Here is a 109,073-nt window from a genome sequence, read left to right on the forward strand (position 1 = left end):
TAGTGAATAGTGAATAGTGAATAGTGAATAGTGAATAGTGAATAGTGAATAGTGAATAGTGAATAGTGAATAGTGAAAGAGGGGCGCTCTCACTGCCGACTACTGACTATTCACCATTCACCATTCACCATGGACGGAGCGAACAATGAACACCGACGAAGTGCTGGGCGTTTTCCGTGAAGCCGGTGCCGTTCTCGAAGGGCATTTCATCCTGACATCGGGCTTGCGTAGCCCGGTCTTCCTGCAGAAGGCACGGGTCTTCATGCATGCCGACAAGACCGAGCGCCTGTGCAAGGCGCTGGCCCAAAAAATCCGCGCTGCTGTGTCCGGCAGGATCGATTACGTCGTCGGCCCGGCGATCGGCGGGCTGATCCCGGCTTACGAAACCTCGCGCCATCTTGGCGCACCGGCGATCTGGGTCGAGCGGGAAGCGGGCGAGTTCAGGCTCCGCCGCTTCGAGATCGCCAGCGGGTCGCGCGTCGTCATCGTCGAGGACATCGTCACCACCGGCCTGTCGATCCGCGAGACCATCGACTGCCTGCGCGCGCTTGGCGCCGAGGTGGTTGCCGCTGCCTGCATCATCGACCGCTCGGCCGGCAAGACCGATGTCGGCGTGCCGCTGATCGCGCTCGCCGAATATGAGGTTCCGGCCTACCCGGCCGACAGGCTGCCGCCCGAGCTTGCCGCCATACCGCCTGTCAAGCCGGGCAGCCGCAACATTTAAGGCATGGCGCCTAAAAGCATGCCTTGGGCTTGAACCGGGGCTTGAACCGAGGGTGCGTAGCGGTTTTGGGACACGACCTGCTAAAACAAACATTAACTGAGGCGCTACCGTGATTACCGGCATCGATCATTTCGTGCTGACCGTTCGCTCCGTCGAAGACACCTGCGCCTTCTATCAGCGCGTGCTCGGCTTCAAGCGCCTCGACGAGCCGGACCGGCCGACGGCGCTGCTGTTTGGAACGCAAAAGATCAATGTGCATGAGGCAGGCCACACTTTCGAGCCGAAGGCCAAGGCGCCGACGCCGGGCTCCGCGGATTTTTGCCTGGTCGCCGCGCGCCCGCTCTCGGAGATATGTGCCAGCCTGGCTGCCAATGGCGCGGCGATAGAAGTCGGGCCGGTCGAGCGGATCGGAGCCCTTGGCCCGATGATGTCCGTCTATTTCCGCGATCCGGACGGCAATCTCGTCGAGATCAGCTGGTACAACAGGTAACCGGAATTTTCGGCGCGAACGAGCGCATCGGCAAGTCGGCTTGCGGGCAACCGTGTTCACGCCCGCCGCAGCCATCATCGAGGTGCGACGCGCTTTAGTTTTGCCAAAGCCACAGCTCAGGCCAGTTCCGCTTCCACAGGGCAGTCAAGGCAAGCGGTATAGTTGCAGAGCCGGCAAATACGGTATGCATGGTCCTCGGTGCTGACGAGCCCACGCAACAGCTTGGCGGCAAGATTACCGAATTCCTGCAACTCCTCCTGACTTAGAACAGCGAGCGCTGACACGAGCCCTTTCTGGCGAGCGGAAAGAATAGCACTGCAGGTCGTCTCGCCCAGAGGAGTGAGCCTTAGCGCTACCGCGCGATGGTCGTCAGGCGCCGAGAACCGAGCCGCCAGTCCATCCGCGACCAGTCGATCGACCAGTCTGACGGTGCCCGAATGGGACAGTGACAATGCGCGGCGCAGCCTCTCGATCGACAGGCCCGGTACGTGGCCAATGAGGGTGATCGCGGAAGCCGCTGGGCCGGGCTCCGGTGCTTTGGCCTGAGCGTCCCGCTGCAAAATGTCCGCAAAGGCGAGCGCTAGAGCGCCAATCACATTTTCAATCCTGGAATCGGTCATTGCCAAAAAATATATGCTCGGAGCATATACATCAAGGTCGAATTATTATATGCTTGGAGCATACAATCGAAAGGAGAAGGCCATGTTTACCTCTGCAACCGCCAACGCTCCGATCGTGGCGCGCATCAATCAAGCTGGCTACCACCTTGCTGCCGTCGGTCGCGCGGTAACCCTTTTGGGGGTGGTGCTTCCTCTGCTGTTGATCGGCATTTTGAAATTTACTGCAATCGAGATCGAGGCGCTTAGGCCATTCGTCGAGAATACGCCTTGGCTGGCATGGCTCTATCCCGCATTCGGATTTGCGGGAGCCTCCTACTTCCTGGGCGTGGTCGAACTGGTCACAGCGCTTCTGCTGATAGCATCTGTCCGCAGCGTTTGGGCCGGCCTCGTGGGGGGGGCCATCGGCTCAGTCATCTTCGCGCTGACATCCTCGACAATGCTCACCCTGCCGATCTGGGAAACGGGCTCCGGAGGGTTTCCCTTCCTCAACGGGTTAGGTGCCTTTCTGATCAAGGATGTCGCCTTGCTCGGAGTGAGCCTGGTCATATTGGGGAGCAGCCTTCAGCAACTCGTATCCGACCTCGGCCGAAAAATTGATCGTGGTGATGAACAACGCATCGAGAGGTGAGAGATGTCTCTACTCGCTATCTGGCGCAGGACGGACGAACCAGGGCACGATGTCGTGCAGCTAAAGCAGACAGACCTCGGCTGGCACTTGAATGGAGCCGCTGTATACCTGTCGGATGCGGGCCCGGCACGTTTGGACTACGCTGTGCAACTGGCCGAAGATTGGACGACCAAATCCGGCAGCGTTCGCGGGTTCATCGGTTCCCAGTCAGTTGATCTCACAATAATCCGCAACGAGACCGGCTGGACTGTCAATGGGCAGCGGCAGCCGGCGGTTCAGTCGATGGTGGATCTGGACTACAGCTTTACGCCGGCGACGAACCTACAACAAATTCGCAGAATGAACCTGAAGGTCGGCGACAAGGCGGATTTTCCGGTGGCCTGGCTGGTGGCTGGCGTGTCGAGTTTGGTTGTTCTGCCGCAAACCTACCATCGTGTGAGTGAGACCGAGTACATCTACGAGGCTCCCACAGTGCCATACCGTGCTACGCTGCTCATTCCCGAGGCTGGCTTTGCTCAAGATTACCCCGACGGCTGGGTTTTCGAGACCGGCAACGCCGGCCGCGCACTATAGGATTGCGGCTGAAGCTTGGCGCTCGCAAGCTGACATCCATGCAACTTGCTGCTTCGGGACAAGGCGAACCCGTCGCATTTGGTTACCTCCTGTGGCAGACCATCGCGGCAGCGATTCGTTGTCTTGGGACTTGGGTGTCGCTATATCGAAGCCTTGATTGCCTTCCGGCGTGCTTGAAGACCCGCTACCGGGTGGCCGGGGCCGGCGTATTGGATCAGGACAGGGACAGAGTGCTTTTTCGACGCCGCAAGCCTGATGGTCTTCTCGAGCGGGTGCGCACCTACGTATGGCCACGCCGCTCTTTCTCGCGCTCCATGCGCCTGACGAACAGAGCTGGAACGGCCGGACGGGAAGTTCCCGCTCAATGATCATTGGCATCGGCAGCGACCTGATCGATATCAGACGCATCGAAAAATCGTTGGAGCGCCATGGCCAGCGCTTCATCCAGCGTATCTACACCGAGGTCGAACAGGCCCGCTCCGAAAACCGCGGCGCCCGCGCCGCCTCTTATGCCAAGCGTTTTGCTGCCAAGGAGGCCTGCGCCAAGGCGCTGGGCACCGGTATGGCGCAAGGGGTGTTCTGGCGCGACATGGGCGTCGTCAATCTGGCCAGCGGCAAGCCGACCATGGCGTTGACCGGCGGGGCGGCGGCGCAGTTGGACAAGATCCTGCCTGAAGGGCACAGAGCGGCGATCCACCTCACCATCACCGATGATTTTCCGCTTGCTCAAGCCTTTGTGATAATCGAGGCGATGCCCGTCGAATAAGCGCCATATTGATCGCATCTGACCACCGGCATGACGTTGCCCAGCGCGCGCCGAGACTCTATACCAACCAACGCATAATCGAGGACGACATGAGCGTGGCTGAAAAATCCCAGAAGAAATCCGGCGGGCTTGGCGAAACCGTCAGCGTCATCGTCCAGGCGCTGTTGCTCGCTCTGGTCATCCGTACGCTTCTTTTCCAGCCATTTTCTATACCGTCCGGGTCGATGCGGCCGACCTTGCTCGAAGGCGACTATCTCTTCGTCACCAAATGGTCCTATGGCTTCTCGCGCTATTCGCTGCCGTTCGGGCCGGACCTGTTTTCGGGCCGCATCTGGGGCGCCGAGCCGAAGCGCGGCGACGTGGCGGTGTTCAAGTTCCCGCCGGACCCCTCCGTCGACTACATCAAGCGCGTCGTCGGCCTGCCGGGCGACAAGATCCAGGTCAAGGATGGCCAGCTCTTCATCAACGGCGTCGGCGTGCAGCGCCAGAAGGTCGGGCAGATCGACAATCGCGACATCACCGAGGAGAGCGGGCCGGTCGACGTCTATCGCGAGACATTGCCGAATGGCGTCAGCTATGACACGCTCGACCTGATACCCAACTCGATCGGTGACAACACCCAGGAGTTCGACGTGCCGCCCGGCCACTATTTCATGATGGGCGACAACAGAGACAATTCCTCGGACAGCCGCTTCACCGTCGGTTTCGTGCCCGACGAGAACCTGGTCGGTCGCGCCAACCTCATCTTCTTCTCGATCGGTGGCAGCGCCAGCCCGCTCGAAATCTGGAAATGGCCGTCGCAGATGCGCGCGTCGCGCCTGCTCCATTTCGTCAAATAGGTCATGGTGGCGACAAAACGGCTGACCGTCGACGCGCTCGCCGAAGCGCTCATGGAGCGCACCGGCCACGCCTTTGCCGATCGACTGCGCTTGCAGCGCGCGCTGACCCATGCCAGCGCCCGCAGCAGCCATGCCGGCATTGACTATGAGCGTTTCGAATTCCTGGGCGACCGCGTCCTCGGCCTGGTCGTCGCCGACATGCTGCTGGCGGCGTATCCTGATGCTGCCGAAGGTGAGCTGTCGCTCCGGCTCAACGCGCTGGTCAATGCCGAGGTGCTGGCGGAGATCGCCGAGGAGATCGGCCTGCCGGAACTGATCCGTGCCGGCTCGGACGTACGCGGCCTGGACGGGCGCAAGCGCGTCAATCTGAGGGCTGATGCGCTGGAATCGCTGATCGCCGTGCTCTATCTCGATGGCGGGCTTGAGGCGGTCCGCGCCTTCATCCACAAATACTGGCGACCGCGCTCGCAGGCCACCGGCGCCGCCCGCCGCGATGCCAAGACCGAGTTGCAGGAGTGGGCGCATCAGGCGGCAGGCGCCGTGCCGGTCTATATAATCGATAGCCGCGAGGGACCGGACCACGATCCGCTGTTCACCGTCACCGTCAAGGTCGGCGCCTATCCGCCGGCGACCGGCAGCGGGCGCTCCAAGCGCGAGGCCGAGCAAACCGCCGCGACTGCGCTGCTGTTGCGCGAAGGCGTCTGGCTGAACAAGGGGAGCGCGGTATGACCGCCACCGAAGACGTCCCGCCGGCAACGGAAGCCGCCACCACGCACTCTGGCTTCGTTGCGCTGATCGGCGCGCCGAATGCGGGAAAATCGACGCTGGTCAACCAATTGGTCGGCGCCAAGGTGTCGATCGTCACCCACAAGGTGCAGACGACGCGCGCCATCGTGCGCGGCATCGCCATCCATAATAACGCACAGATCGTCTTCGTCGACACGCCGGGCATCTTCAAGCCGAAGCGGCGGTTGGACACGGCGATGGTGACGACCGCCTGGGGCGGCGCCAAGGACGCCGACATCGTGCTGCTGCTGATCGACGCCGAGCGCGGCATCAGGGGCGACGCCGACGCGATCCTCGAACGGCTGAAGGATGTCCGCCAGCCGATGGTGCTGATCCTCAACAAGGTCGACCGGGTCAAGCCCGAGGCGCTGCTGGCCCTGTCCGCGGCAGCGAATGAAAGAGTGCCCTTTAAGCGCACCTTCATGGTTTCGGCGCTAACCGGGTCGGGCTGCAAGGACGTGCTCGACTATCTCTCGGAAACCCTGCCTGCCGGCCCTTGGTATTACCCGGAAGACCAGATCTCCGACTTGCCGATGCGTCAGCTGGCGGCCGAGATCACTCGCGAAAAGCTCTATCTCAGGCTGCATCAGGAACTGCCCTATTCCTCCCATATCGAGACCGAGAAATGGGAAGAGAAGAAGGACGGCTCGGTGCGGATCGACCAGACCATCTATGTCGAACGTGACAGCCAGAAGAAGATCGTGCTCGGCCACAAGGGCGAGACGATCCGTGCCATCGGCCAGGCGGCACGCATGGAGATATCCGGTATCCTCGAACAGAAGGTGCATCTTTTCCTGTTCGTCAAGGTGCGCGAGAACTGGGGCGACGACCCCGAGCGCTATCGCGAGATGGGGCTGGAGTTTCCGCATTAGAGCATGTTCCCGAAAATGGGAGCCGGTTTTCGGAAAAGATCATGCTCGAACCAGAAGTCACTATCGACACAGCCCTCGTGAGCCGGTTGGTCGCCACGCAATTTCCTCGATGGAAGGATCTTGCTGTCCGGCCGGTTGCATCAGGCGGATGGGACAACAGGACCTTTCATCTCGGAGACCATATGTTGGTGAGGCTGCCGAGTGCGGCGGCCTATGCCTTGCAGGTCGAAAAGGAACATCGCTGGCTGCCAAGGCTTGCGCCTCTGCTGCCGCTGCCTGTCCCTGTCCCGCTGGCGATGGGAGCCCCGGTCGATGAGTATCCCTGGCATTGGTCCGTCTATCGCTGGATCGAAGGCGAGACGGCGACGCTGGAGCGTATTGCCAGCCTGCCGCAATTCGCGGCCGGCCTGGCCCAATTCCTGGTCGCCCTGCAACGGATCGATCCCGCCGGTGGACCGGCGCCAGGGCAGCATAATTTTTTTCGCGGTGGACCACTGAGCGTCTACGACGGTGAGACCCGGCAGGCAATTGCAGCCCTCGACGGCAAGATCGATACGGTCGCCGCGAGCGCGGTGTGGGAAGCAGCGCTTGCCGCGACATGGCACGGCGCGCCCGTCTGGTTCCACGGTGACGTCAGTTGGGGAAACCTGTTGGTCAGGCAAGGTGCTTTGAGCGCCGTGATCGACTTCGGGACTTCGGGCGTGGGCGATCCCTCGTGCGATTTGGCGATTGCGTGGACGCTCTTCGAAGGGAAAAGCCGAGAGGTGTTTCGCGCCGGTCTTCAGGCCGATGAGGCAACCTGGGCGCGAGGCCGTGGCTGGACGCTATGGAAAGCGCTGATTACGGTCGCCGGCCATATAGACATCAATCCAGTCGAGGTTGAAAAGTCGCGACGCGTGATCGATGAAGTGCTTGCCGATCACCTCCGCGCGGACCGCCGCGGAGGGCACCGACACAGCGCCTGAAAAACTTGATTTCGTCACCGAAGCGGTGACAAGCTCCGTTCATGGAATGGCGCGACGAAGGAATTATTCTCGGTACCCGCAAGCATGGCGAAACCAGCGCCATTCTTGAGGTCATGACGCGTGCGCACGGCCGCCACCTCGGCCTTGTGCGCGGCGGCCGCTCGCGCAAGCAGCAGCCGGTTCTGCAGCCCGGCAACCGCGTCGACCTGTTGTGGCGGGCGCGACTCGACGAGCATCTGGGCACCTTCCAGGCTGAGGCGATCGAAATGAACGCCGCCCGGTTGATGGACAGCGCCGTCGCCATCTATGGGCTGCAGACCATGGCGGCGCATCTGCGCCTGCTGCCCGAGCGCGACGCGCATGACGGCCTCTACGAGACGCTGGCCGTGATGATCGCCCATCTCGACGATGCGGACGCCGCCGGCGAGCTGGTGGCGCGCTTCGAATTGCTGATTCTCGACGAACTCGGCTTTGGCCTCGATCTCAGCCAGTGTGCCGCGACCGGCGCCAGGCAGGACCTTGCCTATGTCTCGCCGAAGTCCGGGCGCGCCGTGTCGCGCGCCGCAGGCGCGCCATGGCGCGACAAGATGCTGGTGCTCCCCGCATTCCTGCAGCGCGGCTCCGGGCTGCGCGCCGATCCGGCGGCGATCGAGGATGCCTTCCGGCTGACCGGCTTCTTTTTTTCCCGCCATGTCTACGAGCCGCGCGGTATCGAGGCGCCCGGCGCCCGCACCGGCTTCCTCGCCGCCCTGCTCAAGCACCACGCGGCGGGCAAGGTGATTGGCGCCGAGACCGCCGCCGGAGAAATCATTACGTGAGCGACGTGGAACTCTATCCCGGCCGGATTTCGCCGCCCGGCCTCGGCACCATTCCACACGCCGACATCGGCTGAATATACCGGCCTGGAATTGCTCCAGCGCATCATCGACAACAAATACAAGGCTCCGCTGCTGGCTTTCGGCACCGAAACGTGCTCGATCTTTCCGGCCGCCAATCTGGCGGCGCGCTGACTCGGCTGGCCGTCTGGCCGCCGTATTTGTCGGTCACTACTGGTCTGGTTTGGGGGAACCGCCATGTTCGAAAGCCTGATCGGCCTGGTCGCGATCATCGCGCTGTTAGTCATTATCTCGCGCCAGCAGAGCCGCATCGGCCTGATCGAGCGCGAACTTGGTGCGCTGCGCAGCCTCGTGCTTTCGGGTGTCCATGTGGCCCCGCCGGAGGCCAAGCCGGTAGAACAGGCCGCAAACGACAGCATGCCGGCAGACGCGGCAATGGCGGCCGTGACCGACATTGCCCCGCCACCGGCGGGCGAAGCTGCTGCTGAGGAAAAGCCGCCCACGCAGGTTGAAGCCGGGGATGCTGCATCCGGACCGTGGGCTGCGGGCGAAGCGGCGCCGGCTGGGCCTGCACCTGCGCTACCGACGGCCGCGACGGCGAAAGCGGCCCAAAAACCCGATATTGAAACGGCGCTCGGCACCCGCTGGGCGGTCTGGGTCGGCGGCATCGCGCTGGCGCTGGGCGGGCTGTTTCTGATCCGCTACACCATCGAGGCCGGCATTTTCGGTCCCGGCGTGCGGCTGAGCATGGCAGCAATGCTCGGGCTGGTGCTGGTCGCCGTCGGCGAGTTCATCCGCCGTACCGGCTTCAAGGTGCCGGTGCAGGGAGTCGCCGGCGCCTATATTCCGGCGATCCTGACGGCGGCCGGTGCTTTCATCCTGTTCGGCACGGTTTATGCCGCGCATGGCGTCTATGGCTTCATCGGGCCGGCGCTCGCCTTCACGCTGCTCGGCGCCATCGGTGTGGCGACGATCGCAGCAGCCCTCGTCCATGGCCAGGCACTGGCCGGCGTCGGCCTGCTCGGCGCGGTGGTGACGCCCATGTTGGTCGCCTCGCAGGCTCCGAATCCTTGGGCGCTGTTCGGCTATTTGGCGATTGTGCTCGCCGCTACCGGCGTGATCGCCCGCCTGCGCTACTGGAAATTGCTGATGGCGGCAGCGTTCGTCGGCACCGGACTGTGGACCATTCTTTACATGACCGATGCGCCGGGCACCAACCTGCCTGTCGTCCTCTTTATCAACGCGGTGACCCTGGCCGTGCTCGCCCTCGTCTGGCTCGGCCGTCGCGGTGGCGAAGCAGGACCCGCCAGTGGCTTCGACTGGCCATCGGTCGCGCCTGGCTTCTTCGTCGGCCTTTCGGCGATGGCGCTGTTCGTCGACCCCGCATACGCTGCCGGCGATGCTCTGCCGGGAGCAGCCCTTATCGCAGCCCTGGTCGCGGTAGCGCTCTACCGGCCGCTGGCGCTGGCGCTTCTGCACGCCGCAGGGCTGGCGACGGTTCTGGTCTATCTCGGCATCATTCCGCCAACCTCCGTCGTTTCAGACTTTTCAGGTGGCGCTCTCGGCGTCGATGGCCTGCCGGCGGCAGTTGCCGATACGCTGGTGCTCAGGATCGGCATCGTTCTCGGACTTGTGCTCATCGCAGCCGGCTTCTGGGCAGCGCGCAAATTTGCTGCATCGGCTCACATCCGCGCCGCCTCATGGGCGGCATGGGGCGTTGTCGCGCCGCTGGTCATTCTGTTGGCGCTCTGGTTCACCTTCGGCAATCTCGACCGCGATCTTGTCTACGCGGCGGTTGCAGCCCTTTTGGTGGTGGTCTTCGCCACCGGCGGCGAGTGGATTGCGCGCGGTGAACAGCCGCCGCTGCGGGGCGGTGCGGCCGTCTCGTTCGCGCTTGGCGGGGCAGCAGTCGCTGCCTTGCTGATGCTCTACATGGCCTTTGGGTCCGGCTGGACGACCATGCTTCTGGGTGCCGCGGCCATCGTGCCGGCGCTGGCCACCCGCTGGCGCGCCTACCCGGTGCTCGGCTGGATTTCGGTCGCTGCGGTCATCGCGGTGCTCGGTCGCATCGCCTTCGATCCGACAATCGTCGGCGCTGAATTCCTGTCGAGGACGCCGGTGTTCAACTGGCTGCTGCCGGGCTACGGCGTGCCGGCGCTTGCCTTCGGCTTCGCCGCCTGGCAACTCGCCCGCACCACAAATGGCCGGCCACGCCTCGCCATGGAAGCGGGCGCAGCGCTGTTTGCAGTGCTCACGGTTGCCATATTGGTGCGCCATGCCATGCATGGCGGCGTCATCGACATGGGTGCTGCGACGCTCGCCGAGCAGGCGATCTACACGCTGATCGCCATCGGCGCCGGCGCCATCCTGGTCGCCGTCGACATGCGCTCGCCAAGCTTGGTGCTGCGCTATGGTTCGCTTGCCGCGGGCGTCGTCTCGGTCGCCTTCATCGTCATCCAGCATTTTGTGGCGCTGAACCCGCTGTTTACCGACGAATCAACCGGCCGGATCCCGGTGTTCAACCTGCTGTTCCTCGCCTATCTCTTGCCAGCCCTCGCTGCCGGCGGGCTCGCGCTCTACGCCCGTGACAAGCGGCCGAAATGGTATGCCGCGATGCTGGCGCTGGTGGCGGCGCTGCTCGCCTTCGTCTATGCGACGCTGTCGGTGCGGCGGCTGTTCAAGGGCGAGTTCATCGGCCTGTGGAGCGGCCTCGGCCAGCTCGAGACCTATACCTATTCCGCGCTGTGGCTGATCATCGGCGTGGCGCTGCTAACCGCCGGCGTCTGGCTGAAGTCGCAGGTGCTGCGCGTTGCGTCGGCCGCGCTGATCTCGGTCGCTGTCTTGAAGGTGTTTCTCTTCGACATGTCGGAACTGGAAGGCGTGCTGAGGGCGCTGTCCTTCATCGGCCTTGGCGCAGTGCTGATCGGCATCGGCCTGTTTTATCAGCGACTGCTGACAAGAGCGGCGAGAGGAACCTAAGGGATCGTCTGTTTGAATGTCCAATAAAATGGAATAGTTGAAGGTTCAGCAGGAGATATTCAAAAGTGCCTCTCTATATTCGCGACAAAGAAGTGGATGCGCTGACCGCAAAATTGCAGTGTGAGATCAACGCTGCCAGTAAAACGGAAGCAGTGCGGATTGCACTTTTGCATGAACTTGAGCGTAACCACGCCCGCAAGCCTTTGCGTGACAGGATTGCGGTGTGGCAGGAGAAGTGTGCCGCGTTGGGGCCATCCGACCCCAACTTCGACATGAAGGCATTCACCGACGAGGCATGGGAAGACTGACGTTGGCGAGCCCGATCCGGGCGGTTCAACTGTGAGTGCCAATACGGCGCGGGATATTCCGCAGCGCTGGGCGATGCGAAGGAACTCGACGGCTCGATTGTAGATCGCTGCGCTTTCCGGCACATGCCACGACTCTGCCTTCCCTCTCAATCCCACCGGGAATAAACCAGTCCGCGCCAGCGTTATCATGTTGCTTGGGTGGCCGGGCGGCGGACCGCTTCGCGCTGGCCGCTTGCGCCGCGCCGTGAAGGCGCGTTCAATCGGATGAACAAGGGCGACCTCAGAACCAGCGGTCATGGACGAAAAGAAGGCAGCAATCCTGGGCGAGATACCACGCCTGCGCCGTTATGCGCGCTCGCTGCTGCGCGATCGCGATTCCGCCGACGATCTCGTTCAGGACTGTCTCGAACGGGCGCTTGTGCGGCTCGACAATTGGCAGACTGGAGAAAGCCCCAGGAGGTGGCTGTTTACGATCATGCATCATTTGTTCATCGACCAGATGCGCAAGGTGAACCGGCGCGGCGAAGCAGCGATGCTGCCGCTGGAAGCGCGCGAGGCGCAGGCAGCACCCGCTGAGCAGGTGGAGAGCATCGCCTCGCGCGAGATCATCGACGCGTTGCAGGCGATCAGCCCCGATCGGCGCGCAGCACTGGTCATGGTCGCCATCGAAGGCTTTTCCTATGCCGAGGCCGCCAACATCCTCGGCGTCCCGGCCGGCACGCTGATGTCGCGCATCGCGCGCGGGCGTGACGAGTTGCGCGGGTTGCTGGATGATGCCGCGCGTCGCCGGGCGATAAGGATCGTCGAGAAATGACCCGGCGCGACTTTTCCGAACGCGACATCCATATGGCCCTCGATGACGAGCTGCCGGTTGACGAGCGCGTGGCTTACGATGCCTGGCTCGAGGCCAATCCTGAAATGAAGGCGAGGAGCGTCCGCTATGTCGCCGACCGCGCAGCACTGCGCGCCGCCTTCGCCGGCGTGCTCGACGAGCCGGTGCCGGCGCGGTTGCAAAATATCGTGTTCGGCGAGGCGCCGGTCAAGACGGCGGCATCGAGCTCGCGCTGGTGGCGGGCGGCTGCCGCAGCGGCGATGCTGGCCATCGGCGGTGTTGGCGGTTATGTCGCCGGCATCGACCATCTCGGTGTGGAAGATCCGGCCGAGGACCAACTCGTCGAGCAGGCGATCGCAGCCCATGTCCTCTATGCCGCCGAGCAACGGCATGCGGTGGAAGTGCCGGCCAGCGACAAGGATCATCTGCAGACCTGGCTGTCCAACAGGGTCGGCCTGAAGCTGGTCGCACCGGATCTGGCGGCGCAAGGATTCCAGCTCGTCGGCGGTCGGCTGCTGCCCGCTGGCGAGAGCAAGGCCGCGATGTTGCTTTATGAGGACGCCAAGGGCGAGCGCATCTCGCTGTTCGTCACAGCGGAATCGGCCGAGAAGACCAAGGGCACTTATGGATCGGAAGAAGACGGCCCCGAGGCGATCTACTGGTTGGACAAGGGCTATGGCTGCGCCGTCGTCGGCTCGCTGCCGCGCGCGCAGCTGACTGCAGTGGCGAAGAGCGCCTACAGCCAGCTTGTCGCCGGGCTTGCCAGCTGAGCTGCGCTGTTTTTCAAAGCTTGCGTCTACAGCGCCGCGTCTTTGGACACGCAAAGGCTGCAGCACTTAATTTTTGCGCATGATACTTTCCCGAAAATCGATTTCGATTTTTTTGGGGGTCATGCGCCGCCGAAACTGTCACAATTCAGCCCGAATCGAGGTGCGATAGCGCTTGACGGATGCTGGCGCTTCGGCTGTGTTGTCGACACTTCTGACCAGGCCTTTCCAAGAATCGAATCGAGGTTTTCCAAGCCCGCATGCCTGCCGAGATTCGCACGGCCCGCGCGTCCGACGTCGATGACCTCGCGGCGATCGAAAAAGCTGTTTTCTCTGGCGACCGCATTTCCCGCCGCTCCTTTCGTCAGTTGATCGAACGCGAGACCGCCGAGATGCTGGTTGCCGAAAACGACGGCCGCATCGCCGGCTATGCGGTCGTGCTGTTTCGCAAGGGCAGCGGAGTCGCGCGGCTCTATTCCATTGCCACCGGTCCGCTTTTCGGCGGGCTCGGAATTGGCCGCATGCTGTTGAAACGGGCCGAGGAAGCCGCCTTCGAGCACAACCGCATGATGCTGCGTCTCGAGGTGCGCGAGGACAACAGCCGAGCCATCCGCATTTACGAGCAGAGCGGCTACCGCAAGATCGGCCGCGAACCGGGCTATTACGAGGACGGCACCACGGCGCTGCGCTACGAAAAGACCCTGCGCGGCGACATTCCGGTCGCCACCAGGGTGCCGTTCTACCAGCAGACCTGCGATTTCACCTGCGGCCCGTGCTGCCTGATGATGGCGATGGCCAATTTCGATCCCGGCTTCGTGCCCGACCCGGTGATGGAAATCCGTTTGTGGCGCGAGTCGACCACCGTTTTCATGATGTCGGGGCCGGGCGGCTGCGAGCCGTTTGGCCTCGCCGTTGCCGGCCACGAAAGCGGGCTCTCTGCCGAGATATATGTCTCCTTCCATGGTGCGCTGTTCCTGCAGTCGGTGCGCAGCCAAGACAAGCGCCGGGTGATGGAACTGGCGCAGGTCGACTTTCGCCGGCGCGCGGAACGTTACGGCATCCCGGTGAATTACCGTCCATTCGCCATCGACGATATCCGCACCGCAATCGCAGAAGGAAAACTGGTGTTGGTCCTGATCAGCGGCTTCCTTATGTTCGGCAAGAAGGTTCCGCACTGGGTGCTGGCCATCGGCGACGATGGCGACCATATCCTGATCCACGATCCCTGGGTCGAAGACGAGAGACAGGAGACCATCCTTGATGCCGCCAACATTCCGGTGCCTTACGGCATCTTCATGAACATGGCGCAATTCGGCCGCGATGGATTGCGTGCCGCCATAATCCTCGGAAAGCGCTGAAGACAATGACCTGGGTCATCCTTACCGGCCGGCAGAACGATCTCGATCAGGTGGCGACACCGCACAAGATCATCACCAATCGCGACTATCTCGCGCATCCGGCGCTGTTTCGCGGCCAGCGGCCGAAAGTCATCAACCTGTCGAACAATTACGGCTACCAAAGCCGCGGCTACTATGCCTCGCTGCTCGCCGGTTCGCGCGGTCACAAGGTCATTCCGACGGTCGAGACGATGATCGACCTGTCCGAGCGCAAGCTCTACGAGCATGCGCTGCCGGAGCTGGAACTCGCGCTCAACAAATGTCGCAAGGATCTGGGCGGAGCCTTTCCGCAAAAAGTCTGCATCTTTTTCGGCATCGGCTCGTCGAGGATTTGGGATCGCTTTGCCAAGCTTTTGTTCGACTGGTTCCGGGCGCCGGCGCTGGAAGTCCATATCACGGACAACGCCGAATGGGCGTCGATCCGCAAGATCGGCTTCCATCCGCTGGCCAGGATGACCGAGGACGAAGAAAAGCGCTTTCTTCAGTGCCTCGAGACCTACACCAGCCGCGAGTGGCGTGACACCAAGGGCCGCACGCCGGCGCGCTACACCTTCGCCACGCTGGTCGATCCGCATGAGGAGTTGCCGCCATCGGAGATCTCGTCGCTGCGCTATTGGGCCAAGATCGCCGAGAAGATGGGCGTCGAAATCGAGCCGATCACCAAAAAGGATCTGGCCAAGCTCGCCAACTACGACGCCCTGTTCATCCGCGAGACGACTTCGATCTCCAATCACACCTACCGCTTCGCGCGCCGCGCCCAGCAGGAAGGCATGCCGGTCATCGATGATCCGCTGTCGATGATCCGCTGCACCAACAAGGTCTATCTCAACGAGCTGATGACCTACAACAAGGTGCCGGTGCCGCCGACGGTGATGATCGCCGGCATCTCGGACCTTGAAGTGGCGGCGCAGACGCTGGGCTTTCCGCTGGTGCTGAAAATCCCGGACTCGTCGTTTTCACGCGGAGTCAAGAAATGCGCTACCTTGGAGGAGCTGAAGACGCTTGCCACCGAATGGCTGGAGGATTCCGATCTCCTGATCGCACAGAAATTCATTCCGACCCAATATGACTGGCGCGTCGGCGTGCTCGGCGGCCAGCCTCTGTTTGCCGTGCACTACCTGATGGCCAAGAAGCACTGGCAGATCGTCAACCACAAGGCCAACGGCAAGCCTGACCAGGGCGGCATCAAGACCTTCACCTTGAAGGAGGCGCCGGCCCATGTCGTCGAGACGGCAGTGAGGGCGGCGCGCTGCATCGGCGATGGCCTCTACGGCGTCGACCTCAAAGAGACCAAGGACGGTGTCTTCGTCATAGAGGTCAACGACAATCCCAACCTCGACCATGGCTGGGAGGACTCTGGCGAAAAAGATGAGGTCTGGGTGCGGCTGACGCAGTGGTTCCTGGAGCGGCTCGACCGACAGGGACGGTAGCAGGGGTTCTATCCGATCGACGCCCCAGCCTTCTATCCGTCGCGGCAGGCTCACACCTTCGGCTCCCCGCCCGAACACGGCGCTGTATCCCCTCAGCGTTTTTCAGTCGGCCGGCTGCACTGTTTGGCGCCGCGATTTCTCGATTGCCGCATACCGTTTGAGAAACGCGTTTTGCGCCCAGGTCACCGAACGCGGGGTGAAATCGAAGCGGTCGGCATTGAAGCCGCGCGGCCGGCCGAAGAATTCGGTCGCCTCGGCGGTCGAAAAACCGGCAAGCAGCGTCGCCTCGAAATAGGCGGCGATCTGGTCGGCGCGCTTGATCTCCTTGCGCAGGCCCGCAACCGGTTCGACCGGCAGCAAAAAGCGCAGATGGATGGCGCGCTGCAGCCTCAGCTCGCACTCCTTGTAGCTGCCGCCCATCACCGATTTGAACGGTGAGATCATGTCGCCGATGACATATTCCGGCGCGTCGTGCAGCAAAGCCGCCAGCCGCGCATCGGCTGGGGCGTCCGGCACCAGCTCGCCGAAAAGCGCCTCGACCAGCAGCGAATGCTGGGCGACGGAAAAGGCGTGATCGCCGATGGTCTGGCCATTCCAGCGGGCGACGCGGGCAAGCCCATGGGCGATGTCCGAAATCTCGATGTCGAGCGGCGAGGGGTCGAGCAGATCGAGCCGCCGGCCCGACAGCATGCGCTGCCAGGCGCGCGGCGGCGCGCCGGGACGGTCGGCCGCCATCAGGCCTCCTCCGCGCCGACGGGTTCCTGCGGGAAGATGAATTTCGCCCAGGCCGGGATGGTGAGCGACACCGGGACGTCATCCGCCATGATCGGCTGGCCGGAGTCGAGCGCTGCCTTGACGCGGTCGATGCGGGCTATGGCGAGGCCCGCCGTGCCGGCGGCCGTGCCAAGCGTGCCGACCGGTCGCCCTGCAACTGTCAACTCTGTGCCAGGAGCGGGCAGGGGCCGTTCGGCCGAAACGATCAGCACCCGCCGTCTGGCGGTGCCGCGATGCTGCATCCGCGAAACCACTTCCTGGCCGACATAGCAACCCTTCCTGAAGCCGACGCCGCAGGTCTCGTCGAGCAGCACATCATGCGGGAAGGCGTCGCCGAGCTGATAGTCGCTGCCACTTTCGGCAATCCCATGGGCGATGCGCAGAGCTTGCCATGCGGCCCGGTCGCCGCCAGCGGCAGCGGCGCCATAAAAGCGATTGACGACTGCGTCGCGGAACCGTGCATCGGCAACCGGCGTTGAATCAAACTGCGAAGCAGTTGAATCATCCCCCCAAACAACAGCGACAAGTCCCTGATCTGCCTTGGCGATCTCGACCTTGGCGCGCAATTTGTAGAGCATCAGCCGGCGTATGAAATCGTCTGATATATCGGATCGGCATTCGAGGCGGAACAAATTCTCGCCAGCGCGGGAGATCAGGAAGTCGAACAGAATCTTGCCTTGCGGCGTCAGCAAAGCGCCCGGCTTTGCCTCGCCGGGAGCCAGCGCGTCGAGGTCGGTGGTCAGAATGTTCTGCAAAAAACTCTCGGCATCCGGGCCTGACACGGAAACGAGCGCGCGGTCTTTCAACTGGGCAAAGGGCATGGGCGGAAAAGAACCTGATCTTGCAAAACGGTCGGCCATTACGTAAGCCGCTGGCACTCCCCCCGCAAGAGACCGGATCAGCATGGCCACGACCTACGACCTCATCCTGACAGGCGGCACGGTGGTCAACCACGACGGCGAAGGCCGGCGCGACATCGGCATCAACGGCGGGCGCATCGCCGCTATCGGCGATCTCGGCCGGGCTTCCGCTGGCGAAACGGTCGACTGTCGCGGCCTGCACATCCTGCCGGGCGTCGTCGACAGCCAGGTGCATTTCCGCGAGCCGGGGCTGGAGCACAAGGAAGATCTGGAGACAGGTTCGCGGGCAGCGGCGCTGGGCGGCGTCACCGCCGTCTTCGAGATGCCCAACACCAACCCGCTGACCACCAGTGAAGCAGCGCTTGCCGACAAGGTTCGGCGTGCCACCGGCCGCATGCATTGCGACTTTGCCTTCTGGGTCGGTGGCACCCGCGAGAACGCAAAGGACGCCGGCGACCTTGAGCGGCTACCCGGTGCTGCCGGCATAAAAGTGTTCATGGGCTCGTCGACCGGTGACCTTTTGGTCGAGGACGATGAAAGCGTTGCCTCGATCCTGAGGAATACGCGCCGCCGTGCGGCCTTCCATTCCGAGGACGAATTCCGGCTGCGCGAGCGGCTTGGCCAGCGCATCGAGGGCGACCCGGCCTCGCATCCTGTGTGGCGCGACGAGATCGCCGCCTTACGCTGCACCGAGCGCCTGGTGCGCATTGCGCGCCAGGTTCGCGCCCGCATCCACGTGCTGCACATCTCGACCGCCGAGGAGATTGTTTTCCTCGAACAGCACAAGGACGTCGCGACCTGCGAGGCGACGCCGCATCATCTGACGCTGAGCGCGGATGATTATGCGCAGCTTGGCACACTGATCCAGATGAACCCGCCGGTACGCGCATCGCGCCACCGCGACGGCATCTGGCGCGGCATTGCGCAAGGCATTGTCGATGTGCTGGGTTCCGACCACGCCCCGCACACGCTGGCCGAGAAGGCGAAACCCTACCCGGCCTCGCCGTCGGGCATGACCGGCGTGCAGACGCTGGTGCCGATCATGCTCGATCACGTCAATGCCGGCCGGCTGACGTTGCAGCGTTTCGTCGACCTGTCCAGCCACGGCCCGCAGCGTATCTTCGGCATGGCCAGGAAAGGCCGCATCGCCGCCGGCTACGACGCCGATTTCACGATCGTCGATCTGAAGCGCCGCGAAACCATCACCAATGCGCAGGCAGGCTCGAAGGCCGGCTGGACGCCCTACGACGGCCGGCAAGTCACCGGCTGGCCGGTCGGCACGATCGTGCGCGGCCGGCGCGTAATGTGGGAAGGCGAGATCGTCACACCCGGACAGGGCAGTGCGGTGGAGTTTTCCGAGGCGCTGGCGGTATAGAGCGGCGGACTTTCAAATCGCATCGTCCCGCCGCTTATCTTCTGTTTGAGCATCGGATTCTCCCAAAACCGGTATCGACTCCGATGCTCTGGGCGGGCTTGAGGGTAGGAGAGGCTATGCCGCTCAGTCTCCGGCGACGAAAAACGTCCACTGTCCATCCGGGGTGATTCCGACGCGGTAGAAGATGTAGGCACCGAACTGCTTCATGCTGTCATAGTCGCCGGCGGTGACGATCTTGAACAGCTCGACCCGCTGCCTGGCGTCGAGCTTGTCCAGCGGCAGCGCGAAGAAATATGGCCAGACATAGAGCTCCTGCGGCGTGCCGACATCGACATGGACATAGCCGGCACTGAGCACCTCTTCCAGGATGGCGAGGATTTCCTGGCCTTCCGCGTCGCCCGAAAGCCCTTTCAGGAAGGTGATCGGATCGCCTTCGATCTCGGCCAGCGACAATTGGGTCATCGCATCGCCCTGGCCGATCAGCGGCCGGAGTTTTTCGATGTCGCCGCTCTTGCAGGCCCCGATAATCAAATCGTGCATGCGCCTGACCGGCTCCGGCAGCTTGCCGAGATCGTAGACGACCTCGGGCAAGGGTTCATCCGGGTCGACTTGCGGATTGGCTATGCCACCATCGTCTGTTGGCCCGCCCGGTTCGACCTGTTCCCGTTCGTCGGGTGGCGTCGGTTGGCTCGCCGCAGGCGGCGTCGCGCCGAGCGGGCCGGGCGTCGGCACCGCGGTTCCGGGCGGCGACATGTCGTCGTCGGCGGGCGGCGTGACTGGCGAGGGCAGGTCCTCGCGCTTGATTTCACTCAAAGCATAGGCGGGGCTGATTGCGAGGCAAAGCGCCAGCGGAAACGCGGCGCAAAAAGCGGCAAGCCGGATGCTGAGGGCCAAGCCACGCGGCTGGCCTGACGTCGAAAAATTCACCGCCTGCCTCTCCATGATTCCGTCCAGCTGCCCAGGCCCGCCCAGGTGCCCGGGGCATGACGCCCAAGCGGCACGCCGTCATCGAAGAGCCTGATGCCAATCAGTGCCGCAGCCGTCCCGGCTCGAAGGCCCCAGCTATGACCTTTTCACGCATGCGGTCGAGCAAGGCAAGGGCTGAGGTCTCGCCATTGGCGCGCAGCATCTCGCCGAACGCGGTTTCGAGGGCCGCCTCGGCGATGATTTCCGTCTCGATTCCGGCCGAAAGCCCTTCCGCCCAGGCCTCGCTGTGGCTTTCCACTGCAGTCAGGCGCTTTTCTTCCCTGACCAGCGCGTCGATGTCGTTGACGCCATGTTCCATTGCGATGTCCACCCTTTTCAAGCGGCGATCCGGCGGATGCGGATCAGGCTTGGGCTGTCCCTTTTACTCGCAGGTTAAGTAAGTACTTGTAAATACGACATTTCTGGGGTCGTTTCGACAAGGGTTCGTCACGTTTTGCAAACCTGCGTTCGATCCGATTCAAAACTTAGCCGATTAGGCCGGCGAGCGGGATGAAAACCTTCAGTTTGAGTTAATTCCACATCCGCGCCGTAACGTTTTGTTAACACCGTTGCAGAAGTGCAACACAACAATTGCACCAAGACGCCACCAGACACAAGCGGGCCGGGACACAAGCGGGCCGGGACACAAGCAGGGGGAGCCAGGCTCAGTTGCCGTAGCGCGAGGCGATGTCGCGCGACAGCGTCTCGCCTTCCTTCATGTAGCGGCTGATGGCTTCGGTCGCCGAGGCGGTACACTGTGTATAGGTGCCGCCAAAGGAGCGGTAGCCGCGGTTGAAGCTGGCGATGAAGCGGGCGCGCCGCTCCGGGTTCGGGTTTTCCGAAGCAATCAGCTTCTCCATCTCGACCCGCCATTGGTCGCCCTTCTCCCCGCACAGATTACGCAGGAAATGCAGCGACCCAAGCACCTCGGCCAGCCGCATCAGCCCCGGCTCGAACGGCGACTCGGCGGCCATGGCCGGCCGCGCCCCGATTGCCGTACTGGCGGCGAGGCAAGCTGCAAGGAAAACCGATGCGCGGATCATAAATCTATGTGGCCAAACAATTTGTCGCCTGCAAGGCGATTTTGGAGGTTACGCGCCTGTATTCCTGAGCAATTCGTCGGCAACAGCAAACACCGAAGCGGCAATCGGCAGCGCCGTCATTTCGCTGAGTGTATAGAAGGCGGCGGTCTCGGCGTCGTCGCTGGCCACGGGCTCGCCGCCGGCATAGGTGGCGCCGAATACCGTCAGCAGATAGTCGACCGGGTGCCCGTCGCTGCCGCCGTCGATGTGGATTTCCCGAAGGCGGCGGTAGTTGTGCGCATGCAACCCGGTTTCCTCCAGCAATTCGCGCTGCGCGGCTTGTTCCAGCGTTTCGCCGGCCTCGACCTTGCCGCCTGGAAACGCGTAGAATCCTTGCGAAGGCTGCCGCGCCCGCTTGACCAGCAGCACCGTGTCGCCGCGGACAATGGCGACCGATACAGCCGGGCGTATTTTGCGCATCTCGTCCATGGATCTCCGATCGCCATTTGCCGCAGCCGGTTGTGGACCGGTCGGCGAGAGCAAGCATTAGCGGTTGCGCAACGCCGGTTCCATCCCCACCTTCACAACCGACCAATCCAACGAGTTTCAGCTTATGTGCGGACGCTTCGCCTTGACCGCCACGCCGGACCGGGCCGCCGCTTTTCTCGGTCTGCCAGAACTGGAGGATTTCCCGCCCCGCTACAACATCGCACCGACGCAGCCGGTGCTGATGGCGATTGCAGGCTTGCCGCGAGCGCCAGGCTCGAACCTGCCAGACTCGAACCTGCAAGACCGGCAGCGGATGCTGGTGCGCTGGGGGCTGATCCCGGCGTGGGTGAAGGACACGCGTGAGTTTCCTTTGCTGTTCAACGCGCGCTCGGAGGGAGCCGCGCAAAAGGCCTCGTTTCGCGCCGCCATGCGCCACCGCCGCGCTTTGGTGCCGGCTTCAGGCTTCTACGAATGGCGTCAATCAGGCGGCAAGCGGGGACAGCCCTATTGGGTGCGGCCGAAGCATGGCGGGCTTGTCGCCTTCGCCGGACTGATCGAGACCTATGCCGAGCCGGGCGGCTCGGAGATGGACACCGGCGCCATCCTGACCGTCAACGCCAATGCCGACATTGCCCATATCCACGACCGCATGCCGGTGGTGATAGACACGCAGGATTTCGCCCGCTGGCTGGATTGCCGCACGCTCGAGCCGCGCGACGTGGCCGACCTGCTCAAACCGGCACAACTCGATTTCTTCGAGGCCGTCCCGGTTTCCGACCTCGTCAACAAGGTCGCCAACACCGGGCCGGAGATTCAGGAAAGGTGGCCGGAGTTCGAGAAGGCCAGGCGCCGGAAGCCGGGCGCCGACGACAGTCAGATGAGCTTGTTTCAGCAGTAGCTGCTATTTTCTGGGGCGCTTCAGCGCCTTCATTGCCGGCGCTGCCATTTCCTGGCGAACCCGCCGGCCGCACGTCACATCAGGCAGCGCGCGGCGAGGTGATCTTCTGCACCGGCTTCTTCTTCTTCGCTGTGTGGAGAAGGGCGGCGACGATCGCGGCCGGGCCGATCGCCCGGTATTGACTGGCGAGCGCCGGTTGCTTGGCGCTGCTGGAGTCCTGCTTGGCTCGAGGCATTTTTCTCTTCCCTGGTAACGTCTTCGTGTCCGCGTTTGCTGGTCGAATCCGACCAAATCGTGACATCTGCTGATCTAGCCGGTGAATGTTTCATGACTGTGCCGAGATGTTTAATAAAATGTTTCACCGCGTCATTACCTGTGATCCAGCGGCTCTTTTGCCGAAAGTTGCGACTTGACGGCAACACTGGCTGAGGCGATAAAGCCGCTCATGAGAACGTCTTTCGCCATTTGTGGCATCTGCATTATTGGCTAGCTTCGCGCTGGTCCGGACGTTTTCGCCTATCTTCCTTCTAGAGTGGACAAACGCCCCGGCCAGCAGGCTGGTGGCTGATTTGCGTCTCGGCGCAAGTTGCCCCAACCAAAAAGTAACGCACCGGGAAGGCACGAATGTCTGACGCATCGAAGGGCCTGCGCCTCTACAACACGCTGACGCGGACCAAGGAGGATTTCTTCCCGATCGATCCGCGCAATGTGCGCATGTATGTCTGCGGCCCGACGGTCTACGACTTTGCCCATATCGGCAACGCGCGACCGGTGATCGTCTTCGACGTGCTGTTTCGTCTGCTGCGCCATCTCTACGGGCAAGCGCACGTCACCTATGTGCGCAACATCACGGATGTCGACGACAAGATCAACGACCGCGCGCTGCGCGATTTCGGCACCGAGATTGCATCGGGAAAGCTGTCGCTGAACGAGGCGATCCGGCGGGTCACCGAAAAGACCGCTGACCAGTTCCACAAGGATGTGGCGACGCTCGGCTGCCTGCAACCTACGGTCGAGCCGCGGGCCACTGAATTCGTCGAGCCGCGCGCAGATGGCAAAGTCGACATGATCTCCTTGATTCAACGCTTGATCGAACGCGGCCATGCCTATGTTGCGGCAGGCGAAGTTCTGTTCGACACGGCCTCGATGCCGGACTACGGCCAATTGTCGAAACGCAATCTCGACGAACAGCAGGCCGGCGCTCGCGTCGCCGTCGATCCGCATAAGAAGAGCCCTGGCGATTTCGTGCTGTGGAAGCTGTCCTCGCCGGAAGAGCCGGGCTGGGACAGCCCGTGGGGCAGGGGCCGGCCGGGCTGGCACATCGAGTGCTCGGCGATGTCGGCCGCCTATCTCGGCGAGGTCTTCGACATTCATGGCGGCGGGCTCGACCTGATCTTCCCGCACCACGAGAATGAAATTGCACAGTCGCGCTGCGCCCATGGCACCGAGGTGTTGGCCAAGGTGTGGATGCACAACGGCTTTCTGCAGGTCGAGGGGCAGAAAATGTCCAAGAGCCTGGGCAACTTCCACTCGATCAACGAGTTGCTGGAGACGGAGACCTTTGGTGGCCGCAAGTGGCCGGGCGAGGTGCTCAGGCTGGCGATGCTGATGACGCATTATCGCGAGCCGATCGACTTTTCCGTGCGCAAGCTGGAAGAGGCGGAAAATACGCTGCGCAAATGGAAGCGGGCGGCGGACCTGGCACCGGCGGCGGCCAAGCAATTGCCGGTCGAAGTGGTGGAAGCCTTGTCGGACGATCTCGCAACCTATTCCGCGTTCCAGGTGCTGACGCAACTGGCCGGCGAGGCTGTGGATTCCAATGCTGCCGGTGGCGGCAACGCCGCCGCGGGCAACCATGCTACCGCTTCGCTGAAGGCGGCACTGTCGTTCCTCGGCTTCGACGTTGCGCCGGCCAAGGTTGATGAAGATGCCATCGCCAGGGCCATCGCCAGGCGCCTGGAACTGATCGCCGCCAAGAACTGGGCCCAGGCCGACCGCATTCGCGACGAGCTTCTGGCGCAAGGCGTGCAACTGAAGGACGGCAAGGACCCCGCCACCGGCACCCGCAGCACCAACTGGGAGGTAAAGCGGTGAAGGTGGCGCGAGGCACCCCCCTCTGTCCTGCCGGACATCTCCCCCTCAAGCGGGGAGATTGGCAGCTTCGCCGGAAGCGCCCAATCACCAACGACGGCGATTGGCGAAAGCCGAAGTGCCGTCCAATCTCCCCCCTTGAGGGGGAGATGTCCGGCAGGACAGAGGGGGGCGAACCGCGATGACGCATTTCCCAGTACCCGCCAACAACCGCAGCAATGCGCGCAAGATGCGCAGCGCTATGACCGAACCCGAGCTGAAGCTTTGGAATGAGATTAGAGCGCACAGGCTGATGGGACTAGCCTTCAGGCGGCAGATGCCTATCGCCCACTATATCGTCGATTTCGCCTGCCCCGCCAAAAAGCTGATTGTCGAACTGGACGGCTCCCAGCATGCCCGGTCTGAACCTTCGGCATCCGATCTGGCAAGAAGCGCGAAGCTAGAGGCGCTGGGCTGGACCATCCTGCGTTTCTGGAACGACGACGTCATTCGCGACATCGACAACGTCTGCCAGCACATTGTCATCGAAGCCGGCCTGGCCGCTGCCGAAATGCCGGCCGGCGAAGCAGCGAGGGAGGTAGTTCCATGATCGACCATCTTGGCATCACCGTTTCCGATTTCGACGTGTCGAAAGCTTTCTACGACAGGGCGATGGCGCCGCTCGGTGCCTCGCTGCTCTACATGGTGCCGCAGGAATACACCGGTGCCGCTATGGTCGGCGGCTATGGCCGCGACCGGCCGGTGTTCTGGCTGCATCAAGGCAAGGACAAGCCGAAGGACCGCCAGCATGTCGCCTTCACCGCGCGCAGCCGCGCTGAAGTCGATGCCTTCCACGCCGCCGCCATCGCCGCCGGCGGCAAGGATAATGGTGGGCCGGGCCTTCGTCCGCACTATCACGCGAACTACTATGGCGCCTTTGTCTTCGACCCCGACGGCAACAATGTCGAAGCCGTCTGCCATGCCCCGGAGTGAAGTGATGAGCCTGGATAACAGACCGGTCTACACAGGCGGCTGCCAGTGCGGCGCCGTGCGTTTCCGTGTCGAAGGCGCGCTGGGCGACGCCTCCGTCTGTCATTGTCGCATGTGCCAGAAAGCAAGCGGCAATTTCTACCTGCCGCTGGTGTCGGTGCGTGGCGCAAAACTCGACTGGACGCGCGGCGCGCCCAAGCGCTTTCGTTCCTCCAACGCCGCCTGGCGCGGTTTTTGCGCCGATTGCGGCACGCCGCTGACTTTCGAGGCGCCCGACGGCATCGCACTCGCCATCGCGGCCTTCGACCATGCGGAGGAGATCGCGCCGACCATCCAGTGGGGCACCGAAGCAAAACTCTCCTATGTCGATCACATCCACGAATTGCCTGGCGAGGAGACGATGGCCGATGTTTCGTCGTCCTCCTATCTCGCCGATCTCGTTTCTTACCAGCACCCCGACCACGACACCGAACAATGGCCGCCGGAGGAAAGATCATGACCGAAACCGTTCGAACCGGCGGCTGCCAGTGCGGCGCCGTGCGTTTCCGCATTCGTGGGGCGCTTGGACGCCCTTCCATCTGCCATTGCCGCATGTGCCAGAAACAGTTCGGTTCCTTCTTCGGCGCGCTGGTGACGGTGCCGAAGGACGGTGTCGAATGGGTGCGCGAGGAGCCGAGCTATTTCCAGTCGTCGGTCAACATCGATCGCGGCTTTTGCAGCCGCTGCGGCACGCCGTTGACCTACAGGCAGCCTGGCGGGCTTGAGATCGCCATCGGCGCCTTTGACGATCGCTCCGACCTCGCACCGCAGATCCAGATCAACTATGCCGCCCGGCTGCCTTGGGTGGAGAAGATCTTCGACGCGCCGGTCCATGACGATCCTGACTACTACACCCGGCAGGAATCGATCATCTCCTTCCAGCATCCGGATCACGAGACGGCCAATTGGCCGCAGCAGGGCCTGAAATTATGAGCAATGACCTGCGCAGCCTCTATCCGGAGATCGAGGCCTTCGACTCAGGCATGCTCGATGTCGGCGATGGCCATCAGGTCTATTGGGAGCGTTCCGGCACCAGGGGCGCCAAGCCGGCCGTGTTCCTGCATGGCGGACCGGGCGGCACCATTTCGCCAAAGCACCGACGGCTGTTCGATCCGAAGCTTTACGATGTCATCCTGTTCGACCAGCGCGGCTGCGGGAAGTCGACGCCCAACGCCTCGCTCGAGGCCAACACTACCTGGCATCTGGTCGCCGACATCGAGCGCCTGCGCGACATGTGCAGCTTCGACAAATGGCTGGTGTTCGGCGGCTCGTGGGGCTCGACCCTGGCGCTGGCTTATGCCGAGACGCACCCCGAGCGGGTCAGCGAACTGGTCGTGCGCGGCATCTACACACTGACGCGCGCGGAGCTCGAATGGTATTATCAGTTCGGCGTCTCGGAAATGTTTCCCGACAAATGGGAGCGCTTCCTGGCGCCGATCCCTGAGGCCGAGCGCGGCGACATGATGGCCGCCTATCGCAAGCGGCTGGTCGGCAGCGACCGCAAGGCACAGGTCGAGGCCGCCCGGGCCTGGAGCCTGTGGGAAGGCGAGACGATCACGCTGTTGCCCGATCCGGAAACCAGCAGCCGGTTTGGCGAAGACGATTACGCCGTCGCCTTCGCCCGCATCGAGAACCATTATTTCGTCTATGCTGGCTGGCTTGAGGAAGGGCAGCTGCTGCGTGATGCCTTCAAGTTGAAGGACATCCCCGGCACCATCGTCCATGGCCGCTACGACATGCCGTGCCCGGCGCGCTATGCCTGGGCGCTGCACAAGGCGTGGCCCAAGGCGGACTTCCATCTGGTCGAGGGCGCCGGCCATGCCTATTCGGAGCCGGGCATCCTCGACCGGCTGATCCGGGCGACGGATAAGTTTGCGGGGAAATGATCATGGGCCGCGAGCGCCTCTATCTCTTCGACACCACACTGCGCGATGGCCAGCAGACGCCGGGCATCGACTTTTCGGTCGAGGACAAGATCGCCATCGCCGGGCTGCTTGACGCGTTCGGCGTCGACTATATCGAAGGCGGCTATCCCGGTGCCAACCCGACCGACACCGCCTTCTTTGCCAAGCACCGCACGGCAACCGCCAAATTCGTCGCCTTCGGCATGACCAAGCGGGCAGGGGTGTCGGCTTCGAACGATCCAGGCCTTGCCGCATTGGTCCAGTCGAAGTCGGACGCCATCTGCTTTGTCGCCAAGAGCTGGGACTACCATGTCCGCGTTGCGCTGGGCTGCACCAACGAGGAAAACCTCGAGGCGATCAAGGCGTCAGTCGAAGCGGCGATTGGCTCGGCCAAGGAAGCATTGGTCGACTGCGAGCATTTCTTCGACGGCTTCAAGGCCAATCCCGATTATGCGCTGGCTTGCGCCAGGACCGCTTACGACGCCGGCGCGCGCTGGGTGGTGCTGTGCGACACCAATGGCGGCACGCAGCCGTCGGAAGTGCGCGCCATCGTCGAGAAGATCATCGAGGCAGGCATACCGGGGGACCATCTCGGCATCCATGCCCATGACGACACCGGCCAGGCGGTGGCAAATTCGCTGGCCGCCGTCGAGGCCGGCGCGCGCCAGGTCCAGGGCACGCTGAACGGCATCGGCGAGCGCTGCGGCAACGCCAATCTGATCTCGATCGTGCCGACGCTGGCGCTGAAGCCGGCCTTTTCCAGCCGCTTCGAGACAGGCATCTCGGCCGAAGCGTTGGCCGGCATATCGCGCCTGTCCCGCGCCTTCGACGAATTGCTGAACCGCGCGCCGGAAGCGCAGGCGCCCTATGTCGGCGCTTCCGCCTTCGCCACCAAGGCCGGCATCCATGCCTCGGCGCTGGCCAAGGAGCCGGCCACTTACGAGCATGTGCCGCCGGAAGCGGTCGGCAACCGCCGCCGGGTCATGGTCTCGGACCAAGGCGGCAAGGCCAATTTCCTCGCCGAGTTGAAACGGCGCGGCATCGAAATGCCGAAAGACGACCACCGGCTGGACGCGCTGATATCAGTGGTCAAGGGGCGCGAGGCCGAGGGCTATGCCTATGAAGGCGCCGATGCCAGCTTCGAGCTGCTGGCGCGCAAGATGCTGCATGGCCTGCCGGAATTCTTCAGCGTCACCTCGTTCCGCTGCATGGTCGAGCGCCGCTTCGACGCCAATGGCCAGCTGAAGACGGTCTCAGAGGCGATCGTCAAGGTGCTGGTCGATGGCGAGGAGAAGATGTCGGTGGCGGAAGGGCACGGCCCGGTCAACGCGCTCGACATCGCGCTGCGCAAGGATCTTGGAAAATTTCAGAACGAGATCGCCGACCTCGAGCTCGCCGACTTCAAGGTGCGTATCCTCAATGGCGGTACCGAGGCGATCACTCGCGTGCTGATCGAATCGCACGATGCAACCGGCGCCCGCTGGTGGACGGTCGGCGTCTCAGAAAACATCATCGACGCTTCATTCCAGGCGCTGATGGATTCGATCGTCTACAAGCTGATGAAGAACCGCGAGATGGCCGGGCTGGTCGCGGCGGAGTAGGACTGAACCATCAGCGAAAGTCCATTGATCCATCAGAACTTTGCGATGGTCTTGGCCCGGCGGCTGGCGCATAGCGTTGGGCCATGGCCACGGACGCAATTCAGCTCGAAGCAGACTCAAAGGCCCGGCGTGGATTCCTGCTGGCGCTGGGCGCCTATCTCCTGTGGGGGTTGCTGCCCTTCTATATGAAGGCGGTTGCACATCTGCCACTGGCCGAAGTCATCGCGCACCGCATCGTCTGGTCGGTGCCGATCGCGGCGGCAGTTTTGATCTGGGCCGGCCGCACGGCGGATTTCAAAGCGGCGTTGCGTTCGCCGCGCATTATTTCCCTGGCGGCGCTGACGGCGGCGCTGATTTCGGTCAACTGGGGCATCTATGTCTGGGCCATCGCGGTCGACCGTACCATCGAGACCGCGCTTGGCTACTACATCAACCCGCTTGTCAGCGTCGTCGTCGGCGCGCTGCTGCTCAGCGAACGGCTCGACCGGCTGCAAATCGCGGCGGTGGTGCTGGCGGCCATCGCGGTCGCGGTGCTGACGATCGACGCCGGCAAGCTGCCTTGGGTGTCGCTGGTGCTGGCGTTTTCCTTCGCCGCCTACGCCTTCTTCCGCAAGACGCTGCCGATCGGTCCCAGCCAGGGTTTCTTGCTTGAAGTGCTTTTGCTGTCGGTGCCGGCGCTCGGCTACATCATCTTCCTCATCGTCACCGGGCAGGACCATTTCGTCTCCAGTTCCCTGAACGATACCGCACTGCTGATCGGCTGCGGCCCGGTCACCGCCATACCGCTGCTGCTGTTTGGCTTCGGGGCCAAGCTGCTGCGTCTCTCCACCATCGGCATCATGCAGTATATCGCGCCGACCATTGTGTTCCTGATCGCCGTGCTGATTTTCGGCGAACCCTTCGGCAGCACCCAGGCCATCGCCTTCGGCCTGATCTGGGCGGCGCTGGCGATCTATTCCTGGTCGATGTTCCGCGGTCGCGAGATCCGGCCGGCAATGCGTTAGAGCGAGGATTTTCGATGTACGTGCTGCACATAGCAAACAAGAATTATTCCTCGTGGTCGCTGCGGCCATGGGTGCTGATGCGGACATTGGACGTCGCCTTCGAGGAGCGGCTGACACCGTTTCCGACCGGATCGAGTTGGAGCCTCTACCGGCCGTTCTCGCCCAGCGGCCTCGTACCGTGCCTGATTGACGACGGCTGGGCAGTCTGGGATTCGCTCGGCATCACCGAATATCTGGCCGAGCGCCACGCTGGCGTCTGGCCTGCCGAGCCGAAGGCGCGAGCCTGGGCGCGGTCGGCAGCGGCCGAAATGCATTCGAGCTTCACCGCCTTGCGCGGCTCCTGTCCGATGAACTGCGGTGTCCGCGTCGCGCCGGTGCCGATGTCGGATGCGCTGAAGCACGACCTTTTTCGCCTCGGCGATCTCTGGGACGACGGGCTTCGCCGCTTCGGCGGACCGTTCCTGGCTGGCGATCGCTTCACTGCCGTTGACGCCTTCTTTGCCCCGGTGGCGTTTAGGGTTCAGTCCTACGGACTGTCCTTCGAGGGCGCGGCTGCCACCTATCCGGCGCGATTGCTGGCTCTGCCGGCGATGCGCGAATGGTACGCGGCAGCCCTTGCAGAGGAGTGGCGCGAGCCGAACCACGAAGCGGAGGTGCGCGCTGCCGGCACTGTCATCGAGGATTTTCGCGCGACCTTGTAACGGTTGCCGCTACATCCCGCGCCCCAGCCGCCTGACGAACAGATAGACGACCACCGCGACGGCGAGCGATATCGCCGACGCCACCCAAAAGCCCACCGGCGTGTCGACCAGCGGCAGCCCGCCGACATTCATGCCGAACAGGCCTGAGACGATCGTCATCGGCAACAGCACCGCGGTCATCACCGACAGCATGTAAAGCAACTGGTTCGACTGCGTCGTCAGCTTGGCCATCAGCTCGTCCTGCAAGAGCCGGGCGCGGGCCTGCAATTGCTCGCCGTCATGATGCAACGTATGGGCGCGGTGCGAAAGCCGTGCCGCCATGTCGTTGATTGCGTCCGGCAGGTCATTGCGATGCGAATGGTCGAGATGGCGGAACAGGCTGGTCAGCGTCGCCATCTGCCGATGGATCACCACCAGTTGCCGGCGCGCATCGACCAGCGCCTGCCGCTCATTGTGCCATGCATCGCAGACGATGCGGTCCTCGATGCCATCGAGCGTGTCGCCAAGGCCAGCGAGTTCCGTCGTCATGCCGTCGAGCGACTGGCCCATGACAGCCTCGATCAGTTCGGCCGGAGAGCGGAACTTTCGCGATCCGTTGTCGATCGCCTTGCGGATTTTGTCGACCGATTGCAGCGGTTGCTTGCGGCCGCCGATCAGCATCGTGTCGTTGAAGGCGAAGCGGAAATGGCCAAGCCCGCGCGCCTCCGCCGAATAGTCGTGGCGCAGGTCCGGCAAATCGCCGTACAGCCAGTCGCCCTCGAGGTCGATATGGCAGCCATGGCCGGCCGACAGGAAGGCATCGCGCACCGGCGGCGGCAAAGCCGGCTCGGTGGCGATCTCGTGGCGCGCGCGCATGTCGGAAACCTGGTAGCTGCGCCATGTCCAGTGTGTGGTGGTCGCGTCTTTGGTTCTCGTGCCTTCGGCGGCGAAGTGATAGACGAAGAACAGCCCGTGCTCGTCCGGCAGGTAAGGCGACAGATCGCTGCCGTCTGGATTGAGAGGGATGTTCATGATCGCGTCGCCAGTCTCTCGAATACGCCGCGTGGCGGCGACCTAGACTGTGATTATTAGCACGGGCGAACCGTTTTCGTGTGACTGTTTTGACGGTCATCCGAGGCGGCGTACCAACGCCGTTGTTTGGAGCCAGTTTGGAATAATACGTCGTTGACTCGCGTTTGCGTAAAGAGCACGACGCAATCCATGCGGAGGACGTCCGATGCATGCCGGCTTCCCACGAAGCCTACTCATAGCGGTATTGGGAGCCGTCATTGCCGGCTGCGCTGGCTTTTCGGCGCAGAAAACGGGGGCAATAATCGGCTATGGCCCCAACCCAACCTTACCGAAACCAAGACCGACGCTGATCCCGACCGTCAACATCGCCGAGGCGAAAGGCTGGCAGAAAGGTGGTATGCCGACCCCGGCGAACGGGCTGACGGTGAACCCCTACGCCACCGGCTTCGACCATCCGCGCTGGCTGCACGTGCTTCCGAACGGGGACGTGCTGGTTGCCGAAACCAATGCCCCTGCCAAGCATGACGAAGGCTTCAGCCTTAGAAAGGTCTTTATGGACCTCGCTATGAAGCGCGCCGGGGCCGCGACCAAAAGCGCCAACCGCATCACGCTCCTGCGCGACACCAATGGCGACGGCATTGCGGATGTGCGCAGGACGTTCGCAGAAGGCCTCAATTCTCCCTTTGGTATGACGCTGTCCAAAGGCATTCTCTATGTAGCGAATACCGACGCGCTTGTCGCTTTCCCCTACTCCAATGGCCAGACCCGAGCCACAACGCCGCCGGAAAAGATCGTCGACTTACCGGCCGGAGATCTCAACCATCATTGGACCAAGGATGTGATCGCAAGTCCGGATGGACGCAAGCTCTATGTCACCGTCGGCTCCAACAGTAACGTTGGAGAAAACGGCATGGCCGCGGAGAAGAACCGCGCCGCCGTCCTTGAAGTGGACCGGTCGACCCGCCGTACCCGGGTCTTCGCGTCAGGGCTGCGCAACCCGAACGGGCTCTCCTGGAACCCTGAAACCGGCAAGCTTTGGGTCGCCGTGAACGAGCGTGACGAGATCGGCGACGATCTTGTGCCGGACTATATGACCTCGGTTCGTGACGGCGCTTTTTACGGCTGGCCCTACAGCTATTTCGGACAGAACGTCGACGAACGCGTCAAGCCGCAGCGCCCCGGTCTCGTGGCTAGGGCGGTCAAGCCCGACTACGCGCTGGGTTCCCATACCGCCTCGCTGGGACTGACCTTCTCCAAAGGGGCGTCGCTCGGCCCAGCCTACGGCAACGGCGCGTTCGTTGGTCAGCACGGCTCGTGGAACAGAAGTGTGCTCAGCGGTTACAAGGTGATCTTCGTGCCGTTCCGCGGTGGTAAACCGAGCGGTCCCCCGAAAGATGTGCTCGCTGGCTTCGTCGGGCGTGACGGCAGGGCGATGGGCCGTCCGGTCGGCGTTGCTATCGATCAGAGCGGCGCACTGCTAGTCGCCGACGATGTCGGCAATGTCATCTGGCGGGTCAGTAGGGCAGTAGGGCAGTAGGGCAGTAGGGCAGTAGGGCAGTAGGGCAGTAGGGCAGTAGGGCAGTAGGGCAGCGCCTCATGAGCGCGGCATGCACTACATACTCCCCTATACCCTAAAGCTTGTCGATCACCGACTGCACGCCTTCGGTCGGTGCGTCGACCGACGATCCCGCGACCATGATGGCAGCGACGATCGCTTCCGGATCGTCGACCACCAGCGGCCTGACCCGCTGCGCGGTGTGGATGAAGCCTTCGGCCATCATATGGTCGAGCAGCGCCAGCATCGGGTCCCAGAATCCTCCAACGTTGCCGAAGACGATCGGCTTGCGATGATGGCCGAGCTGGCCCCAGGTCATGATCTCGATGATTTCCTCGACCGTGCCGATGCCGCCCGGAAGCGCCACAAACGCGTCGGATTTCTCGAACATCGTATGTTTGCGCTCGTGCATGTTTTCGGTGATGACGAGCTCGTCAAGTCTGTCAAGCGCGGTTTCGGTGGCCTCCCTGTTGATCAGGAAGCGCGGAATGATCCCCGTCACCTTGCCGCCGGCCCGCATTGCGCCCTCGGCGACGGCTCCCATGATGCCCCTGGTGCCGCCGCCATAGATCAGACGCAGGCCGGACTTGGCGATCGAACGCCCAAGCAGGTGTCCGGCCTTGGCATAGGTTACATCGCGGCCCGGAGACGAGCCGCAATAGACGCAGATGGATCGAATCGTGTTCATGAGATGATTGGTGATTGGGTCTTTATTCGCGGTCAAGCCCGGGCGGGTTTTTTCTTGTCGGCCCCGTTTATTCGTATCGGCCCTTTTTCTTGGCGGTCCCCCTTGTTCTTGTCGCCTTGGGCAAAACAGGCTAGACCGCATTAGGTGGCTAAGGGCAGGGAAATATGGCAATTAATCCTTTGAAGGCGTTTTTGTTCGTCGTCGGCGGCTCCGTCGCCGCGGCGGGAACCGCCTATGTGTCGGGCGCGCTCGATCCGTATCTCACTCGCACGCCGCCGGCGGAAGTGGCATCGCTGACGCCGCCGGTGGAGACGCCGGCCGAAGCAGTGACCGATGCACCGCCGCCGCCGGCGCCTGCCGCTGGTGCGATGGCACCGGCAGCGCCGGCGGCGGCCGATGCGATTGCGCCGACTTTCGACATCGTTCGGGTCGAGATCAAGGGCTCTATTGTCGTCGCCGGCAAAGCCGCACCCAACGCCAAGGTCGAGATTCTCAACGGTTCGACGGTTCTCGGCTCGACGGTCGCCGGTGCCGATGGCGCTTTTGCCATCGTTCTCGACGATGCGCTGAAACCCGGCGATTACACGATCGCGCTGCGCTCGATGACCGGCAATGTCGTGACCCCCTCGGCGCAGACGGCTATCGTCTCGATTCCCAAGAGTCCTGCTGGCCAGGTGCTGGCGATGATCGAGGAGCCTGGCAAGGCCTCCGAATTGCTCACCGTTCCTTCACCCGAGACAAAGCCTGAATCGCCGCCTGCCGGCGACAAGGCGGCCGCCCCGGCTTCCGAGGACTCCGCTGCCGGGGACCCCGCTGCCGCAGCACCAGCCGCACCGGCTGCCACGGCGCCGGCCACCGTCGACGCCGCCCCCGCGCCCGCTCCGGGCGGGCCGGCCGCACCGGCGACACTAGCTGCAGGGCCAAAGGTCGTCGTCGAAGCGATCGAGATCGACGGCAACAAGATCTTCGTCGCCGGGCTCGCCGACCCCGGCCGCAAGGTGCGCGCCTATGCCAACGATATCTTGCTCGGCGACGCGAAGACTTCGCCCGACGGTCATTTCCTGGTCGAGGCGACGCGCAACGTTCCGGTCGGCACCTATACGATCCACGTCGATGCGCTCGATGCCGACGGGGTCAAGGTGGTGGCCCGTGCCGCCGTGCCGTTCGAGCGCGAGCCGGGCGAGTCGATCGCCGCCGTGGCGCCTGCCGAGGCAAAGCCGGCCGCGCCGGCAACCACGCCTGCGGCGCCCGCGACCGAGGCGCCAGCCGATGTGGCGGCTGCGACGCCCCCGACCGGAGTGCCCGAGACCGCGGCGCCGAAGCTCGAACACGCCGACAGCGCCGTTATCATCCGCCGCCGCGATACGCTGTGGCGGATTTCGCGGCGCGTCTACGGCCAAGGCGTTCGCTACTCGACCATCTACCTCGCCAATCAGGATCAGATCAGGAATCCCGACCGCATCTGGCCGGGGCAGGTGTTCAAGGTCCCCGGAAAATCGCAGGAAGGCGAAGCCGCCAACCTCAAGGCGATGGGCGACCAGATGGCCCCGGCAAAGGCCAACTAGAAATCCTTTTCTTCTCTAGCGGGCTCTTGCGGAAAGTTCATTCATCGTCTATCGCCGATAGACGATGAACGCTCCCTTGACCGAGAAGACCTGCGGCTTCGCCGACAGCCAGGCCGTCGCCGCGAAGCTCGCCGCGCTTTCGCATCCGGCCCGGATTGAAATTCTCCGGCACCTTTCGGCCAGCCGCTCCTGCTGCTGCCGCGAGGTCGTCGACCATCTCGACCTGGCGCAGTCCACCGTTTCGCAGCACCTGAAGATACTGGTCGAAGCCGGGCTCGTCCGCTACCAGCCGGATCGGCAGCGCTCGCGCTATGAAGTCGACAGCGATGCGCTCGAAGATGTTTCCGCATCGCTGGCCGCGCTGGTCAATTCGTGCTGCTCCGGCCGCTAGACCATCATCCCGAACAAAGGCCGCGTCAGCGAAAAGTGGAAGCCGGTTTTCGGTAAAGATCATGGTCAAGCAATAAGAAATACGAAAAGGCGATAAAATGGCCGAAAAAACCGTCTCCGCCGATTCTGGCTCGACCTTCAAGACATTGCGTAATCTTTGGCCCTATATGTGGCCGGCCGACCGTGCCGACCTGCGGGCGAGGGTGGTGTGGGCGACCGTGCTTCTGGTCGTCGCCAAGCTGACGCTGGTTGCCGGTCCCTACTTCTTCAAATGGGCGACCGATGCGCTGGCTGGTGACGCCAAGTCGGCGCCGCCGCTGCCGGCCTTCATGCTGGCGCCAGTCATGCTGGTCATCGCCTACAATGTCGTGCGGCTGGTGCAACTCGGTTTCAACCAGCTGCGCGACGCGCTGTTTGCCCGCGTCGGACAATACGCGGTGCGCCAACTCGCCTTCCGCACTTTCATCCACATGCATCGATTGTCGCTGCGCTTCCATCTCGAGCGCCGCACCGGCGGCCTGTCGCGCATCATCGAGCGCGGCACCAAGGGCATCGAGACGATCGTCCGCTTCACCGTGCTCAACACCTTGCCGACCATCCTCGAATTCGCGCTGACAGCCGGCATCTTCGCGGTCACCTACGGCTGGAAGTACGTGGCTGTGGTGGCGGTGACGGTCTGCCTCTATATCTGGTTCACCATCAGGGCGAGCGACTGGCGCATCGTCATTCGCCGCGACATGAACGACAGCGACACCGATGCCAGCACCAAGGCGATCGACTCGCTGCTCAATTTCGAAACGGTCAAGTATTTCAACAACGAGGGCATGGAAGCCGAGCGCTTCGACCGTTCGATGGCGCGCTACGAGACCGCTGCCACCAGGATATGGACCTCGCTCGGCTGGCTGAACTTCGGCCAGGGCGTCATCTTCGGTCTCGGAACGGTTATCGTCATGTGCCTTTCGGCGCTGGAGGTGCAGGCCGGCACGCAGACGGTTGGCGACTTCGTGTTCATCAACGCCATGCTGATCCAGCTTTCGGTGCCACTAAACTTCATCGGCTTCATCTATCGCGAAATCCGCCAGGGCCTGACCGACATCGAGCAGATGTTCGGTCTGCTGGATGTGCCGCAGGAGATCGTCGACAAGCCGGGGGCCAAGCCGCTGGTCGTCGGCTCCGGCAAGGTCGAGTTCCGCGACGTGCAGTTTTCCTACGATCCCAACCGCAAGATCCTGAAAGGCATCAGCTTCGAAGTGCCGGCCGGCAAGACGGTTGCCATTGTCGGGCCATCGGGCGCCGGCAAGTCGACCATTTCGCGGCTGCTGTTCCGCTTTTACGACATCCAGGGCGGCAAGATTCTGATCGACGGCCAGGACATTCGCGACGTGACTCAGCAGAGCTTGCGCGCGGCGATCGGCATGGTGCCGCAGGACACCGTGCTGTTCAACGACACCATCGCCTACAACATCCGCTACGGCCGCGTCGATGCCAGCGAGGAGGATGTGCGCAAGGCGGCAGAACTCGCCCAGATCGGGCCGTTCATCGAGCGGCTGCCCGACGGCTACCGTTCGATGGTCGGAGAGCGCGGACTGAAACTGTCCGGCGGTGAGAAGCAGCGCGTGGCAATCGCCCGCACCATTTTGAAGGCGCCGCCGATCCTGATGCTCGACGAGGCGACCTCGGCTCTCGACAGCCATACCGAACAGGAGATCCAGGCGGCACTCGACCTCGTCAGCAAGGGTCGCACCACCATCGTCATCGCCCACCGGCTGTCGACGGTGATTTCGGCCGACGAGATCATCGTGCTGCAGGACGGCCAGATCGCCGAGCGCGGCACGCATGCCGCCTTGATGCGCAAGGCCGGCCTGTACGCCTCGATGTGGGACCGCCAGCGTGAGGCAACCGAGGCCGAGGAGCGGTTGCGCATTGCTCGCGAGCGCGACGAGTTCGGCGTTGTCGTCCGCCGCCGCCCCTCCGAGGTGTCGTAGCCCTTACGGCCAGCCAGCGCCCGGCGCGGAAGCCTGGATGCTGAGCACCTGGCCGGTGCGCGCATCGCTGATCATGTGCTCGAAGCCGCGCCATTCGGCGGCGACGATGAACAGCGTCTTGCCGTCGGCGCCGCCGAGCATGCAGGCAAAGCAGCCGCGATCGGCATCGACGCTGTCGAGCATCGCCCCGCCCTCGCGCACCCGCACGCAGTGCCGGTTGGGGACGTCGGCATACCAGATGGCGCCTTCGGCATCGAGGCAGATGCCGTCGGGAAAGCCGTTGCCGAGGTCGGCCCATCGCCGCCGGTTGGCAAGGCCGCCATCGGCGGCGATGTCGAAGGCGGTCAGCCTGTTGGCGTGGGACTCGGCGACGATCAACGTCTTGTTGTCAGGCGACACCGCCATCCCATTGGCGAAGGCGATCTTGTCCGCCACCTGCCGCACGGACCCGTCCGGTGCAATCAGCACGATGGTGTCGGGGCCGAAATGCTGGCCGGGAACCGGCGCTGGCCCGCCGCCATTGACGTAGATGTTGCCGCGCCCGTCGACGACGATCTCGTTCCAGGCGTTCCCTGAGAGGTGTCGCAGATCGGCGTGGGTGACCAGCGTCCCGTCTGCTTCTTGCCGCAGCACCAACCCCTCTCGCCCGCAGACGACGACCAGGCGACCGTCCAGCAGCCAGTCGACCGAATAGGGCAGGGTGGCCGGCACGGTGAGCATGACCTCACTGTTGCCGTCGGCATCGACGGCGATGATCTGGGCCGGTTCCCCAGTTGCAGACCCAAAGCCTGCCATCATGCCAGCGCGGCGATTCGCCGAACGCCAGACCGTTCATCACGACCCGCGCTTCCTTTGCTGCTGATTTCCGTGACAGCATTTGTTGCCTCCAGCTTTCGTTCGGCGGGCGCTTTGACAAGGCCCGTATCTCCAAGGACGCATGAGGCCGGTTCGCCCCGACACCAGTCATGCTTTTCTGGACAGGCTCATTGGACCCCTTCCAACGCCCGCGATCGGCTAATGCGGACGAGAACGCCGGATCCGGCGTTCCCTCATTGTCGCGTTGCGGCCACAGGGTGTTTCCGCTATTGAGGCCGGACCTGAAACTAGGCTGTTTCCATTCCATGGACCTCGTCGACACGATCAAGAAAACGTTGGTTCCGATCCATCGCGAAGGCTATCCGTTTATCGCCGCCTTCGCAGCGGTGACGCTTTTCCTCGGCTATTTCTCTTCGATCCTGTTCTGGATCTGCCTCATGCTGACGGCCTGGTGCGTCTATTTCTTCCGCGATCCCGAGCGCGTCACGCCGGTCGACGACCGGCTGGTGGTGAGCCCGGCCGACGGCATCATCACGGCGGTCGGTCCGGCAGTGCCACCGCGCGAACTTGGCCTCGGGGGCGGCGAGATGACCCGCATCTCGGTGTTCATGGACGTCTTCTCCTGCCACGTGAACCGGGCTCCGGTGCGCGGCCGCATCACAAGGATAGAGCATCGGCCCGGCCAGTTCCTCAACGCCGCACTTGACAAGGCGAGTGCCGACAACGAGCGCAATGGCCTGGTCATCGACAGCCCCAACGGCACGGTGGCCGCGGTGCAGATCGCCGGCCTGGTGGCGCGGCGCATCGTCTGCTGGGCCGAGACCGGCGGCACGATCGGCATCGGCGAGCGCTTCGGGCTGATCCGCTTCGGCTCGCGCGTCGATGTGTTCCTGCCGTCGACCGCAACGCCGCGTGTCGCCGTCGGCCAGACTGCGGTCGGCGGTGAAACCATACTGGCCGAATTCGGCGGCGTTGCCGCAACGCCGCTCGTGCGGGTGTCCTGAGCCGTGGGCGCGCCGTTCAAAAAATTCGAGGCGCATGGCAGCGGCGGCCCGCGCATCCGTGAAATTCCGATGCGCATGGTGCTGCCCAATCTTGTCACAGTGCTCGCCATCTGCGCCGGCCTCTCGGGCATCCGCTTCGGCTTCGAAGGCCGTTTCGAGCCGGCAGTGGTGATGGTGCTGCTGGCCGCCTTCCTCGACGGCATCGACGGCCGTCTGGCACGCATGCTGAAGGCGACGTCCAAATTCGGCGCGCAGATGGATTCGCTGGCCGACATCGTCAATTTCGGCGTAGCACCCGCGCTGGTGCTCTATGCCTTCCTGCTCGACCAGGCCGGCTCGCCGGGCTGGATTGCCGCGCTGCTGTTCACCATCGCCTGCGGGCTGAGACTCGCTCGCTACAACGTGCTCGACGAAGAAACTGATCGCCCGCAGTGGCAGACCGAGTATTTCGTCGGCGTGCCGGCGCCGGCGGGCGCCGTGCTGGTGATGCTGCCGCTTTACCTGTACTTCCTGCGGCTTGGTGTGGAGCCGTCCCGCCCTGCCGCCTTCATCGCCGCCGGTTTCACCGTTCTGATAGCCTTCCTGCTGGTCAGCCGGCTGCCGGTCTATTCCGGAAAAAGCCTGAAAGTCCCGGGCGACAAGGTGCTGCCGATCATCCTCGGTGTCGTCCTCTACATCCTGCTGTTGATGACCTATCCCTGGTACACGCTGACGGCGTCGGTTGCCGGCTATCTGCTCTTCCTGCCGCTCAGCATCCGCGCCTATTCCAGGCGCGCCAAGCGCGAAGGCGAGAAGGTGCCGCCGTCGGACTTCGGCTGACTGATCTGTCGCCAATTCGCTGATAGTTCAATTAGTTCAAGTCGGACGCATCCCGCTCTAGCGGGAACCTGCCGGCGTCTTGACCGTTCTGTCTCAGCGGGCGAGGCGAGCGACGTCGCGAACGCCACGCTATCAGCCCTTGAAGCTGCTGTCCCAGGCGCAGGAGCTCAAAGAAGAGTGAGGAGAAATGGCTGTCGTCCTCCTTGGCGCGTTGCTCATTGTCGCTGGCGTCGTGTATATGGCCGGCGCAGCCCTTTGGCGTGGGCGGCTCAGCGATCCGGCGCCTGCTCGCGCGGCGCCGGATCGCTCGACGCCAAATCTTGCAACGCCAGGCCCGACACTTGAGCCGCGGCGGCGCGGCCTCGGTTTCCTCGGCCTGTCGCAGAACTGGCCGGGCCTGCTGATGATGGCGGTCGGGTTCATCCTGCTGTTGTCGGTGGTGGTCCTCTAATGCATGTCGCCTAAAAGCATGCTCGGGCCTGACCCGAAGGTGCGCAGCGGTTTTGGGACAACGAGATGCGTTCAAGCAAGAACTTAAAGCGCGTCGCATAAATCCCTCCAGACGCGACGCGCTTTAGGCGCTAGGCCGCCGCGCTGAGCCCCAGTCGGTCAATCGCCAGTTTGCGGGTCGAGACGTAGTCGGTCTTGCCAGAGCCCAGCACCGGGATTTCCTCGACCTTGACGATGTCGTTCGGCACCATCAGATCGGCGGCGCCGGCTTGTCTGCCGAATTTGCGCAATTCATCGGGGTCGGCGTCATCGGCGGTGGTGACCAGCACGATACGCTCGCCGCGGCGCTTGTCCGGCACCGCCACCACAGCGTGGTGCTCTTCCGGCCACAGCGACTGCACCAGCATCTCGACCGCGCCCAGCGACACCATCTCGCCGGCGATCTTGGCGAAGCGCTTGGCCCGGCCGCGAATGGTAATGAAGCCCTCGCGGTCAACAGAAACGATGTCGCCGGTATCGTGCCAGCCGTCGAGCGGCTGCAATTCCCCGGGCCGATCTGAGGTCATGTAGCCCATCATCAAATTCGGCCCCTTGAGCAATAACCGTCCGGCGCCGCTGATGCCCTCGACCGGCTCGAGCTTCATGCGCATGCCCGGCAACAGTCGCCCGACCGTGCCGTCGCGGCCGTGGATGGCGGTGTTGACGGCAACGACGGGCGCTGCCTCGGTCAGCCCGAAACCTTCGATGATCTCGGCCTGGAAGCGCTCCCGGTAGACGCGGCGCGTCTCCGGTTTCACCGCTTCGGCGCCGGCGACGATGAAGCGCAGGCTGGAGAAATCGCCGTCCTTGGCGGTGCGCGCATAGTTGGCGAGGAACGTGTCGGTGCCGAACATGACCGTCGGCCTTGCCTTGCGTGCGACCTCGGGGATCAGCTTGTAGTGCAGCGGCGAGGGGTAGAGGAACAGTTTCACGCCGGTGACCAGCGGCAGGATGGTGCCGCCGGTGAGCCCGAACGAGTGGAACACCGGCAGCACGTTGAGCAGGATGTCGGCCGGCGAGATGGTGATGCGGGCCTCAGCCTGCATGGCGTTGGCGAGAAGATTTCTGTGCGACAGGACCACCGCCTTCGGCGTGCCTTCCGAGCCTGAGGTGAACAGGATCACCGCTGGTTTGGCCGCATTCTGCGGCTGCAGCGGCCAGCGCCACAGCAAGGCGGCGGCGAGCTTGTCCAGTACGGTTACGCTGGCCCGCACATCCTCCAGCCACAACAGCCTGGCGCCGCCTTCTTCTACCGCCGCGACGATGTCAGCGAGGCTGGCCTTGTCGACAAAGGCGCGCGACGAGACCACGGTGCGGATCTCCGCCGTGCGCACGGCGGCGGTGACGCTGGCCGGGCCTGCGGTGTAGTTGATCATCGCCGCCACCCGGCTCGCTGACAACAGGCCAACGAGCGACAGCACGACACCGTTGGCGTTGGGCAGCAGCACTCCAACCGCTTCATTCGGCGCTGTCACCGCCTCGAAGCGGCGGCCCAGCACCCGCGCGCCGATGAACAGCTTTCTGTAATTCAGCGTGCCGCTGACCACGTCTTCGACGATAGGATGCGAGGCGCCGACTCGGTCGGCGGCGTCGCGTATGGCGAGGAACAGGCCGCGGTCAAGATCGCTGCCGAAAAGCCGGGCTTCGGCGAAACGGTCGAACAGCGTATTGGTGTTCGAGGATTGATCAGGGTTTCGCGCCACCAGCTCGGCGATGGTCATCGGCTCCAGCACGCTGATCGACAGGAGCGGAAACCAGCACCGGGGCGCCTTGTCCGCCGCAGTCAGCGATACCGGCAGAGTGCGCGCGCCGGCGACGAAGATCGGCACGATGCGGGCATCGGCCTGCATGGCGATGCGGCTGACGGCGCGAAACAGGCGAAATGTCTTGATATCAGGCTCGACCGCATCCGGCAGATAGACGGCAAGGCGGCCCTTGCCCTTCAGCACCCGCACCAGCCGGCGGCTGACGAAGACATGCTCAGCGTTGAAAGCGATAGTGCGGCCAAGCTCGCGCCATGGTTCGAGCCAGGGCGATCGCGCCGAGACCTCGTCGAGGATGTGCAGCGTGTCTTCCGGCAGCAGTGACAGCATCAGCGCCGGTTCGAGGCGCGACTGGTGCGAAATGACGTAAATGACCGGGGCGGCTGTTCTGCGGGCGATCTTGATACGATCGTCGGCAATCCGGTAGGCGAGCTTGAACGGCACATAGAGCAGCGCCTGCGTGAAGCGCAGGCCGAGGCGGAATTTTTCCACCACGCCGATCAGCAGCCAGGCCGCGACGAGACCCGCAAGCAGCGCCAGTGTCAGGATCATGCCGCGTCTCTCCCAACAGATTTTAACCTCGCGGCTCTTCCTGACCGCTTCGATGAGAACCTAGACGAAGTGGGCTCAACGTCAATGCGGAGGTGCGGTACCTTCGCATTACTGGCCTGGCCGGCCGTGAAAAGTGCGGTGTCTATGTTTCCTTGCGGCAGAGAAAGCGCCTGCGGCATGAGCCTGGATTGATGGGGGCGGCTCACGCCGCCTTCAATCTCCCGCTGATGAAGCGGAATTCCTGTGTCTTGCCACCATAGCCATAGGCGGCGGCCGGGACTTCATGCACGAAGGCATAGCTCTCCTCATGCACCTTGCCCAGCAGGCTGCCAAAGCCAAGGAAGAGCGCCTTGAGATAGGCCTCCAGCTCAAGCTTGGTGTTGGTGCCGTCGACCACCTTGATGTCGAGCCAGAAACTGTTGGCGTCATGCTCGGCCAACGACTTGCCGCCGGCGAACCAGTGCTCGGGGTCATGGTAGGAAATGGCCACCGCTGTGATCGTCGCATCCTTGCGCAAATGCGTGGCGGTCAGTTCGGTCACCTGCCTGGCGATGGCGGCGGACAAAGCGGCATCGGGCTTGCCCGTGACGCTGACATTGATGATCGGCATAATTTCTCTCCTCGGGTTACGCGGCGTCTCTTCGCCGTCGGAGATCTTTGCCATCGCCTTGCGTTATGAAAATCGAATTGTTTTTAGGGAAAACTTTGATACTGTCGAATTATCACAATGCTCGACCCCGACCTCCTCAAAACCTTTCTCGCCTTCGTCGACAGCGGCTCGCTGGCGCAGGCGGCGTCATTTGTCGGGCGCTCGGCGTCGGCGGTGACCACGCAGATGCACCGGCTTGAGGATATTGTCGGCGAACCACTTCTGGTGCCGCAGGGAAGAGGGCGCGTCCTGACGCCGGCGGGCGAGGATCTGGTCGGTCATGCGCGGCGCATCCTTGCTGTGCATCGCGAAGCGTGGCTGGCCCTCAAGGGCGTGCGAGCGGATGGGCGCGTGGCCATCGGCACGACACAAGATTTCGCCGACAGCGGCCTCCCGGAGCTGCTCAGGGCCTTTGCCGCGAGCTATCCGCGCGTCAGGATCGAACTGCGCGTCGGCCGCTCCGCCGAATTGGCCGAGGCACTGCAAACCGGCATCCTCGATCTGATGGTCGCCATGCGACAGGCTCCGGCGCCGGACGAGATCGGCGTGCTCCGCGAACCGATGATGTGGCTCTGTTCGCAAAGAGGCTTGGCCACACAAAAGGACGAACTGCCGCTGGCGCTGCTCGATCCGCATTGCGGCTTTCGCGAAGCGGCGATCGCGGCACTCGACAGGGCAGGCCGTCGCTACCGCATCGCCGCCGGCAGTGCCAGCCTGGCCGGGCTGCGCACGGCGGTGAATGCCGGCATTGCTCTGACGCTGCGGACGGCGCGCTTTGCCCATTCCGGCATCGTCGAGGCACCGCGCGAGTTTGGCCTGCCGCAGGTTCCCATCGCCGAGTTCGCCATCCGGCTGCGCCAGGATGCCGAGCCCCCGGCCCAGGATCTGGCTGCGCTGTTCAGCGGCAACCTTGCCTTGCCAGGCGCACCGAGCTGATTTCGCAAAAGAAAAAGCCGACCTTGCGATCGGCTATAGGTTAGACGGGCCGAGGGGTTTGGGGGGGGGACTTGGATGACCCGTCAAAGCCAACAATGCCTGAACCTGTTGATGGTTCCATGACCTTGCTAATTTATTTGCACCCGCAGTTTTATTTTCGGGGGCAAATTTTTCTCAGGCAGAGCGCTGCCTGGCCGCTTGCCAGTCGCGCCCGCCATGGGCGAACACCGCGCAGAGCACGATGGCGCCGCCGATCATGCTGGCGGCTGGCGGGACCTCGGCCAGGAACAGGAAGGCGAACAGGATCGCGAACGGTACTTCAGCCGAGCCCAGCAGGCCGGATTCGGCAGCCGGAACGAGCCGCGCGCCCTCCGTCCACAGAATAGAGGCCAGCGCGAACGACGTGCCGAAGGCGACGAGCAACACTGCGTCCCTGGCCGAGACGGCCAATGGATCGGTGACGAACCAACCGAGCACGAACAAAAGGAATGCCGACACCGCCCCGGCCCACACCACCGGCGTGTCGCGGAAAGCGCGCACCATGATCATGTAGAGCGCGCTGCCGATTGTCATCAGCAGCGCCAGCCCGTCGCCGAACAGATGGCCGGTGCCGAAGCCGGACCAGACCATGATCGCCACGCCGCTGAGCGACACGGCGGCGGCGGCAAGCGTCTGCAGCCGGAAGCGCTCACGAACCAGAATGAAGGCAAGCAGCGCGGTGACGAAGGGCGCAGTGGCGTAGATGATCGCAACATTGGCGACGAAGGTGAACTTGAACGCCGAGATGAAGGCGATGCTGGCTAGCGCGCCCTCGCTCGCCAACAGCCAGCCGCGCCAGCCGAGGCGCAGGCTTTCACGCCCACCGGATTGACGGCGCCGCCAAAGCACATAGAGGGTGATCAGGATCGACCCAACGAAGCCCCGCCAGCAGGTGATGGTCAGCGGATCGGCATGGATCGACTTGGTTAGCACGCCGGTGAGGCCGAAGACGGCTGCCGACGCCGAAACCAGGATGATGCCAAGGGTGCGCTCGGCGGCGGTGTCAGGCATGGTTGGGAATCCGGTCATGTCACCAGACTATGCTGCCCTGTCCTGACACCGTACTGTCAGCAGGGGTTGCCGTATCCTGCAGCCGCTGCGGAAATGCCCTTTTGCAAGTCGATTCATCTCATCAAAGCCGATGTGTCAGTTCGACACGAAGTGATCTTGCCTCTCCCACGGCTCCTGCGGACCGCGAACATCCCTGTTGACTCAGCCCCAGGGTCAGCCCCGATAGAAAGGCGGTCAACAGCAACAAGGTGATTCATGAACTCTTCCGCCCAGTTCCTGAACGCTTCCGAAGCCGCCGGCCGGCTCGGGGTGTCGGCCAAGGCCCTGCGGCTTTATGAGCAGCGCGGCCTGATCGCTCCGATCCGCACTGCGGCCGGATGGCGCGCCTACGGTCCTGTCGAAATGAGCCGCGCCGCCGAGATCGCGGCCCTGCGCGCGCTTGGCTTCAGCCTAGCCCAGGTGGCGCGGGTGATGGAGGGTGACTCCCGGGGCATGGAGCCGGCCTTGGCCGCACACCAGGCAGTACTCGAGAGCCGGCTGCGCCAGCTTGTCGGCGTAATAGAGAAGATCGGTAGCCTGCAGGACGACCTCGCTCGAGGCGAAGCGCCAAGCGCCGGGGAACTGGCGCGCCTGCTGGCGCCAGAGGCTACGCTCAGCGTCGCTTTCGACCTTCCCTGGCCTTGGGGAGGCGAGCGGTTCGAATTGGGACAGATCCGACCGCTGAACTACATCATCGGCCCGCTGGGCAGTGGCAAGACCCGGCTGGCTCAGCGCCTGGCCGAGACATTGCCTGACGCCGCCTTTCTTGGCTTGGATCGACTGGCAAATGGCTGTGCGGCGGCTCTGGCTCGTGTGGACGCCGACCCCGCTCTCAGGTCGCGGGTCGATCAGACGCTGGCCTGGCTCGTCGAGGTCGGTGCCGCGGTGTCCGACGCAATGATCGCTCTACTCGTCGGATTGGAAGCCGAAGGTCCGGCCATCCTGGTCGTCGACATGATCGAACAGGGGCTGGATCAAGCCTCGCAAGAAGCCCTGATTGCCCATTTGCGTCGCCGCGGCCCCGGCGGTCGACCGCTTTTTCTGCTCACGCGCTCCTGCGCGATACTCGACCTGGCGGCTGTCGGCACCGACGAAGCGATCATCCTCTGCCCCGCCAATCACAGCCCGCCAACGTACGTCGCCCGGTACCCCGGCACTCCCGGCTACGAGGCCGTCGCCACCTGCCTGGCCACACCCGAGGTGCGGGCGCGGACGGACGGCGTCATCGCGTGGCGGCCCCAGGCCGCATGAAAGGCATCAAGTCTAACGACGCAGCAATGTCTGGACAGCTTGTCACTCCGATCCAAATGTCGTGAAATCAAGATTTAGGCCGTACCGGTTCTATTCGAGTATCGTGACGAGCGATGAAAATGACTGCCGAAAAGGGTTGGACATGGACACCACCGGACTGAAGGCCATGCAGGCGCCGCTCAAGGAGGCGTATCGCGACGACGCATCGCGCGCGCTGATCACGCTTCGGGCCAAGGGCTCGGTCGACGACCAGTCGATCGCCTGCAAGGTCGAGACCGGCAGGGCGCTCGCCGTTGCCGGTCTGCATCCGGCTACCGGCGGTTCCGGGCTCGAACTGTGCTCGGGCGACATGCTGCTGGAGGCGCTGGTCGCTTGCGCTGGCGTAACGCTGAAGGCAGTGGCGACGGCGCTGGAGTTCAAACTCGGCGCCGCCACCGTGGAGGCCGAAGGCGATCTCGATTTTCGCGGCACCTTAGGCGTGGCAAAAGATGCGCCGGTCGGCTTCCGCGCCATCCGGCTGAATTTCAACCTCGACAGCGACGAGCCACAAGAGCGCGTCGACACACTGCTCAAGCTGACCGAACGCTATTGCGTGGTGTTTCAGACCATCAATACGAGGCCGGAACTGACGGTCAGCGCTCAACCCTGAACGCGCGCCGCCGGCTACTCGCTTTCGCCCTCGTCGGCGAACGGCGAGGCGCTCGGCACGCACTGCACCGACCAGCCGGCCGGCGTTGGCTGCTTCTGATATTCGGTGACGGCGAAGGCGCACTGTTCGCGAGTGTCGAACGTGCTGGGCAGCACCACCATGCCGCCTTGCGGGCCGGCAATCACCAGATACCAGACCAGCGCTACGCTCGAAGCCATGGAAATTTCCTCGCTTGTTGTGGGAGTCGGGTGATCCTATCAATTCTGGGCGATCGGCGAAAGCGCGGCCTGGCGCGGTGGGTCGCCGCGCCAGCATGTTCTGCATTTGTTGGGCCGGCTCAGTTCACGGCAAAGCAGTAGAACAGGCCGTCGCCGCCGGTGCTCCTCAGTGCCTCCTGACTGCAGCCGCCGCGTGAAGCGTGCGAGGAATTCCACGATTTGGCGGCGGCCGAATCGTCGAGACCGGTGCGGTCGTGATGGCCCGTCATTACCGCACCTTCCGCTCCGCTGAGCGTCCAGTCGCCGCAGGTCTGGTCGGCAATTTTCGTGCCGTCGGGCTTGGAGCCGGTCAGCACGTCGTGCCGGTTGGGCTTGTCGCCGCGGCCGTTGACCACTTCGCCCTTTTCGTTGAGCGCCGTCTGCTTGGTGATGGCGTTGGCATCGCTATGCAGCGAAGCGACATCGTCGGCAATCTTGACGCCCTTGGCGTTGAACCACGGTCCCGTGCCAATGCGATCGCGCGCATCGGTGTCGCTGGTCGAGAGATAGGCGCGCCATGTCTTGCCCGCAACGCCCGCGGCTTCAGCCAGCGAGGCGCAATGCGCATCGGCGCCCGCGAGGCCGCCGAGATCGGCGCCCTTGCCCGAGCCGACGCTGGTGACGAAGAAGCTCATCGTCGCGTCCTGCGAGGATGCGACGCCGATGGCTGCCAGCGATGCAGCGGCGGTGACGAGAAGCAGTCTGCACATGGTGGTCCTCCGTTTCGGAAAATCTGGCATTCCAATAACGTCGGCGGCGGCGCAATTCTTCCGTCGAAATGCGCGATGCGTCTACTCCGGCTGCCGGTAGGCAACAAAGCGGTTGTGCTTGGCCTGGAAGATCAGCCCGGTTTCCTTAAGTGCCGGGCTGGCCAGCGGCACGATGCGTTTGGCGATCTCTGAGGGATGCGGCAGCGTCTCCGGATCCTCACCGGGCACCGCCTGCGCACGCATGGCGGTGCGGGTGGCGCCGGGATCGGCGGCATTGACCCTGAGGGCCAGGTTTTCCGTCTCATGCGCCCAGGAACGCATCATCGTCTCGACTGCCGCCTTCGACGCCGCGTAGGGCGCCCAGAAGGCCCGCGCCGAATGGGCGGCATTGGAGGAAAGCACGATGGCACGGCCTGCGTCGGAGAGCCTGAGCAACGGGTCGACCGAGCGGATCAGCCGCCATGTCGAGGTAACGTTGATGGTCATGACTTTCTCGAAAGTCTTGGCCTCGACATGGCCGATCGGCGAGATGACGCCGAGCACCGCTGCATTGGCGACCAGGATGTCGAGCTTGCCCCATCGCTCATGGATGGCGCCGCCCAGCCGGTCGATGCCGGCCATGTCGGCGAGGTCGAGCGGCACCAGCGTCGCCTGTCCGCCCGTTGCCTTGATCTGGTCGTCGAGATCCTCCAGTCCGCCGACGGTGCGGGCAACCGCGATGACGTGGGCTCCAGCTGCGGCAAGTTCCAGGGCGATGAAGTAGCCGATGCCGCGCGAGGCGCCGGTGACGACCGCGACGCGGCCGGACAGGTAGAGACTAGTGGCAGGGATCATGCGAGGGCCTCCGTGAGCAGGCGTGAAAACACCCCCCTCTATCCTGCCGGACATGTGCGGCAGGACAGAGGGGGGTAAACTCGGGAAGGCAACTGGTGTTCCGGCAATCCTACGCCCCGCCCGCCGCCAGCAGCGACAGCGTGCGCACATTGTCCGAACCTTCGAAATCGGCAAGCCGGGTCGGATACTGCCCGGTGAAGCAGGCGTCGCAGAATTGCGGCTGCTCATTATCGCGGCCGGCCTCGCCGACGGCGCGGTAGAGCCCGTCGATCGACAGGAAACCGAGCGAATCGACACGGATGAACTCGGCCATCTCTTCCACCGACATGCGCGACGCCAGCAGCTTCGACTTCTCCGGCGTATCGACGCCGTAGAAACAGGAAGCGCGCGTCGGCGGAGAGGCGATGCGCATGTGCACTTCCTTGGCGCCGGCATCGCGCACCATCTGCACGATCTTCTGGCTGGTGGTGCCGCGCACGATCGAATCGTCGACCAGCACCACGCGCTTGCCTTCGATCATGCGGCGGTTGGCGTTATGCTTGAGCTTGACGCCCATGTGGCGGATCGAATCGCCGGGCTGGATGAAGGTGCGGCCGACATAGTGATTGCGGATAATGCCGAGCTCGAACGGGATGCCCGCGGCTTGCGAAAAGCCGATCGCCGCCGGAGTGCCGCTGTCCGGCACCGGCACGACGATGTCGGCCTCGACCGGGCTTTCGAGCGCCAGCTCGGCGCCGATGCGCTTGCGCACCTCGTAGACGTTGCGGCCCTCGACCGACGAATCCGGACGCGCGAAATAAACATATTCGAAGATGCAGAAGCGGGTCTTCTGCGGCTCGAACGGAAACAGGCTCTCTATGCCTTTGGCGGTGACGACGACCATCTCGCCGGGCTTCAGGTCGCGCACGAAACGCGCGCCGATGATGTCGAGCGCGCAGGTTTCGGAAGCCAGGATCCAGGCGCCGTCGAGATCGCCGAGCACCAGCGGCCGGATGCCGAGCGGATCGCGGCAGCCGATCATCTTCTTTGAAGTCATCGCCACCAACGAGAAGGCACCTTCGACCTGGCGCACCGCATCGATGAAGCGCGAGTTGAGATCGCGTTCCCTGCTGGTGGCGACCAGATGCAGCAGTGTCTCGGTGTCGGAGGTCGACGAGAAGATCGCGCCCTGTTTCTGAAGCGCGCGCTGCACCGTCATGGCGTTGGTGAGGTTGCCGTTGTGGGCGACGGCGAAGCCGCCATCGGCGAGCTCGGCGAAAAACGGCTGGATGTTGCGCTGGCCGGCGCCGCCGGTGGTGGCGTAGCGCGTGTGGCCGATGGCGCGGTTGCCTTGCAGGCTGTCGATGACGCGCTGTTTGGTGAACGTATCGCCGATCAGGCCGACATGATGTTCGACATGGAACTGGGTGCCGTCATAGGAAACGATACCGGCCGCTTCCTGGCCGCGGTGCTGCAACGCATGCAGGCCGAGCGTGACGATAGCCGCAGCGTCCTGCCGGCCAAAAATACCGAACACGCCGCATTCGTCATGGAAATGATCGTCAGCCTCGGCGGAAAGCACGTCGTCTGCGTCTGCCATCTTCAGCTCCGCTAAAGTCGCTATATAGTGTGATGACGGCTCGAGAGCAACGTAGAGTTTGCGGCCTCACATGATCGTCAGTTTGCCGGCGCCGGATTGGCCGGTGCATTGTCGGCCGGTGGCGCGTCGGTTTCGCTGCCGTCGGGCGCCGGAGCATCGTCGCCAGTTGCCGGTGCGTCCGCCGCGGGTGCATCCGCTGCCGGAGGTGTGTCGGCGCCGGTCTCGGGTGCCGACTGATTCGGATTGAGCCTGTTGAGGATCGCGTTTTCCGGATCCTCGGGCAGCAGGCTTTCGAGCTTGGCGCCGATCGATTCGAGCAGCGGCCGCGACTTGGCATCGGCGACCCAGCCCGGAGCCTTGGGGCCGGCCAGCCAGTTGAAGAACAGCAGGGCCACCGCGACGACCAGGATGCCGCGCGCCGCGCCATAGAGGAAACCAAGCGTGCGGTCGAGCGCGCCGACCCTGGAATCGATGATCCAGTCGGCGAGCTTCATGGTGATGATGGAGACGACGATCAGCGCGACGATGAAGACGATGCCGGCGGCCACCACCATGGCAATCTTCTCATTGTCGACATAGGGCTGAACGTAAGGCAGGACCGGTTGATAGAAAAAGAACGCTGCCGCGGCCGCCGCTATCCAGGAGATGACGGATAGGACCTCGCGCGAAAAGCCGCGAACCATGGCGAGCATCGCCGAGACCAAGGTGAAGCCGACGAGAATTCCGTCAAGCAGCGTAATCGGCATGTCTTTTGCCCCACTTCATGAGCCGCGTCATTCTTGCTCGTCGGCGCGGCTGCGCCGTGAGCCGGCTATGCGCGCCACGAGATCGGCAAGCTCGGTGGGCTGGAAAGCGCCGGCCCCTATCCCCCCGGCAAGTTCCTCGCTGCCCAAGGGCAGAACCGCGCTTCCAAAACCCAGCTTTTCGGCTTCCTTCAGGCGCTGCTGCGCGTGCGCAACCGGCCTCACGGCGCCCGAAAGGCTGATTTCGCCGAAATAGACGCAATCGGCGGGAAGGGCAAGACCGGTGAGCGAGGAAACCAGTGCGGCCGCCACCGCCAGATCGGCGGCCGGCTCCGAGATACGGTAGCCGCCGGCGACGTTGAGATAGACGTCATGCGTGCCAAAGCGGACCCCGCAATGGGCTTCGAGAACGGCGAGGATCATCGACAGCCGGGCGCCGTCCCAGCCGACGACGGCTCGACGCGGCGTGCCCAGCGACGACGGCGCCACCAGCGCCTGGATCTCGACCAGCACCGGCCTGGTACCTTCCATGCCGGCGAAAACCGCGGCGCCCGGCGCTTTCGCATGGCGTTCGCCGAGAAAAAGCTCGGATGGATTGGCGACCTCGCGCAGGCCCATATCAGACATTTCGAACACGCCGATCTCGTCGGTCGGTCCGAAGCGGTTCTTGACCGTGCGCAGGATGCGGTAGTGGTGGCCGCCTTCGCCCTCGAAATAAAGCACCGCGTCGACCATATGCTCGACGACGCGCGGCCCGGCGATCTGGCCTTCCTTGGTAACGTGGCCGACGAGCACGATCGCCGCGCCTGTGGATTTGGCATAGCGGATCATCGCCTGGGCGGCGGCACGCACCTGGGTGACGGTGCCGGGCGCCGAATCGGCCATGTCGGTCCACAAGGTCTGGATCGAATCGAGGATCACCAGGTCCGGCCGCTTGCCGTCGGCGATGGTGGCGAGGATGTCCTCGACATTGGTCTCGGCGGCAAGCTCCACCGGAGTATCGGCGACGCCGAGCCGCTGCGCACGCAGCCTGATCTGGGCGACCGCCTCTTCGCCCGAGACGTAGACGATGCGGTGGCCCTTGGACGCCAGTGCTGCGGCGGCCTGGGTCAACAGCGTCGACTTGCCGATGCCGGGATCGCCGCCGACCAACAGGGCCGAGCCGCGCACGAAACCGCCGCCGGTGGCGCGGTCGAGCTCGCCGATGCCGGAAACGATGCGCGGCGCGTCCTCGATGTCGCCGGACAAAGTCGTGAGCACCACGGCGCGGCCCTTGCGCGCATTGCGGGTATTGGCCGGCCCCGACCCGATGCCGCCGGACGTGCCTTCCTCGACCAGCGTGTTCCACTCGCCGCAGGCATCACATTTGCCAGCCCAGCGCTGATGCACCGAACCGCAATTCTGGCAGATGAACTGGACGCGGGACTTGGCCAAGCTTTACCCTCCCGCCTGCTGGTGAGAGCTGTGATCCTTCGCGCCCCCCTCTGTCCTGCCGGACAACTCCCCCACTTGGGGGGAGATCGGATTGCGCGTCGGGTTTCGCCAATTTTCAGCGTTGCAGAAAAGATCCCCGCCGCGGGTGACGGCCAATCTCCCCCCTTGTGGGGGAGATGCCAAGTGGTGGCAAAGAGGGCAGGACAGAGGGGGGCGCCGTAGAGCGCTGCTGTCCCGCATCTTGGGTGCGACGTCGGACAAGCGGCTACTCAAACCTCTCCGCAATATGATGCTCCTCGGCGAGGTCGGAGAAGCGGGTGAACTCGCCCTGGAAGGCGAGGCTGACCGAGCCGGTCGGTCCATGGCGCTGCTTGGCGACGATGACCTCGGCCTTGCCGCGCATCTCGTTCATCTCGTGTTCCCATTTGATGTATTCGTCGGTGCCCGGCTTCGGCTCGCGGTTCTTCAGGTAGTATTCCTCGCGGTAGACGAACATCACCACGTCGGCATCCTGCTCGATCGAACCCGATTCGCGCAGGTCCGAGAGCTGCGGGCGCTTGTCGTCGCGGCTTTCGACCTGACGCGACAGCTGCGACAGCGCGATGATCGGCACGGCAAGCTCCTTGGCCAACGCCTTCAGGCCGGTGGTGATCTCGGTGATCTCCTGCACGCGGTTCTGCGAGGATTTGGCGCTCGACCCTTGCATCAGCTGGATATAGTCGATGACGATGACGTCGAGGCCGCGCTGGCGCTTCAGCCGCCGCGCCCGCGCCGACAGCTGGGCGATCGAGATGCCGCCGGTCTGGTCAATGAACAGCGGGATCTTCTGCATCGTCTGCGAACAGGCGACCAGCTTTTCGAAATCCATTTCGCTGATCTCGCCGCGGCGGATTTTCGACGACGGGATTTCGGTCTGTTCGGAAATGATGCGGGTGGCGAGCTGTTCCGACGACATTTCGAGCGAGAAGAAGCCGACGACGCCGCCATTTGCCGCCTTGAAGGAACCGTCGGCCTGTTGTGCCGGCACATAGGCTTCGGCGATGTTGAAGGCCATGTTGGTGGCAAGCGAGGTCTTGCCCATGCCCGGGCGGCCGGCGATGATGATCAGATCGGACGGCTGCAGGCCGCCCATGCGGCGGTCGAGATCGCGCAGGCCCGTGGCGACGCCCGACAGGTGCCCGTCGCGCATATAGGCGGCGTTGGCCATGTCGACGGCGGTCTTGACCGCGTCGGTGAAGCTCTCGAAACCGCCATCGTAGCGGCCGGTCTCGGCCAGTTCGAACAGGCGCCGCTCGGCGTCCTCGATCTGCTCGGATGGCGACATGTCGACCGGCGCGTCGTAGGCGATGTTGACCATGTCTTCGCCGACGGTGATCAGGGCGCGTCGCGTGGCGAGATCATAGATGGCGCGGCCGTAGTCGGCGGCATTGACGACGGTGACCGCCTCGACGGCCAGCCGTACCACATATTGCGCAACCGTCATGTCGCCGACCCTCTCGTCGGCCGGCAGAAAGGTCTTCAGCGTGATCGGCGTCGCTATCTTGCCCATACGAATGAGCTCGGCGGCGACCTCAAAGATCTTTCTGTGCAGCGGCTCGTAAAAATGGCCGGATTTCAGGAAATCCGACACGCGGTAGAAGGCGTCGTTGTTGACGAGGATGGCGCCGAGCAGCGCTTGCTCGGCTTCGATGTTGTTCGGTGCCTCGCGATAGAGCGGTGTTTCCGCCACGCCGAATTTTCGTGCTGCCTCTGCCATAACGTCCCCGATTTCGATGCCGGTCTCTCGATATCAGAACGGGATAGGTCGGTGATGACTTATCTGCATCAGTCTTCATTCAATCAGCTTCGGTGCCCGCGATTCACAGCCAAGATTTTTCGGTGGAAAGAATCTCGATTGACTCGAATCAAGACGGCGAGCCTAGTCGTTCTCGGGCGAGAACAAAACAGGAAAATAGCTGCCAATCACTCCGGCAGTGCGTCGCCCCAGTCGAGTCGCCGCGCGGCCCTGAACACATCGCCGTCACGTTTGGTGAACAGTTTCCCGTCGGCGCTGCCGTCCTTCTCGCAAAGTTTCAGCAGGACCTTGCCCGAGCCCGATTTCGGCGGTGCGATCACACGCGCCTGCGGCGGGGCAGCAGCGTGGCGGGAGGCAGCGACATAGATGAATTTCTCGTCCTCCCATGGCACGTCGGCGTCCTTGGCCAGCCGGTGCAGGCGCGAACGCGCGACACGGCGCGAAAAATGGCACCAGTCGGGCGGCGCGAGCGGGCAGGGTGACTTATGCGGGCAAGGCGCAAGCACGTGCGCACCCGCCTCGATCAGCTGCCGGCGCACGGCAAGGATGCGCTGCCATCCGGCCGGCGTGCCCGGCTCGACGACCAGCAGCGTGTCGTCGGTCAGGTGCCAGAGCCGGTCGATCAGTTTTGGCAGCGACACCGGTCCGATCTCGTCCAGCACATAGGCGCAGGTGACCAGCTCGGCCGGCTTGAGATCGGCGAGATCGAGGCTGACATCGCCGGCCAGCCAGGCGACCCTGGCCGTCATCGCCTCAGCGGCAAGCGCCGCGCCGACCCGGCGCACCGCCGCGCTCGCCTCGATCAGCACCGCCTGCTCGAGGTCGGGCCAGAGATCGAGCGCAGCCCAAAGCACGGTGCCGGGGCCGGCGCCGACGTCGAGCAGGGTTTTGGGTGCATGATCGGGCCTTGCCTCGCTGACCGCATCGAGACTGGCACGGACAGCGGCATAGGTCGCCGGCAGCCGCGTCGCCAGATAGGCCTTGACCGCGATCTCCTCGGCCATATGCAGGCGGCCGTCGCGCAGTTCGGCGCGATAGCGGTCCGACAGCGTTTTTGCCGCTTGTTTCAGCGTCGGCAGCGGCACTTTTTCGAGGAGGCGCTCGACGCCCTGTCGAAGCGGGATAGGCAGTTCCATAGCTCAGGCACCCCGAGGTGCGAGCAGGATCACCGAGGCGCCAACGATGCAGAGCGCGGACCCGGCAAGGTCCCAGCGGTCGGGGCGAACGCCTTCCACCAGCCACAGCCATCCGAGCGAGGCGGCGATGTAGATGCCGCCATAGGCGGCATAGGCGCGGCCCGCAGCACTGATGTCTACCAGCGCCAGCAGGAAGCCGAACAAAGCGAGCGAGACCAGGCCTGGCGCCAGCCACAGCGGCGACTTTTCCAGCCGCCACCACGCCCAGATCGAAAAGCAGCCGGCGATCTCGGCAAGGGCAGCAACGATGTAGATGAGATAGGTCATGAAAAAAGTCTCGCGGCGACGGCGAGACCTTTTTCAGCGTGTGGGCCGCCAATGGCAAGCGGCAATGGCGTGATCGCCGGCGGTCTATTCCATATCCGCCACCTTGCGGCGCCGGGCGGGCTTGGCGGCAGGGGCTTTTGGACGATGCCCCATGTCGCGCAGCTGCAACGCCTTCTCGCATTTGGCCATATAGTCACGAGACATCGGCAGCGTGTCGTTCTTCTTGGCGATCTGGATTTGGAAGACCACCAGATCCTGCCAGCGGAAAGCGGCTTCCGAGGCTGCCAGATAGAACTCCCACATGCGGCAAAACCGTTCGTCATAGATCGCCTTGGCCTTGTCGCGGTTGGCGGCAAAGCGCTGGCTCCAATGTCTCAGCGTCTCGGCATAATGTAGCCGCAGGACTTCGATGTCGGTGACGATGAGGCCCGACTTTTCGATCGCCGGCATCACTTCCGAGAGCGAGGGGACGTAGCCGCCCGGGAAAATGTATTTGCGGATGAAGGCGCTGGTTGCCCACGGCGCGCCGGAGCGGCCGATCGTGTGCAGCAGCATGACCCCGTCCGGCTTCAATAGCGTCGCCGATTTGTCGAAGAAGGTGCGGTAGTGGTTGACGCCGACATGCTCGAACATGCCGACCGAGACGACGCGGTCGAAGCGCTCGTTGAGCTCGCGGTAATCCCTCACTTCGAAATGCACGCGGTTCTCCAGGCCTTGCGCATGGGCGCGGTCGGTGGCGACGCCATGCTGCTCTGTCGACAACGTCACGCCTTGCACGTCGACGTCGAAGGACTTGGCGAGATAGAGACCGAGCCCACCCCAGCCGGAGCCGATGTCGAGCACCGTCTGGCCGGCCTTCAGCCTGAGCTTGGCGGCAATGTGGCGCTTCTTGGCTGCCTGCGCCTCGTCGAGCGTCATGTCCGGCTGCTCGAAGTAGGCGCAGGAATACTGCATGTCCTCGTCGAGGAAGAGTCTGTAGAGGTCGCCTGACAGATCATAATGGCGCTGCACGTTGCGGCGCGCTCGCGCCGCCGTGTTGATCTGCTGCAGGCGGCGGAAGGCGTGACGCAGGCCTTCAATCGCCTTCGACCAGGTGGCATCGATGCCGCCGCTGTCCATGTTCTGGAAGGCGATGCGCATCACCCCCAGCACGCCGCCCTCGAGTATATCGAGCTCACCGTCCATATAGGCTTCCGGCACCGCCAGCATCGGATCGAAGCTGATGGCGCGCTCGGCATGCGTGGTCTTGATGTGCATGTGCACCAGATCGCCGCTGCCGTCACCGAAAGTCACGGAGAGGCCTTTCGGTCCGGTGACCTTGAGATTGCCGGTGCGCACCAGGCGGTCGAGAATGCGTTTCAGCAGAATATTCATGAACAAATGTCCCCTCTCGGTCAGACACGCTGTTTCGGCGCATGACCCGACAATCGAAATCGATTTCGGAAAGGATCATGCGCCGAACCAAAGTCCTGCAGCGTCCTTTGCGCGTCCAAACGACGCGCGGCGCTATAGTCTGCATCAAGATATAGGGGGTCGAAAAGTTCCGTTTGGCACAAAAAAGCCCGGGCGAGGCGCCCGGGCGTTGGTCCAGAAATGACTGGAAGCCGACGGAACGTTTTAAAGCGCCGCTCTGACGCCTTGTGACGTGCAATCAGCCGTTGTCTTCGCCGCCTTCGAACTCGGCATTGGGATCGAAGAAGTTGTCCGGGCGCGCATTGTCGTTGATGTCGTCGCCATAGATGGCTTCGGCTGTGGTCAGCGTCTCGCCCTTGGCCTGGCGCTCGGCTTCGTCGGCCGTGCGGGCGATGTTGAGCGTGATGGTGACCTCGACTTCCGGATGCAGGGCGATCGCCACATTGGTCAGGCCGATGGTCTTGATCGGCTGGTTGAGCAGGATCTGGTTGCGGTTGACCGAGAAACCTTCCGCCGTCAGCAACTCGGCGATGTCGCGGGTCGACACCGAGCCGTAGAGCTGGCCGGTTTCGCCGGCCGAACGCACGGCGATGAAGCTCTTGCCGTCCAGCTTCTCCGAAATCTGCATCGCCTCGGACTTGCGCTCGAGGTTGCGGGCTTCGAGCTGGGCGCGCTGGCCTTCGAATTTCTTCTTGTTGGCTTCGTTGGCGCGCAGCGCCTTGCCCTGCGGCAGCAGGAAGTTGCGGGCGAATCCATCCTTGACCTTGACGGTATCGCCCATCTGGCCGAGGCGGGAAACGCGTTCGAGAAGAATGACTTCCATGGTTTTGTTCCTTCGTTTGGGGCGCCAAGTCACTGGCATCGACGCCGAATTGTCTGGAACAGGTCAGGAAGCTGAGGGCGTCGCCGCCGATGTCGCTGTCCTGCCTGTCGCGGCAGTTAGAGGTCTTCACCTCAACCCGGGATTTGATGGCAACCCTGCGGCGCCCGTCGCCGTGGGAAAAGCGGGCGGCGAACCGCCCGCTGGCTAGACCATGATCCCGAAAACTGGAAATCGGTTTTCGGATAAGATCATGGTCACCTAATCAGTGTTAGCGAACCACGTAGGGCAGCAGGCCGAGGAAGCGGGCGCGCTTGATCGCCTTGGCGAGTTCGCGCTGCTTCTTCTGGCTGACGGCGGTGATGCGCGACGGCACGATCTTGCCGCGCTCGGAAATATAGCGCTGCAGAAGACGCACGTCCTTGTAGTCGATCTTGGGCGCGTTGGCGCCGGAGAACGGGCAAGTCTTGCGGCGGCGGTGAAACGGGCGCCGGGTCGGGATCTGGTTGATGTCGACCATTATTCTGCTCCCCCTTCAACAGCTTCGCGCGGACGGCGCGGGCCACGGTCTGCACCATCGCCACCGAAGCTGCGCGGCGGGCGATCGCCACGGTCGCCGCGATCGCGGTCGCCGAACGAGCGCGGGCCACGGTCACGGTCGCCGAAGCCGCCGCGTTCCGAGCGCTCTTCGCGCTTCTGCATCATTGCCGACGGGCCTTCCTCATGCGCATCGACCTTGATGGTGAGGAAACGCAGCACATCCTCGGACAGGCCCATCTGGCGCTCCATCTCGTCGAGCGCGGCCGGCGGGCAGGTGATGTCCATCAGCGTATAGTATGCCTTCCGGTTCTTGTTGACCCGGTAGGTGAGGGACTTCAGTCCCCAGTTCTCGACCCGGCCGACGGACCCGCCATTCGCTGAGATGACGCCCTTGTACTGTTCGACAAGCGCATCGACCTGCTGCTGCGAGAGGTCCTGCCGGGCAAGAAACACATGTTCGTAAAGAGCCATATTGTTCTTTGCCTTTCTTCGTTTCTCTCCCGGTCCCGGCGGCAAAAGCCTCTGCAACTTCTCTGACCCGGCGATCCCTGGCCGGGCGGGGAAGAAAGGAGCATGACGAGACGGTCGAGAGCGGAGACACGGGAGGCGGAAGCGCTTCTGGCTCCACACGAAGGTTTCGAAAAACCTCCGGCCCTCCGTTCAGCCCCCAGCAAGGACCGGCAGATTGCGGGCGTCTATACAGGAATTTGGCCGCAAGACAAGGGCGAGCCGAAAAACCGCCGCGCTCAGGACGACATGTCGCGGCATCTTCAGCTTGTATGCGGGACCCGCTTGTTCACCGTCTCCGGGAAGAAATCGGACGCTGCACGGCGCTTGCCGAACATCATGTCGTATTGCAGCAGGCGGAAATCGCGAATCGCCGGGTCGATTTGCTTCTTGCGCGCCCAGTCGGGCGTGTCCTCGCCCGTCGGCGTCAATAACAAATTGCGGTCGACGACGCTGTAGCGCTCGCGCATCTGGCCGAGGAAGCCGGTGTAATAGGGGTGGCTGATCCCGGCCGTGGTCAGGATATGGTAGGGCAGGAAAGCCGGGCTTACCGCACCCATGTCCGCGGCCGGCCCGGTGCGGTTCGACCATACCACCAGCGGCGTCTTGTGATGCAGCAGCATCTGGTCGGGCGGCTCCTTGCGCGGCGCGACGTTATCCCTAAGGAAGCCGGTCTCGACATAGACCGGACCGAGCGGCGGCAGATGGTCGCCGAAGAAGGCGATGACCGTCGGTCGCCGCCGGTTCTTCGCCCATTCGATGAGGCGCTCGAGGCTCTTGTCGGCGTCGGATGCGCCTTCCGTGAAGCTCAGCAGCGAATCCTTTGCCCACTGGCTGGTCGGAGCCTGCACCTTGTGGGTCGGATTGTAATAGCGATTCGGTTCGTAGGGTCCGTGGTTTTGCAGGCTGACGGCGAAGTAGAAGAACGGATCGTCCGTGGCGTCGGCTTCGCGGATGATCTCGTCGGTCATCGCCGCGTCCGACGTCAGCGGCCCGCGCTTTTCGAGATATGGCATGTTTTCTTCGGACTTGAAGTCATCGAAGCCGAAATCGGCATAGACCGGCGTTCGGTTCCAGAACCAGCTTGTGCCCGGATGGATGGCGCGCGTCTCATAGCCCTGGCTTTTCAGGAACGTCGCCATCGACGGCACCGGCGCGCGGACATATTGCTGGTAGGGGATGCTGCCGGCCGGCAGGAAGGCGTTGGAAAAGCCGGTCAGCGCCTCGAACTCGACATTGGCGGTCATGCCGCCGAATTCCGGCGAGAACACGTGGCCGGAGCGCAGCGCCCGCACATTGGGAATCGGATCGGGCGTGATGGTGACGCCGGGCAGTTCGGTCGGATCCCAGAAGGATTCGCTCATGACGATGATGATGTCTGGCTTCTCGGTCGGCACCGATGCCTTCACGCCAGATCTTTCGATGGCCGCGATCGCCTTGTCGGAGTAGCCGGCAGGCGCGGCGACATGGGCCATCGGCACGTTGAGGGCGAAGGCCAGTGCGAAGCCGTTGGAGGCGTAATTTTCCTTCTGGTCCCACATGATCGGGATGATTTGCAGCCGGTCGCGGGTCCACGAGAACGTCGCGTAATCCATGATCGACACGAAGAAGGCGAGCAGCGGCACGGTCAGCGTCAGCCGGGCCAGGCGCCCCTTGCGACCGAGCGCCGGTACGCGGCGGCGCCACAGCCGCCAGCCATAAACGAGCAGCGAGAGGCTGCCGACGATGCCGACCGCCAGAGCGATGGCGGTTCCCGGACGTTCGCGCACCAGCAGCGGCATCAGCGCCACGATCTGACGTGAATAGAGGAAATCGGTCGGATAGAGCGGATCGCCGAGATAGAGCGATTTCTGGTGGCCGACAAAGGCCAGCGCCAGCGTCAGCGGCGCGACGATCATCAGGCTCTGGTGGCTGCGGCCGAGCACGGCATCGAGGCCGATGAGGATCAGCGCGAAGATGATGATGGTGGTCCAGCCCGGCTTGAAGGGCTGCAGGAAGAAGCCGACGGTACCGGCAAAGTCGCCGCGCACGATCAGTTCGATGGCAAAAACCAGGATGGTGGCGGCGAGAAGGCTGACGAGGCCATAGCGGATAACAGGCCATTTCCGGCCCGGCAGATAGCCGGTGGCCGGATCGCCTTCTAGAAACTGTGGCGCGGATTTGCCAACGCCTTTCTTAATCCTGGCCACCTTACAATTCCCCCGACCATACACAAAAGTGTCATTGAGCTGTCATCGATATGTCACGAAAAGCTAGCGTCTGTGGCTGAAATAAGAAGAGCCAGCAAACGAATCGTGAGCGATTTTCATCATGAGTGATCGAAAAAAAGCCTTTTGGAACAGGTACTCGGCGAGCGATACCGAGCCGGAGCGGCCCGGGTCGGGCTGCTAGCGGACTTGACTTGTCCGCCCGCCTTGCGTCACAGGCAGGAAAAATCAGCCGCTTGGGAGGCACGCATGGCAGTCGCATTCACCTTTCCGGGACAGGGCAGCCAGGCTGTCTGCATGGGCAAGGACCTCGCCGACGCCTTTCCGGAATCGCGGAAGATCTTCGAAGAGGTTGACGACGCGCTCGGCGAAAACCTGTCGAAGCTGATCTGGGAAGGGCCGGAAGAGAGGCTGACGCTGACCACCAATGCCCAGCCGGCGCTGATGGCTGTGTCGCTCGCCGCCATCCGGGCGCTGGAATCGCGCGGCCTCTCGCTGAAGCACAAGGTCGCCTATGTCGCCGGCCACTCGCTCGGCGAATATTCGGCACTTGCCGCCGCCGGTTTCGTTTCGGTCGCCGATGCCGCCCGGCTCTTGCGTATCCGCGGCAATGCCATGCAGGCGGCTGTGCCGGCCGGCGAGGGCGCCATGGCGGCCATCATCGGGCTGGAACAGGCCGATGTCGAAGCCGCCTGCGCTGAAGCGGCCAAAGATTCGATTTGCCAGATCGCCAACGACAATGGCGGTGGCCAACTGGTGATCTCCGGCGCCAGGGCGGCCGTCGAGCAGGCGGCGAAGCTGTGCACGGAAAAGGGCGCCAAGCGGGTGCTGATGCTGCAGGTCTCGGCGCCCTTCCATTCGGCGCTGATGGCACCGGCGGCCGAGGCCATGCGCGAGGCGCTGGCCGGCGTGACGAAGAACACGCCGTTCGTACCCGTGGTCTCCAACGTGTCGGTCACGCCGTCCAGCGATCCGGATGCAATCGCCCACCGCCTGGTCGAACAGGTGACGGGGCGCGTGCGCTGGCGCGAAACGGTGGAATGGTTTGGCGCCAACGGCATTGCGACGCTGTACGAGGTGGGCGCCGGCAAGGTGCTGTCGGGACTGGCGCGGCGCATCAACCGCGACATCGCCACCGGCGCCGTCGGCACGCCAGCCGATGTCGAGGCGGCGTTGGTGGCGCTCGATTGAACCATGCGCGTCCGGCTGATGCGGGCGCTTGAATTCTTGGCCTAGTCGGGATATGTGAATACATGTATTCACAGGAGATCGGAATGCCGACATCAATCCGACTTGCCCCCGAAATCGAAGAGCGTCTGGATTTTCTCGCGGCCAGGACTGGCCGCAGTAAAGCGTTTTATCTGCGCGAACTCATCGAGCGCGGTCTTGAGGACGTGGAAGACTATTACCTCGCGGCCGAAGTGCTGGAGCGGATCAGAAGCGGCGACGAGGACGTCATGACAGCCGAGGACTTCTGGCGTGGCCTGGACGCTTGAATATGCCCGCTCGGCGCGCAAATTTATTGAAAAACTGGATCCGCAGACACGTCACCGGCTCCGCGACTTCATCGAGAACCGTATTGCCGCCCTCGACAATCCGCGTGAAGCCGGCAAGCCGCTGAAGGGACCGTTAGCGACTTTTTGGAGGTACCGGGTTGGGGATTATCGAATTATCTGCGATGTGCAGGACAAGCGGCTCGTCATTCTGGTGGTTACAATAGGCCACCGCAGTGATGTCTACAGGTAGCCACATTCGCCGGCCTGTCCGATTTGGAAGAGGATCAAAGACATGTTCGAATTGACCGGCCGCAAGGCGCTCGTCACAGGCGCATCGGGAGGCATCGGCGAGGCTATCGCCAGGGTGCTGCATGCGCAGGGCGCTGTCGTCGGCCTGCACGGCACGCGCGTCGAGAAGCTGGAAACGCTGGCGGCCGAGCTCGGCGACCGGGTCAAGCTGTTCCCGGCGAACCTTTCCAATCGCGAAGAGGTCAAGGCGCTCGGCCAGAAGGTCGAGGCCGATCTCGAAGGCGTCGACATTCTCGTCAACAATGCCGGCATCACCAAGGACGGGCTGTTTGTGCGCATGTCGGACGCCGACTGGGATTCGGTGCTCGAGGTCAATCTGACCGCCGTGTTCCGGCTGACCCGCGAACTCACCCATCCGATGATGCGGCGCCGGCATGGCCGCATCATCAACATCACCTCTGTGGTTGGCGTCACCGGCAATCCCGGCCAAACCAACTACTGCGCCTCCAAGGCCGGCATGATCGGCTTTTCCAAGTCGCTGGCGCAGGAGATCGCCACGCGCAACATCACCGTCAACTGCGTCGCGCCGGGCTTCATCGAATCGGCGATGACCGACAAGCTCAACGACAAGCAGAAAGAGGCGATCATGGCGGCGATTCCGACACGGCGCATGGGCACCAGCGCCGAAGTTGCCTCCGCCGTCGCTTACCTCGCTTCCAACGAAGCCGCCTATGTCACCGGCCAGACCATTCACGTCAATGGCGGCATGGCGATGATTTGACAGTTGCGGGAAACACCCTTTTCGCCTTGGAGCCCGGCCGATTTTCGTGTAATGCGGCCCGCAACCCGGCGGTTCGGGCAAAAACCGGTCCGGTGCCGTTGCGTTTCCGACAGGACCATCTTTCAGCTTGATTAGCGGCATTCTGCCCGCTAACGAAGACAGACAAACAAAAGACGAGGATGCCCAAATGAGTGACACCGCAGAGCGCGTCAAGAAGATCGTTATCGAGCACCTTGGCGTCGATGCCGACAAGGTGACGGAGCAGGCGAGCTTCATCGATGATCTGGGCGCGGACAGTCTCGACACGGTCGAACTCGTCATGGCGTTCGAAGAAGAATTCGGCGTCGAGATCCCGGACGATGCGGCCGAAACCATCCTGACTGTCGGCGATGCGGTGAAGTACATCGACAAGGCTTCGGCCTGACGCTATTTGCAGTCATCACCGAGGAGGACCTGCGATGAGGCGTGTCGTCGTCACGGGCCTTGGGCTGCTTTCGCCGTTCGGCGCAGGCTTTGAGCACGGCTGGAAGGAACTTCTGACCGGCCGCAGCGCAGCCAAGCGGATCACCGAGTTCGAGGTGGAGGATCTTGCCTGCAAGGTCGCCCACGTCATCCCGCGCGGCAATGGTGAGAATGCCACCTTCAATCCCGAGACCGTTCTCGAGCCGAAGGAACTGCGCAAGATCGGCGACTTCATCCTCTACGGGATCGCGGCCGCCGACGAGGCGCTGAAGGATTCGGGGTGGGCGCCGAAGACGCATCAGGAGCAATGCGCCACCGGCGTGCTGATCGGCTCCGGCATCGGCGGCATCGAAGGCATCGCCGAGAACGCGATGATCCTGAAGGAGCGCGGTCCGCGCCGCATCAGCCCGTTCTTCATCCCCGGCCAGATCATCAATCTTGTATCCGGCCAGGTTTCGATCCGGCATGGGCTGAAAGGCCCCAACCACGCCGTCGTCACGGCTTGCTCCACTGGTGCGCATGCCATCGGCGATGCCGCCCGGCTGATCATGTGGGGCGATGCCGACGTGATGGTCGCAGGCGGCACGGAAGCGCCGGTGACGCGGCTGTCGATCGCCGGCTTCGCCGCTTGCCGGGCGCTGTCGACCGACCGCAACGACGCTCCGGAAACGGCCTCGCGTCCCTATGACCGCGACCGCGACGGCTTCGTCATGGGCGAGGGCGCCGGCGTCGTCATTTTGGAGGAACTGGAACACGCCAAGGCGCGCGGCGCCAAGATCTATGCCGAGGTCACCGGTTACGGCTTGACCGGCGATGCCTATCACATCACCGCGCCGGCCGAAGATGGTGACGGCGCCTTCCGTTGCATGGTGGCGGCGCTGAACCGGGCCAAGCTGACGCCCGCAGACGTCGACTACATCAATGCGCACGGCACCTCGACCATGGCTGACACGATCGAACTGGGCGCCGTCGAGCGGCTGGTCGGCAACGCCGCTTCGAAAATATCGATGTCGTCGACCAAGTCGTCGATAGGCCACCTTCTGGGTGCGGCGGGCGCCGCCGAGGCGATTTTTTCGATCCTCGCCATTCGCGACAACATCGCGCCGGCCACCATCAATCTCGACAACCCGGAGCGCGAAACGGCGATCGACCTGGTGCCGCACAAGCCGCGCGCCCGCCAAATCGATGTGGCGCTGTCCAATTCTTTCGGCTTCGGCGGCACCAACGCCTCGCTGGTCTTCCAGCGCTACAATGGCTGACCGGTCCGCCGACCGACACGGTCTATGCGTGTCGTCAATTTTGCCATATTCGCCCCTACTGTGCCCAAAGGGATTCGTTGCAAGATCAAACGGTAGGGCGCCATGAGCACAAATTCGGCGGACAACGGGCAATTCGGGCAACGGTCCGCACCGTCGGGCCCGATCGTGCCGAAAACGGCCAGCGAGGCATTGCGGCCTGAAGCCGGCACGCCGCCGCCCAAGCGCTCGCGCGCCTCGCGCAGCCAGTTCGTGGTGTTCATGAACTTCGTCATCTCCCTGGTGATGCTGATGGTTCTGGCGGCTGGCTTTGCCTTGTATTTCGGCAAGCAGGAATTTAACGAGCCCGGCCCTTCGGCCAATGCCGACACCTTCCTGGTCAAGCCGAACACCGGCGTCCAGGAGATTGCAGAGCAGCTCGAGCGGCGCGGACTGATCAGCGACGCGCGCATCTTCCGCCTTGGCGTGCGCGCTTTTGGCAATGATTCCGCCCTGAAGGCCGGCGAATACGAGATCAAGCCGCAGGCCTCGATGCGCGACATCATGGAGTTGCTGAAGAGCGGCAAGTCGGTGATGTATTCGCTGACCGTCCCCGAGGGGCTGACGGTCGAGCAGGCGCTGCAGCGCATCGCCGATCAGGCAGCGCTCGACGGCGATATGCCGCGGACCATTCCACCCGAGGGCAGCCTTGCTACCGACACGCTGCGTTTCACCCGCGGCGCGACACGCCAGCAGATGGTCGAAAAGCTTTTGGCGGACCAGAAGAACCTTGTCGAGGAAGTCTGGCAGCGGCGCGCCCCCGATCTGCCTCTGGCCAGTGTCGAAGACTTCGTCACCCTGGCTTCGATCGTCGAGAAAGAGACGGGCAAGGGCGACGAACGCTCGCGGGTCGCGGCCGTCTTCCTCAACCGGTTGGCCAAGGGCATGCGGCTGCAGTCCGATCCGACCATTATCTACGGCCTGTTCGGCGGCAAGGGCAAACCCGCCGACCGCCCGATTTATCAGTCTGACATCAAGAAGCCGACGCCCTACAACACTTATCTGATCAACGGCTTGCCGCCGACGCCGATCGCCAATCCTGGCCGTGCGGCACTGGAAGCCGTCGCCAATCCGTCGAAGACCGACGACCTGTATTTCGTTGCCGACGGCACCGGCGGTCACGTCTTTGCCGCGACGCTGGCCGAGCACAACGAGAACGTCGCCCGCTACCGGGCGCTGCAGAAGGAACTGGCCGATGAAGCCGCCAAGGCCGGTGCTGCCAAGGCCGACGCCGCCAAGGTGGAAGGTCAGACCGACGCGCCGGTTGACGGCGGCGATGGCGATGCTGGAGCGGCGGCGCAGTAGCGCCGGACGGTTTGAAATCGTCCCTCCGATTCGTCTGACGGCCGGGACGTGCTGATTTTGTCATCAGGAGCGCCCTGCGTCCGATTCGACGCGAACAGGCGCTCCGGATTTTGAAGCCGCGCACGATCTGGCCCGGAACCGCTTCCGGGATCATGCGCCAGGGGGAAGCAAGGGCATCATGAATTTGCAGAGCATGACCGGTTTTGCACGGGCCGTCGCCGAACATGACGGCACGTCGATCGCCTGGGAGGTCAAGTCGGTCAACGGCAAGAGCGTCGAGGTCAGGCTGCGGCTGCCGCAAGGCCTCGAGCGACTTGAGCCGGCCGCCAGGCAGACGGTGCAGAAGCGCTTTGCGCGCGGCAATTTCCAGGCAACGCTGACCGTCGGCCGCGCAGCCGGCCAGCAGGCGCAGCCCGTGGTCAACGAGGCCTTCCTGAGAGATCTGGCGGGGCAGGCCAAGCGGCTGCAGGAGATGTTCGGCGCAGCGCCTGCGACAGCCGACGGGCTGCTTTCGCTGCGCGGCGTGCTCGACATCCCCGAAACCGTCGAAACCGAAGAGGCGCGGGCGGCGCTCGACAGCGCGATACTCTCGGCGCTCGAAGTGGCGCTGGGCGGGCTGGAGCAGGCACGCCAGGGCGAGGGCACCGCCCTGCGCTCGCTGCTGTCCGGTCATATCGACGCTATCGAAGCGCTGACGCTGCGCGCCGAGGCCGATCCGTCGCGCGAGCCGGCGGTGATCCGCGAACGGATTACCGAGCAGGTGCGGCTGCTGATGGATGCCTCCGCCAATCTCGACGCCAGCCGGTTGCATATGGAAGCGGCGTTCCTGGCCACCAAGGCCGATATCCGCGAGGAGATCGACCGGCTGAAGACACATGTGGCATCCGGCCGGGTGCTGCTGGCAGGCGGCGGCGCCATCGGCCGCAAGCTCGATTTTCTGGCGCAGGAATTCAACCGCGAATCGAATACGCTGTGTTCGAAGTCGAACGCCGCTGCGATCACCGCCATAGGGCTGGAGCTGAAGGCGGTCGTCGACCAGTTTCGCGAACAGGTCCAGAATCTGGAGTAACCCTGATGGTCGCCAAGGAGCCTATGGTTGCCAGGGATTTGGGTTCCCGCATTCGCCGCCGGGGTTTGATGCTCGTGCTGTCGTCGCCGTCCGGCGCCGGCAAGTCGACGATCGCGCGCAATCTTCTGGAAAGCGATTCTAGTCTCGAACTGTCGGTTTCCGTCACCACGCGGCCGCGCCGCGGCAGCGAGATCGAAGGCGTCCACTATCATTTTCGCACCATGCGTGAGTTCGAGCGGCTGCGCGATTCGGACGAACTGCTTGAATGGGCCGAAGTGCATGGCAATTGCTATGCCACGCCGCGTGAGCCGGCCGAATTGGCGCTGGCACAGGGCCGCGACATGTTGTTCGACATCGACTGGCAGGGCGCCCAGCAACTCAAGGAGAAGATGCGCGCCGACATCGTCTCGATCTTCATCTTGCCGCCCTCGATGAAAGAGTTGAAGGCGCGGCTGAAGCGCCGCGCCGAGGACCAGGAATCGGTGATCGAGACGCGTCTGAAGAACGCTCGCAACGAGATCGAGCACTGGAAGGAATATGATTTCGTCATCATCAACGACGATCTCGACCGTGCCTTCGCCGAGGTACGCGGCATAGTCATCGCCGAGCGGCTCAGACGCGACCGCCGGCCCGGGCTGTTCGATTTCGTCTCGGGGCTGCTCGATGAGAAGACGGACTAGGGGCCGCCGCAATCACACCGCGTTGGTCAGTCGCACGAATTCCTCGACGCTCAAGGTTTCCGCCCGCCGCGTCGGATCGATGCCGGCGCGGGTGAGCAGGGCTTCGCCGCCGAGGCTCCTGACGCTCTGCCGCAGCATTTTGCGGCGCTGGCCGAAGGCCGCTTCGGTAACGCGGCCGAGCTTCTTGACCTCGGCGGGCAGCGGATTTGCCCGCGGCACCAGATGCACCACCGACGACACCACCTTGGGCGGCGGCGTGAAGGCTTGCGGCGGCACGTCGAAAGCGATTTTTGCCTCCGTCCGCCAGCCTGCCAGCACGCCCAGCCGGCCATAGGCATCGCTGCCGGGGCGGGCGACGATGCGCTCGGCCACCTCGCGCTGGAACATAAGCGTCATCGATGCGTAAAAGGGCGGCCACTCGGCGACGGTCAGCCAGCGTATCAAAAGTTCGGTGCCGATATTGTAGGGCAGGTTGGCGACGATCCTCACAGATCCATTGCCTCCATGTGCGCCTTCGGCAAGCGCTGCAAAATCCGTCTTCAACGCGTCGCCGGCAATGATTTCCAAACGGCCCGGATAGTGATCTGACACCTCCGCAAGCGCTGCCAGGCAGCGCTCGTCGCGCTCGATGGCGATGACCCGAGCCGCGCCGTGGGACAGCAGCGCCCGGGTCAGGCCACCTGGACCCGGACCGACCTCGATTACCGTGGCGTCGGTCAGGTCGCCGGCGGCGCGCGCGATCTTGCCGGTCAGGTTGAGGTCGAGCAGAAAATTCTGGCCGAGCGCCTTTTTTGCCTGCAACCCATGGCGTTCGATCACCGCGCGTAACGGCGGCAGCCCGTCGGTGCTCATGCGACCGCTCTCATGCAAAGCCTCATGCGGCGGCAGCCTTCGCCCCGATGTCGGCAAGCCTGCGGGCGAGCCTGAGCGCCGCGATCAGGCTGTCGGTCCGGGCTATGCCCTTGCCGGCGATATCGAAAGCTGTGCCGTGATCCGGTGAAGTGCGGATGAAGGGTAGGCCGAGCGTAACGTTGACCGCCTCGTCGAACGCCAGTGCCTTGGCCGGGATCAGCGCCTGATCGTGATACATGCACAGCGCCACATCGTAGCCGGCTCGGGCGCGGGCGTGGAACAGCGTGTCGGCCGGCAGCGGCCCGAAAGCGTCGATGCCCTCCGCCCTCAGCCTTTCGATCGCCGGGCGGATGATGCGCTCGTCCTCGGCGCCCATCGCGCCGCCTTCACCGGCATGCGGATTGAGGCCGGCAACGGCAAGCCGCGGCTTGGCAATGCCGAAGCGATATTCGAGGTCGGCGGCGGTGATGCGGGCGGTCGCGACGATCAATTCCGTCGTCAGCGCTTCCGGCACCTCGCGCAGTGCAATGTGGATGGTGACCGGAACCGTGCGCAACTCGGGACCGGCAAGCATCATCACCGGCATCGCTTGTGCGCCGGTGTGGAGCGTCGCCAGATGCGCCAGATACTCAGTGTGACCGGGAAAACGGAAGCCGGCATCGTAGAGCGGCTTCTTGGCGATCGGGCACGTAACGACCGCCGCCGCGCGACCGCCAAGGCAGACGTCAACAGCGCGGTCGATGGCCTCGATGATGCCGGCGGCGTTGGCCGGGTCCGGCCGGCCGGGGTCGTCGACGAAGCGGGCGGCAAGCGGCATGACGGGCAGGGCGCGCTCAAAGACGCGCTCCGCTTCGGCTGGCACTGTCTCCGTGATTGGCACATCGGCGCCGAGCAGGCGCGCCCGTGCGGCAATCAGCGCCGGATCGGCTACAAGGTAGAAGGGCGGCACACCAGCGCTGTCACGCGCCTGCCAGGCGGCAATGGCGATTTCCGGCCCGACGCCGGATGGATCGCCGGCGCTCAGCGCCAGCGCTGCCTCTGGCGACTTCAGCGCTCGACGATGCGGGCTTTCTTCCGCAACTCCTCGACATATTTCGTGGAGAGCTCGTCGGCGTCCTTGCCACTCGAGCCTTCGCTCTGGAACACCATCTGGGCGGCCTTGTCGTCGGACACTTCGCGCGACGAGCAGATGCCGATGAACTCGACGCCGCGGTCTGTTTCGCGCGTGGGGGTGGCGCCGCCGACCTTGGTGGCCTTGATCTGGTCGGCCCAGTCCGGCGGCAATTGCGGCGCCAGTATCCGGCCGAGATCGCGAACAGTGACGTCGATCAGGCCCTTGGCGAATTCGCGCGAGGTGTTGCAGCCGTTGAAGCGGGCGCGCATGGCGTCGGCCTCGCGCTTGCGCTTGGACAGCGTCGCGCTGCGCTCGGCCGCCGGCACGACGAAAATGACCTGCTGCAGCATGTACTCCATGGCGGTCGGCTTGTTGCCGCCCTTGTCGAGCATGCGCCTGACTGCGTCCTGCTCGCTCACGGAGCCGCCGCTCTCTGAGCGATGGCGCGCGGTCAGCGCCTGGTTCCAGGCCATCTGGGAGCGGATGAACTCCTTGAAATGCTCCTTGCCGACGCCGGACTGCGCCATGACGCCGTCGAGTTGCTTGAGCTGCATCTTGTTGGTCGTGGCAAAGCGCTGATAGGCAGCCTCGACCTGGGCGTCGCTGATGCGGATGCCGAGACGCTTGGCTTCGGCGACGCGCAGCGTCTGCTCGATCATTTCCTCGGCGGCATTGCCCTTCTTGCGCTGCAGGCGCAGGAAGGCAGCCCGATGCTGGATGTCGCCAGTGGTGATCGGTACGTTGTTGACGACGTATTTGATCTGGCTGGCGAAAGCCGGCGGCGTCATCATGGTGATCGAGGCTGAGGTCGCCGCCACCAGCAGCGCGAACCCTGCCGAAAAGAGGTATTTCCTCATCGAAAGCATCCCAATCCTATCTCGGTTGCGGCCCAATTTTATCGCATTTTGAGGGAACTGGAACCCGTGCCTGTGCTATGCGGCGAAACGATGTCGTTAGCTGCGAAGTGCGTCCACTTTTACGCACGACGTATGCTCAAGACACTTTGAATTTTTCGGGCTGGTGTGTTGGCCGGCCGCCCGTTCCGCCTGTCCGTTATTGGCCAGTGGTCTGCTACTGGACAGTGTTGAAGGAGCTTTGCGTCGAGCCGAAATCGCCGAGCGTGCGAAACGACAGGTTGAAACCGATATTCTGCGACACTTCCTTGGTGCTCAGGTCGCGGGATTCCGAGAACGTCATCAAGTAGGTGAAGCAATCATCACTATAGGCAAAGCCGACCCCGTCCTTGACCAGGACGCTTTGCTCGAGATCGTAGGTGCCGGTACCGAAGACACGCCAGTTCTCAGCAAGTTGCGCCGAGGCGCCGAGCGTGACCTCGTGACGATCGGTCGTGAAACCATAGAGCGGCTGAGCCTGGATGAAGGCGTATTTGGCGCTGAACGAAATCGGCAGGCCGGAATAGGCTGCCTTCACCTCGGCGCGGCGAATCTCGAAGCTCTGCTCGTCGAAGCGGCCGCTGACCGAGCCGGAAAGCCCGCCGGGGCTGTTGAATCCGACAAGGCCGACATAATCGGAGCTCGCGGTCTCCAGGCCCGAATCTTCGCCGACGTTGACCAGGTCCGGCGCGTCGAAGGAGTTCTGGCCGTCAAGCTGGTAGGATTGGCCGAATAGCGCGTTGGTGCTCCAGCCATTGTCATAGGCGCCGGAATAGCGCAGCCCAACATTGGCGCGCGTGCCGCCTTCCAAGCGGTCGTAGCCGGAGAACTTGTCGCGCTCGAACAATGTCGTGGCATCAAAGACGAAGCTCTGCGCGTCCTCGTTGGGAACAGCGAGGCCGCCGACATATTGCTCGTTCGGACGCACGAACACCTGCGCCATCGGCTCGAAGATGTGACTGGAACTGGTCGACGAAAACAGCACCGGCCAGCGCATTTCCAGTCCGGCGGTTGCCATGAAGCGGGCGAGCGACGATCGCGTATCGTCGTCGACGCCGAGGTTAGACGCCATCTGATTGATGGCATTGAGCGATCCCGAAGAGGCGTTGACATAGCCGGCATCGCCGCGCAGCGCCAGCAGGGGCGTCAGCAGCAGCCCGCCATCGGTGGTGAAGGTGCGCTTCCATTCCGCTTCGGCAGTGAGACGGCCCGATTGGCCCTCGATGCCGCGTACACTGGTGACGGACGCAGCGTTGTTCGGATCGGCAAGGGCCCTATCCAGCCTGTCGCGGCTGATAGCCTGCGCGTTGACATTGAGCGACAGCTGCCCGCCGCCCACCGCCATGTCGGGGATGTAGGCGTAGTCGAGCGAGGGCAGCACCCAGGGCTGTTTGCCGGCGCGCGCGGTCGGATCGTCAGGGAGTGCCTCTTCCTGGACCACAAAGCGCATGGCGCGCACGTCGAAATAGTTGCGGCCGTTGAGGCCGGTCAGGTAGATCGAGGAGCGATGCACGCTGTCGCCGAAGTCTTCGATGGCGTAGGTGCGTGAGAAGTTCTTGTCGGTCTGCAGCAGGACGTCCCAGCCGAAGTCCCAGCGCGGATTGATAGCGAACTGGCCCTTGGTGCCCATCATGCCGCGGAACTCGTTCGGGTCGCCGGCCGCACCCGAATCGACATTGCGCCCGTCGTCGTCGATAAACTCGTCGGGATCCTCTTGCCGGATGCCGGCGATCTTCAGACTGTACTGGCCGTTGTTGAAGCGCTGGCGCCACTCGGCTTCGCCGAGAAAGCCCTGCCTGGTATAGCCGCTGCCGGTGACGGTGAGGTCGTAGGTTGGTGAGAGCGCGAAATAATAGGGGACTTTGACGCCGAGGCCGAGGTCGCTCTTGTAAGCGATGCTGGGGATCAGGAAGCCGCTCTTGCGCTTGACGGTCGGGTCGGCAATCTCGAAGGCCGGCAGATAGGCGAGCGGAAAGCCGAAGAACTCGAAATTCGAATTCTCGAAGCGAACCGTCTTCTTTTCGCCGTTCCAGATGATCTTTCTGGCCTTGATGCGCCAGGTCGGCGCTTTGTCCGGCTTGTCCTCGCACGGCTCGCAGGCCGTGTAGACGCCGTTGTGGAACGTCGTCAGCACGCCGCCCATGCGTTCCGCGCTTTCGGCGGCGAAATAGGTCTTGTCGACGGTTTCGACACGCAGCGCGTTGACGAAGCCGTCGGCAAAATCGTCGGTGATGTCGACATGCTGCGAATAGATCTTGGTGCCGTCGCTGTTGATGACCTCGACATTGCCGCTGGCGACGAGCCGCTTGGTGTTGCGATTGTATTCTACCCGCTGGGCGACGAGGCGGTTGCCGCCATAATCGATCTGCACGCCGCCGACGGCCGTTACGGTCTGGTTGTCATTGTCATAGACCAGCGTATCTGCCGCCAGCAGCATTTGCGAACCGGTGGGAACGTCGGCTGCCATGCCGCTGATATCCTGGGCAAAAGCCGGGATACTCGGAACGACGCAAGCGAGCAGGCACGCCAAGGCGCTCGCCCCATAGAGGCGCGCCGAATCGGCATGCCTATGGATGCGCAAAACCGCCCCCCTCACTAGCCGTCTTCCTTGTACAGCAAGAAAGTCACCCCGAAGAACATAGCCACGACAACCGGAACCCATGCAGCGACGACTGTGGGTACGAATCCCGCCACGCCGAATGCCTTGACCAGCACTGTCACGACATAAAGCAGAAACCCGGCCAGGACGCCACCCAGAATCATCGTCGCGGATTGTCCCATCCTCGCAAATCGCATCGACACCGTTGCGGCGATCAAAGTCATGGCGACGAGAAGGAACGGCAGCGCTACCAGTGAATCAAATTGCATGGCAAAGGCATTTGCCTTGAGGCCGAAGGAGCGGGCAACCTCGATCTTGCCGGGCAGATCGTAGAAAGGGATGGTTTCCGGGCGCGCCAGCCGCTCTTGCACGAACTCGGGCTTGAGATCGGTCGGTATGCGGTCGGTTGCCACCGATTGGATGTTGCCGTCCCGGAACACCTTGACGTCCTGCAGTTCCCAGTAGCCATCCCGCAAATAGGCGTGCGCTGCGTCCTTGCGTTCGACGATGTCGCCTTGCGGGTTGAGGACGAAGAAGGCGGCGTCGGCCATCTCCAGGCCTTGATTGAGGATGGCGCGCGCGCCGATGATAGTATCGCCGGAACTGGTTTTCTGCCGGATCCAGGGCTCGGCGTCAGCCGAGACGGTGTTCGACTTGCCGGAGCGGAGCTGGGTTTCGATTTTTTCGGACCAGGAAAACGCATACGCGGCGATCGGATTGATGACGCCGACCGACAACACCCCGAACAGCAGCGCCCCGATGCAGCACGGCAGCAGGAATTGCCATGCGGATACGCCGGCGGAACGCGCGATGACCAGTTCATACCTGCGATTAAGCGAGACCAGCGTCGCCATCGCCGAGAACAGGCCGACGAACGGCACCGTCTGCAGCATGATCATCGGCATTCGCAATCCTGAGATGGCAAACGCCGTGCCGTAGGTAAAACCCGGCAAGCCGGTCGTGCGGCCGGAAAGCTCGGTGAAGTCGATCAGGAACACAAGCGCCAGGAGGCCGATGAAGAACCAGATGGTGATCGTCACGTAGCGGAAGAAGAAGTATCTGCCCAGAGTCCAGCCCATTAGCGTGTCCAGCCCATCAGCTGGCCTCTTGGCCAGAAGCGCCGCGCCTGGCGAAGCGGAGCTTCAGGGCGCTCCAGCCGTCACCGAAGCGGCCGGCGAAATTCGTCATCCAGTCGGCCCAGGCGACCGGCAGTTCCATGGTCCGGTTGGAGACGATGAACCATGTCGCGACTGCGGAGGCCACAATAGGAACGCCGTAGACCACATAGGCGTATTGCGGAATGTTGTCGGCCTTCCCAGCGGCAAAGAAACCGAGCCAGCGCACGAAAAGGGCAATCGCGATAGACGTGATCAGCGGATGAATGCGCGCCTCGCGATGGGAGCGCGCGTCTCCCGCGACTGCAAGCGCGATCAGCGCGAAAACGAGTGAATAGGACCATTCGGAGAAACGCTGGTGGACCTCGGCCAGGTACTTGTTCGGCCTTTTCTGGAACATCTTGTCGTTCGGACTGGGATTGAGCAGGTACTGTGTCGTCCGGTCCTTCGGCAAGAGCAATACCTCCGATGAGGCCGACATGAAGGCCGACAGGTCGAAGGCATAGGAGGTGAACCGGATGACCGAAAGATCGCCGGCCAGCGTTTTGCGATGGATGACGCCGTCGTTCATCATCAGCACCCGCTCGTCGCCACTTTCGATGATGGCGCCGCTCTTGGCGTAGTAGATGAGGTTGACGCCTTCTTCGCGTGAATCGGCGACAAAAATGCCGCCAAGGCGGTTGTCCGGAAGCCGCTGTCCGATCTGCAGGAACAGGCCGTCGTCGATCTTGTGGAAGGTGCCTTCCTGGATGATGAGCGACAGAAGATCGGCGCGCGACGACGCCACCAGCTCGCGGTTTTTCTGTCGTGCATAGGGGTCGACGCCGTTGTCGACGGCGAACGAAAAAACACTGGCCGCCAGTGCCAGGAGCATGATCGGCCTGACGATGGTCCAGCGCGAAGCGCCTGCGGCGTTCAAGACGGCAAGCTCAGAATCGGAATTCATCGCGCTCAGTGTCTGCGCGACCGCGACCACCAGGGCGAAGGGCACGACGATCGGGACGATCGACGGAATGATCAGCGCAGCGACCTCGAAGAAGGTCAGCGCCGACTGCCCGCTGTCGGTCACGAGATCGATGCGGGCGAGCACCTGCGTCGTCCACACGATCGCCAGCGTCCAGATGAGCGCTGCGAGGAAGACCGCCAACGCACGACGCATGATGTAGCGTTCAACGACCTTCATGAAGGCTTTTCTCGATTTTGCCGAACGGCATCATGCCTCCAGACAAGGTAGTCGCCCGGCGACGCCTGCACAACCGGTCCGTTGGCGGTTCGATCTGGTTCCCGTCCCACATCGTTGTTTCCGGTGGCCGGAGTGTCGGCGGCATTGGATAAGAAAGGGCGAACATCAATGGTTAACAACAGGTTGCGGCAGTAAAGCGGGGCCGTGCCGCGACGAATCGCCATCGATTCCATCTGCCATATGGGATCGGATTCCGGCAAAGTCTTGCCAAATGCCGGAAAACGACCAAATGTCGCGCCGGTCACCGACATGGCCGCCGCGGCTGCGACAGGTACAAGCATGAAAGCAGAAGTAACAGAATTGCGCAGCAAAACCGGCCAGGAATCGATTTTTCACGGTGCGGTCGTGATCGGCGCCAACACAATCACGCAGCAGATCGCCAGGCAGGGGCGATGGTTGAAAATGGGGGTGGTGCTTCCGGTCGGAAACAGCCAAATATCTGGTTCGTCAAGGCACTCCCCCGAAAACCCAACGCCTTTCCCGAAAGCAGGACATGATGACTTCGAGACCTTCGATCGCCTTTGCCAGGTTCGCAGTGCCCAAAAAAGGCAGCGTCTTCATGCTGGCGGCCAACGATGGCGGTCTCGGCGACGCGGCAAAGGCTTGCGATCCGGCAAAGACCCTGGAGCGGGCGTTTCCGGTGGCCGACTTTTCCGGCAAGTTCGCCGGCCTGGTCGAAGTGCTGGCGCCGGAGGGCACATCGCTCGACCGGCTGGTGGCGGTCGGCGCCGGCAAGGTCTCGGCGCTCGACGACTATGCCTGGCTCAAGCTTGGCGGCACCATCGCTGCATCCTTGCGCAAGGCGACGGAGGTGGCGGTCATGCTCGATCTGCCGGGTGCTGACGTCGGCGGCAGGCAAGCGGCACAGCTTGCCGCGGGCATTCTTCTGCGCAGCTATGCTTTCGACAAGTACAAGACGAAAAAGGACAATGGCGACGGCCAGCGCGACGGCAACAAGGCCGAGCCCAAAAAGCCGGTTAAGGTGACCATCCACACCGCCGACCCGGCGTCGGCGAAAAAGGCCTTCGCCGACGAGGTGGCGGTGATCGACGGCGTGCTCCTGGCGCGCGATCTGGTCAACGAACCGGCCAATATACTGGGGCCGGTGGAATTCGCCGCCCGCGTCAACGAACTGGAGGCGCTCGGCGTCGCGGTCGAGATCCTGGTCGAGAAGGAGATGAAGAAGCTCGGCATGGGCGCGCTGCTCGGCGTCGCACAAGGCTCGCCGCGTGGCGCGCGCCTGGCCGTCATGCGATGGAACGGCGGCAAGGCCAAGGACAGCCCGATTGCTTTCGTCGGCAAAGGCGTCACTTTCGACACCGGCGGCAATTCGATAAAGACGGCCTCCGGCATGGAGGACATGAAGGGCGACATGGGCGGCGCGGCCGCGGTGACCGGGCTGATGCACGCGCTGGCCGCGCGCAAGGCCAAGGCCAATGTCGTCGGCATCATCGGGCTGGTGGAAAATGCCGTCGACGGCCATGCGCAGCGCCCCGGCGACATCGTCACTTCGATGTCGGGCCAGACCATCGAGGTGCTCAACACCGACGCCGAAGGCCGCCTCGTCCTGGCCGATGCGCTGTGGTACTGCAGCGATCGCTTCCAGCCGAAATTCATGGTCAATCTGGCGACACTGACCGGCGCCACCATGGTCGCGCTCGGCCAGCACTATGCCGGGCTGTTCTCCAACAATGACGAATTGGCGAACAGGCTGACGAGCGCCGGGCAGGCGACGCAGGAACGAGTGTGGCGGATGCCGCTCGGCACCGAATACGACAAGCTGATCGATTCGAAAAATGCCGACATGAAGAACATCGGCGGCCGCTATGGCGGTGCCATCATCGCGGCACAGTTCCTGCAGCGCTTCGTCAGGGATACACCCTGGGCGCATCTCGACATCGCCGGCACCGCGATGGGCGCGCCGTCCAGCGAGATCAACCAGTCATGGGCCTCCGGCTTCGGCGTCAGGCTGCTCGACCGGCTGGTTCGCGACAACTACGAGGAGTGAGGCCCTTCAAGGCGCGATCATGGCCGACGTCCTGTTCTACCACCTGACCGAATCGACTCTGGAGGATGCGTTGCCCGGCCTGCTTGAGCGCAGTGTCGATCGCGGTTGGCGCGCCGTGGTACAGACCGGCTCCGAAGAACGGCGCGACGCGCTGGACCAGCATCTTTGGACCTTCAGGGACGATTCCTTCCTGGCGCATGCGACGGACCGCGAATCCTATCCGGCCGAGCAGCCGATCCTTTTGACAACCGGCCATGACAATCCGAACGAGGCGCAGATACGCTTCCTGGTTGACGGCGCGGTGCCGCCGAAGCTTGCCGGTTATGAGCGCGCCGTGTTCCTGTTCGACGGCCACGATGCGGCCCAGCTCGAGGCGGCGCGCACGCACTGGAAGACGATGAAGGAAGCCGGCCACGCAGTCACCTACTGGCAGCAGACCTCAGACCGGCGCTGGGAACGCAAGGCGTAGTAAAGCCTGCCGCCTGGGTGATCCGCAACCTGGGGTTGCTACAACTGAAGTCGTTCAGCCAAGTCAATGAAGTCGCTGGCCACCAGGTCCCAGGCTTGATCAGGGTGCATATCCGTGGTCTGCGCTACCCCGTGCTCGGTCGGACGCGGGACAAAGGCTGTTCGCAATCCGCATGCCCGAGCCGCTGCAAGGTCGCCATTGTGGGCGGCGACAAGACAGATCTCATCCGGCTTCATTGCCAGCACGTCAGCGGTGCGAAGATAGGCTTCCGGCGTAGGCTTGTACGCTTGCACGACTTCGGCGCCGAGGATCGCATCCCAGGGGATGCGACTACGCTTCGCCATGTTGAGCATGAGGACGATGTTGCCGTTCGAGAGCGGCGCGATGATATAGCGGGCCTTGAGCCGTGTAAGGCCGGCCACCGCGTCAGGCCATGGCTCCAATCGGTGCCATGCCAGGTTCAGCTCGTCCAGCTCGGGCGCCGGCACCGAAGCCGGGTCGATTCCGAATTCTGGCAAAATGGCTTCCAGATTCTCCCGATGCAGCACGTCGAGCCGTGTAAAGGGCCGCCGGCCGCTGCGCACCTCCTCCATTGCTGGGGAGTAACGGCGACGCCACGCATCCGCGAAAGCGGTAGGGATAGCGGATCCTGCTCCATGCCGCTTCAGGAACGGCTCAGCATCGCGCGCCACGCCGCTGCGCCAATCGACGACAGTGCCGAACACGTCGAATACCAACGCACATACGCCATCCAATGCCATCACATTCGGCTCCTCGATCCCCACTATTTTTCCTTCGTCGCCTGCCTCGTTTTCCCCTTTTCTCGGCCTTGCCAATTTGCTCGGCGATGCGGTCGGGCTTACGCGCGATGACGGCTGTGCAAATTAGATTGCAAAACAGACAAAGGGCACTGTCACCGATATTCCAGTGGCCTGGGCGCCGGCAACAACCCGGTACCGGCATGAGCGGAAGGGTGGCGGGCGCCACCATCGCGCCCACCCTCCTTCATTCGTTTGCCTTGAGCCAGATCTTTTGCGGACCGTGACCCTTGAAGTATTGTGGATCACTCGGATCGTAAACGAGTGATGGCCCGCTGGCGTCGAGGGGCGGGCACCAACGAAAGCTGAACCCGTCGTTTCTCAACGAGAGTTCAAGATCGCAGCCTCCAAATGCGAGGCCGACCCGGCGTCCCATTACCTTTTGATCACGCTGAAAGTACTCCCAGATCATCTTCTGGGCTCGGTCGCTGGGCATCGCCGCGTCCGTGAACTCCAAGTACATCGTCCAGGTCTTCGGTCTGATAAGGAGGCTCCTGATCGCATCCCCTCCAGGAGAATTATCGGCTCCGAAAGCGGAAACGGAGAGTAGGACGATTGCCAAGGTGGATCGGATTGCCCGCATCATGCAGACCCCGTTAAGCACCATCTGTGCCTTGTTGTAGCGCGGTCAGGGAGGCAAATCAGCAAAATGTCCGATTATGGCATGATCTCGGAAATTCCGGTTGTCCGGTTTTGCTGTTGATGGCGTCTAATTACTGATCGCGGTAGGGACGCCCATTGCTGAGCGTCCCTACCGCGATCCTTAATTCGTAACTCCGCGAAGCTCATGACAATTGCGAAAGGCGAGCGGCACCACTATTCCAGAATGACGACGGCCTCCACCTCGAAGAGCATGGGGTCAATTGCAAGCTTGGGAACGGGAATCAGGGTCTGCGCCGGCAGCGCTTCACCGAACATTTTTTTGACGTTCCTGGTCAACACCTCGAGCTTGGACATATCGTGATCGACCACGAAGACGGTGAGCTTGGCGACCTGATCCGGCCTCGCACCGAGCGCATCGAGGGCGGTGCGCAAATTTGTGTAGGCCTGCTCAACCTGGACAGCGAAGTCGGGCGACAAGGCTCCCGTGCTGTCTTGCCCGCCCTGTCCGGAGATGTAGGCCACCCGGGCTCCGCGCGGCGTGATCACCGCCGTGCTGTAGCCATTTGGCGACGGGTCGTAGAGGTTTTGTGGATTGACTGTGGTCAGCTTGAGATCCTTCTCATTGGCTGTCGTGGCAGTGGGAACTCCCATGGTCATGATGATTAGCCCTTCGATAAGCAGATGCTTGATTGCGCGTGACATGATTTTCTCTTGGCTATGCGAGCAACGTACCCTCGCGGCCGGCATTATTGAACTTTAACCGTGTCGCCCATACGATGACTCGTGCGACGTACGAGTCATCGTATGGTACGCCGTACGAGTCAATCGTTCAGATCGACATTCGTTCGCGTTTGCCGGTCAAAATCGACGTTCTGAACAGCGAGGAAGACGGATGGCTGGCAAACGCAGCGGCCGGAGCAAACGAGGGATAAATGGGCGGCTCCAGCCCTTGCAGGAGCCGCGCAGTGAACCGCCGCTCTCTCGGGAACGTATCGTGGCGACCGCGGTGGAACTGCTTGACGCCCAGGGAGTCGACGGATTGACGATGCGTCGGCTGGCCGATCGCCTCGGCTCGGGCGTGATGAGCCTATATTGGCACGTCGACAACAAAGAGGATGTCTTTGATCTGGCGCTCGACTCGGTCCTCGAATATCGCGGACCGCCGCAAATAGCTCAAGACTGGCGCGGGGAAGTCGTTCATATGCTTGAAGACTGGCGCGCCAGCATGCTGCGCCACCCTTGGTCGGCATCGCTGTTGCCGCGCCGGGCGCTCGGCCCGAACATCCTCGGTCGCTTGGAACTGCTGAGCAAGACCTTGTCCAGGGCCGGTGTTGCGGACGCAGATGTGAACGTTGCGATATGGTCGCTCTGGAACTATGTGATGGGCGCCACCATCACCCGGGCGAGCTTCGACCTCTCGGACGACGACAGGGCCGCTGCGCAGCAGCGCCTTACGCGTCTCAGCGAACGTTATCCGACAATCGAACGCTCTCGTCTGCTGTTGGACAATGATTGGGACGGCGCTTTCAGGAATGGCCTCGGCTTCCTGCTCGATGGCCTCTCTCCAAAATGAGGCTGAACGGTAGCTTTGGCTGAAAGCGACTGTCGCAAAATCGCTGATTAAAATCACAGTTTTGCAGCTGATTTTTGCAAGGTCGCAGAATACGCGGCAACGTCCAGGGTTCCGCAATGGGTGTGAGCCGAAATGCAACCTCTGCACTGCCGAAGCCACTTGACGAAAGGCCGGTGGCGCGCAAAGCTGCTAAGATATCAGACCAATTTTGGGCGTAGGTACCCATGCGTATGCGCGGCGAACTGCCCGGGGCACCTGCCACGCGTGTGGCAATCGCCACGCTCCCGCCATTGGACCGCGGCAAACAAGTCATGGAAGCGCTGGCAGACTATGTCGAGCGCGCTGCGCTGAAGAGCGGTGACCGGCTTCCGACCGAACGCGAATTGATGGCCGCGCTTTCAGTGGGGCGTTCGACGATTCGTGAGGCGATGGGGCGTTTCGAAGCGCTCGGCGTCACCGAGACCCGCAAAGGCAGTGGCACCTATCTGCTCAAGCCGATATCCGCCGGCACGATCCATTTGCCGCTGTCGCTCAATACGGCTGAGCTGCGCGACGGTCTCTTGCACACCCTCGAGGTGCGCCGCGGCATCGAGGCCGAGGCAAGCATGGTTGCGGCGCGGCGGCGGACAGTCGACGATCTGCGGACGATCGAGGAAAAACTCATCGAGATGGAGCGCGTCCATCTCGCCACCGGCACGTCGGGGCCGGAAGACCTGGCCTTTCACCTGGCGGTCTACGATGCCACGCACAATCCGCTTTTCCGGCAGCTCCTGGGGCAGATGCGCGAAGCGTTCGAGCGCTTCTGGGACCATCCTTTCGACCGGCAGGATTTCGCGCGGCGATCGTTCCCGTATCACCGTGAGCTGTTCGATGCCATCGTCGCCGGGGACGCGGAGCTGGCGCGCGGAAAAACGCTGAAGATCCTCGAGATCGTGGAAGAGGATATCGAGGAAATGTCGAAATGAATGGCCCGGATTTTTTCGACCAGGCCTCGCTGATCGCCGCCCATGACGAGGGCAACGCCTTCGATGCCGTCGTCCCGCCGATCGTGCAGACCTCGCTCTTCACCTTCTCGAATTATGACGAGATGCTCGAAACATACCGCGGCGAAAAAGTGCGGCCGACCTACACGCGCGGGCTGAACCCGACCGTGCGCATGTTTGAGGAAATGCTGGCGAAGCTGGAGGGCGCCGAGGACGCGATCGGTTTTGCAAGCGGCATGTCCGCCATCTCATCGGCAGTGCTGAGCTTCGTCGAACCGGGCGACCGCATTGTCGCGGTCAGGCATATCTACCCGGACGCGTTCAGACTGTTCGGGACGTTGCTCGCGCGCATGCGCATCGAGGTGACCTATGTCGAGGGGCGCGACGAGGCGGCTGTGGCGAGCGCCCTGCCTGGCGCCAAGCTGTTCTATATGGAAAGCCCGACCAGCTGGGTCATGGAAACCCATGACATCGGCGCGCTCGCTGGGCTGGCAAAGTCCCGCGGCATCCCGACCATCATCGATAACAGCTGGGCCAGCCCGGTCTTTCAGCGGCCACTGTCGCTCGGCGTCGACGTTGTGGTCCACTCCGCATCCAAGTACCTGGGCGGCCACAGCGACGTGGTGGCCGGCGTGGTCGCGGGCTCGAAGGAATTGATCGGCCGCATCCGCGGCGAAGCCTATCCATATCTCGGCGGTAAGCTGTCGCCATTCGATGCCTGGCTCTTGATTCGCGGCTTGCGCACGCTGCCGATCCGGATGCGCGCGCATCAGGCCTCCGGCCTCGAAATTGCACGGCGCCTGCGGGATCATCCAATCGTCGAGAAGGTCTGCCATCCAGGGTTGGCCAACCTGCTTCCTGCGGGGCTCACCGGCACGTCGGGCCTGTTCTCATTTGTCTTCCGCGACGGCATCGACATCCGCACCTTTGCCGATCGCCTCAAGCTGTTCAAGCTGGGCGTGTCGTGGGGCGGCCACGAAAGCCTCATCGTGCCCGGCGAGGTCGTGCTGCAGCAGAAGGCCCAACCCAACTCCGCGATGGCGTTCGGCGTCCATCCGCGGTCCGTGCGTCTCCATGTCGGCCTCGAGGGAACCGAGGCGCTGTGGAGTGACCTGGAAACGGCGATCGACGCCGCTTCCGAAGAAAAGACCTGAAGCAACCAGACAAGAAGGGAACGGAAAATGAAGAAGCTTCTTATCGCCGCATTCGCCACCGTACTGATGTCGGGTGCTGCGCTCGCCGACACGACGCTGAAGCTCGTGGAGGTGATCACCAGCCCCGAGCGCACCGAAACCCTGAAGTCGATCGTCGCCAAGTTCGAGGCGGCCAACCCGGGCACGAAGGTCGAGGTGATCTCGCTGCCTTGGGGCGAGGCGTTCCAGAAATTCGCGACCATGGTGTCCGCCGGCGAAATCCCCGACGTCATGGAGATGCCGGACACCTGGCTGTCGCTCTATGCCAACAACGGCCTTCTTGAGAGCCTCGAACCCTATCTTGCCAAATGGGAGCACACCTCAGGCCTCACCGATCGCGCACTCGAACTCGGCCGCGACGTGAACAACACCGCCTATATGCTGCCCTACGGCTTCTATCTGCGGGCGATGTTCTACAACAAGAAGCTGTTCAAGGAGGCTGGTGTCACCGAGCCGCCCAAGACAATGGACGAGTTCGTGGCGGCATCAGAGAAAGTATCCAAGCTTCCAGGCAAATATGGCTACTGCCTGCGCGGCGGGCCGGGTGGCCTCAACGGCTGGATCATGTTCGGCGCAACCATGGCCGGCTCCAACGAGTTCTTCAATGAGGACGGCACCTCGACCATGAACAGCGAGGGCTGGGTCAAGGGACTGACCTGGGTCGTCGATCTGTACAAGAAGGGATTGGCGCCGAAGGACAGCGTCAACTGGGGTTTTAACGAAATCGTCGCCGGATTCTACACCGGCACCTGCGCAATGCTTGATCAGGATCCAGACGCGCTGATCGCAATAGCCGAGCGGATGAAGCCGGAAGACTACGGCGTCACGACCATGCCGAAGGGGCCGAGCGGCAAGACGTTCCCGACCATCGGCTATGCCGGTTGGTCGATGATGGCGGCCAGCCAGAACAAGGACCTCTCCTGGAAGCTGATCGAAACGCTCGAAGGGCCCGAGGGCAATGTCGAATGGAACAAACGCACCGGAGCGCTGCCGGTCCACAAGTCGGCCGAAAAGGACCCCTTCTACGCAAGCGAGCAGTTCAAGGGCTGGTTCGCTGAACTCGAGGACAAGGATGCGGTGCCAACGGTCATGCCGACCTATCTCGAGGAGTTCGCCTTCTTCAAGGACTCGATGGTCATCAAGACCAGTCAACAGGCACTGCTTGGCGATATCACGCCAGAGGAAATGGCCAACCAGTGGGCCGACTATCTGACCAAGGCGCAGCAGAAATACCTGGCCAAGAAATAAACGGCGGACGCCAGGCATCGGAGCCGCCCATCGCGGGCGGCTCCGATGGCTCTCGTCCAAGGTCGGTTGGAAGGATGGTCGATTGGACGGATGGCCAATTGGAGCGAATGCGTTAGCTGATGGTTTTTGACGCCACCGCCGGGTTCCCCGAATCGCGCCGCCGGTCGCTGGTCGACCGGATCACGCGCCACGCCGAGCCATATCTTTACACCGCCCCGGCGCTGATTCTGATCGTCACCATCATGCTGGCGCCGCTAGTGCTAGGCCTGTCCTACGCCTTCCGCGACGTGCACTTGCTCAATCCCTTCTCCGGCGGGTATGTCGGGCTTGATCATTTTCGCACCCTTTATGACGACGACAATTTCTATCGAGCGCTGCGCAACACGCTGTGGTGGACCGGCGCGTCCGTCTTGCTGCAATTCGTGTTCGGCCTGATCCTGGCGCTGTTGCTCGACCGGCCGTTCGCCGGCCGCGCCATAGCGCAGGCGCTGGTGTTCCTGCCCTGGGCGGTACCGACTTTCCTCACCGGGCTCAACTGGGCGTGGCTGTTCAACCCCGTCATCGGACCGCTGCCGCATTGGCTTTATGCGCTCGGCCTCATGAATGAACCGGCCAACATCCTTTCCAATCCGCAGCTTGCCATGTGGGGACCGATCATCGCCAACGTCTGGTGGGGCATTCCCTTCTTCGCCATCACGCTGCTGGCCGCGCTCCAGGCCATCCCGCGCGACCTCTACGAGGCGGCGGCGATCGACGGCGCCGGGGCATTCAGGCGGTTCACGTCGATCACCTTGCCGTTCCTTGCGCCGACCATTGCGATCACCGTGCTGTTGCGCACCGTCTGGATCTCGAACTTCGCCGACCTGATCATCGTCATGACCAGCGGCGGGCCTGCCGACCGCACCCAGATCGTCGCGAGCTACATCTTCACGCAAGCCTTCAGGGCCCTGGATTTCGGCTATGCCTCGGCCATTGCGCTGGTGCTGCTCGTCCTGTTGCTCGCCTATTCGATGCTGATCGTCATGCTGCGGCAAGTCCTGATGGATCGGGCCTGATCGGGATGACCAGATGAACAGCTATTCGACCTTCGGCACCGCGCTGCACCGCCTGGCGATCCTCTGCTACGTCCTCTTTGCACTGTTCCCGCTGTTCTGGCTGTTGAAAGTATCGGTCACGCCGAACGACCTGCTCTATTCCGAGGGCGTGCGCATGTGGCCGTCACGGATGAGCTTTGAACATTTCCGCTTCGTGCTGGCCCACAGCGCATTCCCGGTCTTCTTCAGGAACAGCATGATCGTTGCCGGCGCGACGGCCGTGATCGTGACGCTGCTTGCGTCTCTCTCCGGCTATGCGCTGTCGCGCTTCACCTTCCGCGGCAAATACTGGCTGGTCGCGCTGATGCTGCTCACCCAGATGTTTCCATTGGTGATGCTGGTCGCGCCGATCTTCAAGATGCTCTCGCCACTCGGGCTGACCAACAGCCTGACCGGGCTGGTGGTCGTCTACACCGCCTTCAACATCCCCTTCGCGACGTTCCTGATGCAGTCGTTTTTCGACGGCATTCCCAAGGAGTTGGAGGAGGCGGCCAAGATCGATGGCGCCACGCAGTTCATGGCGTTTCGCCAGATCGTCCTGCCGCTGACGCTGCCCGGCATTGCGGCGACGCTGGGTTTTGTATTCACCGCCGCATGGAGCGAACTGCTGTTCGCGCTGATGCTGATTTCGGGCAACAGCGCCGCCACGTTTCCGGTCGGTCTGCTCACCTTCGTGTCGAAGTTTTCGGTCGATTTCGGGCAGATGATGGCGGCCGGCGTGCTGGCGCTGGTCCCGGCCTGCCTCTTCTTCCTGTTCATCCAGCGCTATCTGGTCCAGGGCCTGACGGCCGGCGCGGTCAAGGGCTGAGTGAGGTTCAATGGCATCGATCGACATCCGCAACGTCCGCAAGAATTTCGGCGTCGTCTCCGTGCTGCATGGCGTCGACCTGTCGATAGAGAACGGCGAGTTCGTGGTGCTGGTGGGACCGTCGGGCTGCGGCAAGAGCACGCTGCTGCGCATGATCGCCGGGCTCGAGGAGGTGACCGAAGGTGAGATCCGGATCGACGGCATGCGCGTCAATGAGCGGGCGCCCAAGGACCGCGACATCGCCATGGTGTTCCAGTCCTACGCGCTCTATCCGCACATGAATGTCGCCGAGAACATGAGCTACGGCCTGCGCATCCGGAAGGCTGCCCGCGAGAAGATCACGGCCGCCGTCAGCAATGCAGCCAGGAAGCTCGAACTGCAGCCGCTGCTCGCGCGGCGGCCGAAGGCACTGTCGGGCGGTCAGCGCCAGCGCGTGGCGATGGGCCGCGCGATCGTGCGACAGCCCAAGGCATTCCTGTTCGACGAGCCGCTGTCCAATCTCGATGCGCGCTTGCGTGAGCAGATGCGGGCAGAGATCAAGAAGCTGCACCGCGATCTCGGCGCGACCTCGATCTATGTCACTCACGACCAGATCGAGGCGATGACACTGGCCGACCGGATCGTCGCCATGCATGAGGGCGTGGTGCAGCAGGTCGGTAGTCCGCTGGAGCTTTACGACCGCCCTGCCAACCTGTTCGTCGCCGGCTTCATCGGATCGCCGGCGATGAATTTTCTGTCGGCGCGCTATGAGGTCGGCGCAGGCACGGCCGGCGCACGATTGCCTGACGGAACGCTGATTGGGCTTTCGTCAGCCTATCAACTCGAGGAGGGCGCGGCGGTGACGCTCGGCATCCGGCCGGAGCATGTCGAGATGTCGCCGGCATCGGAGAGCAGCCTGAGGGCGACGGTCGACTTGATCGAGCCGACCGGCTTCGGCATCATCCTGCATCTCGGCCTGCATGGCCTGCCATTCAACGTCTTCACGCTGGACAGGGCGGCGCTGACGGCTGGCCCGACGGTGACGGTGGCTTTCCCGCCGCAACATCTGCATTTGTTCGACGAGACTGGAATGCGCGCATTGGAATCGAGCCTCCAGAAGGGGAAGGGCTGATCCTCCTTATCGGGCGCTCAGATCATTCGGATTCTGTTCCCACCTTTGGGTCCGATGCTATTGTCTATCTTGGCACCGCCGAATTCGATACGACATTTGATCTCGGCCTCGACATGGCTCCTGGGACGAGATGGAACGCGCCCGCGCGGCGCTAATGCTAATATCCGGCAAGGTAGTCGAGCGCATGCGCTTTCTGTTTCTTCTGATCCTGCTCGCCGGCATCAGCATCGGCGTCGTCTATCCCTGGGCGATGACCAATTTCTCCGGCCGTGAGATCGGCACCTGGCGGGTTTACGAACAGGGCCGGTTCATGCCGGTGACGGTGCCGCTGGCCGCTCGCGACGCGCCGGTGCGGGTGCTGGTCGACCTCACCGCGAGAACCGAACGCATCGTCGTCTCGCAACAGCGCACCGTGCTGACGCTGACCGCCGCCACCGGCGGCAGGACCGTGCTCGCCTCGGCGCTGCAATTCAACCATTCGGAAAATCCGCGCCAGGTCAGCCCGCAACTGCCGGACAAGATCTTTCGCGACGAAGCCGGCCTGATCGCGAAGGTCAGCCCCGGCCCGTACCTCTTCACCATCGGCCCGGGCGACGCCGAAGGCATCGAGATGCGGGCGGTGGACCTCGTGCTGCGTTCCGGCGTCGGCGAGATCGATCGCCGGGCGCGGCCGGTCGGCTTCTCGCTGATAGCGGCCGGCCTGATCGGGCTGCTGTTGGCGTTGTGTTTCGGCGGCCGCCGGCCGCAAAATCCGAACTCGCAGCCGCCACCGCCACGCTGGGGCAGGGGCTCGAACTAGATCGTGAATTACCGCCACGCCTATCACGCCGGAAACTTCGCCGATGTCGTCAAGCATGCCGTGCTGAGCCGGCTCGTCGAATATCTGAAGCAGAAGGACAAGGCCTTTCGCGTCATCGACACCCATGCCGGCATCGGCCGCTACGACCTATCGTCGACTGAAGCGCAAAAGACCGGCGAATGGCAAGGCGGCATCGGCCGACTGGTCGATGCCGCGCTTGACGCGCCGGCGGCAGCACTGCTGGCGCCTTATCTGGAAGCCGTTCGTTCGCTCAATCCTGAAGGCGGCGTGAAAAAGTATCCGGGCTCGCCGCTGATCGCGCGTCATCTCATGCGCAAGCAGGATCGGCTGTCGGCGGTCGAATTGCATCGCCAGGACGCCGCGAAGCTGAGGGCGCTATTCGCTGGCGATTTCCAGACCCGGGTGATCGAGCTCGACGGCTGGCTGGCACTCGGCGCGCATCTGCCTCCGAAGGAAAAGCGCGGCCTTGTACTCGTCGATCCGCCCTTCGAGGAGGAGGGCGAGTTCGACCGCCTCGTCGACGGGCTGCGCAAAGCCCACAAGCGCTGGCCCGGCGGCGTCTATGCGTTGTGGTATCCGGTCAAGGACCGCAAGGCGGTCGCCGCCTTCCGCAAGGCGCTGGCGCAGTCAGGTGTCCCGAAGCTGCTCGACATCGGCTTCGAGATCAGGCCGCCAACGGCCGAGCCCAGCCTTGACGGCAGCGGCATGGTGGTGGTCAACCCGCCGTTCACGCTGGAAGGCGAATTGCGCACGCTGCTGCCGGCTTTGCACAATTTGCTTGTGGTTGAAAAACCGGCGCACTGGACGCTGGAATGGCTGGCGGCGTAGGCGGCAGAGCTATCCGCGCGCCTGTCCTGGTTGAAGGCGATTTCGAACTAGGAAACCATTGTCGCTACAACCGCTTGACCGCGCGCAAGCGAATCCGCACAGTGCGCGCAGTCGACCATAAGAGGCTGCCATGACTCGCTTCGCCCAATCCGCCCTTGCCGCACTGATAGCGCTTTGCACGCCGCTCGGCACGTCCCTCGCTGTCATCCAGCCAGCAAAGGCGGCCGACCTTGCCGTCGTCTATACCGAAGAAGACAGCGGCGTTTGCGGTGAGGCCTGGGTGCTGAACAAGATCACCAACCGCTTCTCCTACCAGGTGCACCACGTGCCGAATCTGCCCGACGTCGAGATTGTCGATTTCCAGGGCATCCACCAGCATCGCTATCTGCCAGCCAACGAAACCTGGCCGATCGGCCGCCGCTATTGCGGCGCCACCGTCAGCCTGTCCGACGGCCACGCCCGCACCATCTGGTATCTGATCGAGGAAGGGCAGGGCTTTGCCTCGATCGGCGACAATGTCGAATTCTGCGTCGCGGGCTTCGACCGCTGGATGGTCTACAACGGCCGCTGCCGCGTCCTGCGCTGATTGCGTTTGCTGGGCTGCTCCGCCTCATCGAGGATGGCGCGAAGGAAGGCGGCGTGACCGCGAAAGGCGCGTCGTCCGACTGACGTCGCCTTGACCCGCGTCTGCGGTCGACGTCCGACAAACAGCTTTTCGACATCGACATAGCCCGCCGTGGCAAGCGTATCGATATGCGCGCCGAGATTGCCGTCGGTCGCATTGACGATGAGCTTCAATCGGGTGAATTCCAGCGCTTCGCGCCGTTCCAGAGAATTCAGCGCCGCCATGATCCTGAGCCGCACGCTCTGGTGGATGATTTCGTCGGCAGCCATTATCGGGCCTGCTGTGGTGTCCGGCGTTCAGTCTCACTGATCTGGGTCAGCGCCGCCCGATATTGCGCGAATGACATGCGCTCTTCCAGATGATTCAGAATACTCTGCCAAATAGAGTAATCTGTCAACCGCGGACAAATCATGGCAGCGGAATTGCCGCGCTTTGCTTTTGCAGCTTGTGTAGATCGCCTGCTAGAACAAGAAGATGAGATCGATGAAGCAGCCGTCATGGTGGTGTCGGTCGACGATCAACGAACAAAAAAGGCTTGCTAAGCTTCAGCGCCTTGAAGTGGGATTGGTTCCGGCAATGCGCGCAGAATGTCTGTCGCAAACGGTCGGCAAAGCTCGAAGAGCAGCGCCGGCATTTTGCGAAATCAGCACGAGCGTAGTGTCGCGTGTAACCGAAACTTAAACTTCGAAAATCATGCTGATGCTTCGCTGGCTAGACAAGCGCGAGTCAGATATGCATTACGCGCCGGGTCATTAACGGCCGTCGGCACAACTAAGGGGCATGATATGGCTAAACAGTCATCCAAAGCGCCGGCATCCAAGTCACCGGCAAAGCAGGCACCGGCAAAGAAAGCACCAGTAAAGGCAGTGGCGGCAAAGGCCGCAGCCGCTGTGAAGAAAGCAGCACCTGCTGCCAAGCCGAAGGCCGCCGCGGCCAAGGCAAAAGCAGCGCCCGCCAAGAAGCCGGCTGCGAAGGCTGCGGCAAAACCGGCAGTGAAGAAAGCAGCACCGGCCAAGGCTGCGCCCGCCAAGGCAAAAGCAGCGCCGGCCAAGAAACCGGCTGCAAAGGCCGCGGCCAAGCCGGCAGCGAAGAAAGCTGCGCCTGCCAAGACTGCGCCTGCCAAGACTGCACCGGCCAAGAAGGCTGCGCCGGCAAAGAAAGCGGCTGCAGCGAAGTCTTCGGTAGCGGTGAAGAAAGCAGCGCCTGCGGCCAAACCAAAGGCGAAGGCCGCGACCGCGAAGGCCAAGAAGTAATCGCGCTTCTTCGCTCGCGGAGGACAGTGCTGAGGACGGTTGAGGGCGGGTGCCGGATAGGCGCCTCGCTCGCAGGGTCAGTGCTCGGGCAGCAACAGAGGCGGAGGGAAGACAGCTTTTCGCAGCTCCCAGGACTTCGCCATATGGCGAAGTCCGGTGGGGCATTTCTCTGTGCCCGGAGAGAAATTCTTGGTGCAAGACGAGTTGGCTCGGTTTCGAACCCGTCTGACCTGTTCAGATGCTCTCAGGCTGGAACTGTATCGCTCATCTGCCTGCGGATCATGGAAGAGGACGGTCGTTCGCCGTGGCGCCCGGTTTTTCCGCCTGTGGGCTGTTGATCATGTCGGGATGTCCGGCCAACAGTGTCGCGGAAATGGATCACACGCAAAATTCAAAGTGCTACAGCGTCCTTTGCGCGTCCATGCTCTGTACTCGGCAAACAGGAACCCGATCATGCCCAGACTGCTCTACGCGTCCACGTCACCCTATAGTTCCAAAGTGCGCATGGCCGCGCTTTATGCCGGCATCGCCGTCGAGCTCGTGCCGATAAAAACCGAAGACAAACCGGCTGATCTGATCGACGCCAATCCACTCGGCAAGATCCCGGTGCTGGTGCTCGACGACGGCCGCTCGATCCACGATAGCCGCGCCATTACCCAGCATCTCAACCGCATGTCGAAGAACGCGCTGTTTCCGCGCAATCCCGACAAGCGCCTCGAGGCGGAAGTGCTTGAGGCACTGGCGGACGGCATCTGCGACTGCGCGCTGTCGATGGTCTATGAGCGGCGCACGCGCCCCGAAGACATGGTCTACCAACCGTGGCTCGACCGCCAGTGGGCGAAGATCACCAGCGCGCTCGACCTGCTCAACGCCAATCCGCCAAAGCTGCCAAAGAAGATCACCGCCGGCCAGCTGGCGCTGCGCGCCTGCCTTGGCTATCTCTCACTGCGCTTTGCCGGAAAATGGGAAAAGGGCCGCAGCAGGCTGGTCCGCTGGGCGGCGCGATTTGACGAGAAGTTTCCCGATCTGAAACCCTGCGTCCCAGGTTGAGCGGCAGCCAGAGAAGGGGTCATAAAAAAAGCCGGGCACGAGGCCCGGCTTTTTCGTGTCGTGGCTTGGACGATTTTAGAACTTCATACCGACGCCGAAGGTGACGCGGTTGTCGGTCGACTTGACCTTGCCGATACCGTCAAAGTCCTTGTCGCCGAAGTCGGTGTAGCGATACTCGACACGGCCGAACACATTGTCGGTGATCTTGATGTCGGTACCGACGCCGGCCGTCCAGCCGAGCATGGTGTTTTCGTCGCTGGCGCCGGCCGCTTCGATCTCCTGGTTCTTGAGCGCGCCACCGGCGGTGCCGTAGAGCAGGATTTCCGGGGTGACGGCGTAGCCGAGCCGGGCGCGCAGCGAGCCTTCGAAGCCGCCCTTGGCCTCGACGCCGCCATCGTCGCCCTCGATGCCGCTATAGCCGATATCGGCTTCAGCACCGTAGACGAAGTTCTCTTGCTGCCACTGATAGCCGCCGAAGACGCCGCCGACAAAACCATCGGTGTCGACGTCAGTGCCGATATCCTCGGCATCGGCGTGACCGCTGAAGCCGTAGCCGACGCTCACACCGGCATAGGGACCGGCCCAGGAAGCGACCGGAAGTTCGGCGATCGGGGCGGGGGCCGGCGGCTCTTCCGCGATGACGTCAGCAGCATAGGCGGTTCCGCCGAGGGCGAAGAGCCCGAACGCCACCGCCAGCGGTCGCGCAAATTTAAGATTGGCTTGCATTGTTCTTTACTCCTTAAGCCACAGGCACAGGCTTGCTTTTCACAAGCGCCCTCAACCCGCCGGGGGGAAAAACGGGTCTGGCGCTCAACGGTTCCGAATGTCGTGTCAAAATACGGCTGAAGCGAACCTGAACTTGGGTCATTACCTGGCACGAATAAGGCTGAACTTTGACGTTGCATCTGCGCAACAGATGGTGTCAGGAGGCTTGGCCGTGCCGCGCTGAACGACGCTTGGAGCAAGGGGTCCGTAGTCCTATATTGCGGCTGGCAGGCCGAGTCCCGGCCACAGTCGAAAGACCGATCCGGCCGCTTTGCCACAATGCTGCCCAAGGTCCGAACGGCATTTAACGCTTCGCCGGCCATATTTTGCCGGCTGGCTCAAAATCGAGCCCCATTGAGGATTGACAGGATGAGCAAGGCCGCTGGAACGGCGCTGGTGACGGGCGGGGGCCAGCGGATCGGCAAGGCGATCGTCGAGGATCTCGCCGCGAACGGTTTTGCCGTCGCCATCCATTGCAACCGCTCGCGGGCCGAGGCGGAAGCATTGGCCGCGCGGATCAACGGCGGTCATTTTGGCCAGGGTGGCCGGGCTGCTGTGGTCGCCGCTGACCTGACCGACATTGCCGCGGTCGAGGACCTCGTTGGCCGCGCCGAAGCCGCGCTCGGGCCTGTTACACTGCTGGTCAACAATGCGTCGCTGTTCGTGGACGATACGGTTCAGGACGTCGACTGGCTTGCCTGGGACCGTCACTTCGCCATACACGTGAAGGCGCCGGCATTTTTGGCGCAACAATTCGCCCGCGCGCTGCCGGAAGGCGAGGAAGGGCTGATCGTCAATATGATCGACCAGCGCGTCTGGCGCCCGACGCCCCGCTATTTCTCCTATGCGCTGTCGAAATCGACATTGTGGACGCAGACGCAGATGATGGCGCAGGCGCTAGCACCCCGCATTCGCGTCAATGCCATCGGTCCCGGCCCGACGCTGAAGAGCGCGCGTCAGCAAGACAGCGACTTTGCCGCGCAGGTCGACGGCCTGATCCTGAAGCGCGGCCCGGAATTGCCTGAATTCGGCGCCACCATCCGCTATCTCTGGGGCGCAAGCTCGGTCACCGGCCAGATGATCGCGCTCGACGGCGGCCAGCACCTTGCGTGGCAGACTCCCGATGTGACAGGCATTGTCGAATGAGTCCCATGGACCAGAAACCCAAACGTGTCGGCGCTGCCTTAGACCTGCCGCCCGATGTCGACCTCGAGGACGAGGTGGCGGAGGAGATCGTCGAACCGTCAACGCCCGGTCCCGGTGGCCCTGACGTCGCCTTCACCGCCATCGATTGGACGCCGCATGCCGGCGATGCCGACGGCATGGTCGGCGCCGAAGTCATCCAGACGCTGGTCAAACGGCTGCCCAACGCGCCCGGCGTCTACCGCATGATGAATGCCGCAGGCGACGTGCTCTATGTCGGCAAGGCGCGCAGCCTGAAGAAGCGGGTGACCAATTACGCACAAGGCCGCTTCCACACCAGCCGCATCGGCCGCATGGTGCGCGAGACGGCGACGATGGAGTTCGTCGTCACCCGCACCGAGATCGAAGCGCTGCTGCTGGAAGCAAATCTTATCAAGCGCTTGCGGCCGCGTTTCAATGTGCTGATGCGGGACGACAAGTCGTTTCCCTACATCCTTTTGACCGGCGATCATGTCTCGCCCGGCATCTACAAGCATCGCGGCGCGCGCTCGCGCAAGGGCGACTATTTCGGCCCCTTCGCCTCGGCCGGCGCCGTCGGCCGCACCATCAACTCGCTGCAGCGCGCCTTCCTGCTCAGGAGTTGCACCAACTCCTTCTACGAGAACCGCACCCGGCCGTGCCTGCTGTTCCAGATCAAGCGATGCGCCGGCCCGTGCACCGGCGAAATCTCGCATAGTGACTATGCCAGGCTGGTCGCCGAGGCGAAGGACTTCCTGTCCGGCCGCAGCCAGAAGGTGAAGACCGACATCTCCGCCGCCATGCAGCAGGCCGCGGAGGATCTCGATTTCGAGCGCGCCGCAATCTATCGCGACCGGCTGGCGGCGTTGTCGCATGTGCAGAGCCATCAGGGCATCAACCCGCAGACCGTCGACGAGGCCGATGTCTTCGCCATCCATCAGGAAGGCGGCCAGGTCTGCATCCAGGTCTTCTTCTTCCGCACCGGCCAGAACTGGGGCAACCGTGCCTATTTCCCCAAGGCCGATCCGGCGATGGAGGCGGCCGAGGTGCTGGGCTCGTTCCTGGCGCAATTCTATGACGACAAGCCGACGCCGCGCGCCATCCTGTTGTCGCATGGCGTCGAGGACCAGGAATTGCTGGCTGAGGCGCTCTCCACCCGCGCGGGTCGCAAGGTGGCGATCTCGGTGCCCCAGCGCGGCGAGAAGAAGGATTTGACCGACAACGCCCTGCAGAATGCCCGTGAGGCGCTCGGCCGCCGGCTGGCCGAGACCTCGACGCAAGGGCGGTTGCTCACCGGTTTCGCCGAGACTTTCGGCCTGAAGAAACCGCCGGTGCGCATCGAGGTCTACGACAACTCCCACATCATGGGCACCAACGCCGTCGGCGCCATGGTGGTCGCCGGGCCGGAAGGCTTCGTGAAGAACCAGTACCGGAAATTCAACATCCGCTCGACCGAGATCACGCCGGGAGACGATTTCGGCATGATGCGCGAGGTGATGGAGCGGCGTTTCTCCCGCCTGCTGAAGGAACATGGCGATGTGCCGCGGAGCGAACTGGCGGCCGACGACATCCTGGCCGAACAGGGCGACGATATCGAGGATGCAGGCGGCTTCCCGGCCTGGCCAGACGTCATCCTCATCGATGGCGGCCAGGGCCAGATGACGGCGGTGCGACAAATCCTCGCCGACCTCGGCATCGAGGACCGTGTCCAGGCCATCGGCATCGCCAAGGGCCAGGACCGTGACGCCGGCCGCGAACGCTTCTTCGTCAGGGGCATGCCACCGTTTTCACTCCCCGTACGCGACCCCGTGCTCTATTTCGTTCAGCGGCTGCGCGACGAGGTCCACCGTTTCGCCATCGGCTCCCACCGCGCCCGCCGCAAGAAGGAGATGGTCAAGAGCCCGCTTGACGAGATCAGCGGCATCGGTCCCGGTCGCAAGCGCGCGTTGCTCATGCATTTCGGCACCGCCAAGGCGGTCAGCCGCGCCGCGATCGAGGATCTGGTCAAGGTCGATGGCATTTCCGAGCAGGTCGCCAAGCTGGTCTACAACCATTTTCACGAGAGCTGATGATTCGGCTATTTTCGGCTGGTCCATCGACTATCATCTGTTGACCCCCCACATTCGCTTCTGATTTGAGTAGGCAGGTAGAAAGAGTTCCAAAGAAATGGCCCAGCGCGCATTCAACCTGCCCAACATGCTCACTTACGTCCGCATCCTCGCGGTGCCGCTGGTTGTGCTGTGTTTTTTTCTCGAAGGCCATTTGAAGTCGAGCGACTTCGCCCGCTGGTCGGCGCTGGTCATTTTCCTGCTCGCCTCGATCACCGATTATTTCGACGGCTATCTGGCGCGCGCCTGGCAGCAGACCTCGAATATCGGCAAGATGCTCGATCCGATCGCCGACAAGTTGCTGGTCGCCACGTGCCTGCTGCTGCTGGCGGCCGATACCGATAGGCATGCCGGCATCGCCGGCTGGTCGCTGTGGGCGGCGATTATCATCCTGTGCCGCGAAATCCTCGTCTCGGGCCTGCGCGAATATCTGGCGGCGCTGAAGGTCTCGGTACCGGTGACGCAGCTGGCGAAGTGGAAGACCACCATCCAGATGATCGCCATCGCCTTCCTGCTCGCGGGACCTGCCGGCGACAAGATCTTCCCGCTGACTACGCAGATCGGGCTGGTGCTGTTGTGGATCGCCGCGCTGGTGACGCTCTACACCGGCTACGACTATTTCCGCGCCGGCCTCAAGCACATCATGGACGAGTAGCATGTCGACGAGGCTCATTTATTTCGCCTGGGTGCGCGAGCGGATCGGCAAGCCGCAAGAGGACGTCGAATTGCCCGCCGGCATCGAGACGGTAGCCGACCTGCTGCGCTGGCTGAAATCGCGCGGCGAGGAGTACGAGCACGCGCTGCAATATCCTGACGTGATCCGCGTCGCCATCAACCAGGAACATGTCGAGCACCGCGAGAAGATATCAGGCGCGCGCGAGATCGCGCTGTTCCCGCCGATGACGGGTGGCTGAAATGCCCGGCGCGGTGGTGCCGACGGTGCGCATCCAGGCGGAGGATTTCGATGTCGCCGCCGAGATCGCCAAGATGACGCAAGGCCGCGCCGACATCGGCGCCGTGGTTACTTTCTCGGGTCTCTGCCGCGACGAGGGAGGCAGGCTCGCGGCACTCGAGCTCGAACATTATCCCGGCATGGCCGAGGCCGAGATCGGCCGCATCGCCACCGAGGCGGTTCACCGCTGGCCGCTGCAGGGGCTCACCGCCATCCATCGCCACGGCAGGATCGCGCCCGGTGAGAACATCGTGCTGGTGGTCGCTGCCTCCGCGCACCGGCAGGCGGCGTTCGAGGCGGCGAACTTCCTGATGGATTATCTCAAATCGCGCGCGCCGTTCTGGAAGAAGGAACACCACACCGACGGCTCGGAAGGCGGCTGGGTCGACGCCAAGGAGGCCGACGACGAGGCCGCCAGCCGCTGGAAGCAGGCCATGCCGAAACGAAATTGATGCTTCGCGTCACCGCCGGAGGGCGAGATTCACATCAACCCCGATCAGCCCTCGGCCTACCATCAGCCCTTGTCAGTGCCGATCCAGTGATCGAGCGCAATCCGGCCGGGTCCCCACGCCACGATGCCGAGCGCCATCGCCGCCCAGGTGATGTGCAGCGGCCAGCCGTCCGGCACGGTGAGTTGTATTACCAGCGTCATCACGAGCAGGCCGAATGCCGCCAGTCGTGTCGCCAGGCCGAGAACGAGAAGAATTGGCAGCAGGATTTCCGCCGACCCTGAGACGAATGCCACCAGCCCAGGTGCTGGAAAATCGTAAGGGCCACCGGGCAGATGCAGCTTGAGCTCCGAGCTGAAAAGCAGCACGGCGACCTCGTTCAACTGCAAAAAACCGTCCCATTTGTTAATGCCGGACCGCCAGAACGGGACGGCGAGCGCGCAGCGCAGGACGAGTTGCGTCAGCGACGGTGTGGCACTCGTGCGCAGCGCTGCATTCACCCTCTCGACGAGGGTGGCAGCCCCTCGCGGCTCGGCGCTGGCGTTTCGCCCATGGTTCATCATGCTCACCCTCCCTGGTGTGCCGCTGTGAAGGCGCCTGCTTGCAGCAGGCCGGCAATGTTGGCGGCAAGGTCGAATTCGGCACGTTCCGCAAATGCTGCCGCGGCCGCCGCTCCGAGCGGCTCGCCCGCCATCAGACGATCCAGAAAAGCTGCGCCGCCGGGCGGCAGGTGGCGAACAAAGACTTCGAGCCCGGGCCGCGTGACCAGCGCATCTTCAGGGCCGTCCGCCTCGATCCGCCCGACAGGACGGTTGCTCCGGTTTGCCGCAAAGATCGTCACGACCGGATAGCGCGAGCGAATGGCGCGCGTTGCCGGGTGCGGCACGAACACGCTATCGGCCAGCCGTTCGGGCGGGATCGAGGCCAGTGCTACGCAAGCCAGCGGTTCCGCATCGGCGGCATGATAGGCGTCGAGCCAGGCCCGCTCCAGGCGCGCCACGTCAGCCAGCCATGGCATCGGCCGCGCGTATTCGTAACGTTCGATGAAATCGGGAAAGTCGCGGCCGTATTCGAATAGAAGCGGCGAGGTGGGTGGCGTTTCGCGGACATGGAAGCGCGCCATCGCCCGAAAGAAGTCCGGGCCGCTGATGCGCAGCGTCGCTGGAAAGCTGGCGGCCAGCGCATAGATCAGGCTGACCGTGACGTTGTTGCGGTAGACGGCGTATCGTTTAACCGCTGCCTTGCCGTTCGGCCCCGAGACAGCGTCGGGCGGGACACGGTCAGGATCGAGCAAACCGGCGGTGAATGCCGCGGCATAGTCGAACCGGTGGCCAAGATCGCCCGACTGGAGTTCATCCTGCGGCATGGGCTTTTCCGAACACTTGGTGGCTGTCGGCGTGATGGTCGAGAATCGCTTGGGCGGCGGCGGCCTCCGCCTTGAGCACCGGCCAGTCGGGAATGTTGCTGTCCCACTCGATCAGCGTCGGCAGCGGTCCGCATCGGCCGATGACGATATCGAAGAGCTTCCAGACCGCGTCGGCGACCGGCCCATCATGGCTGTCGATGAGCAGCAGGTCGCCCTCGTCATCCTCCTGCTCGGCGTGCCCGGCCAGATGGATTTCGCCGACATGATCGAGCGGGAAATCCGCGAGGTAGGAAAGGGCTGAATAGCCGTGATTGGTGGCCGAAACGAAGACATTGTTGACGTCGAGCAGCAGGCCGCAACCGGTGTGCTGCACCAGCGCGCCGATGAAATCCGTCTCACTCATCGTCGATTCCGCGAAAAGGACGTAGGTCGAGGGGTTCTCGAGCAGGATCGGGCGGCCGATCGTCTCCTGCATTTCATCGATGTGATCCGCGACGCGCGAAACCGTTGCCGGCGTATAGGGCAGGGGAAGCAGGTCGTTGTAATAGGTGGTGTCGTGGGTCGACCAGGCGAGATGCTCGGAAACGAGCGCCGGCTCATAGCGGTCGACGAGCGCCTTGAAACGGCCGAGATGCACTTTGTCGAGCGGCCGCGGTCCGCCGATCGACAGGCACACCCCGTGCAGGGAAACGGGATAGTCGCGGCGAATCCTGGCCAGCGCATCGTGCGGCGGACCGCCGGCGCCCATGTAGTTTTCGGCGTGGACCTCGAAGAAGCCGTCCTTTGGGCCGTCGCCAAGGATCGCGTGCAGATGCTCGTGCTTGAAACTGGTGCCGGCAAGGCCGGCGATCGGGTGCGCCGGAAAGCGCGAGGTTTTCGATATGCGGGATGCCGGGGCCAGTCCGTTCATCTTCATCTCCGCTTTCCGGGCAGCTTGCATTGCTTAGGACGGGATGTCGCGGGTCAGCGCCGTGGGCGAGCCCTTGCGGTCGCCGGGCAGGTCCATCGTCGTACAGGTGCCGCCGTCGACGAACTTCCAGGCGTTGCCCTGGTAATCGACAGTCGAGGTGCCTTGGCAGGTGGTGCCAGGTCCTGCCGCGCAGTCGTTCTGCCCCTTCAGGGCGACGCCAAAGCACTTCTCCTTGCCGGCATCCATCGCCGCCTTGGCCTCTGCCTCGGACAGCGGCGCGGCCGTCGCAAAAGAAGCAAGAGCCGTGGCAACGGCGCCGGCCAGGAAGGCCGCGCTCACGGTTGATCTTGTTGACATGATTTCACCTCCGATTGGGTTGTTGCGCGCGCCATTCCTCAAGCGCGCATTGGTCAGTTCGGTCCGGAGGTTCCCTGCGTTACATCTTTTGGGAACACGACTTCGTGATCGCCAGGGGACTTGGCGTGAGCAATATTTCGCCTGTCACGCCAAGGAGGCCACCACAGGGCAACGAGCCGCCGGAAGACACCGCCGTGTGAACAGCCCGTGTGGGGCGCCACGGAACCACCGCAATCCTGCGAGACCTTCCGACCAGTTTGGCGCATTATGGGGAGCAGGATCATGCTGGGCAGGATCGCCGAGTTCTTCATCTTCGGTGTCGTGCCGCTGGTCGTTGGTATACTGGTGGTGCCTGAGTTGTCCGTCGCCGCCGAGAAGACCCTGAAGGGCGAGGTGATGTATCGTGAGCGCATCGCTCTGCCGCCCAACGCCGTGCTTTCCGTGCCGCTTGCCGATGTCTCGCTGGCCGAAGCGACGGCCGCTGTCATCGGCGAGCGCAAGGTGGCGCCGGCCGGCCAGGTGCCGATCAAGTTCGAGATCAGCTTTGATCCCCAAGTGATCCGGCCCCATATGACCTATGCGCTGCAGGCGCGCATCACCGTCGACGACAGGCTGTTGTTCATCTCCGATATGCGCCACCAGGTCGATCCACTGAGCGACGCGCCGCAGACCATCATGCTGAAGATGGTGACGTCGAGCGAGCAGCCGGCGTCGGCCCCGGTGGTCGGGCAGATCTGGCTGATCGAGTATATCGACGGCATCGGTGTGATCGCCGAACCGCAGGCGACGTTCAGGATCGACGAGGCCGGCAAGGCCGGCGGCAGCAGGCCTTGCAACGTCTACTTCGCCACCGCCAAAGTCGATGGTTCGACGATTGCCATCAGTGACATCGGTTCGACCTTCAAGGCCTGCGCGCCCGAGACTATGGCCGAGGAAAAGGCGCTGTTCGAGGCGCTGGCCAAGGCGGCATCGTATCACGTCGACGCCGGCAAGCTCATCATCGTCGACAAAGACGACCGCGTCATCCTGCGCTTCAACGCCGCGAGCTGATAACCGGTTTCGGTTTTTGAGCATCATGCGCAGTTGGCGGGTGTCGGCGCCCGGCGTCCGGTGCCGGATCGCCGCAACGAAAAAGGCCGGCATTGCGCCGGCCTTTTGCATAAGACGTGGTGACTTATCGGCTCAGCCGACGATCTCGGTGTCCGAGAACCAGTATTGGATCTCCTGCGCGGCGGTCTCCGGCGCGTCGGAGCCGTGCACGGAATTCTCGCCGATCGACAGCGCGTGCAGCTTGCGGATGGTGCCTTCGGCGGCGTTGGCCGGATTGGTGGCGCCCATCACGTCGCGGTTTTTGGCAATGGCGTTCTCACCTTCCAGCACCTGCACGACCGTTGGGCCCGACGACATCGACTCGACCAGTTCGCCGAAGAACGGACGATCCTTGTGCACGGCATAAAAACCTTCCGCCTCGCGGCGGCTCATCCACACCCGGCGCGAGGCGACGACGCGCAGGCCGGCTTCTTCGAGTATCTGGGTAATGGCGCCGACGAGATTGCGCCGGGTCGCGTCCGGCTTGATCATGGAAAAGGTGCGTTCGAGCGCCATGGGGTCGTCCTTGTGATGGAGGGTGGAATTTACGGTGGCGGGCTCTATACAAGCCGCCCGCCGGCTTGCCAAGGGGCTGGCGCTAATGCATGTCGCGCAAAAATGCGCAGCGATTTTGCGATAACGACATGCATAAAAACAAGAACTTAAGCGCGTCTCCGACGTGCTTTAGCCGCGGCATAGCGTGTCGCCGTCAGCCAAAACCAATGTTGTCATAACTTCATCTCGATCGTCAGATTGGCCGTGTCGCCAGCCCGAAGGCCTTCGCGGACCCGCACCGCCGTCTTGATCGGCAACAGCAGGCTGCCGGATTTCTTGTCGGGAAACAGCGATGTTCGCCATCTGGTCTGGCCGATGACGGCTTCCACGCCAAGCGAGCCCCAGGGCCGTGCCATCCCCGCCATTGCCGACTTGATCCGTGCCCCAAGCTCCGGCGGCAGCGTCACGAAATGCCAGCCGCCCTTGCCTGGATAGACCCAGATCTCGGCCTGCACGTCGTAGCGAAACATTTTGCCCTTCCTCAGATCAAGGCCGTCACGGCTGGCTTTGCCATGGTGTCTTGTCGGCAACGCCGGCGATCGGCGAAATCATCCTGATATCCATTCTTCCCTGCACATGAGGATGGCAGCGTTGCCGTTGCCCTACCGCCTTATCACCATCGAAGCGCGCCGGACTTCCCAGCCTTCCCGTTCCAGTTCCGGCACGCTGTGGTTCTCGCAGGGGTAGCCGACGCAGAAGTAACCGATCAGCGTCCACTCCGGCGGCGCGTCCAGGATCGTCGCCATTTCGGCCGGGTCGAGGATCGAGACCCAGCCCATGCCTATTCCTTCGGCGCGCGCCGCCAGCCAAAAAGTATGGATCGCCATCACCGCCGAATATTCGATGGTCGCCGGCATGGTCAGGCGGCCGAGCCCATGTCCCTGTTGCGTCCCGCGGTCGGCGAAGACCGCGAATTGACAAGGCGCCTCGTTCAGGCCGGCAAGCTTCAGGCGCGCATAGAGCGCAGCGCGTTCGCCGCCGAACGATGCGAGCGCCTCCGCATTGCAGCGCTCGAAGCATGCCCTCACGGCGCCGCGGCACGCCGCACCCTCGACCACGACGAAACGCCAGGGCTGGCTCAGCCCGACCGAGGGCGCAATGCTGGCGAGGTCAAGCAGCCGTTCCAGCGCGCCTTCGGGGAGCGGCGTCGGCCTGAATCGCCTGACGTCCCGCCGCCACAGGAAGAGGTTGACCAGATCGGCGCGAAAATCGTCCGGGAATTCCGGGTCTGAGGTCATGGTGTTCGTACTGTCTTTGCTAGGGGGTAGGGCAGTAAGGAAGTAGGGCAGTAGGGCAGTAGGGCAGTAGGGGAGTAGGAATGCGCGCCGCCGCTACTTCCTTAGTCCCTACTGCCCCACTGCCCTATGCCGCGGCGGCAGCCGCCGCCACCGTGCGGCCGAGCCCATCATGCAGGTCCAGGCAGCGCTCGAACCACTGCGCCACCACATCGCTGTCGTCGAGCAACCGGTAGGGCGAGGCGATGCGCGCCCATTGCAGCGCGCCGAAGACGATGTAGTCGGCAAACAGCGGTGATTGGCCGCCGATGAACGGCTGATAGGCCAGCATCGAGCGCAACGGCTCCAGCGAGGCACGGAAGGCACCAAGGCCGGCGTCCCGCGCCGCCACCACCTCTTCCAGTCTCTGGCCGAAGCGCTGTTCGCGGTTTTGGCGAAAATAGGCGGCGTTGGCCTCGTCCTGCATGGCGTGCAGGTCCATGATCGCCGCAGTGGTGACATAGGGGTGGATGGTCAGTTGCGACCAGCGTTCGACGAAGCGCGCCATCGCCTTGCCGCCGTCGCCGCAAAACAATGTCGGTCGCTCTGGATAGGCCTCGTCGAGATAGAGCGCGATGGCGAAAGAATCGGCGACCACCTTCTCGCCGTCGCGGATCACCGGAACGAGTTTTGAAACGCCGCCTTCAACGGTGGGCACTTCGAGAAAGCGTGTCGGCACGGTTGAGATATCGAGGCCCTTGTGGGCAAGCGCCATCGTCGCCTTCCAGCAATGCGGGCTGAACGGACGGGCGTCATCGCGTCCGACGAGATCATAGAGCAGAATGGTCATTGGCGGCAGCTTCCCTGCGGTCTACTAGAGCGACGTTCGGGCCTTGCGGTAAGCACCCGAAACGGGGTCTCGCGGGCCGGAGAAAACGATGAAACAGCACTTCATGATGTTTGCTGCCTACAATCAATGGGCCAATAGCCGCATCTACGATGCCGCCGCCGATCTCGACGAGGAAGATTTTCACCGCAACGTCGGGGTCTTCTTCGGCTCGATGATGGGGACGCTCAACCATGTCCTGACTGCCGATCGCATCTGGATGAGGCGCTTTACCGGCGAGGGCGACGCGCCGGCCAGGCTCGACACGGTCCTGCACCGCGCCCTGCCGGGCTTGCGGCTGGCGCGCGAGGCCGAAGACAAAAGGATCGTCGACTGGGTTGGGGCGTTAAGCGACAAGGCTTTGTCCGGCCGCTTCTCCTACATGACCGTCTCCGACATGCGCACCGTCTCGCAGCGATTGGCGCCGGCGCTTGATCATTTCTTCAATCACCAGACCCATCACCGCGGCCAGGCGCACGCGATCCTGACCATTCTCGGCCGGCCTTCGTTGCCGCTCGACCTGACGCTGTTCCAGCGCAGCGAAGAGGGCCGCGCCTACGCATGATTTGGGATCATCCGGATCGAATTGACAGGAAAGCCCGTCGAAGACGAACAGCAACTTCGACGGGCTATAGTCGCAAAAGAGGCTTGGCCAGTCAGGCGGCGTATCCGCCCTGGTCGCGGGAGATCGGCTTGACCGAGACTGCCGGCTGCGCCGAATGCCAGAGAATGCCTGCCGAAACTGCGAAGGTAATCAGGGCATCGCGCGCGGCCTCGGGCGAGATCTCGCCGGCGCGTGCCGCCTCGCAGGCCTTCACCGCCGCGCCATAGCTCAGGCGTCGCCGCGATGGCGGAAACTCGGTCAGGAACTCATGCATGTCGAACAGCGAAGCGATCATGCGCTTATGGCCGGCGCCGACGGTTACGGCGACCGGGGTGAAAAATGTCTTATCGTGCATTCTGGCCTCTCGAATTGGGCGGAGGTGACGGGCGGACGCCGCTCTCCGACCGGGGGTAGGACGCCCAGAAACGCGGATTGCGGCATCAGGTTCCATGTTGCCGAAATTTGATTTTCGCCACCAGGCTCCGTGGCATGAGCGTCGTGCCGAAGAGCGGCCTATTTCCACATGTCGCGCATGCGGGCGCCAAGGTCGACGCGCACTTGCGGCTGGCGGCGCGGATCATCCTTGGCCTGGACGCTCGCCCACGATGTCTGTTCGAAGGCGCCGAGGATCGAGGCCGGGATGAAGCGGGTGCGCGAGGCGTAAACATGGCGATCGCCGCGCGCCGCCTGGCCGTGGACGAAAAGGCGCTGCGGCATGACCAGGTGCAGGCCGTCCTTGGCCCGCGTCATCGCCACGTAGAGCAGGCGGCGCTCCTCGTCGATATCCTCCTTCGAGCCGACGGCGAGATCGATCGGGATGCAGCCGTCGACGGTGTTGAGCACGAAGACGTTCTTCCATTCCTGGCCCTTGGCCGAATGGATGGTCGACAGGATCAGATAGTCCTCGTCGCGATGCGGCGGCCCAGCCTCGTCGCTGGTTGCATCCGGCGGATCGAGGGTCAGCTCGGTGAGGAAACGCTCGCGCGAGGCATAGCCCGAGGCGATCTGTTCGAGCTGCAGAATATCGGCCCGGCGTGTCGTTGCGTCCTCGTGGATGCGGTCGAGATGCGGCTCATACCAGAGCCTGACCTGTTCGAGCTCAACAGGCCATTTTCCCGACCCGGCGCGAAGCTGCGAGAACAGCGCGACGAAACCCGGCCAGTCGTCGGCGGCGCGTTGCGGCGGGCGGTAGCGCGCCAGCCCCATCGCTTCGTCGAGCGACGTCGCCATGGTGTCGACGATCTGCGAAGCCGCCGAAGGGCCGATGCCGGGCAAAAGCTGCAGCACGCGAAAACCGGCGACGCGGTCGCGCGGGTTCTCGGCGAAGCGCAGCACCGCCAGCACGTCCTTGACATGGGCGGCGTCGAGGAACTTCAGCCCGCCGAACTTGACGAACGGGATGTTGCGGCGCGTCAGTTCGATCTCCAGCGGCCCGCTGTGGTGCGAGGCGCGAAACAGCACGGCCTGCGCCTTCAGCGCCGTGCCCGCCTCGCGCTCGGTCAGGATCGCCTGACAGACGTAACTCGCCTGCTCGGCCTCGTCGCGGACGCTGACCAGCTTCGGCTTTTCGGTCGATTTGCGCTCCGACCAGAGGTTCTTGGTAAAGCGCTCCGAGGCCTCGCCGATTACCGCATTGGCGGCGGCCAGGATGGTCTCGGTCGAGCGGTAGTTGCGCTCCAGCATGACGATCTCGGCCGGCCGGGCGAACTGTTTTGGAAAGTCGAGGATGTTGCGCACTTCCGCGGCGCGAAACGAATAGATCGACTGCGCATCGTCGCCGACCACCGTCAGCCCGGATCCGTCCGGCTTGAGCGCCGCGAGGATCGAGGCCTGCAGCCGGTTGGTGTCCTGGTATTCGTCGACCAGCACATGGTCGAAACGCCCACCCAGATGCGCCGATATCTCCGGCTCGCCGGCCATCTGCGCCCAGTAAAGCAGCAGGTCGTCGTAATCGAGCACGTTCTGCGCCTGCTTGGCCTCGACATATCGGGCGAACAGCGCCTTAAGCTGTTCTGCCCATCCCGCGCACCAGGGAAACACCGAACCCAAAATTTCGCCGAGCGGCGCCTGCGCGTTGACGGCACGCGAATAGATCGCCAGGCACGTGCCCTTGGTCGGAAAACGGCCTTCCGTCTTCGAGAAGCCTAGTTCGTGCCGGGCGAGGTTCATCAGGTCGGCCGAATCCTCGCGGTCGTGGATGGTGAAGGCCGGATCGAGGCCGATCTCCAGCGCGTAGTCGCGCAGCAGCCTGGCGCCGATGCCGTGAAACGTGCCGGCCCAGGTAAGCGCATCGGTGATGATGGAAGCGTCGCGGCCGAGCACCTCGCCGGCGATGCGCTCGACCCGCTTGGCCAATTCCGATGCGGCGCGACGCGAAAACGTCATCAAAAGGATGCGCCTGGGGTCGGCGCCCCTGACGATCAGATGCGCGACGCGATGCGCCAGCGTGCTGGTCTTGCCGGAGCCGGCCCCGGCGATCACCAGCAGCGGCCCGGCGACCTTGCCGTCGCCATGCTCGACGGCAACGCACTGCTCGGCATTCAGCTTCGCGAGATAGGCAGGCCGGAAGGTCGAATCACGGGCAGCGAGGTTCATTGCCCATCAAGCATCGTTTCTGCTTTGTTCGCAACGCTTTCGTACGTGCGACCGATGCGTTCGATGCTACTGGCGCCCCACCGACGAACCGAAACTAGCGCTGCGGCTCGACGCCCATCGCCGCTGACTGCCGCGGCAGCGACGTGTCATCATCGGGAGGCGGCAGCAACAGCGGATCGAAGTCGTCGGGCACTTCGTCGACGATTTCCCTGACGATGCGGTAGGCCACATAGACGGCGGCCCCGGCTATGAGCAGACGGATCATGATTTTCTCCATTGGTGTGGACCAACCGAGGAGCCCGCGTTTTGTTCCCCTCTCTCGTTTTGTTCCCCGGGTTCCAAAACGTCCCAAGCTCTTGCCCGAGCGTGCAACCAAATCGGAACCGTCTCGTTTGCCCGGTGACAGG

Annotated in this window: 118 protein-coding genes and 1 pseudogene; 68 read left to right on the forward strand and 51 right to left on the reverse strand. The window is 63.3% G+C overall.

The features are described from left to right. The first annotated feature begins 145 nt into the window (after positions 1-145). Together pyrE and AC0L3O_RS25785 are read left to right on the forward strand one after the other, a co-directional pair. Positions 146-724: an orotate phosphoribosyltransferase gene (pyrE, locus tag AC0L3O_RS25780; protein ID WP_023800770.1), complete on the forward strand. Its 579-nt coding sequence runs from the start codon at positions 146-148 to the stop codon at positions 722-724. Positions 725-833: 109 nt separating this feature from the next. After that, on the forward strand, positions 834-1,214 hold the full coding sequence (locus AC0L3O_RS25785) for a VOC family protein (RefSeq protein ID WP_473616961.1): 381 nt from the start codon (positions 834-836) through the stop codon (positions 1,212-1,214). A gap of 116 nt (positions 1,215-1,330) precedes the next feature. On the opposite strand, the gene AC0L3O_RS25790 is transcribed toward AC0L3O_RS25785, so the two are convergent. Further along, complete coding sequence (locus AC0L3O_RS25790; RefSeq protein WP_287258587.1) at positions 1,331-1,834, reverse strand: MarR family winged helix-turn-helix transcriptional regulator; 504 nt, start codon at positions 1,832-1,834, stop codon at positions 1,331-1,333. An 82-nt stretch (positions 1,835-1,916) separates the two neighbouring features. Here AC0L3O_RS25790 and AC0L3O_RS25795 point away from each other — a divergent pair, with 82 nt between their 5' ends. The 14 genes from AC0L3O_RS25795 to AC0L3O_RS25860 all read left to right on the forward strand — a co-directional run bounded on the left by AC0L3O_RS25795 (position 1,917) and on the right by AC0L3O_RS25860 (position 15,812). Beyond that, a complete protein-coding gene (locus AC0L3O_RS25795; RefSeq protein WP_473616962.1) occupies positions 1,917-2,462 on the forward strand; it encodes a DUF417 family protein in 546 nt (181 codons plus the stop codon). A gap of 3 nt (positions 2,463-2,465) precedes the next feature. Continuing rightward, positions 2,466-3,035: a putative glycolipid-binding domain-containing protein gene (locus AC0L3O_RS25800; protein ID WP_128172701.1), complete on the forward strand. Its 570-nt coding sequence runs from the start codon at positions 2,466-2,468 to the stop codon at positions 3,033-3,035. A gap of 364 nt (positions 3,036-3,399) precedes the next feature. Beyond that, a complete protein-coding gene (acpS, locus tag AC0L3O_RS25805; RefSeq protein WP_023800765.1) occupies positions 3,400-3,801 on the forward strand; it encodes a holo-ACP synthase in 402 nt (133 codons plus the stop codon). 89 nt (positions 3,802-3,890) lie between these two features. Further along, positions 3,891-4,640, forward strand: a complete 750-nt coding sequence (lepB, locus tag AC0L3O_RS25810; RefSeq protein WP_287064369.1) for a signal peptidase I — start codon at positions 3,891-3,893, stop codon at positions 4,638-4,640. Positions 4,641-4,643: 3 nt separating this feature from the next. Continuing rightward, entirely contained in the window at positions 4,644-5,369 is a 726-nt protein-coding gene (gene rnc / locus AC0L3O_RS25815; protein ID WP_473616964.1) for a ribonuclease III, read from the forward strand. Beyond that, complete coding sequence (era, locus tag AC0L3O_RS25820) at positions 5,366-6,298, forward strand: GTPase Era (RefSeq protein WP_473616965.1); 933 nt, start codon at positions 5,366-5,368, stop codon at positions 6,296-6,298. Before rnc ends, era begins: the two co-directional genes overlap by 4 nt. A 41-nt stretch (positions 6,299-6,339) precedes the next feature. After that, positions 6,340-7,263, forward strand: coding sequence for an aminoglycoside phosphotransferase family protein (locus tag AC0L3O_RS25825; protein ID WP_473616966.1), 924 nt, complete (start codon positions 6,340-6,342; stop codon positions 7,261-7,263). A gap of 41 nt (positions 7,264-7,304) precedes the next feature. Then, positions 7,305-8,081 (forward strand): DNA repair protein RecO, encoded by a 777-nt coding sequence (gene recO / locus AC0L3O_RS25830; protein ID WP_473616968.1) that lies wholly within the window; start codon positions 7,305-7,307, stop codon positions 8,079-8,081. A 255-nt stretch (positions 8,082-8,336) separates the two neighbouring features. Continuing rightward, a complete protein-coding gene (locus AC0L3O_RS25835) occupies positions 8,337-11,078 on the forward strand; it encodes a DUF2339 domain-containing protein (RefSeq protein ID WP_473616969.1) in 2,742 nt (913 codons plus the stop codon). 65 nt (positions 11,079-11,143) lie between these two features. Beyond that, complete coding sequence (locus AC0L3O_RS25840) at positions 11,144-11,386, forward strand: type II toxin-antitoxin system VapB family antitoxin (RefSeq protein WP_128170818.1); 243 nt, start codon at positions 11,144-11,146, stop codon at positions 11,384-11,386. Between the two features lie 295 nt (positions 11,387-11,681). After that, positions 11,682-12,200 (forward strand): sigma-70 family RNA polymerase sigma factor, encoded by a 519-nt coding sequence (locus AC0L3O_RS25845; protein ID WP_027152718.1) that lies wholly within the window; start codon positions 11,682-11,684, stop codon positions 12,198-12,200. Beyond that, positions 12,197-12,988: an anti-sigma factor family protein gene (locus AC0L3O_RS25850; RefSeq protein WP_128170817.1), complete on the forward strand. Its 792-nt coding sequence runs from the start codon at positions 12,197-12,199 to the stop codon at positions 12,986-12,988. Before AC0L3O_RS25845 ends, AC0L3O_RS25850 begins: the two co-directional genes overlap by 4 nt. Before the next feature lie 257 nt (positions 12,989-13,245). Next, positions 13,246-14,343 (forward strand): peptidase C39 family protein, encoded by a 1,098-nt coding sequence (locus AC0L3O_RS25855; protein ID WP_128170816.1) that lies wholly within the window; start codon positions 13,246-13,248, stop codon positions 14,341-14,343. Between the two features lie 5 nt (positions 14,344-14,348). After that, positions 14,349-15,812 carry a RimK family protein gene (locus tag AC0L3O_RS25860; protein ID WP_473616970.1) on the forward strand — a complete coding sequence of 488 codons (1,464 nt, stop codon included), beginning with the start codon at positions 14,349-14,351 and terminating at the stop codon, positions 15,810-15,812. 102 nt (positions 15,813-15,914) lie between these two features. On the opposite strand, the gene AC0L3O_RS25865 is transcribed toward AC0L3O_RS25860, so the two are convergent. Continuing rightward, on the reverse strand, positions 15,915-16,547 hold the full coding sequence (locus tag AC0L3O_RS25865) for an HD domain-containing protein (protein ID WP_128170814.1): 633 nt from the start codon (positions 16,545-16,547) through the stop codon (positions 15,915-15,917). Then, positions 16,547-17,407, reverse strand: a complete 861-nt coding sequence (gene ygfZ / locus AC0L3O_RS25870; protein WP_473616972.1) for a CAF17-like 4Fe-4S cluster assembly/insertion protein YgfZ — start codon at positions 17,405-17,407, stop codon at positions 16,547-16,549. Before ygfZ ends, AC0L3O_RS25865 begins: the two co-directional genes overlap by 1 nt. 82 nt (positions 17,408-17,489) lie before the next feature. On the opposite strand from ygfZ, the gene AC0L3O_RS25875 reads away from it, so the two are divergent. Beyond that, entirely contained in the window at positions 17,490-18,821 is a 1,332-nt protein-coding gene (locus AC0L3O_RS25875) for a dihydroorotase (protein ID WP_473616973.1), read from the forward strand. Between the two features lie 123 nt (positions 18,822-18,944). On the opposite strand, the gene AC0L3O_RS25880 is transcribed toward AC0L3O_RS25875, so the two are convergent. The 4 genes from AC0L3O_RS25880 to AC0L3O_RS25895 form a co-directional block, all read right to left on the reverse strand. Beyond that, positions 18,945-19,748 carry a hypothetical protein gene (locus tag AC0L3O_RS25880; protein ID WP_287229971.1) on the reverse strand — a complete coding sequence of 268 codons (804 nt, stop codon included), beginning with the start codon at positions 19,746-19,748 and terminating at the stop codon, positions 18,945-18,947. A 100-nt stretch (positions 19,749-19,848) separates the two neighbouring features. After that, positions 19,849-20,106: a hypothetical protein gene (locus AC0L3O_RS25885; RefSeq protein ID WP_023800747.1), complete on the reverse strand. Its 258-nt coding sequence runs from the start codon at positions 20,104-20,106 to the stop codon at positions 19,849-19,851. 346 nt (positions 20,107-20,452) lie between these two features. After that, positions 20,453-20,830 carry a TIGR02301 family protein gene (locus AC0L3O_RS25890; protein ID WP_027152710.1) on the reverse strand — a complete coding sequence of 126 codons (378 nt, stop codon included), beginning with the start codon at positions 20,828-20,830 and terminating at the stop codon, positions 20,453-20,455. 48 nt (positions 20,831-20,878) lie between these two features. Further along, positions 20,879-21,298: an NUDIX hydrolase gene (locus AC0L3O_RS25895; RefSeq protein WP_473535265.1), complete on the reverse strand. Its 420-nt coding sequence runs from the start codon at positions 21,296-21,298 to the stop codon at positions 20,879-20,881. 124 nt (positions 21,299-21,422) lie between these two features. Here AC0L3O_RS25895 and AC0L3O_RS25900 point away from each other — a divergent pair, with 124 nt between their 5' ends. Beyond that, the gene (locus tag AC0L3O_RS25900) at positions 21,423-22,196 is read left to right on the forward strand and encodes an SOS response-associated peptidase (protein ID WP_473535266.1); all 774 of its coding nucleotides are present in this window, start codon (positions 21,423-21,425) and stop codon (positions 22,194-22,196) included. A 79-nt stretch (positions 22,197-22,275) separates the two neighbouring features. Here AC0L3O_RS25900 and AC0L3O_RS25905 read toward each other — a convergent pair whose 3' ends face one another. After that, positions 22,276-22,431 carry a hypothetical protein gene (locus tag AC0L3O_RS25905; RefSeq protein WP_023800743.1) on the reverse strand — a complete coding sequence of 52 codons (156 nt, stop codon included), beginning with the start codon at positions 22,429-22,431 and terminating at the stop codon, positions 22,276-22,278. A 389-nt stretch (positions 22,432-22,820) separates the two neighbouring features. Here AC0L3O_RS25905 and cysS point away from each other — a divergent pair, with 389 nt between their 5' ends. The 9 genes from cysS to AC0L3O_RS25950 all read left to right on the forward strand — a co-directional run bounded on the left by cysS (position 22,821) and on the right by AC0L3O_RS25950 (position 30,505). After that, a complete protein-coding gene (cysS, locus tag AC0L3O_RS25910) occupies positions 22,821-24,290 on the forward strand; it encodes a cysteine--tRNA ligase (RefSeq protein ID WP_473535267.1) in 1,470 nt (489 codons plus the stop codon). 178 nt (positions 24,291-24,468) lie between these two features. Next, the gene (locus AC0L3O_RS25915; protein ID WP_419696593.1) at positions 24,469-24,876 is read left to right on the forward strand and encodes an endonuclease domain-containing protein; all 408 of its coding nucleotides are present in this window, start codon (positions 24,469-24,471) and stop codon (positions 24,874-24,876) included. Continuing rightward, positions 24,873-25,259: a VOC family protein gene (locus AC0L3O_RS25920; protein ID WP_473535268.1), complete on the forward strand. Its 387-nt coding sequence runs from the start codon at positions 24,873-24,875 to the stop codon at positions 25,257-25,259. Before AC0L3O_RS25915 ends, AC0L3O_RS25920 begins: the two co-directional genes overlap by 4 nt. Before the next feature lie 4 nt (positions 25,260-25,263). Further along, positions 25,264-25,755: a GFA family protein gene (locus AC0L3O_RS25925; protein WP_473535269.1), complete on the forward strand. Its 492-nt coding sequence runs from the start codon at positions 25,264-25,266 to the stop codon at positions 25,753-25,755. Beyond that, on the forward strand, positions 25,752-26,228 hold the full coding sequence (locus AC0L3O_RS25930) for a GFA family protein (protein WP_023800738.1): 477 nt from the start codon (positions 25,752-25,754) through the stop codon (positions 26,226-26,228). The genes AC0L3O_RS25925 and AC0L3O_RS25930 overlap by 4 nt, the downstream gene beginning before the upstream one ends. Continuing rightward, complete coding sequence (pip, locus tag AC0L3O_RS25935) at positions 26,225-27,181, forward strand: prolyl aminopeptidase (protein ID WP_473535270.1); 957 nt, start codon at positions 26,225-26,227, stop codon at positions 27,179-27,181. Before AC0L3O_RS25930 ends, pip begins: the two co-directional genes overlap by 4 nt. A 2-nt stretch (positions 27,182-27,183) precedes the next feature. After that, on the forward strand, positions 27,184-28,800 hold the full coding sequence (gene cimA, locus AC0L3O_RS25940; protein ID WP_473535271.1) for a citramalate synthase: 1,617 nt from the start codon (positions 27,184-27,186) through the stop codon (positions 28,798-28,800). An 83-nt stretch (positions 28,801-28,883) separates the two neighbouring features. Next, positions 28,884-29,804, forward strand: a complete 921-nt coding sequence (gene rarD / locus AC0L3O_RS25945; protein WP_473535272.1) for an EamA family transporter RarD — start codon at positions 28,884-28,886, stop codon at positions 29,802-29,804. Between the two features lie 14 nt (positions 29,805-29,818). Next, positions 29,819-30,505 carry a glutathione S-transferase family protein gene (locus AC0L3O_RS25950; RefSeq protein WP_023800734.1) on the forward strand — a complete coding sequence of 229 codons (687 nt, stop codon included), beginning with the start codon at positions 29,819-29,821 and terminating at the stop codon, positions 30,503-30,505. Positions 30,506-30,514: 9 nt separating this feature from the next. Here the strand turns inward: AC0L3O_RS25950 and AC0L3O_RS25955 are convergent, their stop codons facing one another. Further along, on the reverse strand, positions 30,515-31,516 hold the full coding sequence (locus AC0L3O_RS25955; protein WP_473616975.1) for a transporter: 1,002 nt from the start codon (positions 31,514-31,516) through the stop codon (positions 30,515-30,517). Positions 31,517-31,721: 205 nt separating this feature from the next. Here AC0L3O_RS25955 and AC0L3O_RS25960 point away from each other — a divergent pair, with 205 nt between their 5' ends. Continuing rightward, positions 31,722-33,053 carry a PQQ-dependent sugar dehydrogenase gene (locus AC0L3O_RS25960; protein WP_473535274.1) on the forward strand — a complete coding sequence of 444 codons (1,332 nt, stop codon included), beginning with the start codon at positions 31,722-31,724 and terminating at the stop codon, positions 33,051-33,053. A gap of 94 nt (positions 33,054-33,147) precedes the next feature. Here AC0L3O_RS25960 and AC0L3O_RS25965 read toward each other — a convergent pair whose 3' ends face one another. Next, positions 33,148-33,759: an LOG family protein gene (locus AC0L3O_RS25965; protein ID WP_027152697.1), complete on the reverse strand. Its 612-nt coding sequence runs from the start codon at positions 33,757-33,759 to the stop codon at positions 33,148-33,150. A 164-nt stretch (positions 33,760-33,923) separates the two neighbouring features. Between AC0L3O_RS25965 and AC0L3O_RS25970 the strand changes: the two genes are divergently transcribed. From AC0L3O_RS25970 to AC0L3O_RS25980, 3 genes are all read left to right on the forward strand, one after another. Further along, positions 33,924-35,324 carry an Ig-like domain-containing protein gene (locus AC0L3O_RS25970; protein ID WP_473616976.1) on the forward strand — a complete coding sequence of 467 codons (1,401 nt, stop codon included), beginning with the start codon at positions 33,924-33,926 and terminating at the stop codon, positions 35,322-35,324. 64 nt (positions 35,325-35,388) lie between these two features. Then, positions 35,389-35,715, forward strand: coding sequence for an ArsR/SmtB family transcription factor (locus AC0L3O_RS25975; RefSeq protein ID WP_091590509.1), 327 nt, complete (start codon positions 35,389-35,391; stop codon positions 35,713-35,715). 97 nt (positions 35,716-35,812) lie between these two features. Further along, positions 35,813-37,699 carry an ABCB family ABC transporter ATP-binding protein/permease gene (locus AC0L3O_RS25980; protein WP_128172723.1) on the forward strand — a complete coding sequence of 629 codons (1,887 nt, stop codon included), beginning with the start codon at positions 35,813-35,815 and terminating at the stop codon, positions 37,697-37,699. A gap of 3 nt (positions 37,700-37,702) precedes the next feature. On the opposite strand, the pseudogene AC0L3O_RS25985 reads toward AC0L3O_RS25980, so the two are convergent. Continuing rightward, positions 37,703-38,576 (reverse strand): annotated as a pseudogene (locus tag AC0L3O_RS25985) (SMP-30/gluconolactonase/LRE family protein). Positions 38,577-38,820: 244 nt separating this feature from the next. Here AC0L3O_RS25985 and AC0L3O_RS25990 point away from each other — a divergent pair. The 3 genes from AC0L3O_RS25990 to AC0L3O_RS26000 all read left to right on the forward strand — a co-directional run bounded on the left by AC0L3O_RS25990 (position 38,821) and on the right by AC0L3O_RS26000 (position 40,789). Further along, positions 38,821-39,519: a phosphatidylserine decarboxylase gene (locus AC0L3O_RS25990; protein ID WP_128172724.1), complete on the forward strand. Its 699-nt coding sequence runs from the start codon at positions 38,821-38,823 to the stop codon at positions 39,517-39,519. Between the two features lie 3 nt (positions 39,520-39,522). Then, positions 39,523-40,338 (forward strand): CDP-alcohol phosphatidyltransferase family protein, encoded by an 816-nt coding sequence (locus tag AC0L3O_RS25995; protein ID WP_023800727.1) that lies wholly within the window; start codon positions 39,523-39,525, stop codon positions 40,336-40,338. A 187-nt stretch (positions 40,339-40,525) separates the two neighbouring features. Further along, positions 40,526-40,789 (forward strand): hypothetical protein, encoded by a 264-nt coding sequence (locus AC0L3O_RS26000; RefSeq protein WP_128172725.1) that lies wholly within the window; start codon positions 40,526-40,528, stop codon positions 40,787-40,789. A gap of 130 nt (positions 40,790-40,919) precedes the next feature. Here AC0L3O_RS26000 and AC0L3O_RS26005 read toward each other — a convergent pair whose 3' ends face one another. Both AC0L3O_RS26005 and AC0L3O_RS26010 read right to left on the reverse strand, forming a co-directional pair. After that, the gene (locus AC0L3O_RS26005) at positions 40,920-43,142 is read right to left on the reverse strand and encodes an AMP-binding protein (protein WP_473616977.1); all 2,223 of its coding nucleotides are present in this window, start codon (positions 43,140-43,142) and stop codon (positions 40,920-40,922) included. Between the two features lie 202 nt (positions 43,143-43,344). After that, positions 43,345-43,752, reverse strand: coding sequence for a tautomerase family protein (locus AC0L3O_RS26010; RefSeq protein ID WP_091590519.1), 408 nt, complete (start codon positions 43,750-43,752; stop codon positions 43,345-43,347). A 117-nt stretch (positions 43,753-43,869) separates the two neighbouring features. Here AC0L3O_RS26010 and AC0L3O_RS26015 point away from each other — a divergent pair, with 117 nt between their 5' ends. Beyond that, positions 43,870-44,727, forward strand: coding sequence for a LysR substrate-binding domain-containing protein (locus tag AC0L3O_RS26015; protein ID WP_473535540.1), 858 nt, complete (start codon positions 43,870-43,872; stop codon positions 44,725-44,727). Between the two features lie 174 nt (positions 44,728-44,901). On the opposite strand, the gene AC0L3O_RS26020 is transcribed toward AC0L3O_RS26015, so the two are convergent. Beyond that, positions 44,902-45,777, reverse strand: a complete 876-nt coding sequence (locus AC0L3O_RS26020; RefSeq protein ID WP_473616979.1) for a DMT family transporter — start codon at positions 45,775-45,777, stop codon at positions 44,902-44,904. Between the two features lie 255 nt (positions 45,778-46,032). Here AC0L3O_RS26020 and AC0L3O_RS26025 point away from each other — a divergent pair, with 255 nt between their 5' ends. Both AC0L3O_RS26025 and AC0L3O_RS26030 read left to right on the forward strand, forming a co-directional pair. After that, entirely contained in the window at positions 46,033-47,067 is a 1,035-nt protein-coding gene (locus AC0L3O_RS26025) for a MerR family transcriptional regulator (protein ID WP_473535539.1), read from the forward strand. A gap of 142 nt (positions 47,068-47,209) precedes the next feature. Next, positions 47,210-47,716: an OsmC family protein gene (locus tag AC0L3O_RS26030; RefSeq protein ID WP_473535538.1), complete on the forward strand. Its 507-nt coding sequence runs from the start codon at positions 47,210-47,212 to the stop codon at positions 47,714-47,716. A gap of 14 nt (positions 47,717-47,730) precedes the next feature. Here the strand turns inward: AC0L3O_RS26030 and AC0L3O_RS26035 are convergent, their stop codons facing one another. The 14 genes from AC0L3O_RS26035 to AC0L3O_RS26100 form a co-directional block, all read right to left on the reverse strand. Continuing rightward, on the reverse strand, positions 47,731-47,934 hold the full coding sequence (locus AC0L3O_RS26035) for a hypothetical protein (RefSeq protein WP_027152685.1): 204 nt from the start codon (positions 47,932-47,934) through the stop codon (positions 47,731-47,733). A 119-nt stretch (positions 47,935-48,053) separates the two neighbouring features. Next, the gene (locus tag AC0L3O_RS26040; protein ID WP_473535537.1) at positions 48,054-48,683 is read right to left on the reverse strand and encodes a hypothetical protein; all 630 of its coding nucleotides are present in this window, start codon (positions 48,681-48,683) and stop codon (positions 48,054-48,056) included. 81 nt (positions 48,684-48,764) lie between these two features. After that, positions 48,765-49,517, reverse strand: a complete 753-nt coding sequence (locus AC0L3O_RS26045; RefSeq protein WP_473535536.1) for an SDR family NAD(P)-dependent oxidoreductase — start codon at positions 49,515-49,517, stop codon at positions 48,765-48,767. A 109-nt stretch (positions 49,518-49,626) separates the two neighbouring features. Then, on the reverse strand, positions 49,627-51,096 hold the full coding sequence (gene purF, locus AC0L3O_RS26050; RefSeq protein ID WP_023800717.1) for an amidophosphoribosyltransferase: 1,470 nt from the start codon (positions 51,094-51,096) through the stop codon (positions 49,627-49,629). Positions 51,097-51,173: 77 nt separating this feature from the next. Continuing rightward, on the reverse strand, positions 51,174-51,842 hold the full coding sequence (locus AC0L3O_RS26055) for a CvpA family protein (RefSeq protein WP_473535534.1): 669 nt from the start codon (positions 51,840-51,842) through the stop codon (positions 51,174-51,176). Between the two features lie 27 nt (positions 51,843-51,869). After that, a complete protein-coding gene (gene radA, locus AC0L3O_RS26060) occupies positions 51,870-53,273 on the reverse strand; it encodes a DNA repair protein RadA (RefSeq protein ID WP_023800715.1) in 1,404 nt (467 codons plus the stop codon). 265 nt (positions 53,274-53,538) lie between these two features. Then, positions 53,539-55,029, reverse strand: a complete 1,491-nt coding sequence (locus AC0L3O_RS26065; RefSeq protein WP_023800713.1) for a replicative DNA helicase — start codon at positions 55,027-55,029, stop codon at positions 53,539-53,541. A gap of 206 nt (positions 55,030-55,235) precedes the next feature. Beyond that, complete coding sequence (locus AC0L3O_RS26070) at positions 55,236-56,204, reverse strand: small ribosomal subunit Rsm22 family protein (protein ID WP_473535533.1); 969 nt, start codon at positions 56,202-56,204, stop codon at positions 55,236-55,238. 3 nt (positions 56,205-56,207) lie between these two features. After that, a complete protein-coding gene (locus tag AC0L3O_RS26075; RefSeq protein ID WP_091590534.1) occupies positions 56,208-56,531 on the reverse strand; it encodes a YnfA family protein in 324 nt (107 codons plus the stop codon). 84 nt (positions 56,532-56,615) lie between these two features. Then, positions 56,616-57,905, reverse strand: coding sequence for an SAM-dependent methyltransferase (locus AC0L3O_RS26080; protein ID WP_023800711.1), 1,290 nt, complete (start codon positions 57,903-57,905; stop codon positions 56,616-56,618). A 277-nt stretch (positions 57,906-58,182) separates the two neighbouring features. Beyond that, on the reverse strand, positions 58,183-58,767 hold the full coding sequence (gene rplI / locus AC0L3O_RS26085; protein ID WP_027152677.1) for a 50S ribosomal protein L9: 585 nt from the start codon (positions 58,765-58,767) through the stop codon (positions 58,183-58,185). Positions 58,768-59,035: 268 nt separating this feature from the next. Then, entirely contained in the window at positions 59,036-59,284 is a 249-nt protein-coding gene (gene rpsR, locus AC0L3O_RS26090; protein ID WP_006203718.1) for a 30S ribosomal protein S18, read from the reverse strand. Then, positions 59,284-59,775, reverse strand: coding sequence for a 30S ribosomal protein S6 (gene rpsF, locus AC0L3O_RS26095; RefSeq protein WP_473535532.1), 492 nt, complete (start codon positions 59,773-59,775; stop codon positions 59,284-59,286). Before rpsF ends, rpsR begins: the two co-directional genes overlap by 1 nt. Before the next feature lie 299 nt (positions 59,776-60,074). Beyond that, entirely contained in the window at positions 60,075-62,000 is a 1,926-nt protein-coding gene (locus AC0L3O_RS26100) for an LTA synthase family protein (RefSeq protein WP_473535531.1), read from the reverse strand. Positions 62,001-62,267: 267 nt separating this feature from the next. Between AC0L3O_RS26100 and fabD the strand changes: the two genes are divergently transcribed. The 9 genes from fabD to gmk all read left to right on the forward strand — a co-directional run bounded on the left by fabD (position 62,268) and on the right by gmk (position 69,355). Beyond that, complete coding sequence (fabD, locus tag AC0L3O_RS26105; protein ID WP_473616980.1) at positions 62,268-63,209, forward strand: ACP S-malonyltransferase; 942 nt, start codon at positions 62,268-62,270, stop codon at positions 63,207-63,209. Positions 63,210-63,292: 83 nt separating this feature from the next. Continuing rightward, on the forward strand, positions 63,293-63,514 hold the full coding sequence (gene relB / locus AC0L3O_RS26110) for a type II toxin-antitoxin system RelB family antitoxin (protein WP_473535530.1): 222 nt from the start codon (positions 63,293-63,295) through the stop codon (positions 63,512-63,514). Beyond that, positions 63,498-63,764, forward strand: coding sequence for a type II toxin-antitoxin system RelE family toxin (locus AC0L3O_RS26115; protein ID WP_128247644.1), 267 nt, complete (start codon positions 63,498-63,500; stop codon positions 63,762-63,764). The genes relB and AC0L3O_RS26115 overlap by 17 nt, the downstream gene beginning before the upstream one ends. A gap of 42 nt (positions 63,765-63,806) precedes the next feature. Continuing rightward, a complete protein-coding gene (gene fabG / locus AC0L3O_RS26120) occupies positions 63,807-64,544 on the forward strand; it encodes a 3-oxoacyl-[acyl-carrier-protein] reductase (protein ID WP_473616981.1) in 738 nt (245 codons plus the stop codon). A 187-nt stretch (positions 64,545-64,731) separates the two neighbouring features. Next, a complete protein-coding gene (locus AC0L3O_RS26125; protein WP_006203723.1) occupies positions 64,732-64,968 on the forward strand; it encodes an acyl carrier protein in 237 nt (78 codons plus the stop codon). A gap of 34 nt (positions 64,969-65,002) precedes the next feature. Next, positions 65,003-66,265, forward strand: coding sequence for a beta-ketoacyl-ACP synthase II (gene fabF, locus AC0L3O_RS26130; protein WP_287216706.1), 1,263 nt, complete (start codon positions 65,003-65,005; stop codon positions 66,263-66,265). 102 nt (positions 66,266-66,367) lie between these two features. Continuing rightward, positions 66,368-67,606, forward strand: a complete 1,239-nt coding sequence (mltG, locus tag AC0L3O_RS26135) for an endolytic transglycosylase MltG (RefSeq protein WP_473535529.1) — start codon at positions 66,368-66,370, stop codon at positions 67,604-67,606. A 178-nt stretch (positions 67,607-67,784) separates the two neighbouring features. Continuing rightward, positions 67,785-68,675 (forward strand): YicC/YloC family endoribonuclease, encoded by an 891-nt coding sequence (locus AC0L3O_RS26140; RefSeq protein WP_473535528.1) that lies wholly within the window; start codon positions 67,785-67,787, stop codon positions 68,673-68,675. 5 nt (positions 68,676-68,680) lie between these two features. Further along, entirely contained in the window at positions 68,681-69,355 is a 675-nt protein-coding gene (gmk, locus tag AC0L3O_RS26145; RefSeq protein ID WP_027152668.1) for a guanylate kinase, read from the forward strand. Between the two features lie 12 nt (positions 69,356-69,367). Here gmk and rsmA read toward each other — a convergent pair whose 3' ends face one another. The 7 genes from rsmA to AC0L3O_RS26180 form a co-directional block, all read right to left on the reverse strand. After that, positions 69,368-70,207 (reverse strand): 16S rRNA (adenine(1518)-N(6)/adenine(1519)-N(6))-dimethyltransferase RsmA, encoded by an 840-nt coding sequence (gene rsmA, locus AC0L3O_RS26150; protein WP_128169254.1) that lies wholly within the window; start codon positions 70,205-70,207, stop codon positions 69,368-69,370. A gap of 22 nt (positions 70,208-70,229) precedes the next feature. Further along, positions 70,230-71,258, reverse strand: coding sequence for a 4-hydroxythreonine-4-phosphate dehydrogenase PdxA (gene pdxA / locus AC0L3O_RS26155; RefSeq protein ID WP_473616990.1), 1,029 nt, complete (start codon positions 71,256-71,258; stop codon positions 70,230-70,232). After that, a complete protein-coding gene (locus tag AC0L3O_RS26160) occupies positions 71,255-72,187 on the reverse strand; it encodes a peptidylprolyl isomerase (RefSeq protein ID WP_023800699.1) in 933 nt (310 codons plus the stop codon). Before AC0L3O_RS26160 ends, pdxA begins: the two co-directional genes overlap by 4 nt. 205 nt (positions 72,188-72,392) lie before the next feature. Further along, the gene (locus AC0L3O_RS26165; protein ID WP_473535527.1) at positions 72,393-74,681 is read right to left on the reverse strand and encodes an LPS-assembly protein LptD; all 2,289 of its coding nucleotides are present in this window, start codon (positions 74,679-74,681) and stop codon (positions 72,393-72,395) included. Positions 74,682-74,809: 128 nt separating this feature from the next. Continuing rightward, entirely contained in the window at positions 74,810-75,892 is a 1,083-nt protein-coding gene (gene lptG / locus AC0L3O_RS26170) for an LPS export ABC transporter permease LptG (protein WP_023800697.1), read from the reverse strand. Positions 75,893-75,908: 16 nt separating this feature from the next. After that, on the reverse strand, positions 75,909-77,111 hold the full coding sequence (gene lptF / locus AC0L3O_RS26175; RefSeq protein ID WP_023800696.1) for an LPS export ABC transporter permease LptF: 1,203 nt from the start codon (positions 77,109-77,111) through the stop codon (positions 75,909-75,911). Continuing rightward, complete coding sequence (locus tag AC0L3O_RS26180; RefSeq protein ID WP_287073990.1) at positions 77,108-77,422, reverse strand: hypothetical protein; 315 nt, start codon at positions 77,420-77,422, stop codon at positions 77,108-77,110. The genes lptF and AC0L3O_RS26180 overlap by 4 nt, the downstream gene beginning before the upstream one ends. A 245-nt stretch (positions 77,423-77,667) precedes the next feature. On the opposite strand from AC0L3O_RS26180, the gene AC0L3O_RS26185 reads away from it, so the two are divergent. Together AC0L3O_RS26185 and AC0L3O_RS26190 are read left to right on the forward strand one after the other, a co-directional pair. Next, on the forward strand, positions 77,668-79,179 hold the full coding sequence (locus AC0L3O_RS26185; protein WP_287260713.1) for a leucyl aminopeptidase: 1,512 nt from the start codon (positions 77,668-77,670) through the stop codon (positions 79,177-79,179). 19 nt (positions 79,180-79,198) lie between these two features. Then, a complete protein-coding gene (locus AC0L3O_RS26190) occupies positions 79,199-79,648 on the forward strand; it encodes a DNA polymerase III subunit chi (protein ID WP_128169247.1) in 450 nt (149 codons plus the stop codon). Positions 79,649-79,686: 38 nt separating this feature from the next. Here AC0L3O_RS26190 and AC0L3O_RS26195 read toward each other — a convergent pair whose 3' ends face one another. The 3 genes from AC0L3O_RS26195 to AC0L3O_RS26205 all read right to left on the reverse strand — a co-directional run bounded on the left by AC0L3O_RS26195 (position 79,687) and on the right by AC0L3O_RS26205 (position 81,771). Further along, positions 79,687-80,433, reverse strand: a complete 747-nt coding sequence (locus AC0L3O_RS26195) for a haloacid dehalogenase type II (RefSeq protein WP_353728235.1) — start codon at positions 80,431-80,433, stop codon at positions 79,687-79,689. 220 nt (positions 80,434-80,653) lie between these two features. After that, entirely contained in the window at positions 80,654-80,923 is a 270-nt protein-coding gene (locus AC0L3O_RS26200; RefSeq protein WP_128169246.1) for a hypothetical protein, read from the reverse strand. A 359-nt stretch (positions 80,924-81,282) separates the two neighbouring features. Continuing rightward, positions 81,283-81,771: a RidA family protein gene (locus AC0L3O_RS26205; protein ID WP_128169245.1), complete on the reverse strand. Its 489-nt coding sequence runs from the start codon at positions 81,769-81,771 to the stop codon at positions 81,283-81,285. Between the two features lie 190 nt (positions 81,772-81,961). Here AC0L3O_RS26205 and AC0L3O_RS26210 point away from each other — a divergent pair, with 190 nt between their 5' ends. The 10 genes from AC0L3O_RS26210 (at position 81,962) to AC0L3O_RS26255 (ending at position 91,313) form a co-directional block, all read left to right on the forward strand. After that, entirely contained in the window at positions 81,962-82,642 is a 681-nt protein-coding gene (locus AC0L3O_RS26210) for a TetR/AcrR family transcriptional regulator (RefSeq protein WP_128169244.1), read from the forward strand. A 230-nt stretch (positions 82,643-82,872) separates the two neighbouring features. Continuing rightward, complete coding sequence (locus AC0L3O_RS26215) at positions 82,873-83,607, forward strand: FadR/GntR family transcriptional regulator (protein ID WP_091590567.1); 735 nt, start codon at positions 82,873-82,875, stop codon at positions 83,605-83,607. Next, entirely contained in the window at positions 83,604-84,779 is a 1,176-nt protein-coding gene (locus tag AC0L3O_RS26220; protein WP_128169243.1) for a PLP-dependent transferase, read from the forward strand. Before AC0L3O_RS26215 ends, AC0L3O_RS26220 begins: the two co-directional genes overlap by 4 nt. Before the next feature lie 27 nt (positions 84,780-84,806). Further along, positions 84,807-86,066: an ABC transporter substrate-binding protein gene (locus AC0L3O_RS26225; protein ID WP_023800684.1), complete on the forward strand. Its 1,260-nt coding sequence runs from the start codon at positions 84,807-84,809 to the stop codon at positions 86,064-86,066. Positions 86,067-86,185: 119 nt separating this feature from the next. Then, positions 86,186-87,121: a carbohydrate ABC transporter permease gene (locus AC0L3O_RS26230; protein WP_027152651.1), complete on the forward strand. Its 936-nt coding sequence runs from the start codon at positions 86,186-86,188 to the stop codon at positions 87,119-87,121. Between the two features lie 13 nt (positions 87,122-87,134). Next, positions 87,135-87,968: a carbohydrate ABC transporter permease gene (locus AC0L3O_RS26235; RefSeq protein ID WP_023800682.1), complete on the forward strand. Its 834-nt coding sequence runs from the start codon at positions 87,135-87,137 to the stop codon at positions 87,966-87,968. Between the two features lie 10 nt (positions 87,969-87,978). After that, on the forward strand, positions 87,979-89,079 hold the full coding sequence (locus AC0L3O_RS26240; RefSeq protein WP_128169242.1) for an ABC transporter ATP-binding protein: 1,101 nt from the start codon (positions 87,979-87,981) through the stop codon (positions 89,077-89,079). Between the two features lie 184 nt (positions 89,080-89,263). Then, a complete protein-coding gene (locus tag AC0L3O_RS26245) occupies positions 89,264-89,878 on the forward strand; it encodes a hypothetical protein (RefSeq protein WP_023800680.1) in 615 nt (204 codons plus the stop codon). 3 nt (positions 89,879-89,881) lie between these two features. After that, complete coding sequence (locus AC0L3O_RS26250) at positions 89,882-90,727, forward strand: 23S rRNA (adenine(2030)-N(6))-methyltransferase RlmJ (protein WP_128169241.1); 846 nt, start codon at positions 89,882-89,884, stop codon at positions 90,725-90,727. Positions 90,728-90,857: 130 nt separating this feature from the next. Continuing rightward, positions 90,858-91,313, forward strand: coding sequence for a hypothetical protein (locus tag AC0L3O_RS26255; protein WP_023800678.1), 456 nt, complete (start codon positions 90,858-90,860; stop codon positions 91,311-91,313). Here the strand turns inward: AC0L3O_RS26255 and AC0L3O_RS26260 are convergent. After that, positions 91,283-91,621: a transcriptional regulator gene (locus AC0L3O_RS26260; protein ID WP_128169240.1), complete on the reverse strand. Its 339-nt coding sequence runs from the start codon at positions 91,619-91,621 to the stop codon at positions 91,283-91,285. The genes AC0L3O_RS26255 and AC0L3O_RS26260 overlap by 31 nt on opposite strands. Before the next feature lie 141 nt (positions 91,622-91,762). Here AC0L3O_RS26260 and AC0L3O_RS26265 point away from each other — a divergent pair, with 141 nt between their 5' ends. The 3 genes from AC0L3O_RS26265 to AC0L3O_RS26275 all read left to right on the forward strand — a co-directional run bounded on the left by AC0L3O_RS26265 (position 91,763) and on the right by AC0L3O_RS26275 (position 93,655). Continuing rightward, positions 91,763-91,894, forward strand: a complete 132-nt coding sequence (locus tag AC0L3O_RS26265) for a hypothetical protein (RefSeq protein WP_268931698.1) — start codon at positions 91,763-91,765, stop codon at positions 91,892-91,894. Between the two features lie 45 nt (positions 91,895-91,939). Further along, positions 91,940-92,605 (forward strand): hypothetical protein, encoded by a 666-nt coding sequence (locus AC0L3O_RS26270; protein WP_236386668.1) that lies wholly within the window; start codon positions 91,940-91,942, stop codon positions 92,603-92,605. 453 nt (positions 92,606-93,058) lie between these two features. Then, on the forward strand, positions 93,059-93,655 hold the full coding sequence (locus AC0L3O_RS26275) for a glutathione S-transferase family protein (RefSeq protein ID WP_128169239.1): 597 nt from the start codon (positions 93,059-93,061) through the stop codon (positions 93,653-93,655). A 75-nt stretch (positions 93,656-93,730) separates the two neighbouring features. Here AC0L3O_RS26275 and AC0L3O_RS26280 read toward each other — a convergent pair whose 3' ends face one another. Further along, positions 93,731-94,381 carry an outer membrane protein gene (locus tag AC0L3O_RS26280; RefSeq protein ID WP_027152642.1) on the reverse strand — a complete coding sequence of 217 codons (651 nt, stop codon included), beginning with the start codon at positions 94,379-94,381 and terminating at the stop codon, positions 93,731-93,733. Between the two features lie 408 nt (positions 94,382-94,789). Between AC0L3O_RS26280 and AC0L3O_RS26285 the strand changes: the two genes are divergently transcribed. From AC0L3O_RS26285 to AC0L3O_RS26305, 5 genes are all read left to right on the forward strand, one after another. Then, positions 94,790-95,566 (forward strand): SDR family oxidoreductase, encoded by a 777-nt coding sequence (locus tag AC0L3O_RS26285; protein ID WP_128169238.1) that lies wholly within the window; start codon positions 94,790-94,792, stop codon positions 95,564-95,566. Next, positions 95,563-97,650: an excinuclease ABC subunit UvrC gene (gene uvrC, locus AC0L3O_RS26290; protein WP_128169237.1), complete on the forward strand. Its 2,088-nt coding sequence runs from the start codon at positions 95,563-95,565 to the stop codon at positions 97,648-97,650. Before AC0L3O_RS26285 ends, uvrC begins: the two co-directional genes overlap by 4 nt. 97 nt (positions 97,651-97,747) lie before the next feature. Beyond that, complete coding sequence (gene pgsA / locus AC0L3O_RS26295) at positions 97,748-98,344, forward strand: CDP-diacylglycerol--glycerol-3-phosphate 3-phosphatidyltransferase (RefSeq protein ID WP_128169236.1); 597 nt, start codon at positions 97,748-97,750, stop codon at positions 98,342-98,344. Between the two features lies 1 nt (position 98,345). Further along, complete coding sequence (gene moaD / locus AC0L3O_RS26300; RefSeq protein ID WP_023800670.1) at positions 98,346-98,603, forward strand: molybdopterin converting factor subunit 1; 258 nt, start codon at positions 98,346-98,348, stop codon at positions 98,601-98,603. 1 nt (position 98,604) lies between these two features. Then, on the forward strand, positions 98,605-99,093 hold the full coding sequence (locus AC0L3O_RS26305) for a molybdenum cofactor biosynthesis protein MoaE (protein WP_128169235.1): 489 nt from the start codon (positions 98,605-98,607) through the stop codon (positions 99,091-99,093). 62 nt (positions 99,094-99,155) lie between these two features. Here the strand turns inward: AC0L3O_RS26305 and AC0L3O_RS26310 are convergent, their stop codons facing one another. The 4 genes from AC0L3O_RS26310 to AC0L3O_RS26325 are packed head-to-tail and all read right to left on the reverse strand — an operon-like array spanning position 99,156 to position 101,723. Beyond that, positions 99,156-99,653: a DoxX family protein gene (locus AC0L3O_RS26310; RefSeq protein WP_128169234.1), complete on the reverse strand. Its 498-nt coding sequence runs from the start codon at positions 99,651-99,653 to the stop codon at positions 99,156-99,158. A 2-nt stretch (positions 99,654-99,655) separates the two neighbouring features. Next, complete coding sequence (locus AC0L3O_RS26315) at positions 99,656-100,456, reverse strand: HvfC/BufC N-terminal domain-containing protein (protein ID WP_128169233.1); 801 nt, start codon at positions 100,454-100,456, stop codon at positions 99,656-99,658. Further along, entirely contained in the window at positions 100,443-101,372 is a 930-nt protein-coding gene (bufB, locus tag AC0L3O_RS26320; RefSeq protein WP_128169232.1) for an MNIO family bufferin maturase, read from the reverse strand. Before bufB ends, AC0L3O_RS26315 begins: the two co-directional genes overlap by 14 nt. 27 nt (positions 101,373-101,399) lie before the next feature. After that, the gene (locus AC0L3O_RS26325; protein WP_027152634.1) at positions 101,400-101,723 is read right to left on the reverse strand and encodes a BufA1 family periplasmic bufferin-type metallophore; all 324 of its coding nucleotides are present in this window, start codon (positions 101,721-101,723) and stop codon (positions 101,400-101,402) included. A gap of 282 nt (positions 101,724-102,005) precedes the next feature. On the opposite strand from AC0L3O_RS26325, the gene AC0L3O_RS26330 reads away from it, so the two are divergent. Then, positions 102,006-102,773 (forward strand): YbaY family lipoprotein, encoded by a 768-nt coding sequence (locus tag AC0L3O_RS26330; RefSeq protein ID WP_473616984.1) that lies wholly within the window; start codon positions 102,006-102,008, stop codon positions 102,771-102,773. 132 nt (positions 102,774-102,905) lie between these two features. On the opposite strand, the gene ndk is transcribed toward AC0L3O_RS26330, so the two are convergent. The 4 genes from ndk to AC0L3O_RS26350 form a co-directional block, all read right to left on the reverse strand. Beyond that, positions 102,906-103,328, reverse strand: coding sequence for a nucleoside-diphosphate kinase (gene ndk / locus AC0L3O_RS26335; protein WP_473616985.1), 423 nt, complete (start codon positions 103,326-103,328; stop codon positions 102,906-102,908). A gap of 212 nt (positions 103,329-103,540) precedes the next feature. Further along, complete coding sequence (locus AC0L3O_RS26340) at positions 103,541-103,837, reverse strand: DUF1905 domain-containing protein (protein WP_128169229.1); 297 nt, start codon at positions 103,835-103,837, stop codon at positions 103,541-103,543. A gap of 132 nt (positions 103,838-103,969) precedes the next feature. Further along, positions 103,970-104,605 (reverse strand): 5,6-dimethylbenzimidazole synthase, encoded by a 636-nt coding sequence (gene bluB, locus AC0L3O_RS26345; protein ID WP_287260731.1) that lies wholly within the window; start codon positions 104,603-104,605, stop codon positions 103,970-103,972. A 124-nt stretch (positions 104,606-104,729) separates the two neighbouring features. Further along, positions 104,730-105,431, reverse strand: coding sequence for a glutathione S-transferase family protein (locus AC0L3O_RS26350; protein ID WP_473616987.1), 702 nt, complete (start codon positions 105,429-105,431; stop codon positions 104,730-104,732). Positions 105,432-105,519: 88 nt separating this feature from the next. Here AC0L3O_RS26350 and AC0L3O_RS26355 point away from each other — a divergent pair, with 88 nt between their 5' ends. Then, positions 105,520-106,032 carry a DinB family protein gene (locus tag AC0L3O_RS26355; RefSeq protein WP_287064425.1) on the forward strand — a complete coding sequence of 171 codons (513 nt, stop codon included), beginning with the start codon at positions 105,520-105,522 and terminating at the stop codon, positions 106,030-106,032. Between the two features lie 91 nt (positions 106,033-106,123). On the opposite strand, the gene AC0L3O_RS26360 is transcribed toward AC0L3O_RS26355, so the two are convergent. The 3 genes from AC0L3O_RS26360 to AC0L3O_RS26370 form a co-directional block, all read right to left on the reverse strand. After that, complete coding sequence (locus AC0L3O_RS26360) at positions 106,124-106,426, reverse strand: DUF982 domain-containing protein (protein WP_128247615.1); 303 nt, start codon at positions 106,424-106,426, stop codon at positions 106,124-106,126. Between the two features lie 158 nt (positions 106,427-106,584). Beyond that, complete coding sequence (locus AC0L3O_RS26365; protein ID WP_473616988.1) at positions 106,585-108,666, reverse strand: ATP-dependent helicase; 2,082 nt, start codon at positions 108,664-108,666, stop codon at positions 106,585-106,587. Between the two features lie 94 nt (positions 108,667-108,760). Then, positions 108,761-108,931 carry a hypothetical protein gene (locus AC0L3O_RS26370; RefSeq protein ID WP_236386694.1) on the reverse strand — a complete coding sequence of 57 codons (171 nt, stop codon included), beginning with the start codon at positions 108,929-108,931 and terminating at the stop codon, positions 108,761-108,763. Positions 108,932-109,073 lie beyond the last annotated feature (142 nt).

It is taken from the genome of Mesorhizobium sp. WSM4810, from assembly GCF_055811235.1.

What these genes read in the sequence shown, in the direction of transcription:
- AC0L3O_RS25905 (WP_023800743.1), bottom strand. Translation starts at nt 22,431, where the DNA reads ATGCCTCGAGCCAAGCAGGACTCCAGCAGCGCCAAGCAACCGGCGCTC.
- AC0L3O_RS26285 (WP_128169238.1), top strand. Translation starts at nt 94,790, where the DNA reads ATGAGCAAGGCCGCTGGAACGGCGCTGGTGACGGGCGGGGGCCAGCGG.
- AC0L3O_RS26370 (WP_236386694.1), bottom strand. Translation starts at nt 108,931, where the DNA reads ATGATCCGTCTGCTCATAGCCGGGGCCGCCGTCTATGTGGCCTACCGC.
- pgsA (WP_128169236.1), top strand. Translation starts at nt 97,748, where the DNA reads ATGGCCCAGCGCGCATTCAACCTGCCCAACATGCTCACTTACGTCCGC.
- AC0L3O_RS26330 (WP_473616984.1), top strand. Translation starts at nt 102,006, where the DNA reads ATGCTGGGCAGGATCGCCGAGTTCTTCATCTTCGGTGTCGTGCCGCTG.
- fabG (WP_473616981.1), top strand. Translation starts at nt 63,807, where the DNA reads ATGTTCGAATTGACCGGCCGCAAGGCGCTCGTCACAGGCGCATCGGGA.
- AC0L3O_RS26365 (WP_473616988.1), bottom strand. Translation starts at nt 108,666, where the DNA reads ATGAACCTCGCTGCCCGTGATTCGACCTTCCGGCCTGCCTATCTCGCG.
- AC0L3O_RS26270 (WP_236386668.1), top strand. Translation starts at nt 91,940, where the DNA reads ATGTCTGTCGCAAACGGTCGGCAAAGCTCGAAGAGCAGCGCCGGCATT.
- fabD (WP_473616980.1), top strand. Translation starts at nt 62,268, where the DNA reads ATGGCAGTCGCATTCACCTTTCCGGGACAGGGCAGCCAGGCTGTCTGC.
- rarD (WP_473535272.1), top strand. Translation starts at nt 28,884, where the DNA reads ATGGCCACGGACGCAATTCAGCTCGAAGCAGACTCAAAGGCCCGGCGT.
- AC0L3O_RS25850 (WP_128170817.1), top strand. Translation starts at nt 12,197, where the DNA reads ATGACCCGGCGCGACTTTTCCGAACGCGACATCCATATGGCCCTCGAT.
- AC0L3O_RS26080 (WP_023800711.1), bottom strand. Translation starts at nt 57,905, where the DNA reads ATGAATATTCTGCTGAAACGCATTCTCGACCGCCTGGTGCGCACCGGC.
- AC0L3O_RS25955 (WP_473616975.1), bottom strand. Translation starts at nt 31,516, where the DNA reads ATGAACATCCCTCTCAATCCAGACGGCAGCGATCTGTCGCCTTACCTG.
- AC0L3O_RS26235 (WP_023800682.1), top strand. Translation starts at nt 87,135, where the DNA reads ATGAACAGCTATTCGACCTTCGGCACCGCGCTGCACCGCCTGGCGATC.
- AC0L3O_RS26020 (WP_473616979.1), bottom strand. Translation starts at nt 45,777, where the DNA reads ATGCCTGACACCGCCGCCGAGCGCACCCTTGGCATCATCCTGGTTTCG.
- AC0L3O_RS25960 (WP_473535274.1), top strand. Translation starts at nt 31,722, where the DNA reads ATGCATGCCGGCTTCCCACGAAGCCTACTCATAGCGGTATTGGGAGCC.
- AC0L3O_RS25980 (WP_128172723.1), top strand. Translation starts at nt 35,813, where the DNA reads ATGGCCGAAAAAACCGTCTCCGCCGATTCTGGCTCGACCTTCAAGACA.
- AC0L3O_RS26065 (WP_023800713.1), bottom strand. Translation starts at nt 55,029, where the DNA reads ATGGCAGAGGCAGCACGAAAATTCGGCGTGGCGGAAACACCGCTCTAT.
- AC0L3O_RS25950 (WP_023800734.1), top strand. Translation starts at nt 29,819, where the DNA reads ATGTACGTGCTGCACATAGCAAACAAGAATTATTCCTCGTGGTCGCTG.
- relB (WP_473535530.1), top strand. Translation starts at nt 63,293, where the DNA reads ATGCCGACATCAATCCGACTTGCCCCCGAAATCGAAGAGCGTCTGGAT.
- AC0L3O_RS25790 (WP_287258587.1), bottom strand. Translation starts at nt 1,834, where the DNA reads ATGACCGATTCCAGGATTGAAAATGTGATTGGCGCTCTAGCGCTCGCC.
- era (WP_473616965.1), top strand. Translation starts at nt 5,366, where the DNA reads ATGACCGCCACCGAAGACGTCCCGCCGGCAACGGAAGCCGCCACCACG.
- AC0L3O_RS25875 (WP_473616973.1), top strand. Translation starts at nt 17,490, where the DNA reads ATGGCCACGACCTACGACCTCATCCTGACAGGCGGCACGGTGGTCAAC.
- AC0L3O_RS25865 (WP_128170814.1), bottom strand. Translation starts at nt 16,547, where the DNA reads ATGGCGGCCGACCGTCCCGGCGCGCCGCCGCGCGCCTGGCAGCGCATG.
- AC0L3O_RS26180 (WP_287073990.1), bottom strand. Translation starts at nt 77,422, where the DNA reads ATGTCGGTGACCGGCGCGACATTTGGTCGTTTTCCGGCATTTGGCAAG.
- AC0L3O_RS26215 (WP_091590567.1), top strand. Translation starts at nt 82,873, where the DNA reads ATGCGCGGCGAACTGCCCGGGGCACCTGCCACGCGTGTGGCAATCGCC.
- rpsR (WP_006203718.1), bottom strand. Translation starts at nt 59,284, where the DNA reads ATGGTCGACATCAACCAGATCCCGACCCGGCGCCCGTTTCACCGCCGC.
- AC0L3O_RS25915 (WP_419696593.1), top strand. Translation starts at nt 24,469, where the DNA reads ATGACGCATTTCCCAGTACCCGCCAACAACCGCAGCAATGCGCGCAAG.
- AC0L3O_RS25845 (WP_027152718.1), top strand. Translation starts at nt 11,682, where the DNA reads ATGGACGAAAAGAAGGCAGCAATCCTGGGCGAGATACCACGCCTGCGC.
- AC0L3O_RS26165 (WP_473535527.1), bottom strand. Translation starts at nt 74,681, where the DNA reads ATGGCAGCCGACGTTCCCACCGGTTCGCAAATGCTGCTGGCGGCAGAT.
- gmk (WP_027152668.1), top strand. Translation starts at nt 68,681, where the DNA reads ATGGTCGCCAAGGAGCCTATGGTTGCCAGGGATTTGGGTTCCCGCATT.
- AC0L3O_RS26350 (WP_473616987.1), bottom strand. Translation starts at nt 105,431, where the DNA reads ATGACCATTCTGCTCTATGATCTCGTCGGACGCGATGACGCCCGTCCG.
- AC0L3O_RS26010 (WP_091590519.1), bottom strand. Translation starts at nt 43,752, where the DNA reads ATGCCGATCATCAATGTCAGCGTCACGGGCAAGCCCGATGCCGCTTTG.
- pyrE (WP_023800770.1), top strand. Translation starts at nt 146, where the DNA reads ATGAACACCGACGAAGTGCTGGGCGTTTTCCGTGAAGCCGGTGCCGTT.
- AC0L3O_RS26310 (WP_128169234.1), bottom strand. Translation starts at nt 99,653, where the DNA reads ATGATGAACCATGGGCGAAACGCCAGCGCCGAGCCGCGAGGGGCTGCC.
- AC0L3O_RS26210 (WP_128169244.1), top strand. Translation starts at nt 81,962, where the DNA reads ATGGCTGGCAAACGCAGCGGCCGGAGCAAACGAGGGATAAATGGGCGG.
- AC0L3O_RS26220 (WP_128169243.1), top strand. Translation starts at nt 83,604, where the DNA reads ATGAATGGCCCGGATTTTTTCGACCAGGCCTCGCTGATCGCCGCCCAT.
- AC0L3O_RS25920 (WP_473535268.1), top strand. Translation starts at nt 24,873, where the DNA reads ATGATCGACCATCTTGGCATCACCGTTTCCGATTTCGACGTGTCGAAA.
- AC0L3O_RS26275 (WP_128169239.1), top strand. Translation starts at nt 93,059, where the DNA reads ATGCCCAGACTGCTCTACGCGTCCACGTCACCCTATAGTTCCAAAGTG.
- AC0L3O_RS25990 (WP_128172724.1), top strand. Translation starts at nt 38,821, where the DNA reads ATGGACCTCGTCGACACGATCAAGAAAACGTTGGTTCCGATCCATCGC.
- AC0L3O_RS25860 (WP_473616970.1), top strand. Translation starts at nt 14,349, where the DNA reads ATGACCTGGGTCATCCTTACCGGCCGGCAGAACGATCTCGATCAGGTG.
- cimA (WP_473535271.1), top strand. Translation starts at nt 27,184, where the DNA reads ATGGGCCGCGAGCGCCTCTATCTCTTCGACACCACACTGCGCGATGGC.
- AC0L3O_RS26070 (WP_473535533.1), bottom strand. Translation starts at nt 56,204, where the DNA reads ATGGAACTGCCTATCCCGCTTCGACAGGGCGTCGAGCGCCTCCTCGAA.
- moaD (WP_023800670.1), top strand. Translation starts at nt 98,346, where the DNA reads ATGTCGACGAGGCTCATTTATTTCGCCTGGGTGCGCGAGCGGATCGGC.
- AC0L3O_RS26205 (WP_128169245.1), bottom strand. Translation starts at nt 81,771, where the DNA reads ATGTCACGCGCAATCAAGCATCTGCTTATCGAAGGGCTAATCATCATG.
- AC0L3O_RS25885 (WP_023800747.1), bottom strand. Translation starts at nt 20,106, where the DNA reads ATGGAACATGGCGTCAACGACATCGACGCGCTGGTCAGGGAAGAAAAG.
- AC0L3O_RS25975 (WP_091590509.1), top strand. Translation starts at nt 35,389, where the DNA reads ATGAACGCTCCCTTGACCGAGAAGACCTGCGGCTTCGCCGACAGCCAG.
- AC0L3O_RS25795 (WP_473616962.1), top strand. Translation starts at nt 1,917, where the DNA reads ATGTTTACCTCTGCAACCGCCAACGCTCCGATCGTGGCGCGCATCAAT.
- AC0L3O_RS26360 (WP_128247615.1), bottom strand. Translation starts at nt 106,426, where the DNA reads ATGCACGATAAGACATTTTTCACCCCGGTCGCCGTAACCGTCGGCGCC.
- AC0L3O_RS26225 (WP_023800684.1), top strand. Translation starts at nt 84,807, where the DNA reads ATGAAGAAGCTTCTTATCGCCGCATTCGCCACCGTACTGATGTCGGGT.
- AC0L3O_RS26315 (WP_128169233.1), bottom strand. Translation starts at nt 100,456, where the DNA reads ATGCCGCAGGATGAACTCCAGTCGGGCGATCTTGGCCACCGGTTCGAC.
- fabF (WP_287216706.1), top strand. Translation starts at nt 65,003, where the DNA reads ATGAGGCGTGTCGTCGTCACGGGCCTTGGGCTGCTTTCGCCGTTCGGC.
- AC0L3O_RS26045 (WP_473535536.1), bottom strand. Translation starts at nt 49,517, where the DNA reads ATGATCCCTGCCACTAGTCTCTACCTGTCCGGCCGCGTCGCGGTCGTC.
- AC0L3O_RS26260 (WP_128169240.1), bottom strand. Translation starts at nt 91,621, where the DNA reads ATGGCTGCCGACGAAATCATCCACCAGAGCGTGCGGCTCAGGATCATG.
- AC0L3O_RS25925 (WP_473535269.1), top strand. Translation starts at nt 25,264, where the DNA reads ATGAGCCTGGATAACAGACCGGTCTACACAGGCGGCTGCCAGTGCGGC.
- mltG (WP_473535529.1), top strand. Translation starts at nt 66,368, where the DNA reads ATGAGCACAAATTCGGCGGACAACGGGCAATTCGGGCAACGGTCCGCA.
- bufB (WP_128169232.1), bottom strand. Translation starts at nt 101,372, where the DNA reads ATGAAGATGAACGGACTGGCCCCGGCATCCCGCATATCGAAAACCTCG.
- AC0L3O_RS26160 (WP_023800699.1), bottom strand. Translation starts at nt 72,187, where the DNA reads ATGCTTTCGATGAGGAAATACCTCTTTTCGGCAGGGTTCGCGCTGCTG.
- AC0L3O_RS26055 (WP_473535534.1), bottom strand. Translation starts at nt 51,842, where the DNA reads ATGCCGATTACGCTGCTTGACGGAATTCTCGTCGGCTTCACCTTGGTC.
- AC0L3O_RS26040 (WP_473535537.1), bottom strand. Translation starts at nt 48,683, where the DNA reads ATGTGCAGACTGCTTCTCGTCACCGCCGCTGCATCGCTGGCAGCCATC.
- acpS (WP_023800765.1), top strand. Translation starts at nt 3,400, where the DNA reads ATGATCATTGGCATCGGCAGCGACCTGATCGATATCAGACGCATCGAA.
- AC0L3O_RS26140 (WP_473535528.1), top strand. Translation starts at nt 67,785, where the DNA reads ATGAATTTGCAGAGCATGACCGGTTTTGCACGGGCCGTCGCCGAACAT.
- lepB (WP_287064369.1), top strand. Translation starts at nt 3,891, where the DNA reads ATGAGCGTGGCTGAAAAATCCCAGAAGAAATCCGGCGGGCTTGGCGAA.
- AC0L3O_RS25825 (WP_473616966.1), top strand. Translation starts at nt 6,340, where the DNA reads ATGCTCGAACCAGAAGTCACTATCGACACAGCCCTCGTGAGCCGGTTG.
- AC0L3O_RS26240 (WP_128169242.1), top strand. Translation starts at nt 87,979, where the DNA reads ATGGCATCGATCGACATCCGCAACGTCCGCAAGAATTTCGGCGTCGTC.
- AC0L3O_RS26340 (WP_128169229.1), bottom strand. Translation starts at nt 103,837, where the DNA reads ATGTTTCGCTACGACGTGCAGGCCGAGATCTGGGTCTATCCAGGCAAG.
- AC0L3O_RS26305 (WP_128169235.1), top strand. Translation starts at nt 98,605, where the DNA reads ATGCCCGGCGCGGTGGTGCCGACGGTGCGCATCCAGGCGGAGGATTTC.
- bluB (WP_287260731.1), bottom strand. Translation starts at nt 104,605, where the DNA reads ATGACCTCAGACCCGGAATTCCCGGACGATTTTCGCGCCGATCTGGTC.
- AC0L3O_RS25890 (WP_027152710.1), bottom strand. Translation starts at nt 20,830, where the DNA reads ATGATCCGCGCATCGGTTTTCCTTGCAGCTTGCCTCGCCGCCAGTACG.
- rplI (WP_027152677.1), bottom strand. Translation starts at nt 58,767, where the DNA reads ATGGAAGTCATTCTTCTCGAACGCGTTTCCCGCCTCGGCCAGATGGGC.
- AC0L3O_RS26000 (WP_128172725.1), top strand. Translation starts at nt 40,526, where the DNA reads ATGGCTGTCGTCCTCCTTGGCGCGTTGCTCATTGTCGCTGGCGTCGTG.
- lptG (WP_023800697.1), bottom strand. Translation starts at nt 75,892, where the DNA reads ATGGGCTGGACTCTGGGCAGATACTTCTTCTTCCGCTACGTGACGATC.
- ygfZ (WP_473616972.1), bottom strand. Translation starts at nt 17,407, where the DNA reads ATGCCCTTTGCCCAGTTGAAAGACCGCGCGCTCGTTTCCGTGTCAGGC.
- AC0L3O_RS25855 (WP_128170816.1), top strand. Translation starts at nt 13,246, where the DNA reads ATGCCTGCCGAGATTCGCACGGCCCGCGCGTCCGACGTCGATGACCTC.
- AC0L3O_RS26255 (WP_023800678.1), top strand. Translation starts at nt 90,858, where the DNA reads ATGACTCGCTTCGCCCAATCCGCCCTTGCCGCACTGATAGCGCTTTGC.
- ndk (WP_473616985.1), bottom strand. Translation starts at nt 103,328, where the DNA reads ATGGCGCTCGAACGCACCTTTTCCATGATCAAGCCGGACGCGACCCGG.
- AC0L3O_RS25900 (WP_473535266.1), top strand. Translation starts at nt 21,423, where the DNA reads ATGTGCGGACGCTTCGCCTTGACCGCCACGCCGGACCGGGCCGCCGCT.
- recO (WP_473616968.1), top strand. Translation starts at nt 7,305, where the DNA reads ATGGAATGGCGCGACGAAGGAATTATTCTCGGTACCCGCAAGCATGGC.
- AC0L3O_RS26035 (WP_027152685.1), bottom strand. Translation starts at nt 47,934, where the DNA reads ATGGCTTCGAGCGTAGCGCTGGTCTGGTATCTGGTGATTGCCGGCCCG.
- purF (WP_023800717.1), bottom strand. Translation starts at nt 51,096, where the DNA reads ATGGCAGACGCAGACGACGTGCTTTCCGCCGAGGCTGACGATCATTTC.
- AC0L3O_RS26030 (WP_473535538.1), top strand. Translation starts at nt 47,210, where the DNA reads ATGGACACCACCGGACTGAAGGCCATGCAGGCGCCGCTCAAGGAGGCG.
- AC0L3O_RS26325 (WP_027152634.1), bottom strand. Translation starts at nt 101,723, where the DNA reads ATGTCAACAAGATCAACCGTGAGCGCGGCCTTCCTGGCCGGCGCCGTT.
- AC0L3O_RS26185 (WP_287260713.1), top strand. Translation starts at nt 77,668, where the DNA reads ATGACTTCGAGACCTTCGATCGCCTTTGCCAGGTTCGCAGTGCCCAAA.
- rsmA (WP_128169254.1), bottom strand. Translation starts at nt 70,207, where the DNA reads ATGAGCACCGACGGGCTGCCGCCGTTACGCGCGGTGATCGAACGCCAT.
- AC0L3O_RS26280 (WP_027152642.1), bottom strand. Translation starts at nt 94,381, where the DNA reads ATGCAAGCCAATCTTAAATTTGCGCGACCGCTGGCGGTGGCGTTCGGG.
- AC0L3O_RS25800 (WP_128172701.1), top strand. Translation starts at nt 2,466, where the DNA reads ATGTCTCTACTCGCTATCTGGCGCAGGACGGACGAACCAGGGCACGAT.
- rnc (WP_473616964.1), top strand. Translation starts at nt 4,644, where the DNA reads ATGGTGGCGACAAAACGGCTGACCGTCGACGCGCTCGCCGAAGCGCTC.
- AC0L3O_RS26015 (WP_473535540.1), top strand. Translation starts at nt 43,870, where the DNA reads ATGCTCGACCCCGACCTCCTCAAAACCTTTCTCGCCTTCGTCGACAGC.
- AC0L3O_RS26245 (WP_023800680.1), top strand. Translation starts at nt 89,264, where the DNA reads ATGCGCTTTCTGTTTCTTCTGATCCTGCTCGCCGGCATCAGCATCGGC.
- AC0L3O_RS25895 (WP_473535265.1), bottom strand. Translation starts at nt 21,298, where the DNA reads ATGGACGAGATGCGCAAAATACGCCCGGCTGTATCGGTCGCCATTGTC.
- cysS (WP_473535267.1), top strand. Translation starts at nt 22,821, where the DNA reads ATGTCTGACGCATCGAAGGGCCTGCGCCTCTACAACACGCTGACGCGG.
- AC0L3O_RS26025 (WP_473535539.1), top strand. Translation starts at nt 46,033, where the DNA reads ATGAACTCTTCCGCCCAGTTCCTGAACGCTTCCGAAGCCGCCGGCCGG.
- AC0L3O_RS25970 (WP_473616976.1), top strand. Translation starts at nt 33,924, where the DNA reads ATGGCAATTAATCCTTTGAAGGCGTTTTTGTTCGTCGTCGGCGGCTCC.
- AC0L3O_RS25835 (WP_473616969.1), top strand. Translation starts at nt 8,337, where the DNA reads ATGTTCGAAAGCCTGATCGGCCTGGTCGCGATCATCGCGCTGTTAGTC.
- AC0L3O_RS26355 (WP_287064425.1), top strand. Translation starts at nt 105,520, where the DNA reads ATGAAACAGCACTTCATGATGTTTGCTGCCTACAATCAATGGGCCAAT.
- AC0L3O_RS26005 (WP_473616977.1), bottom strand. Translation starts at nt 43,142, where the DNA reads ATGATCCTGACACTGGCGCTGCTTGCGGGTCTCGTCGCGGCCTGGCTG.
- lptF (WP_023800696.1), bottom strand. Translation starts at nt 77,111, where the DNA reads ATGAAGGTCGTTGAACGCTACATCATGCGTCGTGCGTTGGCGGTCTTC.
- rpsF (WP_473535532.1), bottom strand. Translation starts at nt 59,775, where the DNA reads ATGGCTCTTTACGAACATGTGTTTCTTGCCCGGCAGGACCTCTCGCAG.
- AC0L3O_RS26230 (WP_027152651.1), top strand. Translation starts at nt 86,186, where the DNA reads ATGGTTTTTGACGCCACCGCCGGGTTCCCCGAATCGCGCCGCCGGTCG.
- AC0L3O_RS26190 (WP_128169247.1), top strand. Translation starts at nt 79,199, where the DNA reads ATGGCCGACGTCCTGTTCTACCACCTGACCGAATCGACTCTGGAGGAT.
- AC0L3O_RS26265 (WP_268931698.1), top strand. Translation starts at nt 91,763, where the DNA reads ATGGCAGCGGAATTGCCGCGCTTTGCTTTTGCAGCTTGTGTAGATCGC.
- uvrC (WP_128169237.1), top strand. Translation starts at nt 95,563, where the DNA reads ATGAGTCCCATGGACCAGAAACCCAAACGTGTCGGCGCTGCCTTAGAC.
- AC0L3O_RS25930 (WP_023800738.1), top strand. Translation starts at nt 25,752, where the DNA reads ATGACCGAAACCGTTCGAACCGGCGGCTGCCAGTGCGGCGCCGTGCGT.
- AC0L3O_RS26075 (WP_091590534.1), bottom strand. Translation starts at nt 56,531, where the DNA reads ATGACCTATCTCATCTACATCGTTGCTGCCCTTGCCGAGATCGCCGGC.
- AC0L3O_RS26125 (WP_006203723.1), top strand. Translation starts at nt 64,732, where the DNA reads ATGAGTGACACCGCAGAGCGCGTCAAGAAGATCGTTATCGAGCACCTT.
- AC0L3O_RS25965 (WP_027152697.1), bottom strand. Translation starts at nt 33,759, where the DNA reads ATGAACACGATTCGATCCATCTGCGTCTATTGCGGCTCGTCTCCGGGC.
- pip (WP_473535270.1), top strand. Translation starts at nt 26,225, where the DNA reads ATGAGCAATGACCTGCGCAGCCTCTATCCGGAGATCGAGGCCTTCGAC.